This is a genomic window from Croceicoccus sp., assembly GCF_983967925.1.
Window position 1 is genome coordinate 57,672 of record NZ_CFETID010000002.1, and the last position, 115,343, is coordinate 173,014.

The window sequence follows — 115,343 nt, forward strand, 5'->3', positions numbered from 1 at the left end:
GCCAGTTCGGGCAGGCGCGAGGACAGTTTCCCCACTGCATCCTCGGCCAGATGGCGAAAGCTGGTAATTTTGCCGCCGAACACCGACAGCAGCGGCGCACCTGCGAACCGCTCCGACAGATCGAGCGAATAGCCGCGCGTCGCCGCCTCCGGCCTGCCCGATCCATCGTCGATCAGCGGGCGCACTCCTGCATAGGACCACACCACATCGGCGGGCGCGACGGGGCGCGCGAAGAACCGGCTGGCCCCTTCGCACAGATAGGCGATTTCCGCAGCGCTCGCTTCGACCTTTACGAGGCTGCCCCGGTGGTCCGCGTCGGTGGTGCCGATCAGGGTGAAATCATGCTCGTATGGAATGGCGAAGAAGATGCGTCCATCGGGAAGCTGGAAAAAATAGGCGAATGCATGGTCGAACAGTTTGGGCACCACGATATGCGATCCACGCACCAGTCGCATCTTGCGATGCGTCGGCAGATGGCCGATGCGCAGCAATTCCAGCACCGCCGGTCCCGCCGCATTGACGACGGCGCGGGCGCGGAAAATCTCGTCCCCCGCCTCGATGCGCCAGATATCTCCCTCGCGCGCCAGCCCCGTCACGCGGCAGCGCGTGCGCACTTCGGCGCCCCGGTCCACCGCATCGCGCGCGTTCAGCACCACCATGCGCGCATCGTCGACCCAGCAATCGGAATAGACGAAACCCTTCGCGAACTCGTCCTTCAGCGGCGCGCCCGCGGGATGGCGCGTCAGGTCGATGCTCTGCGTCGCGGGCAAGGTCTTTCGCCCGCCGATATGGTCATACAGGAACAGCCCCAGACGCAGCAGCCACCGCGGCCGCAGCCCGCGCACATGGGGCAGCACGAAGCGCATGGGCCACACGATATGCGGCGCGATGGCCAGGATGCGCTCACGCTCGATCAGGCTTTCGCGCACGAGGCCGAATTCGCGGTGCTCCAGATAGCGCAGCCCGCCATGGATCAGCTTGCTGGAGGCCGAGGACGTGCCGCTGGCCAGATCGCCTGCCTCCAGCAGCAACACACTGGCCCCGCGCCCCGCCGCATCGCGCGCGATCCCGCAGCCGTTGATACCGCCGCCAATGACGGCAAGGTCGTAAGGCCCGGAAGGATCGACGCCGCGCGCCATCAGGGAAGCGGTTCCCCGCGCGCGGCGACGAGCACGGCATACCAGTCCTGCCGCGTCCAGCGCATCTCCAGCGCCTGCATGGCCTCGGCAATCCTTTCCGGCGATTGCGATCCTATGATCGGCACGATCCCCGCCGGATGCGCCATCAGCCAGCCGAACGCCGCGACCGACCGGCCGACGCCCTGCGCCTGTCCGATCCGGTCCAGCTCAGCCGCGACCGCGGCATCGCGCGCATTGCCGGGCGACAACAGCCGCCCTCCCCCAAGCGGCGACCATGCGAAGGGCGTCATTCCCAGACGCATCGCCTGATCAAGCTCACCGTTTTCGAAGCAGTCTATCCTCAGCGGACTGATCTCGGGCTGGGTGGAGACGATGGGCAGGTCCATGAAATGCGCCAAAGCCTCGATCTGCGGCTGGGTGAAGTTCGACACGCCAATGGTGCGGATCTTGCCCGCCGCCACCGCATCTTCAAGCGTGCGGGCCAGTTCCTGCGGATGAGTCAGAATATCGGGCCGGTGGATCTGGTGCAGGTCGATCATGTCCACCCGCATCCGCCGCAGCGAGGCGTCGATCGCGGACGACAGATAGCCGCGCGACTGGTCGTAGGGCAGCGGCGGCATGATGCCCCCCTTGCTGGCCAGCACCATGCGCGGCCGCAGCGCCGGTTCCGCCGCCAGCACCTCGCCCAGCAGCGCCTCGGCATCGCCGAACCCGCCATTGCCGTCGAAGCCGTAGATATCCGCCGTGTCGAGCAGGGTGATACCCGCATCCAGCGCGGCATGAACCAGCCTCGACGCTTCGGACACGCTGCGCCCGTTTTCGGCAAGGCGCCACATGCCCCACGCCAGCGGAGAGATGACGATGTCGCTCTGGCCAAGGCGGCGCGAGGCTGGCGGGGCGGGCAGAAGGCTCAAAACAATATCCCTGTGGCGCGCGTGTCGGAGGACGAGCCGCTTGCTTGCGCCCGGCTGGCTTGGCGGCTAAAAATTATGGAAGTGCAACAGATAAGGCAAGCTGCCCCAACAGGCGGCGGCCATCGGCAGGGGACGGGAATGACGGGCACGGACAAGATGATCCTCGTGCTCGACGAAGGCACCACCTCGACGCGGGCGATCCTCTATGATGCGGCGGGCCAGGTTCTTGGCACCGCGCAGCAGGCTTTGACCCAGCATTACCCCGCCCCCGGCGTAGTCGAGCATGACGCGCAGGAGATCTGGGACGCGACCCTTGCCTGCGCGCGGGCGATGATCGACAAGGCGGGCGGTGCGGACCGGATCGCCGCCATCGGCATCACCAACCAGCGCGAAACGGTGGCGGCGTGGGACCGCCGGACCGGACAGCCGATCTGCCGCGCCATCGTCTGGCAGGACCGCCGGACCGAAGCGCAATGCCGCCAATTGCGCGAACAAGGGCACGAGGACCGCGTCCAGCGCGAAACGGGCCTGCTGCTCGACCCGTATTTCTCGGCCACCAAGATGCGCTGGATTATGGACCATGTGCCGCAGGCGCGCGAGCTGGGCGACCGGCTGGCGATGGGCACGATCGAAAGCTGGCTGGTGTGGAAGCTGACCGGCGGGCTGCATGTCAGCGATGCGACCAACGCGAGCCGCACCCTGCTACTGCCGCTGGAGGGCCGCGACTGGGACGGCGGGCTGTGCGATCTGTTCGACGTGCCCCGCTCGGCGCTGGGGGACATCGTGCCCTGCACCGGTTCCATCGCTGCCACCGATTCGGCGCTGTTCGGGCGGGCCATTCCGATCACCGGGCTGGCGGGCGACCAGCAATCGGCGAGCATCGGACAGGCCTGCTTCGCGCGCGGCGAGTGCAAGGCGACGATGGGCACAGGCGCGTTCATCCTTGCCAATGCGGGCAGCGAGCCGCCGCGTTCCGGCCACCGCCTGCTGGGCACGGTGCTGTGGGACACGGGCGATGAGCGTATATATGCGCTGGAGGGATCGGTGTTCGCCGCGGGCAGCATCTTCCAGTGGCTGCGCGACGGGCTGGCCCTGCTGTCGCAATCGGCGGAGAGCGAGGCTTTGGCCCGGTCGGTCAAGGACAGCGGCGGGGTGGTCTTCGTGCCCGGTCTTGCCGGACTTGGCGCGCCCTATTGGGATGCGGAGGCGACCGCCTCGCTTTCGGGCATGAGCTTTGCCACGACGCGGGCGCATGTGGTGCGCGCGGCGCTGGAATCGATTGCGCATGTGCTGTGCGACCTGAAGACCGCCTTTGCCGCCGACGGCGCGGCATGGTCCAGCCTGCGCATCGACGGCGGGATGAGCGCGAACGACTGGCTGGCGCAGGACCTGGCCGACATGCTGGCGATTCCGTGCGAACGCCCCGCCGATATCGAGACGACCGCGCGCGGGGCGGCCATGCTAGCGGCGTTCGGCGCGGGGCTTTACACCTCGCTGGAGGACACGAAAGCCATGGCCAGCCCGGCGACCGCGTTCCGCCCGCGCATGGATAGCGGTGAGCGCGAGACGCGGCTGCGGCGCTGGCATGCGGCGCTTCCGGCACAGGTCTCGCGCGGTTGATCGACGCGCCGCGCCATTGCGCAAAAGGCTAGGTCGAGCCGCCGCGCGAATATGGCATGCATTCCATTCTGGGAGATGAATGCATGAACGAGAACTGGGACTATATCGTCGTCGGCGCGGGATCGAGCGGCTGTGTCGTTGCCGAGAAGCTGAGCGCCGATCCGCGCAATCGCGTGCTGGTGCTGGAAGCGGGCGGCGAGAGCGGTTTCTGGAACCGCGTGCCCAAAGGCGTGGCGAAGCTGGTCACTAATCCCGACCGAATCTGGGCCTATCCCGTCGCGCAGCCGCGTGAGGAAAACGGCCCCGCGAACGAAGTCTGGATCCGCGGCAAGGGCGTGGGCGGGTCAAGCTCGGTCAATGGCATGATCTGGAGCCGGGGCGAGCGCGAGGATTACGACGCGTGGGAACGCGATCATGGCGCGGCCGGCTGGAACGGCGACAGTATGACCGAGGCATTCCTGCGGCTTGAGGATCATCCCTATGGCCCCTCGCCGATGCTGGGTTCGGGCGGGCCGGTACACGTCGAGCCCGAGATCTACACCTATCCGCTAGCGGACGAGATGATCGCCGCGGGTGAGGCGCTGCAACTGAAACGCGTGCGCGAACTCAACGAACAGCCGGGGCCGCGCGTCGGATATTACAGCCACAACATCCGGCGCGGCAAACGCGAGAGTGCGGCGCGCACCTTCCTCGATCCGGCGCGCAGGCGTCCGAACGTGCGCGTGGTGACCGGCGCGCGGGCCGAGCGCATCACTTTCGACGGCAAGCGGGCCACCGGCATCGACGTGCTGGTGGATGGAGAAATGACGCATTTCGCCTGCTCGGGCGAGATCGTCGTGTCGGCGGGCGCGATCGAAAGCCCGCTGCTGCTCCAGCGGTCGGGCATCGGCGATGCGGCATGGCTGCGCGGCAAGGGCGTCGATCCGCTGATCGACAATGCCCATGTCGGCGCACATCTGAACGAGCATCTGTCGCTGTCGATGCCCTATCGGCTGAAGTCGGGCAAAGGCACCAATCGCCAGTTCTATGGCGCGGGCGCGGCGCTGGCAATGGCGCGCTACATGCTGACCGGCGGCGGGATCATGGCGACCGGCCCGTTCGAAGTGGGCGCGTTCCTCAATGTCGCGCATCCCGACGGGCGGGTCGATGCGCAGTTCTATCTGGGCGCCTATACCTTCGAGGTGGGGGACGAGAACAATCCGGTCCCTCTGGACAAGATCGACCGGCAGCCGGGCATCACCATCTATGCCTCGCTGCTGCGGCTGAGCAGCGAAGGCAGTATCAGGATCGGCGGAGCGGGCGTGTCGGATGCGCCCGACATCCAGCCCAATTTCCTCTCGACCGAGCATGACCGGGCGAGCGCGGTGGCGCTGGTGCGGCGGATGCGTGCCTTCATGGACGCGCCGCCGCTGGGCGCGCGGGTGGGCGAGGAATTGCTGCCGGGACGCGATGTCGAGGGGGACGAGGCGATACTGGCGTTCTTCCGGCGCTATTCGACCTGCGGGCTGCATGGCATCGGCACCTGCCGGATGGGCAGTGGCGACGACAGCGTGGTGGACGCACAGCTCCGGGTACGCGGCGTGACGGGGGTGCGCGTGGCGGATTGCTCGATCATGCCCGGACAGGTCACCGGCAACACCAATGCGCCCGCCATGGCCATCGGGCTGCGCTGCGCCGACATGATGCGACAGGCGCCCGCCTAGCGCCTGCGCCCTTCAGCCATCCCAGCGCAGCACCAGCCGGTCGATATGCGCGTTGATCCCGCCTGCCTGCCGCAGTTCGGAGGCATTGGCGACGGTGAAATCGGGAATGCGCCGCAGCCATTCCTGCAGCGTAATCGCCACTTCGCTGCGCGCCAGTTCCTGCCCCGGACAGCGATGCGGCCCCTGCCCGAACGCCGAATGACGCGGCCGCGCGCGGTCGATGTCGACGCTCATGGGATCCTCGTTCTCGCGCTCGTCGACGCCGTGCACCACCGTCGGGCAGGCGACCAGATCGCCCGCGCGCAGATGGATGCCGTGATACTCCATGTCCTGCCGCACGATCCGCGCGATGGTGACCGAGCCATAGCGGCGGAACAGTTCGGCCACCGCGCGCGGGGCCAAATCCGGATCGGCGATCAGGCGGCGGCGCATCTCTTCATCGCCCGCCAGATGCAGCATGGCAAAGCCGAGGAAATTGACGACCGTGTCCATCCCCGCGACCAGCACCTGCAGCGTCAGTACCAGCGCTTCCTCTGCCGTCATGCTGCGCCCTTCGAACGGGCGGCCGACCATGCGGCTGATCATGTCCTCGCCGGGGTTTTCCATACGCCGCGTGACGACCGGCAGCAGATAGGCCGCCATCTCGTCGCGCGCCTCGGCCATGGTCATTTCCGAACCGGGATTGGTCATCATGTCGGTGAGGTATTTGAGCCGCGGCGCATCGCCGGCCGGTAGGTCGACAAGGTCCATGAAGATGCGGATCGGCAGGATCGCGCTGTAATGCTCGATAAACTCGACCTCGCCGTCGTCCACGAAACCGTCGATCAGCTCGCCCGCCAGCTTGCGGATGCCGGGTTCGAGGTCGCGCACGAATTTCAGCGACAGGTTCTCGTTCAGCTGCTTGCGATACCAGCGGTGTTCGGGCGGATCGATGGTGGTGGGGATCAGCCCCGAATGCTCTTCCCCCGCAGAGCGCGGCAGGATGATCACGCGCGAGGAGAAGCGTTCGTGGTCCGCCAATATCTCGGCCACCAGCTCGCCGCGCAGGGCGATCCAGTGCCCCTCGTTCCGGTCGGTCCAGACGATGTCGGGGCTCGCATCCTGCAGCCGCTTCCACGCGTCGTGAAAGCCCTGCTCCATGCCGGGCAGGGCATAGATGTCGGCATCGACCAGCCGGTCCGCGGCAAGCCCGTCGGGGCGCTCCAGCACCGTCATCGCGCTGCCTCCGTCACGGCCTGCGTTTGCAGCCAGCGGCGCGTCGCCTGCGCCACGGCCTTTGCGCGCTCGCCCAGATCGGGAAACGCCTCACGCAGCGCGCGCGAGCGCAATTCGATGCTGAGCGGGATATCGCCGGGCAGCGCCGCATAAAGCTCGCGCAGCGGCAGCGCCCCCTCCCCGCATTGCTCGCGCAGGTCGAGCGCATCGGTCAGGATCGCGTCCATGTCGTCCAGCGCAGGCCGCGCGGCGGGCGCATCGCAGAATTGCGCATAGGGCAGCAGATGCGGATCGGCCGAGCGGATCAGGTCGAGCGGCGTGCCCGACCGGTCGACATGGATCGGATCGACCAGCAGAGCCGCCAGCGGATGATCGACCGCGCCGATCACGTCCATCGCCGCCGCGCCGTCCCGCACTTCGGTGAAGATCCCGAATTCCAGCGCTACCCGCATGCCCGACCCTTCGGCATATTCGCACAAGGCGCGCAATTGCGCCGCCGTCTCGCCCGCATCGGGCAGCGAGGACACGCACAAGGCATTGGCCGCGCCCAGCTCGGCCCCCACGTCCAGCACGATGCGCTGATCGTCGAGCGTGCGGTCGGGCCGCAGCCAGATCACCTCGACATCCAGCACCGGCAGCTTGGTCGCGGCCAGGATCGCGCGGGCTTCGCGCGTGTCGGCGGCGGACCATTCGCCCGGTTCGACCCACAGCCCCACCATGTCGAAGCCGCCCTCCTCGGCGGCCCAGATCACTTCGGACGCGGGAATATCGGGCATCACTCCCGATGCCAGCGAGATCCGGTTCATCTCACGCGCCCCGCGGCTGCTTCTGCTTGTGAATATTGCGGAAACTGCGCTTCGAGAACAGCCAGCGCCCGTCCACCTTCACGCATTCATCCTCATACGCGCCGCGGTCGCGCACCGTGTCGCCGTCCTGGTCATAGACCTCGGCGGTCCAGCAGCGGACCTTGGCGCGGTCGCCCTCCACCTCGATCGCGCCGGGCCAGGCCTGGAACATGATTCCGGGATATTGCGCCATTGCGGACACCCACAGATTGACGATATTCTCGCGTCCGGTCTGGGGCGGAAACTCAGGATAATCGGGCATTTCCCAACGCGCATCCTCGGCCCAGCAGGCGACCCAATCTTCGGCGTCGCGGCGCGTGACCGCATCGGCATAGGCCTCGATCAGTTCGCGTATGGCAAGGCGGTCCTCGGCAGGTCCGGTATAGCCCATTCTCTCTCTCCCTTATGGTTTGAAGAGGCAGACTAGATCAACGCCGCAACGCTGAAACCTGTGGCATTATGCAGGGTCGGGTAACGCAAATGCGGATCAGCATCCCGGCCGGGAACCTTCCGGCCTGTCAGTAGTTCCGCGTGATTAATCTGGCTGGAGGGACGGTTTTCAGACAATGGCTATTCATGCGGTGACAACCCAAAACCGTGCATCTGCGGCACCGGCATCTTGCCATCGGGAGCGGCGTTCGTAACAAGACGTCAACCGTAGGAAACCAAACTTGAACACCAAAACCGCGCGCGGCACCGCCCGCAATCGTCTGCTTTTGCTTTACGTTCTGCTGGCAGTGCTCGTCGCCCTGCCGTTTCTGGCCGACCTCGTGTTCGCGCTGGGGACTGCGTCATGGGTGATCTACCTGCTGCCCGTGGCGCTGGCCTATCTGACGCCGCATCCGAAACTGCCGCCCGTCATCGCGGCGGTGGCGACGCTGCTGACGATCGCCGGTTTCACGCTGGCCCCCGCCGGTATCGATCCGGCGCTGGCGATGATGAACCGCGCGCTGGGAACAGCCGTCGTGTGGACGGTGGCGATCATCGGCTATTTCTTCATCCAGAACCGGCAGGTCGTGCGGCGCGAACAATGGCTGCAGACGGGACAGGTCGGGCTTGCGCAGGCCATGGGCGGCGAACAGCCGCTCGACCGGCTGGGGGCCAGCGCGCTCGATTTCCTCGTCGACTATCTCGACGCGCAGGCGGGCGCGATCTTCATCCGCAATGGCGAGGGATTCCGCCGTCATGCGAGCTATGGCGTCCCCGCGGACGGGCGCGTTCCGGAAAGCTTCGGCGACGGCGATGGGCTGCTGGCGCAGGCGGCGAAGGAAGGCCGCAGCTTCGTCATCGACGATGTGCCCGACGGCTATCTCTATTACGGGTCGGGCCTCGGCAGCGCGAAACCCGCGCAGATTGTCATTGCGCCCACCTGTGTTGACGGCGACGTCAATGCGGTGATCGAACTCGGCTTCCGCGAAGCATCGCCCGACGCGCTCGCCATGCTGGACCGCGCCGGTGAGCAGATGGGTGTCACGATCCGGTCGGCCAAGTATCGCGCGCGGCTGCGCGAACTGCTGGAGGAAACGCAGCAGCAGGCCGAGGAACTGCAGGCGCAGAGCGAGGAGTTGCGCGCCAGCAATGACGAGCTGGAACAGCAGAGCCGCGAATTGCAGGCCTCCGCCGAACAGCTCGAGGAACAGCAGGTCGAGCTGGAACAGACCAACGCCCAGCTTGAGGAACAGACCCGCCAGCTTGAAATGCAGCGCGACGAGCTGGCGCGCGCGACCAATTCTCTGAAGAGCCAGGCGGGCGAGCTGGAACAGGCAAGCCGCTACAAGTCAGAATTCCTCGCCAATATGAGCCACGAATTGCGCACGCCGCTCAATTCGCTGCTGATCATGGCGCGGCTGCTGGCCGAGAACCGCGACGGCAATCTTTCCGCCACGCAGGTCAAGCATGCCGAGACGATCGAGACGTCGGGCAACGATCTGCTGGCGCTGATCAACGACATCCTCGACATTTCGAAGATCGAAGCGGGCAAACTGGAATTGCAGCCGCGCCGCTTCCGCGTCGGGCCGACGCTCGAAAAGTTGCGCTCGCAGTTCAACGCTTCCGCCGCCGACAAGGGGCTGACGCTCGAGGTGTCCACCGGGTCCGATACGCCCGAGGAGATCGAGACCGATCCCCAGCGGCTGGAGCAGGTGCTCAAGAACTTCCTGTCGAACGCGATCAAGTTCACCGACAACGGCAAGGTCACCATCGAGCTTTCGGGACGCGATAACGGGCGTCTGTCCTTTACCGTGCGCGACACGGGCGTGGGGATTCCCGCCGACAAGCAGAAGGCGATTTTCGAACCCTTCCGGCAGGCCGACGGCACCGTCAGCCGCAAATATGGCGGCACCGGCCTCGGCCTCTCGATTTCGCGCGAACTGGCGCATCTGCTGGGCGGCGAGGTGTCGGTCAGCAGCCAGCCCGGCGAGGGCAGCGCCTTCACGCTGGTCCTGCCGGCCGAATACCAGCCCGCGTCCGTCGCGCCCCGCCCTGCCCCTGCAGCGACCGGCTCGCAGCCGTCGAACCCTCTGCCCGCCCGCCGCCGCAGCGCGGTGCCGGTCGCCGACGACCGCGAGCAATTGTCGGGCGATGCGCGCGTGATCCTGATCGTGGAGGACGATCCGGTCTTTGCCAGCATCCTGTCCGACATCGCGCACGAACAGGGTTTCCAGTGCCTCGTCGCGGGCACGGCGGACGAAGGCGCGCTGATGGCTCGTCAGTATCTGCCGCACGCGGTCATCCTCGACATGAACCTGCCCGACCATACCGGCCTGTCGGTGCTCGACCGGATCAAGCGCGACGTGCGCACGCGCCATATCCCCGTTCATGTCGTGTCGGTCGACGACGACAGCCAGGCGGCGCTGTCCAGCGGGGCTATCGGCTATTTGTTCAAGCCGGTGAAGCGCGAGCAACTGGTCGACATGCTCGAAGGGTTGGAAGCGCGCATGGCGCAGCGCATGCGCCGCGTGCTGGTGGTGGAGGACGACCAGCGGCAGGCCGAAAGCGTCAAACTGCTGCTGGCCAGCCGCGACGTCGAGACGGTGGAGGCCCATTCCGCCGCCGACTGCATCGAACGCCTTGGCAGCGAGACCTTCGACTGCATGGTGCTCGACCTCAACCTGCCGGACGCCTCGGGCCTCGACCTCCTGGAAAAACTGAGCGCGGACGAGAATCTCGGCTTCCCGCCCGTGATCGTCTACACCGGCCGCGACCTCAGCGCGGACGAGGAATTGCGCCTGCGCAAATATTCCAAGTCGATCATCGTCAAGGGCGCCAAGTCCCCCGAACGCCTGCTGGACGAGGTGACCTTGTTCCTCCACCAGATCGTGTCCGACCTGCCCGAACCGCAGCAGGCGCTGATCGCCAAGTCGCTGACCCGCGATGCCGCGCTGGAAGGCCGCCGCGTGCTGCTGGTCGAGGATGATATCCGCAACGTCTATGCCGTCACCAGCATCTTCGAACCGCACGGCGTCGAAGTGGAAATCGCGCGCAACGGGCGCGAGGCGCTGACCGCGCTGCAGAATGCCGCCGACGGAGGCGAGCCGGTTGATCTGGTGCTCATGGACGTGATGATGCCCGAGATGGACGGCCTCACCGCCACGCGTGAGATGCGAAAGGCCGACTGGGGCCGCAACCTCCCCGTCATCATGCTGACCGCCAAGGCCATGGCGCAGGACCAGCAGGAATGTATCGAGGCGGGAGCGAACGATTATCTGGCCAAGCCGCTCGACGTCGACAAGCTGCTGTCGCTGGTGCGTGTCTGGATGCCGCGATGAACGATACGCTGGCACCGCATGAGGAGATCGAGGCCGAGCTGCTGCTGGAAGCGATATTCCGGCAGTATCACTATGATTTCCGGGGATATTCGCGCGGTTCGCTGCATCGCCGACTGATCCGCGCGATGCAGCGTTTCGATTGCGAAAGCCTGTCGCAGTTACAGCACATGCTGCTGCGCGATCCGGCGGTGTTCGGCGAACTGATGGGCTTTCTGACCATCCAGGTCAGCGAGATGTTCCGCGACCCCGCCTATTTCCGTGCGCTGCGCGAAAAGGTGATCCCGCATCTGCGCACCTTCCCTTCGCTGAAGGTCTGGATCGCGGGCTGCGCCAATGGCGAGGAATTCTATTCGCTGGCCATCCTGTTCCGCGAGGAAGGGCTGGAGGACCGCACCATCTTCTATTGCACCGACATCAGCCCCGCCGCGCTGCAAAAGGCCGAAGCGGGTATTTTCGATCTCGACCGCATCCAGCTTTATACCGAGAACCATCGCCTTTCGGGCGGGCACTCGTCACTGTCGGATTACTATACCGCTGCCTATGGCGCGGCGGTCTTCGACAAGAGCCTGCGCCGCCGCGCGGTATTCGCGCAGCACAACCTCGCCAGTGATCACGTCTTTACCGAGGCGCAGCTGGTGTCGAGCCGCAACGTGCTGATCTATTTCGACCGCGAATTGCAGGACCGCTCGCTGGGGCTGTTCGGCGAATCGCTGGTGCGCGGCGGATTCCTGGGGCTGGGATCACGCGAAACCCTGCGCTTCTCGCATCACGGCGACGGCTTCGACGATTTTGACGCCGAGCAGAAGATCTATCGCCGCAATGCCCTTGCGCTGGAAAGGACGGCCAATGCTGCCTGAACGCGTGCCGGTCCTTGCGGTCGACGACATCCCGGAAAACCTCGCCGCTCTGGAAGCGCTGCTGGACGGCGACAGCATCGAACTGGTGCAGGCACGGTCCGGCTCCGAAGCGTTGGAACTGCTGCTCAAGCGCGACTTCGCCGTGGCCCTGCTCGACGTGCAGATGCCGGGAATGGACGGTTTCGAACTGGCCGAACTGATGCGCGGGACCGAGCGGACGCGGCGCATTCCGATCATTTTCCTCACCGCCGTCGCCACCGACGAACGGCGCAAGTTCCAGGGCTATGAAGCGGGCGCGGTCGATTACCTGCTCAAGCCCGTCGATCCGCAGATCGTGCGGGGCAAGACTGACGTTTTCGTTCAATTGTTCCGCCAGCGGATCGAGCTTGCCCGCCAGCGAGACGAAATGGCAGGTATTCTGAACCGGCTGACCGCGCATCGCGACAATTCGCCGCTTGCCATCGTGGAACTGGACGGGGACCAGCGGATACTGGGCTGGTCATGCGGGGCGGAAAAGCTCTTCGGCTGGCGCGCGCATGAGGTCACCGGTTACACGCCGCAGGAATTCGACTGGATCGCGGCCGAGGATGCCGATAGCTTCACTGCCCTTGTTGACGACATGGTGGCGGGCAACCGGCTGAGCGAGATGGTCCCGCTGCGCATGCGGACGACTACGGGCGCGATGCTGGACTGCGAATGCTATTGCTCGGCGCTGCCCTGCAAGGCGGGCGGCCCTGCCTCCATCGATATCCAGATCCTTGACGTCAGCGTACGCAAACGTGCCGAGGAAACGCAGCGCCTTTTGATCGGCGAGCTCAACCACCGGGTGAAGAACACGCTCGCCTCGGTGCAGGCCATCGCCAGCCAGACCCTGCGCCGGTCGGGCGGACCGTCAGATTTCGTGCCGACCTTCACCGGCCGCATACAGGCACTGTCCAATGCGCATTCGATCCTCAGCAGCTGCACATGGCAAGGCGCGCAGTTGCGCGAAGTGATCGAGGGGCAATTGCGCATCGGCGCCGTCGGCGCGGACCGGCTCGGCATGGAGGGACCCGATCTCGACCTGCCGCCCGAAACTGCGCTGCACCTGGCGCTGGTGCTGCACGAACTTGTCACCAATGCGAACAAATATGGCGCCCTTTCGGTGCCCGAGGGCCGTGCGGACATACGCTGGTCCCTGTCTGGCGGGTTCCTGAACATGGAATGGATCGAAAGCGGCGGTCCGGCCGTCGCCGTACCCGACAAGCGCGGCTTCGGTTCGGTATTGATCGAGAACAGCATGTCGGCCGAAGGCGGCATCGCGCATTCGATCTATGCCCCGGACGGCCTGCGCTGGACACTGAACATGCCTTTTAACGGCAAGCCGCGCGTGAACGAGGCGCTGCGCAAGGCCGAGACCATGGTGCAGGGCCCGTCCCCTGCCCCGGCATCGCCGCTTACCGGGAAGCGCTTCCTCGTGATCGAGGATGAACCCCTGGTGATGTTCGAGCTGATCGACCTGCTGGAGGGTGCCGGCGCGTCCATCGCGGGACAAGCATCCTCGCATTCCACCGCGCTGGAACTGGCCGAAGCGGCAGAGATTGACGCGGCATTGCTCGACGGAAACCTGCAGGGCGAAACGGTTGATGATATCGCCGCCGCTCTTGCCGCGCGGGGCATCCCGTTCCTGTTCGTCAGCGGCTATGGGCGCGACCATCTGCCAGAGGGCTTTGCGCAGGCGCCCGTCGTGGCCAAACCTTTCACGGCAAGCGCGTTGCTGGACGGTGCGGCCATGCTGTTTGGCGTGACCGCGGCCCGCGCCTAGGCCGGTTTCCGGCCGATCCAGCAGACGTTGACGGCCGGTTCATCGCGCCATGAAGCGCAGATGGGGCGACCGGTGCAAGCCGGATTGGGCGGATTGGCGGATTGGCGGATTGGCGGAATGTACCGTGTTTCCACCAGGGAACCGGCAGGATATAGCTGACTTGAGGGATCATCCGGACAGGATCGAACAGGAAGAGGCCCATGAACCGAGCAATCCATTTTCTTCCAGCCTTGCTTGCCTGTGCTTCGCTGGCGGCGTGCATGACCGATGGAAATGAAACGAATCTCATGACGCAAGCAAGCGAGATCATGACGCTCAGCGGCCAGCTTTCCTATCGCGAACGGATCGCCCTGCTTCCCGGCAGCACCGCGACCGTCAGCCTTGAGGATGTTTCGCGCGCCGATGCGCCATCGACCATGATCGCCAGCGAAACGATCGAACTGGGCAATCGGCAGGTGCCGGTCCCGTTTCAACTGGTGGTGGATGATGGGCAGCTGTATGAACGCAGTCGCTATTCGCTGCGCGCGACAATCAGCGGCCCCGACGGCGCACTGGCGTGGACGACCGACACCGCCATGCCGGTGGAGAAAGGATCGGGCGACCGCGATTTCGGTATGATCACGCTGGTCTCCGCACGCGGGTCGGCTGGCAGCAAGGCGACGGGCGAAACCGCCTATGTCTGCGGCGATGCGCGCATTCGCGTCGCAGCCTCTGCCGAAAGCACGGCGGTCACTTTCGACGGGCGCCAGATGACGCTGCCCCGCGTACCCAGCGCGTCGGGCGAGAAATACGAAAGCGGCACCGCCGGATCGCCCGAATACGCGATGTTGTGGCTGCGCGGCGACAGGGCGCAATTCCAATGGGGAAGCCGCCGCTTCCCGGAGTGTGAACGTCAGGCGTTATAGGAAGCGGTCCGGCCCACCCCCTCAGCGTTCGGGCCGGACCCAACCGATACCCCGGCGCAGCAGATCGTAATAGACCGGCAGTTCCCACGCGCAGCGATCCACCGTCGGCCACCATTCGGCCATCGGTTGCAAATCGTAATGCCCGCGGCAATGGCCCAGCGTGTTGTACAGCACCGCGCCCTTGCCGCGCTGGCGGATATACATCACCGGGTGCACGCCGGGCGCATCGGCGGCTTCGGCAAAGCCGGTGCCTTCCTCGGTGCATTCGGTTTCCAGCAGCACGTGCAGATCGCCGTGGGTTTCCAGGTGATAGAGCTCATCCGTCGTCTCGAACGGCTCCACCCCGGCGGTCAGCTCGTGATCGGGATCGGCCACGGTTACCGTATAGGGCGCGATCGGCGGGTGCGTGATGAACTGGCTGCCCAGCACGTCCATGAACAGCGGCGCCTCACGCGGGGCGTGGAACAGCCCGTCGTCCATCAGCTTCAGGATCGAGTTCGTGCCGTGGAGCGCATACCAGCGCCCGCCCGCCTCGACCCAGTCGCGCAGCGCTTCCTGCGCCTTTTCGCTGGGCACCACATTGCAGGTATAGCTGATCAGCATGTCGGCGGCGGCGATCGCCTCGACATTCTCGTAATCCTCGAACACGCGGGTGCGGATGCGGGGATCCTCGGCCAGCAGCTTCAGCAGTTCCAGTCGCGCGAAGTCGATGTCGTGCCACACCCCGCCCGCGATCAGGACGCAGTCGATACGCTGGGGATGGTTTTCGGCAGTCGCGCTGGCCAGTGGATCGGGCCCGTGGTCGATACGCTCCATCAGGCCTGCGCCCCATCCTTCCCAAAGCCGCCCAGTTCGCCGTTCATATATTTCATCAAGGTGTCCTGGAACTGGCGAATGCGGATTTCCTGGTAATTGCCCAGCTGGATCTCGCCCGTCTTCGACGCGTGCAACCCTTCCTGCACATAGGGCAGATTGTCCATGTCCTGCTCGAACACTTCGCCAAGACCGCCCAGCTCGGGCGCTTCGGTCCATTTCTGGTCGAGCGTCAGGAACTTGCGCGGCGCTGCGGCGGGCTTGGGCTCGCCCTTCTTGACGCGCGAGAGGATGCGAACCTCCATCACGCTGGTGTCCACCGTCTTCCCGGGCGACCAGCTATAGACGATGTTCGGCATGAACCCGCCCCACGGCCCGAAATTGGGGAACACGTTATAGACCAGCGCATCCAGCACTTCGGCATCGGTCGCGTGCGAATGGTCATAGCCGGTCTGCTCGGCATAGACCTCGCGCATCCGGTCGCCCAGCGCCTCGCGCGCGGTCTTGCCCTCGGGCACCTCGATCGCCATCGGATCGCCGTCTGGATCGTAATTGTCCGAACTGCGGCCGTTATACTTGATGAACTGGTCGACGATCCACTGTTCGCCCTGCCCCTCCTGGATATGCGGGCTCATCACGCCGAACGGGACGAGGTTGGCGTTCACATTGTCGCCCCATGTGCGATAGGCGCCATTGGAATCGCCCGTGAAGGGCAGCAGCTGCGGATGGGTGACGATGGTGTGCCAGGCCTCCATGAAGGCCTCCATCACGACCTTCCAGTTGGCGGGCACCTCCTTGGCGACATGCATCACGGTGATGCATTCGTCGTGGCGCCAGCGCTTGAAATGCTCGGGCAGCGGGGCGAGATATTCCTCAAGGCTCGGCCCGCCGGCGATCTCGCGAATGAAGACGTAACCCTGCCACACGCCGACCTCGGCCTCGGGCAGGTCCATGTTCTTCTTCTTCAGATGCGGGAAATCCCACTGGCAGGGCGCATGGTCGAAACTGCCGTCCTTATTCCATGTAAAGGCATGGAACGGGCAGGTGAACTTCTCGGCATTGCCGTCCTCGGTCCTCAGCTTGCGCCCGCGGTGAAGGCACACATTGTGCATTGCGCGGATCGAACCGTCGTCCTGCCGCACAAGCAGAAAGCTGCGGCCCGCATTCTCGAACACCACGAAATCGCCCGGATCGTTCAGCTCTTCCTCGCGCGCGGCGAATTGCCAGACATAGGGCCACATCCGCTCGCGCTCCTTGGCGGCGAAATCCTCGTCGATATAGCGTTCGACCGGGATCGGGTCCGATCCGCGATATTCATAGGAATCGTCGACCAGAATCTCGGGTGCGGGGCGCGAATCGCGCTCCATCAATTCGTTCCAGCTGATGCCTTCGCTGCGGTCTTCGCCAAAGCGTTCGGTGGGTTCGATGTCGGCCATCGCCTGTCATCCTCTTTGTCAGTTCTTGCGGCGCTTTACGCCGGGATTTGAACACAGACTGCACTTTTTACATGCCCCGGTCACCTTGCCGAAGTCATAGGTTGCCAGTCGCCCCGCTTGGCGCGATTTTCCCCGGCCTATAAGCATGAAAGAGGATGCACATGGCTAACAGGCTTGAGGGCAAGGTCGCGCTGGTGACCGGCGGCACCGGGGGCATAGGCGAAGGCGCGGTCCGGCGGCTGTCTGCAGACGGCGCGAAGGTCATCTTCACCGGTTCGCGGCAGGAAGCGGCGGACCCGATCTGCGCCGACACGGGGGCGACCTTCGTCAGCCACCGCGTGCAGGATGCGGCGGCCTGGACAAGCCTGTCGGACCGTATCCGGCGCGATTTCGGGCGGCTGGACATCGCCTTTGCCAATGCAGGCATCGAAAAGAACGACGGCAGTATCGAAACGATCACGCTGGAAGGCTGGCAAAGCATCCTCGACGTGAACCTGACCGGCGTGATGCTGACCGTGCAGAACGCGGTAAAGATCATGAAGGACAATCCCGGCGGCCCCACCGGATCGGTCATCATCAACAGCTCGATGAACGCGCTTAGGGCGATGGGGAATTACATGGCCTATTCGGTGACGAAAACGGCGGTGGTCGCGCTGGGCAAGTCGGCGGCGAACTATTGCGGTCAGGCCGGATACCAGATTCGCGTCAATTCGATCCTGCCCGGCGTGGTGGAAACCGAGATGATCAAGACGATCATGAACTCGCAGCCCGATCCTGCCGCCGCGCGCGCGATGTATGAAGGCATGTCGCCGCTGAACCGCATGGCCAAGGTCGAGGAGGTAGCCGCCCTGGTCGCCTTCCTCGGCAGCGACGAGGCGGCGTTCATGTCGGGCGGGGAATACACCATCGACGGCGCGTCGACGGCCGGAATGTCGGGCGTATGAGCGGCGATCTGACCGGCCGCGTGGCGCTGGTCACCGGCGCGGTGCGCGGCATCGGCCTCGCCGCGGCGCACAGCATGGCGGCAAAGGGCGCGAAGGTCTGGATCGCCGACCTGAAGGCCGAAGGCGACGATGCGGTCTCGCAGGCACTGGAATCGGTGCCGGGCGGCGCGTATCTCTCGCTCGACGTGGCGGACGAGGCGCAGTGGCAGGCCGCCATCGCCCGGATAGAGGATGAGGACGGCAGGCTCGACATCCTCGTCAACAATGCCGGGATCGACGGTACCGGCCGCGTGCAGGACATGACGCTCGATCTGTGGCGCAAGGTCATGTCGGTCAACAGCGACGGCGCGTTCCTGGGCACCAAGCACGCTTATGCGCTGCTGGAAAAAAGCGGCAAGGACCGCAAGGGCGGATCGTCCATCGTCAATGTCAGCTCGGTCATGGGCTTCGTCGCCTTTCCCGAGAGCAGCGCCTATTGCGCGTCCAAGGGCGCGATCCGCCAGTTCAGCAAGGCCTGCGCGGTCGAATTCGCCACCTATGGCGCGCCGATCCGGGTCAATTCGGTGCATCCCGGTTTCGTGCAGACCCCGCTGCTGGACGAAGGGTTTGACCGCATGGTCCAACGCGGAGTCGCGGAGAAGGCCGACGACCTGAAGAAGCAGGTCAGCGAATCCACTCCCCTTGGCAGGGTGGGAACGATGCAGGAAATCGGCGACGCCATCGCCTTCCTCGCCAGCGAGGAAGCCAGCTACATGACAGGGTCCGAAATGGTGGTCGACGGCGGCTATATTGCGCGCTGATCAGGGGGAAATGACGATGTTTGGATTGAACGATTGCATCGCGCTGGTCACCGGCGCGAAGGGCGGCATCGGGCGCGAGATCGTGTCCGCCATGAAGCAGGCGGGCGCGACCGTCATCGCCACCGACCTTGGCGAGGATGACGGGAACACCGGCGCGGACCATTATTTCGCGCATGACGTGACCAGCGCCGACGACTGGCAAAGGATCGCCGATTTCATCTCGTCGGAATACGGACGGCTCGACGCGCTGGTGAACAATGCGGCGATCTCCATCGTCACGAAGTTCGAGGATACGCCGCTGGCCGAATTCCACCGGCTGAACGCGGTGAACGTCGACAGCATCATCATCGGCACGCAGGCGATGCTGCCGCTGCTGAAGGAAGGCGGCAAGGCGCGCGACAGCGGCGCATCGGTCGTCAATTTCTCTAGCGTCGGGGGCCTGCGCGGTGCAGCGTTCAACGCGGCCTATTGCACCAGCAAGGCGGCGGTGAAGATGATGTCGAAGTGCCTGGGCGCCGAATTCGCGGCGCTGGGCTACAACATCCGCGTCAATTCGGTGCATCCCGGCGGCATCGAAACCCCGATGCTGGGCTCGATCATGCAGCGCTATGTCGATATGGGCGCGGCCCCCTCGGTCGAGGCGGCCGAGCAGGGCACAATCGCGGCGCATCCGATCGGACGTTTGGGCCGGCCCGGCGAGATGGCGGGCGGCGTCGTGTTCCTGTGCTCACCCGCCTCCAGCTTCATGACCTGCGACGAGCTGGTGATGGACGGCGGCTTCTCGCAAATCTGACCGAAGCCGCGCCGATGCTCAGCGCTGGCCGTGCACTTCGGCCAGCGAACCGGGCATCGGCATCATCGGCGTGATCGCGTAATGGCGGCACTTCCACGCGCCGCCCTGCTGCACGCATTCCATCCGGTACTTGACCTGCACGGTGATGCTGCTGCCATCCTTCGCCGCGCCCATGCCGATGACATAGGCCGTCATCGCGCCTGCGCCTTCATCGGCATCCCACCCGTCGGGCCGGAAATTGCTGATGAAATGGAAATGATGAGTCATGTCGGCGAACACCGCCTTGTAGAACGCGCCGATCTCCTCTCGCCCCGTCATCGCGGGCAGGCCTATGGCCGAGAAATCCGCCACCGCATCGTCGGTGAACAGGTCCATCAGCGGCCCCACATCCTCCAGCCCGTCGACGGCATAGCAATATTCGATCAGATGCCGCTCCAGCGCGGTGCGGACATTCTCGGGCATTTCAGACATAATTTATCCTCTCACGGGGTCGTTCTGTTGGCCGGTCTGGCAGGCATTCAGGCGGTTAGCGGCATCATCGCGTCCAGCGTGAACCGGCGGCAGCGCCACGCGCCCTGATGCTGCACGCATTCCATCCGGTACTTCACCTGGACCGAAATGGCGTCACCACTGTTCGGCATCCCCATTCCCATGACATAGGATGTGATCGTCCCCACCGTGCCGTCCCAGTACTCGGCGCGGGGATTGGCGGCGATGTGGAATTCATGCGCCATGTTTTCGACCAGCCCGGCATAGAAGGCGCGGATTTCGTCCTCGCCCCGCATCACCGGGAACCCGACGGACGAGAAATCGATGGCCGCATCGGGCGTGAAGCAGGCGACGACACGCTCAGGATCGCCGCGCGTGTCGACCGCGTCCGCATATTCGACCATCAACCGCTTCAGCGCGCGGAACACCTCTTCCGGCATCTCGCCGGGACCTGTGCCCGCGTTCATTCGCCTGCTTCGGCCTTTTGCTCGGTCGGGTGGCCCAGCACCACGTCGTTCAGCAATTCGTGGAACCGCTGGATGCGCTTTTCCTGATAGGTCAGCAGACATCCCTGAAAGCCGCGCGAATTGAGGCCCTGCTGCTGCGTCGTGCCGATCGACAGGTCCTGATCCGCCACGAAGCCCAGCGAGACCCCGTCGCCATAGACCGAATGGCGGTGAATCGCGTCATGCTTCAGCGGCGCGGTGCCGACCGGCGTCTCGACTTCCTTCATCCCCTCGACCGGGGGATACAGGCACCAGTGCTGGAACACGCATTTGGCGGGGTCGGTCGGATGCGGCTCGGTGCGCAGGATCTGGCACTGCTCCGGGCTCATCGTGATGGTGAGATTGGGGAACAAAGTGCAATGGAAATAATCCACCAGCTGCTGGTCGGTCATGTGGTGGTAATTGGTGTAGCCGCGCTCGGGGCCCAGTTCACGCTTCGCCTTGATCACCGCCTCGCGGATGTCGGCGGTCCGGCCGCGATATTCTTTCGGATCGATGCCCCACGCCTCGGCGGCTTCGTACAGGCCGGGGGGCACGTCGCCGCTGACGTAATCCTTGCGGCTGGTCGCCTGATGGCCGATCATCCACATTGCATTGTGGCCGCCTTCGTACATCTCGAACAGGGTGGTCGGCAGGCCGTCGTTGATGAAGGTCGCCAGCTCGGGATGGATCGTGGGCAGGTGATAGCTCTCGTTGAAATTGTCGCGGATGATCTTCCAGTTGAATTCGCAGTCCGCCGATACGTTCAGCACGCGCACCCAGTTGTCGAGCTTGTAGCCCTCCAGCCTCTCGGGGAACGGCGCAAGCCATTCCTCCAGCGGCGCGATGTCCTTGTCCATCGCCCAGAACACGAACGGGCCCCATGTCTCGCAGCGCAGTTCGGACAAATGCACCTTGCCGCAGGGGCTGCCGCCGGGGAAATCGTCCTCGTCCTGCACATGCACCAGCGTGCCGTCCGGATCGAACTGCCATCCGTGATAGCCGCAGGTGATGCGCGGGGTCGAACCCACATCGCCCAGCACCAGCCGGTTTCCGCGGTGCGGACAGGTGTTATAGAACGCGCGCACGCCGCCATCGGCCTGCTTGACCATGATGACCGACTCGCGCCCGAAATTATGGCGGATGAAATCGCCCTCTTCCTCAAGGTCGGCGGTCACGCCGCCCAGATGCCACACGCTGGGCCAGAGGTTTTCGTATTCCGCCTCCATCCACTCGCGCGAGGTATAGCGGTCGGCGGTGATGGTATCGCCGCGAACGGGCTGGTCATATTCCGCCGAATAGCGGGCTGCGCCGGATTGTACGTTCATCTTACAGGCTCCTGTTGTTCGGTTCGCGGCTCTGCGGTTTCGGGCCAGTCGCGTGTCTGGCTGAAATCCTCGCCGCGGCGCGCTCCTCGCGGAGCGCCCGGATTATCGGTAAAGAAGGCGCGGCTGCCGGGATTGTCGCTGGCCCAGTCGGTGACCAGCCGGCGGCGCGCGATGCGCCATTCCCCGTTTTCGCGGGTGAATTCGTCGATGTAGCGTCCGGCGATGAACAGGTCGCGGACCTCGCCCTGTTCGTTCCGCACATCGTGGAACGCCCGGAAATAGCTTTCGCCGCTAGCCCGGCCAGATGCCGCATCGCCGCCGGAAAATTCGATCCGCACCTGCCCCAGCTGATGATGCGAGGCGTCCATGTCCGCCAGGAAACCCAGCGCGAAATCGGCAAACTCTAGCGGCGTGCCCGTCATCAGCCCGCAATCGACGTAGGCGTCCGCATGGAACGCGCTCAGCAGGCTGTCGCGGTCGAGCCGGTCGACGCCGCGCATATAGCGCTGAACCGCGTCGGTGATGTCGCGCCGTGCGGCAAGATCGCGGATCTCGGCAGCCAGATCGGTCTCGCTCATTGCGGCAACTCCGCCGCGCCCGCGCCGGTCCTGAAAGTGCCGCGTCTGAGACAGCCGGTTGTGGGCCTTCGCATGGTCATCCTCGCATTTCCCGGCTGCGATTCGTGCCGCAGCCGGCGTGTTTCGCAGGATTGTCGCACCCCGCGCGCCCTTCTGGCAAGAGATAACCGGCAACCCTGCCTGTTTTATTGACGGATCGGCTGCATCGGCTCTACTGAAGGAAAGGATAGGGTAGCCGCAGACAGCCGAAATCTGGCGAGGACAGCATGGCAACGATAAGGCCGATCACGACGCGAAGGTCGCAGGCGCTCCACCGGATCAGGCCGGGCGGCGGGCCGGACGACCGCACCCGCTGGCAGCAGCGCAAGAGTTCGATGACGCGCGAGGCCATTCTGGAGGCCGCGGTCGATAGTCTGGTGGACACCGGCTATGCGGGGCTTTCGACCAATGATGTCGCGCGCCGGGCGGGCGTCTCGCGCGGTGCGATGCATCACCATTTCGCTTCGCGCGCCGATCTGGTCGAGGGGTTGATCGAGCATGTGTTCTATCACCGCATGCGCCAGTTCCTCGACGATTTCCTCGCCCGGCTAAAGCAGGCCCCGACCGGAGAAGACCCCTATCGCATGGCGATGGAGCTGCACTGGCGTTCGGTGCAAAGCCGCGAATATGGCGCATTCCTGCGCCTTGCCGTCGCGGCCCGCAGCGACGAGGCGCTGGCCGCGATCTTCACCCCCGCCGCGCGCCTCTATGACGAGATCTGGCTGGGCGAGATGCACCACGCCTTCCCCCAGTGGCGCGAGGCGCCGGAGCTGATGCGGATTGCCAATGACGTGACGCAGGCGGTCCATGCCGGACTGCAGATCAACGGCGCAACCTGGGGCGACGCACGCATGGCGGCGGTGCTGGAACGCGCGGCCATTCTGGTCGAGGATCTGGCGCGCGAGGCCCGGGGCTGAACGTCGTATCTGGTAAGTCGGCACGAAAACCGGCCACCCTGCCTCTTATTATAAGAAAGGATAGTTGCGCGCGGGTCAGCGGGGCGAGCACTCTGGGCGAGAAGAAACACATCGTGGGAGAGAACCATGGCCAATGTCTATATCACCGGTGCCGGGCGAGGCATCGGCCTTTCACTGGCGCAAAAGCACGCCGAGGCAGGCGACCGCGTCTTCGCGCTGGTGCGCGATCCCGCGAAATCGGATGAACTTTCGCAGCTTGCGAACGGATCGGGCGGCAAAGTGACCATCCACAAGATGGACGCAGGCGATCTGGCGTCTATCCCCGATGCGGCAGCGGCCACCGGCAACGACAGCGTCGACGTGCTCTACAACGTCGCAGGCAATACCGGCCCGATGAACAACGAGCTTGAGACAGAGATCGACTGGGACGGCTGGGGCAGCGCCTTCGACGTGATGGTCAAGGGCCCGCTCGCCGTGCTCAAGGCATTCCTGCCGCGCATGCACGAGGGCAGCAAGGTGGTGAACTTCTCAAGCCAGCTGGCTGCCAGCACCTGGCCGATGGGCGGCTACTACGCCTATGGCGCCGCCAAGGCCGCGCTTAACCGGCTGATGCGTTCGGTGGCCATCGACCTGAAGGACAAGGGCATCATCGTCGTCACCCTGCATCCCGGCTGGGTGCAGACCGACATGGGCGGCCCCGATGCCGAGATCACCCCAGAGGAAAGCGCCAGCGGCATTCACGCGCTGACGCAGAAGCTGACGATCGGCGACAGCGGCGACTTCTTCAAGTGGAACGGCGAACACCATCCCTGGTGATCCGCCCCCCGGGAACATCCACGTAGAGGAGAGAGGCATGCCATTCACCGGCCCGCTAGAAGACCGCATCGCCATCCGCGAAGTGATGGAAACCTATGCCTATGCCGTCATGACCATCGACGCCGAACTATGGGCATCGACATGGGCGGAGGATGCCTATTGGGCGCTACCCGAATATCCGGATCTGGGAGGGTTCGAGGGCAAGAAGGCCATCGTCGATGCCTGGGTGGGATCGATGAAGGTCTATGGCCTCGACGACATGAAGCGGCCGATGGTCTATCTCGCCCATCCCGGCCGGATCGAGGTGGACGGCGACGCCGCCCGCGCCACCACCATGACGATCGAGATCTATCAGCACCCCGAAACCGGCGAAACCGTGCACGGCAATGGCCATTACGAGGACGAACTGGCGCGGATCGACGGCAAATGGGTGTTCACCCGCCGCGAATATCGCATCTTCCACGAACGCCGGGCCGGTGGTGAATAGGCGCAGCTAATAAGCCTGCCTAAGACGGATGCGCGGGCGGGAGGACGGGCGGCAGCTCGCTCTCCCGCTCGTCGATCCGGTAGGTGCGCATGCTGGCGCTGTCGAACAGGCGAGGCTCGTCCTCGGCGATCATGGCGGCGATTTCGGGATCCTGCACCGATGCGAAGAACGCCTCCATCGTGCCCTCGTCGGGGAAGTCCATCTCCATCACCACGTCGGCCTCTGCGCCGTCGTCGTCGCGTCCGAAGGGCGTCAGGAAACGCCGGACATAGCGCGTGGCATAGCCCGACATGACCTTTTCCCCGATGCGGGCATGAACAGTCTCGTAATGCTGGACGAATTCCTCGTGGCTCATCCCCTCGCGGCGGCGAAAGATCGACAGCAGGGTGATGGTCACTGGCCCCGCCCCGTCACATCACCGGTTCGGGCGCGGAGGGATCCTCGGCCATGTACCAGTTCAGCCATTCGTGGAAATACTGGTTCCCGCGCTCGTTCTTGCCGAAGATCAGCTCTTCATGCGCGCCCGATTCCAGGCCCTTCTGGATCTCCATGCCGATGACGTAATCTTCCTCATACGTGACGTCGCGGAAGAAATTGACCATCTGCTCCAGCTTTTCCGCCTCTTCATCGTCCTTGGGCGCTTCGCGGCACAGATAGTTCAGAACGGTGCGGTTCTTGTCGGGCGTCGGCCCGGGGAACAGCTGCGCGACCTGCGTGATCTCGGGCGCGACGAAGATCGAGACATTGGGGAACAGGATCCGCACGAAGTCATATCCGTAATTCTCGCGCGTGCCCCATTTTTCGCGCGGCACGTCCTTCAGCAGATTGCTGATTTCATGCTGCGGAAAGCTGATCCGCATCGACGGGCCATAGCCCTCGTAATGCATCGTGTTCGACGGCGTGCGCGGAAAGATCGTCTCGGGATGCAGCGACTGGAAGTGATAGCCTTCGAGATAGCCGTCGAACGCGATCTTCCAGTTCGCGCCATGGATTTCGCGGCTGCCGATGAAGTGCCAGTCGGCAAAGCCCAGATCCGCAAAATCATTGAGATAGCCGCGGAAATAGCCATCGAGATCGATCGATCCGTTCTGGTCGAGCGACACGAAGATCAGCCCATGCCGCTCTTCGCACGGCAGTTCCTTCAGCCCGCGTGCGGACTTGTCGACATCGCCAAAGCTCTTCTGGTCGTTGATGCCGATCAGCCGGCCGTCGCGGCCATAGGTCCAGGCGTGATACTTGCAGATGAAGCGCGAGCAATTGCCGTGCCCTTCCTCCGCCACCGGCGCGCCGCGATGCGAGCATACGTTCAGGAACGCCCGCACCGTACCGTCCTTGTCGCGGGTAATCAGGACCGGCATGCCGACCGCGTCCATCGCCTTGTAATCGCCGGGGTTGGGCATTTCGGCGGTGAAGGCCAGCATCAAGGGCAGCTTCTTGAAGATCCGGTCGATCTCCTGCCGGTACACCTTTTCGTCGCAATAGGATGCGGCGGGCACGGTCATGGTGTCCTTGCCCTGGAATGTGGTCTTGTTCTCGACATAGCCGATCATGGTTTCGGCCAGTTCGCCCAGATGTCCGATGCGTGCTGCGCGGTCCATCGCTCTCTCCCGATGTGTTCTGCATGGAATCCGCACCTTGGGGATTCCCGGTTGGGACGAAAACTGCCCCTTATCGACGGCAGAAACAACCTGACGGGAATGAGAGGTTGTGCCTCAGGTAAAAGCGCACGCTGGCGCCTTGCGGCCGAGATCCTGTTATTGCCGGGACCCTATTATTTCCGCCAATGGCCGCCGCCGCCCATCCGCGCGAGAACGAGGCAGGGAAAGGAGCAAATTCATGGACCGAGTGGAAGCGCCGTGGCGCTGGCTGGAGCGATTGCCGCGCCATCTTGCGGATTTCGCAGACCAGTGGCGGGGGAAGACCATCGCCGATCTCGCTCGGGAACGGGTGGACGAAGATCCCGGTTTCGTCGCACTGGTCGACGACCGCCGCGACCTGACGCGCCGCGAATGGCTGGAGGAGGCGCAGGCACTGGCCAATGCATTGCACGCGCGCGGCTTTGCGGCGGGCGACGTGATCGCATTCCAGACACCCAATTGGCACGAGGCGGCGATCATCGACCTTGCCTGCGCCATCGCCGGACTGGTGCTCTCCCCCATCGTGCCGATCTACCGCGATGCCGAGGTGACGATGATGCTGGGCGACTGCCGTGCGCGCGGCCTGTTCACCTGCACGCAGTTCCGCCGCTATGACTTTGCCGAAATGGCGGACAGGATCCGCGGCGACCTGCCCGACCTGACCCATGTCTTCACCGTGCGCGGCGACGGGCCGGACGATTTTGCCGCGCTGGTTCAGGAAGGCCGCACCCTTCCCGCATACCGGCCCGAAGTCGATGCGACCGAAGTCAAGCTGGTGCTCTATACCTCTGGCACCACCGGGCGGCCCAAGGGCGTTCTGCACAGCCACAACACGCTCGAGAATATCGTGCGCAAAAGCTATGAACACTGGCGGATCGGCGAGGGCGACACGCTGATCATGCCCTCGCCCGTCACCCATGTGTCGGGCTATGCCAACGGGCTGGAATCGCCGCTGATCATGGGCACGCGCGTCGTGCTGATGGAAAGCTGGAACGCCGAAGAGGCCGTCCGCCTGATCGAGAAATACGAGGTGGCGGGCACCGTCGCGGCGACCCCGTTCCTTGTCGAGCTGGCCAATGCCGCGCGGCAGGCGGGCACGCGGCTGCCGTCGATGCGCATGTTCGCCTGCGGGGGCGCGGCGGTGCCGCCCGACCTCATCCCCTCGGCCAATTCGGCGTTCGACAATCTGCAGGCGTTCCGCGTCTTTGGCGCGAGCGAGGTTCCGTTGGTCAGTTTCGGCTGGCCCGACGATCCGGAACTGGCAGCGCGCACCGACGGCGAGGTGGTCGATTACGAAGTGAAGTTGATCGACGACGCCGGCGAGCCGGTCGCGCCTGGCACGGAGGGAGAGATCCTCTCACGCGGGCCGTCGATGATGCTGGGCTATGCGGACAAGGCGCAAAGCAGCGCCGCCTTCGATGCAGAGGGCTATTTCAGGACCGGCGACCTGGGCGTGCTGTCGCCCGAGGGCGCGATTACCATCACCGGCCGCAAGAAGGACCTGATCATCCGCGGCGGCGAGAACATCAGCGCGGTCGAGATCGAGGACGTGCTGCGCACCCATCCGCAAGTCCGCGACGCCAGCGTGGTCGCCATGCCGCACGAACGGCTGGGTGAAGGCGTGTGCGCCTATGTCATCAGCGAGGAGGACGCGCCCGACACCGCCGCGCTGTGCCGGCATGTGCAGGAAAGCGGGCTGGCAAAGCAGAAAACGCCCGAACGCTTCGTCTTCGTTCAGGATTTCCCCCGCACCGCATCGGGCAAGATCCGCAAGGACCGCCTCCGCGCCGAAGTCGCCGCCATGATCGAGCAGGAGAAAGCGAGCGCCTGAGCGCCCTTACCCCTTGGCGGCGGCGGCGATCGAGGCCTCCATCTGCTCGGGCGTGGGATTGCCGCGCAGGCACAGCCCGCCGTTTACCTGCAGGTTCTCGCCCGTCATGAAACATTCGTCGCTGGCCAGGAACACGGCGGCGGCGGCGATATCCTCGCTGGTGCCGTATCGGCCCAGCGGATAGCCGGGTAGGAAGCTTTCCAGCAGGCCGGGCACTTCTCCCGCCTCCGCGGTCATCGGCGTTTCGGTCAGGCCGGGCGAAATCGAATTGGCGCGAATGCCGTCGTGCCCGAACTCGTTCGCAACGCAGCGGATGATGTGATCGGTCGCCGCCTTGGTGCCCATATAGGCGGCGTGGTTCCACAGCATGATCTTTGCCGTCGCGCTGGAAATCTGGATGATCGATCCCCCCTGGCCCCCATGCGAACGCGCCATCTTGCGCAGCAGTGCCTGATAGAGCTGAAACGGTCCGACCAGCTGCAGAGCCGTCATCTGCTCCAGCTGCTCACGCGTGTTGTCGAGGAACGGGGTCAACAGGCCCCAACCGGTGGCGTTGACCGCGATGTCGATGCCGCCCATCGCCGCATGCGCATCCTCCACCAAGGCGTTCACGCTGTCTTCCTGCGTCAGATCGCAGGCGATCGCCGTCGCGCCGTTTTCCTTGGCGAAATCGTCCAGCACCGCCTGCTTGCGCCCCGCGACCGTGACCGCCGCGCCTTCGGATAGGAAGCGCCGCGCCATCATCTGCCCCATATTGCCCTCGCTGCTGGCGCCCACGATCAGGGCGCGCTTGCCTTTGAGTCTTGTCATCCGTGCGTCTCCCATGTGTTTGCGTCATGAGTATCACCGGGGGGCGACGCGCAGCACTGCGCAAAAGTGCAGTCGATACGTCGCCGCAGCGCCTCTAGTGTAAGACTGCATCGAAATCCGCGCGCAGCATGCGCGGAACGGATCACACCACGGGAAAGGATTGTCACATGGATCTGGGCCTCAAGGGCAGGAAAGCCATCCTCATTGGCGCGAACGGCGGCATCGGCCGCAAGGTCGCCAAGACACTCGCGGCCGAGGGTTGCCATGTCGCGATCTGCGGACGCACGCAGGACAAGGTCGACACCGTGGTGGGCGAGCTTGAGCCCAGCGGCGTGACCGTTCACGCCAAGACGCTGGACGTTACCGATGCGGGCGCGGTCCCCGCCTTCGTGAAGGAAGCCGCGGACAAGCTTGGCGGCTGCGACATCTTCATCAGCTTCACCTCCGCCAATCCGGGCGAGGATACTGACGATGGCTGGGAGACGATCCTGAAAACCGATATCCTGCCGATGCGCCGCGGGATCGAGGCGGCCATGCCCTTCCTCGAGAAATCGGACGCCGCGTCGATCATCTGCATGAGCTCGACCGGCGCGGTCGAGGAATTCATGGGCGTGCAGCCGTACAACTCGATGAAGGCCGCGGTGATGAACTATGCCGCCGCGCTGTCGCAGAACCTTGCAGGCAAGGGCATCCGCGCCAATTGCATCACCCCCGGCCCCGTCATGTGCGAGGATGGGCCATGGGCCTATATCCGCGACAACATGAAGGAATTCTACGAGGATACCGTGTCGAAGATCCCGATGGGCCGCCTGACCGACGGGGACGAGCTGGCCCGCACCATCGCCTTCGTCGCATCGCCAACGTGCAAGGCAATGACGGGCGCGAATATCGTGGTCGACGGCGGCTATACCAAGCGCGTGCAGTTCTGAACCGCGAACGGGCGGGGCCCACGGCCCCGCCCGCACCGCTGAATCAGCCGATCTTCAGGATCAGCTTGCCGGTATTCTGGCCAGAGAACAGCCGCATGAATGCGTCATAGCTGTTCTCAATGCCGTGCTGCACATCCTCGTCAATGCGCATGCGGCCCTGCTGCATCCATTCGGCGATCTGCGCGCCCCCTTCGGCGAAGCGCGGGGCATAGTCCATCACCAGAAACCCGTGCAGCGTCGCTTCCTTGACGATGACCTGCCAAAGGTTCTTCAGCCCGTGCGGCTCCACCGCGTTATATTCGCTGATCAGTCCGCACAGCACGACGCGCGCCTTCTTGGCCAGTTCGAAGACCTCGGCCTCGAATATGTCGCCGCCGACATTCTCGAACACGATGTCGATGCCATCGGGGGTTGCCTGCGCCAGTTCGGCGCGCAGCGCGTCGATGTCTTTGCCGCGGTAGTCGATGGCGACGTCATAGCCGTAATCCTCCACCAGCCGGCGGCATTTTTCCGGGCCGCCCGCGATGCCGATGGTGCGGCATCCCATGATGCGGCCGATCTGCCCCACCACCGAACCGACCGCGCCCGCAGCAGCGCTGACGCACAAGGTCTCGCCCGCCCTAGGCTTGGCGACCTCCATCAGGCCGAAATAGGCGGTCAGCCCGACCGCACCCATGGCCGACAGGAAACGCGAGGGGCTGTCGACAAGCGACACATCGATCGGCGCGGTGAAATGGCCGGGCGTGACCGCGGTGTAATCCTCGATCGCGTTCAGCTCCATCGCCCAGCTTCCCACCGGATAGTCGGGATTGTCGCTGGCATGCACCTTGCCCACGCAGGTCGCGCGCACCGCATCGCCCAGCGGAATCGGCGGCATGTAGCTTTCCTCGTCCGACATCCACCCGCGCTGCGCCGGGTCGAGCGAGCAATAGACATTGCGCATCACGAAGCCTCCGGGCGGCGGAGCGGGAATATCCTCTTCCACCAGTTCGAAATCTTCGGGCACCGGGTCCCCTTCGGGACGGCGGCGCAGGATGAAGCGGCGGTTCTCGGGCATGATCTCTCCTATCTGCTTTTGCCTGCATGGTCGGCAGATGACCCCGGTTTGGCACCTGATACAAAGTGCAGTGACGCAAAGCCCGCAGAAAAGGGAAAAGACGCGTGTAAGCGTGGCAGCGCAAAAGCGCCGGCGACATCAAGGGGAGAAGGATGATGGCAACAGGTTTCACACGTGCGTTCGCGGCAGCCGCGCTCGCAGGTTCGGCAATGATTTCCGTGCAAGCCGCCCACGCGCAGGTCACGAACGAGGATACCGACCTCGTCACCGATCCCGAAGGGCCCACCCCGGCCGCCGGCCCGGTCGAGGGCAGCACCGACCCCAATGCCATCATCGTGACCGCCCGCCGCCGCGAGGAATCGCTGCAGGACACGCCCGTCGCCATCACCGCGATCAATGCCGCGATGCTGGAGAACAAGAACTCGCTCAATATCGGCGACCTTCAGGGCGAAGCGCCCAACCTGTTGATCACCCAGCAGAATTCGGGCGCGGCGGCGGCGAACCTGTCGATCCGCGGCCTGACCTATGCCGATATCGAAAAATCGCAGGAGCCCACCGTGGGCGTCGTTATCGACGGCGTGTTCATCGGCACCAATACCGGCCAGCTGCTGGACTTCTTCGACATCGAACAGATCGAGGTGCTGCGCGGGCCGCAGGGCACGCTGTTCGGGCGCAACACCATCGGCGGCGTCATCAACATCCGCCGCACCCGCCCCACCTTCGAACCCGGCATCAAGGCCGAGGCGTCCTATGCCAAGTTCGGCACCTATAGCGCGCGCGCCGTGGTCAATTTCGGCATTGGCGACATGATCGGGGTCAAGCCGTTCTATTTCTACAACGAAACCGACGGCTTCCACCGCGACGGCCAGACCGGCGAGCGTCGCGGCGGATCGAAGAACCAGAATTTCGGCGTCGCCATCGCGGTCGAGCCCAACGACGATTTCGACGTCCTGCTGACGGTGGAGAAGCAGAGGCAGGAATTCGAGGTCGTCAACTCGGTCATCACCAACGATACCGAGCTGTTCTGCGGCTTTGCCCCGCCAGAACTTTGCAACCGCAACACCACCGACGACCTGTATACCGTCTTTGGACAGCCGGCGGGCGGCGTCTATGAAGCGCCCGCGATCACCGCGGAAGCGAATTGGGACACGGGTCCGATCCTGCTGACCTCGGTCACGGGCCTGCGCAAGTCGAGCGAGGACCAGACGCAGGACTTCGATTCGACCTATACCGACCTTTATTACACCCGCCGTATCCAGAGCTATAAGCAGTTCAGCCAGGAAATTCGCGCGGCGGGCGATCTGTTCGACGGCTTCGACTATGTCGTCGGCGGCTTCTACTTCGATTCTGAATTCGACCTGACCCAGTACACGCGCGTCTTCGGCTTCTCGCCCGGTGTGGATCCCATCGATTTCGACCCCAATCCGCAAAACGTCATCGGCAAAACCAAGAGCTATGCGGTGTTCGGCGACTTCAACTGGAATTTCGCCGAGAACCTGCGCCTGTCGTTCGGCGGCCGGTGGACGCGCGACGAAAAAAGCCTGCGCAACAGCTTTGCCCAGCTTGGCCTGATCGGCCAGGGCGATGACGATTTCAGCAAGTTCACCCCCAAGGTCGGGATCGACTGGCGGCCCAACCCCGACATGATGTTCTATGCCAGCTGGTCGCGCGGCTATCGTTCGGGCGGCTTCAGCCCGCGTGCCGCCACGGCCGAAACCGCATCGACCCCGTTCGGTCCCGAAACCGTCGACAGCTATGAAGTCGGCTCGAAGCTCGACCTGATGAACGGCATGCTGCAGTTCAACGTCGCAGGCTTCATCTCAAAATACGACGATCTGCAGCAGAACACGACGATCCCCGGCGGCCCCACGGGCAACCAGACGATCACCAGCAATGTCGGTTCCGCCACGATCAAGGGTATCGAGGCAGACGCCAGCTTCCGCCCTGTCACCGGGCTGCGCTTCAACGCGACGCTGGGCCTGCTGGACGGCGAGTTCGACGATTTCATCGCGGGCAATATCCTGAACGGCGTCATCCTGCCGTTCGACTATTCGGCCAACGACCCGATCTACAGCCCCGACATCACCGCATCCATCGGCGCGGAATACAGCCAGCCGGTCAGCTTCGGCGAGCTGGTGGGCACGGTCGGCTATCGCTTCATCGACAAGTACGACCAGCAGATCTCGCTTGGCCCGCTAACCGGCGATTTGGTCAACGGTCCGGTGATCGTGAACGGCAACGATCCGCGCGTGCGCACCGATCAGCAGAACCTGCTCGACGCATCGCTGACCGCCAATTTCGATATCGGCGATGCCGAGGCCTATGTCACCGCGTTCGGCCGCAACCTGCTGGACGACCGGGGCACGACGGCGGCCTTCACCGTGGCGGGGCTGTTCTCCTTCGCATCGGCGCGCGAGCCGCGCACCTACGGCCTGACGCTGGGCGTGCGCTATTAAGCGCCGCCCTCGCCAACGACACATCACGCAAGGACTATCGCAATATGGATAGGCTCAAGGGAAAGATCGCCCTGGTGACGGGCGGGGCCTCGATGCCCGGATTGGGCAGCGCGACCGCCATTCGCTTTGCCGAGGAAGGCGCGCATGTCGTCATCACGGACCTGTCGCAGGACGGCGCGCAGAAGGTGGTCGACATCATCACCGAAAAGGGCGGATCGGCCGAGGCGATGAAGCATGACGTCGCCAATACCGACGAATGGGACGATGTGTTCGGCCATATCGAGGAGCAGCACGGCGGGCTGGACGTGATCGTCAACAATGCCGGCATCGCGATCCTGCGGCCCATCGCCGACTATACGGTCGAGGAATGGAACAAGCAGTGCGACATCAACCTCAACAGCGTGTTCCACGGCACCCAGCGCGCGGTAAAGCTGATGCGCCGGATCGGGCGCGGCGGGTCGATCATCAATATCTCGTCCATCGTCGGGCAGGTCGGGGTGGCGAACACCGCCGCCTATGCCGCGGCCAAGGGCGGGGTGCGGATCTTCTCCAAGACGGTCGCGCTGGAATGCGCGGCGGACAATATCCGGGTGAACACCGTGCACCCCGGCATGATCATGACCAACATGCAAAAGATCGCGCTGGAGGATAATCCCGAGATCTACGAACAGCTCGTCGCCAGCATCCCGATGGGCCGTTTTGGCGAGCCGGAAGACATCGCCAATATGAACCTGTTTCTCGCCAGCGACGAAAGCAACTATTGCACCGGCGTCGAATTCACCGTCGATGGCGGAATGATCACGCAATAAACGGCCGGAGCGCGCCGCGCGCCCGATCTAGTCGGGCAGGCGGCGCGCGGTCCAGCGGATCGCGTTTTCGACCAGGCGGCGGTAATGCGGGTCCTCATAGGCGCCCGCCCCGTCGCCCGGTTGCAGATAGACAAGGCGGCTGCGCCCCGCTTCCCTGGCCCAGCCGACAAGGTTCGTACCGGGCGCATGGTCCCATCCCTCGCGCGAATACATCTCGCCGCGCACCGCGTGCTGCGCCGAGAAGAAATGATCGCGCGTGAAGACCGCATCGGAATGCAGCAGCGGCGTCACATCGTCCGCAAAGATCTCGGCCAGATAGGGCTCGTCGGTCAGGGTAAAGCTTTCGGGCAGGCCCTGCGTTACCGGATGACCCTGCACCGGAGTCAGCCGCTGCGTCACCTCATGCGCATAACCGCTGTCCAGCGCCTCTCGCCCCCGCACCTTGCCGGGATGATAGAGGAACCGCCCGCCCAGCAGCTCGGCATAGAAATCCCATGTCGGCCACCCAGCAAGCGCGTGATGCAGCGCGACGATGCCCTTCCCCTCCTCCAGCAGCGCGGGCAGGCCTTCGACCAGCGCCTTGGGCGGATCGACATAGGCGGGTGGATGATCGGGCGCATCGAAATCGAGCCCCGGCATGTCGTACAGCACCAATGCATCGAAATCGCGCATCCCCTCGGGGTTCATCAGCAGGGCGGCGGCGGGCTGATCGACCATGGTGACGGCGATGCCCTCCATCCCCTCGAACATGGCGGCAAAGCCGTTGCGATCGAAGGGATGGCCGCGCACCGCGACAAGGCATTGCAGCTCGCTGCGATAGTCGATCGTGGGCATGCAGCCTGCCCTAGCTGCCCGCTCCCGACCGCAGGTCGACCAGCACCTTGCCGGTGTTCTTGCCCGTCAGCATCCGGCCATAGGCCACCAGCGTGTTCTCCAGACCCTCGGTAACGTCGAAGGGCAGCGTGATCTTCCCTTCCTTGTACCAGCGCTTCATGGTCTCATAATATTCGGGGCCGCGTTCGGGGACGTCGGGCAGCAGGAACCCCTCGATCCGCAGGCGGCGCATCAGCACCTGATCGTAATTGCTGGGCCCCGGCGTGCCTTCGGGGGCGGCGTAATTGGCGACCATGCCGCACACCGCGATCCGCCCGTGCAGCGCCATGTTCTGCAGCACCGCGTCCAGGATCGCGCCGCCGACATTCTCGAAATAGGCGTCGATCCCGCCTTCCAGCTTCGCCAGCTCGGCCGCGACATCGCTGTTCTTGTAATCGATGCATTGCTGCGCGCCGAGGTTCTCCACCACATGCGCGCATTTCTCAGGCCCGCCCGCGATGCCCACGACCTTCGCGCCCAGATTGCGCCCGATCTGGCAGGCAAGGCTGCCCGTCGCGCCCGCCGCGGCGGAGACGACCAGCGTCTCGCCTTCCTTGATGCCGAGGATGTCCTTCACGCCATAAAGCGCGGTCCAGCCATTGAGGCCCAGCGCGCCGAAATGCTGCCGCTCATCGTCGATGTCGTCGTCCAGCAGCACGGCCCACGCATCGTCCGGCCTCACGGTCGAATAATCCGCCCACTGGCCGAAGATCCTGATCAATGATCCTTCGGGAAACCGCGCGTCCCGGCTTTCGCTGATGCGTCCCAGCGCCTGCCCCGACATCTTGGAACCCAGCGGAATCGGCGGCTGATACCCGTCCTCGCGCGCGTTCATCCACATGCGCGTGCCCGCATCCATCGATAGAAAGCGCGACCGGACGCGGATCTCGCCATCCTCCAGCGGCGCGAGTTCCTCTTCATGCATGCTGAGCGCGGAGGAGAAATCCTCGCCCTCGGGCCGCGCGTCGAGCTGCCAGTACCGGTTCTTTGTCATCTGATGATCCTTTCCCTTGGCCGCGAGACTGCACAGCGCGCACGGCGCTGAACACCTATCCTTACCGTTAGGCCTGTCCTTCTTGTCAGGGGCGGTCCTTCAGCGTCGGTGATACTTATCGCGACAGACCCGAATAAGGGCCAAACCCGCATAAGGGAGGGAGAGATGATGTCGATAAGCAAATGCGGCCTGCTGGCCGCCACCAGCCTTGCCGGTGTGACGATACTGACCACGCCGGCCTTCGCACAGACCCAGACGCTCGACGCCAACGATCCGGAAGTGGAACAGCCTCTTCCCTCGGCCAACCCCCCCGAACGCGGCGGCCTCAACGAAATCGTCGTCACGGCCCGCAAGCGCGAGGAAAGCGTGCAGGACGTGCCCGTCGCCGTGACCGCCATTTCCGAGCAGGTCATCCAGAACCGCGACATCACCAGCGTCGAGAAGATCGCCGCCATCGCCCCGCAATTCAACGTGGGCCGCGCCTCCAACGGTTCAGGCGCGCAGCTGACCCTGCGCGGCATCGGTTCGTCCTCCACCTCGATCGGTATCGAGCAATCGGTCGCGGTCGTCGTCGACGGCGCCTATTACGGACAGGGCCGCATCATCAACGAAGGCTTCTTCGACCTTGGCCGGGTCGAGGTGCTGAAGGGTCCGCAGGCGCTGTTCTTCGGCAAGAACGCTACCGCGGGCGTGATTTCCATCACCACCAAGGATCCGGGCAGCGAGCCCGAGTTCATCGTGCGCGGCGGTTATGAATTCCAGGCTGAGCAGTATAAGGTCGAGGCGATCGCCTCCTATCCGCTGACCGACCGTCTCGGCATCCGGCTGGCGGGCCGCTATACCAACATGCAGGGCGGCTATTACACCAACCGGGCCGAACCCTTCGGTTATACGACCGTCGATTTCGCCGATCTGGCCGTTGGTGGCGACGGCAATGCGCAGACCTTCACCGCCCAGCCCGCCCCGCGCGAGCAGCCGGGCGAGGAAGAATTCCTGGGCCGCGCCACGCTGAAGTTCGAGCCGACCGACCGCCTAACCATGACGCTCAAGGGCAGCTATGACATCAACACCGCGAACAACAACTCGTGGAACTATGTCGCCTATCGCTGCGGTCTCGACAGCGGGCTGTCGCAGCTGACCGGCCAGCCTTGCGACCGCGATTTCGTCAATTACCAGAACAATATCCCCGCAGAGATCGCCGAGGACTTCCCCGTCGCAAAAGACGACGGCAGCCTGTTCAACCGCTACGAATCCGCGGCGGGCACGCTCAACATCGTCTATGAGGCGGACCAGCTGCAGATCACTTCGGTATCCAACTACCAGTGGACCAACAACAAATGGGCCTGCGCCTGCGACTTCCAGTCGGGACCGGGTTCGAACTGGGCGACCGAAAATTCCAGCTGGGATGCATGGTCACAGGAACTGCGCCTTCTGACGCAGCTGGACGGCCCGCTCAACGTGATGATCGGCGGGCTCTACCAGAACACCCGCCGCGATTTCGAACAGTACATCATCCTCGGCAACATCCGTAATAGCGCGGCCCCTCCGGGTTTCGAATATGTCGGCACGTCCAAGACCAGTTTTACCGACGGCGAGACCTTCGCCCTGTTCGGTCAGGTCACGCTGGCGCTGACCGATACGCTCGAACTGGCGGGCGGCGCGCGCTATACCGATGAGACGAAGGACAGCTTCTTCGTCCAGCCCTATAACAACCCGGCGCTGACCGGCATCTTCCGCCCTGCAGACGCCGCCGACGGGCTGGGCGTCATCAACGCCTCGCAGCATTTCCAGGACCTCTCGCCCGAGGCGTCGATCACCTGGAAGCCGACACCCGACCTGATGCTGTTCGGCGCGTACAAGACCGCTTATAAGTCGGGCGGGTTCTCGAACGGCGGCATCAACTCGCAGTTCTCCCCCGATCCGGTCGGCGACCTGACCTTCGATCCCGAAACGGCCGAAGGGTTCGAGGCCGGGATCAAGTCGACGATCCTCGACAACCAGCTGCGGCTGAACCTCATCGCCTTCACCTATGACTACAACGATCTTCAGGTCGACTTCTTCAACTCGCCGATCTTCGCGTTCCAGACCCTGACCGCCGACGCCCGCACCCGCGGCGTAGAGGTCGAGTTCGAGTTCGCGCCCTATGCGGTCGAGGGGCTGAACATCTATGGCTCGATCAACTACACTGATGCCGAGTACACCGACTTCCCCGCTGGACCCTGCTATGCGGGTCAGACCCCGACGGCGGGCTGTACGCCGATCAGCGCGATTGCCGCGCGGCAGGACCTGACCGGCACCGAATTGTCGGTCGCACCCGATTGGACGGGCAATCTGGGCGTCGCCTACGACCGCGACATCGGCACCGATTACAAGATCGGCTTCAACGTCGATTCCAAATATTCGGACAGCTACAACCCCTCGGGCTTCGGCAATCCGCTGGCCCGGCAGGGCAGCTATGTCACGCTCGATGCCGGTGTGCGTTTCGGCGCGGCGGACGACAACTGGCAGATCGCCGTCATCGGCAAGAACCTGACCAACGAGTTCTATGTCACCGGCGTGGTCGATGGACCGTCGACCGGCGGCGGCACCGGCACGGCGGGTGGCTTCCCGGCCGATCAGCTTGGCTTCGGCAATCTGCCGCGCACGGTTCAGGTGGAAGTGACCAAGCGGTTCTAACTCTCCCGCCCGCACGGCACACCTGACGAATGGGGGGAGAAGGCACGGCGCCTTCTCCCCCCTTTTTTCGTCGCTCGTCTTGGCCGAAGCCGGGAAAATTCAGCCCCGTACGATTCAACCCTGAACCGGGGTCTCGTCGATGCGGGGGGCTTCGTCGGGGATGCAGATCTCGATCTCGCCGCCCTCGACGCGCAGCTCGAAGGTGCGAAGGTCGCGGTAGGTTCCGCCGATGCAGCGGCCCGTTTCCAGTTCGAACCTCGCGCCATGCAGCGGGCACATGATCGCCCCGCGCCGGATCCGCCCGCCCGACAGCAGCGCGGCCTGGTGCGTGCAGCGGTCGTTCACCGCATGCAGCCCGTCGTCGGTCTTTGCGACCAGAACGTGCCAGCCCGCGATCTTCGTCGCCAGCTTGCCCTCTTCGGGAAATTCGTTCTCGGCGATCAGTTTGTGCCAGCTTTCGCTCACGATCGGGTCAATCCTCTCTCTGCTTTCTTTCGTGGTCCCTAGCGGCCCGCCAGCGCGCTTTCACGCTATTAAAACCGATAGCTATCGCAAACGCGCCGAATTGGCGAGAAGCTGAAGGCAATAGAAACACGACCGGGAGAACAGGCATGACCCCTGAAGAGGCGAACACTTTCATCGACGAGCTCTATGCCGCGACCGCCGCGGGCGACTGGGACAAGGTCGCCACCATGGTAACCGACGACCTCGTCATCAACGAAGCGCCCGGCCTTCCGATGCAGGGCCAGTACACCGGCAAGAACGCGCTGCGCGACCTGTATATCGATGTGTTCAAGATGCTGCAGGTGGAATCGCTGGAGATGGTCGAGCGCACCTTCGGCGGCGACTGGGCCTGCTGCCTGCTCAAGATGCACTACGGCAAGGGCCTCGAACCGGCCGAGCTGGTCGAATGCTTCCGTTTCCGAGGCGACAAGCTGGCCGAGATCAAGCCCTATTACTACGATCCCGCACCCGTGAACGCGGCCGCCGCGGCGTTCAGCGGATCGTGACCATGGCAAACGATGCGCACCACGACGTCTTTGGCGTAAGCGAGCGCGCGCGCGAAATCGGTGACAAGGTCGAACGCTTCGTGCGCGAAAAGATCGCGCCTTACGAGCATGACCCGCGCCGCGACCACCATGGCGGCCCGACCGAGGAACTGCTGCACGAAATGCGCGGCCTTGCGCGCGAGGCGGGCGTGATGACGCCGCATATCATGGACGATGGCTCGCACCTGTCACAGGTGGACACCGCCTATGTGCTGATCCGCAGCGGGCTGTCGCCGCTGGGTCCGCTGGCGTGCAACACCATGGCCCCGGACGAAGGCAATATGTACCTGCTGGGCCATGTCGGGTCCGATTTCCTGAAGGAACGCTTCCTCGGCCAGCTGGTGTCGGGCGATGCGCGCAGCGCGTTCTTCATGACCGAACCGGCCGACTGGGGCGGCGCGGGGTCCGATCCGTCGATGATGAAGACGATCTGCCGCCGCGACGGCAACCACTGGGTCGTGAACGGGCGCAAGACCTTCATCACCGGCGCGCAAGGGGCCAAGGTCGGCATCGTCATGGCGCGGTCGGAAGAGGAAGGCGCGGAAGGCGCCTGCATGTTCCTGGTCGACCTGCCCGATCCGGCGATCCGCATCGACGAGGTGCCCAACACCATCGACAATTCGATGCCCGGCGGCCACGCGACCATCACCATCGACAACCTCCGCGTCCCCGCCGACCAGATGCTGGGCGAGGCCGGCGAAGGCTTCAAATATGCACAGGTCCGCCTGTCGCCCGCCCGCCTGTCACATTGCATGCGCTGGCTGGGATGCTGCATCCGTTCGCAGGAAATCGCGGTCGACTATGCCTGCAAGCGCGAGGCGTTCCGCAAGCAGCTGATCGACCACGAGGGCGTTGGCTTCATGCTGGCGCAGAACTGGATCGACCTGAAACAGGCCGAGCTGATGGTCTATTGGTGCGCCTCGGTGCTCGACACCGGGGATCTGGGCACGACCGAAAGCTCGATGACCAAGGTGGCGGTCGCGGACCTCTTGATGCGGATCGCCGACAATTGCGTGCAGGTGATGGGCGGCACCGGCGTCACCGACCGCACCATCGTCGAACAGGTGTTCCGCGAGATCCGCGCCTTCCGCATCTATGACGGCCCGACCGAAGTGCACAAATGGTCGCTCGCCAAGAAGCTGAAGAAGGCATGGAAAGCCGAGCAATGAGCGACATCGCCGAGGCCAACACCGGCACCACCCCGGTCCGCGAGGGCTATGAGATCGACCTCGCGGCGCTGACCCGCTGGATGGAGGCCCATGTCGAGGATTTCGCAGGCCCTGTCGAAATTGCACAGTTCAAGGGCGGCCAGTCGAACCCGACCTATCGCCTGACCACCCCCAACCGCAGCTATGTGCTGCGCCGCAAACCGCCGGGCAAGCTGCTGAAGGGCGCGCATGCGGTGGAGCGCGAGGCAAAGGTGATGACGGGCCTGGGCAAGGCAGGCTTTCCGGTGCCGCGCGTCTTCGGCGTCTGCACCGACGAGGACGTCATCGGGACGTGGTTCTTCGTGATGGACATGGTCGAGGGGCGCATCGTCTGGGACGCGACCTTCCCCGATGTGTCCGATGCCGACCGCCCTGCCTATTTCGACGCGATGAATGCGACCATGGCCGCGCTGCACAGCGTCGATTACGAGGCGGTGGGCCTGGGCGATTACGGCAAGCCCGGCAATTATTTCGCGCGCCAGATCGGCCGCTGGTCGAAACAATATCTTGCCGACGAGGAAGCGGGCCGTGATCCCAACATGGACCGGCTGGTCGAATGGCTGCCCGAGAACATTCCCGACGGCGACGAAACATCGGTCGTCCACGGCGACTTCCGCTGCGACAACATGATCTTTCACCCCAGCGAGCCGCGCGTGCTGGCCGTGCTGGACTGGGAACTGTCGACGCTGGGCCATCCGCTGGCCGATTTCGCCTATCACGCGATGATGTACCGCATGCCGCCCGACATCGTCGCGGGTCTGCAGGGCGCGGACCTTGCGGCGCTGAACATCCCGAGCGAGGACGACTATGTCGCCGCCTATTGCCGCCGCATGGGCCGGGAAAGCATCCCGAACTGGGATTTCTACATCGCGTTCAATTTCTTCCGGCTGGCCGCGATCTTCCACGGGATCAAGGGCCGGGTGATCCGCGGCACCGCCGCCAATGCGCAAGCGCGCGAGAGGGCCAAGGACTTCCCGCGGCTTGCGAAACTGGCGGCAGAGGCGATGGAGCGGTGTAGCTAGCCCAGCTTGCGGACCGGGTCGCTGCCGTCCCAGTTCTTGGCCGCGTCCTTCATCATCGCGAACAGTTCCGGCCCGCCCGCGCCCAGCTGGACGAATTCGCAGATGCCGCCGGGGCCATAGCCGGGATCGGCATAGATCACGCGCCCGTCCTCGCCCACGTTCCCCTCGACCACGATGGTCGCGCCCGCGTCCAGCAGGATCTTGCGCACTTCCTCGATGTCATCGACGAACTGGCAGGTGTGGTGCATGCCTTCGTGGATCTTGTACTTGCCGGTGTAATGCGCCGGCGCGTCATTGTCGGGGCGAACAAGCTCGATCTGGATGTCGTTCCAGTAGGCGATGGCGACGCTGAACTCGGCATCGCTGGGCTCGCCCATATATTTCATCTCGCCCAGCCGGATATTCTCCAGCAGGAAGAACGGGCCGACGCCCATGGTTTCGGTCCAGTATGTCAGTGCCGCGTCGAAATCCTGGGGCAGATAGGCCTGCTGGATGACCGGGCCCAATGCCGCGATCGTGCCTGCTTTCGGCATGAAGTCCTCTCCTTGTTATGCGCTCAGCCGAAAAGCTGCTCGGGATCTTCCATCAGGGTTTTCAATGTCTGCAGGAACTGCGCGCCCGCGGCCCCGTCGATGGCGCGGTGGTCGACCGACAGGGTCATCGGGATCATCGTGGCGAACACCGCCTCGCCCCCCTCGCCCTCGACCAGCTGACGCTGCGCCGCGCCTACTGCCAGGATCGCACCCTGCGGCGGATTGATGATCGCGTCGAAATTCTCGATCCCGAACATGCCGAGGTTGGAAACGGTAAAGGTGCCGCCGTCCATGTCCTCGTATCCCAGACGGCCTTCCTTGGCCTTTTCGATCAGGCCCTTGGTCGCGCTGGCGATCTGGTCGATCCGCATTCGGTCGGCCTGCCGCACGATCGGCGTGACAAGGCCCTTGGGGCTCGCCACCGCGACCGACACGTCGGCATGGGGGAAACTGTGGATCTCCTCGCCGTGCAGCTGCACGTTGACGTCGCGGTGCCGCGCCAGCGCCTTGGCGCTCGCCATGACGATGAAGTCGTTTACCGACGCCTTGGTCCCCAGCACCATGTTCGCCGTCTTGCGCAGCGCCAGCAGAGCATCGGCATTGACGCTGATCCGCAGGTAGAAATGCGGGATCGTCTGCTTGGCGGCGGTCAGCCGCTTGGCCACCACCTTGCGGATCTTGTCGAAGGGCTGGATGTCCGGATCGTTCGCCACCGGCACGAACGGCGCACCGGGTGCTGGCGCCGCGCCGGTATCCTCCGGCACCTCGGCCAAAACGTCCTTCTTCGAGATGCGCCCGCGCGCACCCGTGCCCTTGACCGCGCCAAGGTCGATCCCGTGGATCGCCGCGATCCGCCGCGCCAGCGGAGAGGCGAACACATCGCTCTCTTCGGGCAGCACCGTCGTGCCCTTGTAGCTGCGGCTCGCCGGACCGCGTAGCGCCTGCTGCACGTCCTGAAAGGTGATGCGGCCGTCCCGGCCCGAACCCTCGATGCCGGTGATGTCGACACCTTCTGTCTCGGCCAGCTTCTTCGCTTCGGGGCTGATCGCGCGATTGGTGTCGATGGTGATAGCCTTGGGCTTGTCACCCTCACCCTCGATGGCCGCTTCCGCGGGTTTTGCTTCCTTCTTCTTCTCGCGCCCCTCGGCCACGCCGCCCTGCGCGGGCTTGAAGTTGGCGACGAATTCCTCGATCTCCTCATCGCTGGCCGAACCGTCGTCAAACACCGCCAGCAGCGCGCCGACAGGCTCGGCTTCGCCGCCGTCCTCGACCACGATGCGGCGCACCGTGGCGTCATATTCGGCTTCGACCTCGTTGGTGATCTTGTCGGTCTCGATCAGGCAGATCAGGTCGCCGCGGGTAAAGCTGTCACCCTCGGCGAACTTCCATTCCGCCAATGTTCCCTCGGTCATTTCGATGCCCCATTTCGGCATCGTGAAGGCACGAATCTTTCCCATGGTCTCGCGCCTCCTCAGTTGTAGGCCAAGGCCTTGCGCACGGCAGCCTCGACCTTGTCGGGATTGGGAAGATAGGCGCTTTCCAGCTCACGCGCGAAGGGGATCGGCGTGTGCGGGGCGGTCACCATCTGGACGGGCGCCTTCAGGCTGGCAAAGGCCTTTTCGGCAGCCAGCGCGGCAATATCGGTGGCAAGGCTGCAACGCGGCGGCGCTTCGTCCACCACGACCAGCCTGCCGGTGACTTCGACGGAATCGAGGATCGCTTCCTCGTCCATCGGACTTGTGGTGCGCAGGTCGATCACATCCGCCCCGATGCCGTCTTCCGCCAACTTGTCTGCGGCCTTTTCCGCCATGCCGACCATCATGCCGGTGGCGACGATGGTCACGTCCTCACCCGCGCGGGTCAGCCGGGCGTGTCCGAAAGGTATGGTGAAATCGGGATCGTCGGGTACTTCACCCTTCATGGCGTACAGCGCCTTGTGCTCCATGAAGATCACCGGATCGTCGGTGCGGATCGCCTGCCGCAGCAGGCCGGCGACATCGGCGGGGGTGGTCGGCATCACGACCTTCAGCCCCGGCATGCCTGTCAGGATGCCATGCGGGCTCTGGCTGTGCTGCGCCGCCGCGTTATAGCCCGCGCCATAGACCATGCGGATGATCGCGGGACAGCGCGACTTGCCGCCGAACATATAGCGGAACTTGGCGATCTGGTTCCAGATCTGGTCGAGCGACACGCCGATGAAGTCGGCGAACATCAGCTCGGCGATCGGGCGCTTTCCCGACAGCGCAAGTCCGCCCGCCGCGCCGACGATGGCGCTTTCGGAGATCGGGGTGTCGATCACCCGATCCGCGCCGAATTCGTCGAACAGGCCGGTGCTGGTCGACCAGATCCCGCCGATAGCCTCGGGCCCGCCATCGGTGCCCATGCCGCCGACGACATCCTCGCCCAGTACGACGACACTGTCATCGCGTTTCATTTCCTGGAAGATCGTGTTGCGAACGGCTTCGCGATACATCATTTTTGCCACTGGATCGTCTCCGCCGGATCAATAATCGATATAGACGTCGGTCAGGACGTCCTCTGCCGTGGGCCGGTCGGCCGCGCGCGCGGCGGCGACGGCGTCGGCGATGGTCTTCGCCACCTCCTCGTCCACCTTGTCGAGGTCGCTGCCTTCCAGCAGCTTTGCCTCGGTCACGGTCTTGCGAAAGTTCTTGATGCAGTCCCGCTCGGCCCGGATGCGGTCCATCTCGCCCTCGCCGCGATAGCGCTGTGGGTCGCCCTCGAAGTGGCCGTAGAAGCGTTCGGTATCGAACTCGACCGCGGCCGGGCCGTTACCGGCGCGGACATGTTCCAGCACCTCGCGCATGGTCTCATAGACCGCGGTGAAGTCGGTGCCGTCCGCACGCCATACCTTCATGCCGAAAGCCTCGGCCCGGCTGGCGATGTCCTGCTTGGTCCCGACCGCGTATTTGTACCCGGTGTGCTCGGAATAATGGTTGTTCTCGAACACGATGATGGCGGGAGCATTCGTAACCACCGCCATGTTCATCGCCTCGAACGTGGTGCCCTGGTTGCAGGCCCCGTCGCCCGAAAAGGCGATAGCGACGCGCAGCTTGCCGTCGGCATCCTTGCCGTCCAGCTTGGCCGCCATGGCCGCGCCGACCGCGATCGGCGCGCCCGCACCGACGATGCCGTTGGCGCCCAGCATGCCCTTGTCGGTGTCGGCGATATGCATGGAACCGCCCTTGCCCTTGCACAGGCCTTCGCGGCTGCCCCAGATTTCCTTCATCATGCCGGTCACGTCACAGCCCTTGGCCAGGCAATGCCCGTGACCGCGGTGGGTCGAGACGATCTTGTCGTCGTCGGTCAGATGCTCGCACACCCCGACCGCGACCGCTTCCTGCCCGCAATAAAGATGGGTGAAACCGGCAATCTCACCGGTCTGGATCTCGTCGTGCAGCAGCTCTTCGAAATCGCGGATGGTCTTCATCCTGCGATAGGCCTGAAGCAGGTCCTCACGGCTCAATTGCATGCGTAACTCCCAAAATTCAAAGACCCAGCACGGTCTTGGCGATGATTGTCTTTTGTACTTCGTCGGTACCGCCGAAGATCGTCCATGCCCGGCTGTTGAGATAGCGCGCCGCGGCGACCTGTGCCTTGGGGCAGATGAAGGCGGGCGGCGTATTCTCGCCATAGAGCGGGCGCGCGGTGGGCAATTGCATGCCGGCGGGGCCGAACAGGTCGACGGCCAGCAGGTCAATATCCTGCCGCAGATTGGAAGCGATCAGCTTGGTCAGCGAGGTGAGCGGACCCGGCTTTTCCCCGCGCGCGATCTTCGACAGGATCTTCAGCTCGATCATTTCCAGCGACTGCGTCTCAAGCTTGAGCCGTGCGACGCGGCGGCGCCAGTCGCGGTCGTCGGACAGCTTGCCGCCGTTCCCATCCGACATGTCCTGCGATAGCTGGTACAGCTGGTCGAGGTCATAGGACAGCTTGGGCGCATGGCACGATCCGCCGCGCTCGTTCTCAAGCAGGAACTTGGCGATGGCCCAGCCCTGCCCTTCCTCGCCGACAAGGTCTTCAGCCGGAACCTCGACATTCTCCATGAAGACCTGGTTGACCTCGTGGTCGCCCGCCAGCGTCAGGATGGGCCGGACCGAGATGCCCGGCTGTTCCATGTCGACCAGCAGAAAGCTGATGCCCGCCTGCTTCTTCACGTCGGGATCGGTGCGCGCCAGCACGAACATCTTGTTCGACCAATGCGCGTGGGTGGTCCAGATCTTGGACCCGTTGAGGATATATTTGTCGCCTTCCTTCACCGCGCGCGTCTGCAGCGAGGCAAGGTCCGACCCGGCATTGGGCTCGGAAAAGCCCTGGCACCAGTAATCCTCGCCCGACAGGATGCGCGGCAGATATTTCTTCTTCTGCGCTTCGGTCCCGAAATTGAAGATCACCGGCGCGACCAGCTTCAGCCCCAGCACGGTCAGGTTGGGCGCGCCCGCCAGCGCGCATTCCTTTTCGAAGATATAGCGCTGGGTCGGGGTCCAGCCGGTACCACCGACATCTGCAGGCCATTGATAGGACAGCCAGCCCTGCTTGTTCAGCGCCTCGTTCCAGTCCTGCCCGATCTCCGGCTCGACGAAGACGGTTGGCGAAGCCTCCGCACCCTCGCGGATGCGGTCGGTGAGGTTTTCGGCCAGGAAGGTGCGGACCTCGTCGCGAAAGGCCTTTTCCTCGGCGCTCAGCTCGATATCCATCTCATCGCTCCAATATGGTGACCGCGGACACGCCGGGGGCACCGTAAACGTGGCTATAGGCGGTTTTCGGATCGCCCTGCACTTGCCGCGCACCGCCCTGCCCGCGCAATTGCACGACATTCTCGTACACCTGACGCAGACCGGATGCGCCGATCGGTTCGCCGCAGGCAAGGCAGCCGCCATCGGTGTTGACCGGCAGGCTGCCGTCCAGCTCGGTCAGGCCCTGCGCCAGCCAGCTTTCCTGTTCGCCGGCCTTGCAGAAACCGTTCTCGGCCATGTGCATCAGTTCGGCCCCGGCCTCGGTGTCCTGCAATTGCGCGACGTCGATGTCGGACGGGCCGATCCCCGCGATCTCGAACGCGTCGCGGCTGGCGATGCTGGTCGCGGTGCCGCCGCCGTCGACATCGGTGCTGGGGGCGAATACCTCGAAACTGCCGGGCGGGCGGGTGCGCATGGTCGCCGCCTTCAGCCGGATCGGCGTGATGCCCAGTTCGCGCGCCTTCTTCTCGCTGGCCAGCAGCAGCGCAACGCCGCCCTCTGCCGGAGAGCAGAACATGTATTTCGAATAGGGATCGGACACCATCGGCCCGTCCAGGATCACGTCCAGCGGCACCGGCTCTCGCCGCCAGGCATGCGGCGCGCGCGATCCGTTGCGGAACGCCTTTTCGGCGACCAGCCCCAGCGTCTTTCGCGATATTCCGTTCAGCGCCATATAGCGCATGATCTTGCAGGCGAAGAACTGGGTGGTGACCATATACCCCGCCTCGCCGTACCATTCGGGGAGGTTGTATTCGGCAGGCTTGGCATCGAACGCGCCGCGCGGATGCTTGTCGAAACCGACAGCAAGGCCAATCTCCGCCTCGCCCGACTTGATCGCCATCTGCGCGGAAAACAGCGCCGATCCGCCCGCCGCGCAGCCATTGCGGACATTGATGAACTGCACCCCGGTCAGGCCAAGCTGGTCGACCATGGTGTCGGGATTGCCCGCCGCGTCCGATGCGCCATAGGCGAACTGGACGTCCTTCCATTCCAGACCCGCATCCTGCATCGCCTGACGCACGGCAAACACGCCCTGGTCGACCCCGCTCATCCCCTCGGTCCGGCCAAACGGGTGGATACCGATGCCGATGATGCAAACGTCGCCCATCACGCCGCCTCCGCCTGTGCGCCCGCGGCGGGGCGGAACGCGGGGATCAGCACGCTTTCGCCATCGGCCTTGTCGAAGGGGGCAGGCTCGAACTCCAGCTTCATGCCGATGCAGATCGCATCGAAATCGACGCCGGTCAGCCGCGCCTCGACGATGGTTTCGCCGGGCAGTTCAACATAGCCGATGGGGTAAGGCTCGAATGCCTCGGGCCCGGCATAGGGCGGGCTCTTGGGACGAAAGCGCTGGATCGTATAGCTCCACAAGGTGCCGGTGCGCGACAGGGGAACAGGCTCGAAACGGTCATTGGCGGGACAGGGAAAGACGATGCGGCCGGTTTCCCGGTCACGCCCGCCGATCAGGCGCGGCGGGTTTTCGGGCGTGAAAAGCCCTTCTGCTATCGCATCCATTCCAGTCCCCTCCGCCCGGTTGGCGGGCATGATTCGTCTTGTCGTTGACGCATCTAAGCGCAAAGCCGGACAGGATGCATGCTGCCCAAATTGCTAGGCGGCCTGTCGCGCGGGCGCGAAAACGCGCCGTTCGGCACCCGACCGGACGGCCAGCGCGCCCGTAAATCGTGGTCAGTTGACCGAGAGATAGCCCAGCTGCGCCGCCTTGAAGACGGTCTGGCTGCGGTTGACCGCGTTCAGCTTGGTCGAGGCATTGTGAATGTGGAACCGCACCGTCGCCCTGCTACGCGAGATGATCATGCTGATTTCCATGTCGGTCTTGCCGATGGCGGCCCAGCGCAGGCATTCCACCTCGCGCTTCGACAGGCGCGAACCGGGCGGCAGCGCCTCCATGTCGGCCATCGCGCGGGTATAGCTGCGGATGAAGGCGCGCGCATAGATGCCCAACATCGCGCCATATTTGCCGAACTCTTCCGACAGGTCCACGCGCGAGGTGTCGATGGGATTGAAGCTGACCGCGCCGATCTTGCCGAACACCATGTGCACCGGGACCACGATCGCCGCCCGCGTGCGCGCCCGGCTTTCGAAATTATTGAGGTCGATCGCATCCAGATAGGGATTGGGGATCGGCAGGTGGAACCCGTCCTGGTTGATCCAGAAGGGATCGTTCTCGAACCGGCAGGCCGAGGTGATCGGCGATTCCAGCGCGATGCGCGGGCTGCGCCACCACGCATTCTCGCTGTCGGACCAGCCGAAGATCTCGCTGGCAAGGATATTGCCGTCGGTATCGACGGGCGTTCGCTTGTCTGCGATGTCATGCGCGGGGGCCGCGCGCATGTCGTGCTCCGCCGCGATCTCCGCCAGCGCGGTTGCCGCCGGCCGAATGTCGTCGGGCGTGACGATGGTGACATCGTCCAGCCGGTCGATGGTAAACTTGGTCATGTGATACCTCTCCGCCCGCGACGATAGTCAGCGCCCCCGCAAAGGACAATGCGCTATTTGGTAACCGAACGCCGCACGAAGCGTGTTTTGGGAATACCCTATTATTTTGCAGAGCCTTCGCGCCGCCGCTTTGCTGCTACCCCTTCCGGCGGAGAGGAGCAGACGATGAACTTCGAACTTACCGAAGACGAGGAAATGCTGAAGGCCGTGGTCGAACGATTCGTCGCCGACCGCTATGATGTCGAAAAGCGCCGCAAATATCTGAAGGAACCCGGCGGCTACAGCGCCGAGAACTGGTCGGTGCTTGCCGAGCTGGGCCTGCTGGCGATCCCGTTTTCCGAAGACGATGGCGGCCTCGGGCTCGACGCGACGGCGCTGTCTGTGGTTTTCCAGGCGCTGGGCCGCGGCATCGTGGTCGAACCTCTTCTGGAAAGCGCCATACTGCCAGGCCTCTATCTGGCCGCCAGCCTGTCGGGCGAGACGCGCAGCGAATGGGTGGAAGCGATCCTTGCCGGCGAACGCCGCGTCGCTTTGGCGCGCGCAGAAGCGGGGATGCAGGATGCACAGTGGTCGGTCGCGCTGAGGGACGGTGCGAACGGATCGGCCGTGTTGTCGGGACGCAAGCCCTATGCCATCGCGGGCGGTGAGGCCGACGCCTTTATCGTGGCCGCCCCGCAGGAGGACGGCGCGCAGGCACTGTTCCTCGTCCCTGCCGATGCCGAAGGGCTTGAGCTGCGCGAATGGCGGTTCGCAGACGGCAGTTTCACCGCATCTCTCATTCTGGACGACGTAGAGGTTCCCGCCGACCATCGGCTGACCCTGTCCGAAGGCATGAGTGAGCGGATCGAGACGCTGGCGACGCTTGCCCGGACCTCCGAGGCATTGGGCGTGATGGACGCCATGTTCAAGGAAACGCTGGATTATCTGCGCACGCGCGAACAGTTCGGCACCAAGATCGGCAAATTCCAGGCGATCCAGCACCGCATGGCGGCGCTCTACGCCACGCTGGAGCAAAGCCGTTCGCTGATCGACACCGCCATCGTCAGCGAGGGGACCGAGCGCTTTGCTGCCAATACGCTAGGCGCGCGGGCATTCATCGCCGAGCATTCGCTGAAACTGGGGCACGAGATGATCCAGATGCACGGCGGCATGGGCATCACCGACGAGCTGACGATCGGGCAGGCGCACAAGCGGCTGCTGGTCCTCTCGCGCTGGCCCGAACAGCCGCACGCGACTTTGGATCGCTATGCGGAGGCGATGTAGCGGTTCAGCGCATTCCTCCACAAAGGGACAGGCGCTGCGCTCCCGGCTGGTTTGCTAAGGTGCAGGCAAGGCAAAAAGACCGGGAGAGCGAGACATGAACCAGCAGACAGCCGTTCCGCAACCGATGGACGGACGCGACCCTTCGAACCTGCGCGGCGATGCGATCACGGGCGACCGCTATTATTCAAGGGAATTCGCGCAGAAGGAATGGGACCATCTGTGGACCAAGATCTGGCACATTGCCGGACGCACCGCCGATATCCCGGAGGCGGGCGATTTCCTCGTCCATAATTTCATGAAGGAATCGGTGATCGCGGTGCGTCAGGACGACGGATCGGTTCGCGCCTTCTACAATTCATGCGGCCATCGCGGCATGCGCATGGTCGACCAGTCCAGTTCGGTCGACGCGTTCCATTGTCCCTATCATGGGTGGAAATGGGGCAAGGACGGCGTGCTGGTCCATGCTCAGGACGCCGATGTCGATTTCGCGCGTGGCAATCCGTGCGGAAAGCTGAAGCTCAATGAGCTGCGCTGCGACACATGGGGCGGTTTCGTGTGGTACACGATGGACGATGACGGTCCGTCGCTGGAGGAGTATCTGGAGCCGATGGTCGCGCTCTATCGCGGCTATCCCATGGATACGGCGGTGCGCGTCGCGTGGTACCGGATCGAGCTGAACGCCAACTGGAAATTCGTCACCGACAATTTCTCGGAAAGCTATCACACCCGCACCGCGCACCCGCAGGTGCCGCCATGGATCGACCAGGATGTCGATTCCGCCCGGCACGAGATGTGGCCCAAGGGCCATGGCCGCACGGTCCAGCCGATGCGCCCTTCGCTGTCGGACCGGCCCGAAGGCGGCGGCAATGCCATGTTCGAGGCGGAATTGCGCAAGTGGGACATCGATCCCGGCAAATACGACAGCTACGAGGATTTCGCGTTCCAGGGCTGGAAGGATCTGAAGGCCGCCAAGCAGAGATTGTGGGCCGAGAAGGGCTATGTCCACTACAAGGATATGAACGACGAGGAGATCACCGACAGCCCGCACACGGTGATCTTCCCAAATGTCACCATCAGCTTCCTGCCCGACAATCTGGTCTTCTTCCGGTCCGAACCGCATGCCGAGGATCCGGAGAAATGCTATTTCGACCTGTGGTGCATGGCCTTCCCGGTTGAAGGCCAGACCGAGGTGGAATCGATCATGGCGGGGCCAAAACCGCTACGCGAAGTGCTGGAATGCGAACACCGCAGGTTCGACGGCGGCGAAGGCATTCCCGAGCTGCGCGACCAGATCGTGTTTCAGGACATGGAACTGGCCGAGAACATGCAGGCGGGCATGCATTCGCGCGGATACAAGGACGCCTATCTGTCCGATCAGGAAACCCGCGTGCGCTTTTTCCACGAGGTGCTGAACGACTGGCTGGAGGGCCGCCGACCGTAAACAGCGCCGCCCCGCCCCCTGTCCTTTAGCCCAGTATCCTGCGCCTCTCCCGCCGAAATATAACAGGTGTTATAAAAAGGGAGAAGCAGGATGGCGAAGGATGTGAACTGGAGCTGCGAGGCCGATGTGGTCGTGCTCGGTTCGGGCGGTGCGGCCATGACGGCGGCCATCGCGGCGCATGATTTCGGCGCGAAGGACGTGGTGATCCTGGAAAAGACCGGCATGGTCGGCGGCACCACCGCCATGTCGGGCGGCATGCTTTGGATCCCCGGCAACCATCACCAGATCGAAGCGGGGATCGAGGAGGATGACGAGGATGTCGTCGCCTATCTCGATGCGCTGGCGCCGGGCCAGCTCGACCCCGATACGCTGATGGCGTTCATGGAAACCGGCCCCGAAATGATCCGCTGGTTCGAAGATCACACCCCGGTGCGCTTTCACGCCTTTGCCGATTTTCCCGACTATCAGCCCTATATGCCCGGCGCGAAGCCCGACGGCGGGCGTTCGCTGGATAACGAGGCGTTTTCGTTCGAGCGGCTGGGCAAATGGGCGGCCCGCGTCAATCCCAGCAAGATGGCCTATCCCTTGCGCGGCAGCCTGATGGAAGCGACCACCGGCGCGCTGGACGAGGCGAAGCTGGCCGAACGGGAAGCGGGCGATTATCGCGGGCTGGGGCAGGCGCTCGCCGGATCGCTGTTCCTTGGCGTGGTGGAACGCGGCATTCCGGTTGAATTCGAGACGCGCGCCCGCCGGCTGGTCAAGGAAGAGGGCCGCGTGATCGGCGTCATTGCCGAGGATGCGGACGGCAAGGACATCGCCGTGCGCGCCCGCCGCGGGGTGGTGATCGCCACCGGCGGCTTCGAATGGAACGAGTCGCTGGTGAAGACCTTTCTGCGCGGCCCCCTCACCGGCCCCGTCAGCGTGCCCGAGAACGAGGGCGACGGCCTGCTGATGGCGATGGAAGCAGGCGCTCAGCTCGGCAATATGAGCCATGCCTACTGGATGCAGAGCGCGCTGGAATTCAAGCCGCAGCACCGCGACGCCAAACCCAATTACATGCTGGGATCGGACGAACGCGCCCGCCCCGGCGCGATCCTCGTCAATCGCAAGGGACAGCGCTTCGTCAACGAGGCGGCGAACTACAACGCCATCGGCAAATCGCTGCATGCGTTCGACGCGGGCACGCACAGCTATGCCAACCTGCCCTACTGGCTGATCATCGACCAGCGTTACCGCGACCGTTATCCCACATTCAACACGCCGGCGGGCGGGCCGGTGCCGTCCTACATGATAGAGGGCGCGACGCTGGAGGAACTGGCCGAAAAGGCGGGCATCGATCCGGCAGGACTGGCCGCGACGGTCGCGCGCTTCAACGAGATGGTTCGCGGTGGCCACGACGACGATTTCCAGCGCGGCGACAACAGCTATGACAACTTCTACATGTGGGGGGACACCTCATACGACCCGCCCTTCCGCACGCTGGGCGCGATCGACCAGGGCCCGTTCTTCGCCGTGCAGATGGAGTCGGGCGCGCTGGGCACCGCTGGCGGGCCGAAGACCAACGCCAATGCGCAAGTGCTGGACTGGAACGGCGACGTAATTCCCGGCCTCTACGCAGCAGGCAATGCGATGGCCGCCGTTCTGGGCGAGGCCTATGGCGGCGCGGGCGGGACGCTGGGGCCGGGCATGACCTTCGGCTTTATCGCGGGCCGCCATCTGGGGACGCATATCCCCAATCGCTAGGTGGCGGACCCCTCGGGGATGAGGCTGGAGGCGACGAGGCGCAGGATTTCAATCTGCCGCGCCGGCGGCCAGCCCTCGGGATCGAACACCGCCTGCGTCGCGATTCCCGCCACATTGGACAACAGCGCCTGCGCCACCAGCCGGGCCTTTTCGCCATCCTCCATCGTGCCGGTCTGCAGGAGAGCGCGGTGGAACAAATCCACCGCCTCGCGGCTGCGCTGTTTCTGTTCGGTCAGGAATGCGTCGTCGCCCGTCGCCCTGCCCCAGAAGGCCAGCCAGATCCGCCAGCGATCCGCCCTTTGTTCGTCGAGCGGCAATATGGCGCCGATGCAATCCACCAGCGCTCCGCCTGCCTGCGCAGCGCGTTCGACCTCGGCGACGGTCTCTTCCATGCGCAGGCGATAGGCCGACAGCAGCAGATCCTGCTTGCCGCGAAAATAATGCGACACGATCGAGGTACTGCAATCGGCCGCACGCGCGATCTCGCGGATGCTCGCGGCCTCAAGGCCGTGGCGCGCGATATGGGTCGCGGCAATATCCGCCACTGCATCGCGGCGGGCCTGATGGTCGACGATCTTGGGCATTGGCTGGGCGGGCAATCCATGGGCGGCATCGGAAACAGCGCCGTTCTTCCGTGAAATGGCGCATACCGCAAGCTGGCGATAAGACCAGACGCTTGCCCCGCCTGTCAGCGCTGCTAGCGTTCCGCCCGATGAATGCCGCCGCGCCGCCCTATCCCCGCACGATCCGCCTTGGCGAAGGACCGCCGCGCGATCCCCCGCGCGCGCTGGCGCAGGAACAGCCTGTCGCGTTCGAATTCAACGGGCTGGCCTATGCGGTGATGCTGGCGACTCCCCGCGATCTTGAGGATTACGCGGTCGGCTTCACCCTTGCCGAGGGGTTGGCGGTCAGCGCCGAGGAGATCATCGCCATCTCCATCGCGCCGGTTGACAAGGGCACCATCGTGCGCGTCACCCTGCCCGACGCTCGCGCCCAACCATTGCGCGAACGCCTGCGGCTGCGACTTGTCGAGGGAAGCTGCGGCCTCTGCGGCCTCGAAAGCATCGAGGAAGTGCTGCGCCCCCTCCCCCGCCTGACCGCCCGGCCCCGCATCGATGCAGGCGCGATAGGCCGCGGTTTGGCCGGACTGCGCGATCACCAGCCGCTGGGGCGCGACACCGGCGCAATGCATGCCGCTGCCTTTTGCGACGCGGACGGCGCGATCCTGTTCGCGCGCGAGGATGTCGGGCGGCACAACGCGCTCGACAAGCTGGTCGGCGCGATGATGCGCGCGGGCGCCGATCCCCGGTCGGGCTTCGTGCTGCTGTCGGCCCGCTGCTCGTGCGAGCTGGTGGAAAAGACCGTGCGGGCGGGCGTGCCGGCGCTGGTCACGATTTCCGCCGCCAGCGACCTCGCCCTGTCTCGGGCGCGGGAATCCGGCCTCACCCTCGTCTCGCTGGCGCGGGCCGACAGCGCGCTGGTGATGCACGATCCGCATGACCTTTTGGGCTGAACCGCCCTTCTTCGTTTGAAAAGGGACCGATGCGGCGGGACATTCGTTACCGTCGCAGCATCCGCGAAAGGACATCCCATGGCCGACGATCTTCCCCGCCCGCACCAGTATGATTACGCCACCGGCGGCTGGGGATCCGTCAAGGGCATGACGCGGATCGAGCTGAAGGCCAAGGCCGCGCCCGGCGCATTGCTGACATTGAAGGACCAGAACAAGCCGGGCGGCTATATGTGCTCCTCCTGCGCATGGACCAAGCCCGAGGATCCGCACGCGTTCGAATTCTGCGAGAACGGGGCGAAAGCCACGCTGTGGGACCTCACGATCGATCGCTGCACGCCCGAATTCATGGCGCGTCACACGGTGACCGAATTGCGCGGACTGGGCGATTACGCGCTCGAACGGCTGGGCCGCCTGACCGAACCGATGCGCTATAATCCCGCCACCGACCGGTACGAACGCGTCGCATGGCGCACCGCCTTTGACGAGATCGGCGCGCAATTGCGCCAGTTGGACCCAAAGTCGGTAACCTTCTACGCCAGCGGCAAGGCGGCGCTGGAACCGTCATACCTCTATGCCCTGTTCGCCCGCGCCTATGGCCATAACAATCTGCCCGACAGTTCGAACATGTGCCACGAGACGACCTCGGTGGGCCTCAAGAAGGTAATCGGATCGTCCGTCGGCACCTGCCAGATGGACGATTTCGACCATGTCGACGTCATCTTCTACATGGGCCAGAACCCCGGCACCAATTCCCCGCGCATCCTGCACACGCTGCAAAAGGCGGTGCAGCGCGGCTGCAAGATCATCGTCTTCAACCCGCTGAAGGAAAAGGGCCTGCGCGAATTCGTGAATCCGCAGAACCCGATCCAGATGACCATCGGCAAGCCGACCAGGATCGACCACATGTATTGCCAGGTGCGCCCCGGCGGCGACATCGCGGCGCTGATGGGCGTGTGCAAGCGCGTGCTGGAACTGGACCGCGAGGCGCGCGAGAAAGGCGCGGCAGACGTGCTGGACCGCGCGTTTCTTGACGCGCACACCACCGGCTTCGACGCCTTCCTCGCCAAGGTGGAATCGACCGGCTGGGACGAGATCGAGCGCGCCAGCGGCCTTTCCCGTGCCGAGATGGAAGAGGCGGGCGACATCTATGCCAAGGCGGGCAATGTCATGGGTATCTATGGCATGGGGCTGACCCAGCATGTCCACGGCTCGCAATCGATCGGCATGCTGGTCAACCTGCTGCTGCTGCGCGGCAATATCGGGCGCAAGGGTGCGGGATGCTCGCCCATTCGCGGCCATTCCAACGTGCAGGGCCAGCGCACTGTCGGCATTACCGAGAAGGTCAAGCTGGCCCCGGTGGAGAAATACCGCGAATTGTTCGACCTCGAAACGCCGGAGGAGGACGGGCACAATACGGTCAGTTTCCTCGAAGGCGTGCTCGATGGATCGAACAAGGGTTATATCGGGCTGGGCGGCAATCTGGCGAAAGCCGTGCCCGATCATGAGCTTGTGCACGAGGCATGGGGCAACATGGAACTGACCGTCCATGTCGCGACCAAGCTCAACACCACGCATTGCATGCCGGGAAAGAACAGCTGGATCCTGCCCTGCCTCGTCCGCGCGGAGGAGGACATGCAGGCCGGCGGCAGCCAGTGGGTCAGCATGGAGGACAGCTTCAGCCATATCTATGGCAGCCGATCGTCCCGCACCCCCGCCAGCCCCCATCTGAAAAGCGAAACCGCCATCGTCTGCGGCCTGGCCAAGGCAACGCTGCAAGGCAGCCACCCGAAACTGACCTGGGACGAATGGACAGACGATTATTCCCGCGTCCGCGACTGCATCGCCGCCACCTATCCCGACGAATTCCACGACATGAACGCCCGCATGAACAAGCCGGGCGGCTTCTATCGCGGCAATGCCGCGCGCGAGCGTGAGTGGAAGACCGATAGCGGCAAGGCGGAGTTCACCGATCCCACCACGCTGAACGCCTGCGGCATCGGCGACGCCGAGGGGCGCTTCCACCTCGTCACGCTGCGGTCCAACGACCAGTTCAACACGACCGTCTATGGCCACGACGACCGGCTGCGCGGCCTGTCGGGCAGCCGCATGATCGTGATGATGAAGCCGGAAGACATGCGCGCCCATGCACTGGCCGAGGGCGACATGATCGCGCTGGTCACCGATGCGGGCGAGGCACCCGGCGGGCGCAATGAAACGCAGCGTCGGGTCGGCGGATTGAAAGTGGTGCCCTATGACCTGCCCACGGGAACGCTCGCGGGCTATTTCCCCGAGGTTAATCCGCTGATCCCGCTATGGTATCACGACAGGCTGTCGCAGACCCCCGCCAGCAAGGGCGTGCCCGTCCGCATCGAACGGGCCTGACGCCGCGCGGTCGTCTGCCTATTCCATCGCCTGATAGATCAGGGCGCGCAGCTTGCCGGGAATGTCATTGTCGCCCGAGGGGAGCAGCTGGACCATGTAGGACACGGTCAGGTGCTCCTTGGGGTCGACCCAGTACTGGCTGGCATAGGCCCCGCCCCAGCCGAATTCGCCTTCCGATCCCGGCTCGCCCGCCAGCCCCAGATCCTCGCGGATCGCGAAGCCGAGGCCAAAGCCCTTGCCCGCCGCATAGCCGATCTCGGGCACGAGATGGTTCACCGTCATCAGCTCGACCGTCTTAGGGCTGAGGTAGCGCCGCCCGTCCAGCTCGCCGCCCCGCCGCATCATCTCGAGAAAACGGCTGTAATCCGCTGCCGTCGACAGCAGCCCCGCCCCGCCCGAAAACGCGACGCGCGGCCCGTCGAGATAATGGCCCTGCCCGAACGGCTTCTCGCTGCCCGCATTGGCGGCATCGGGCGCACGGCTGCTGCCGTCTTCCTCATCCGCATAGACCACCGCCAGCCGGTCCGCCTTGCCGCGCGGCAGATAGAAAGAGGTGTCCTTCATCCCCAGCGGCTCGATCAGCCGCTCGCGCAGGAACGCGTCCAGCGTCTGCCCGCTGATCGTCTCGACCACCACCCCAAGAATGTCCGTGTTATAGCCATAGACGAACGCCTCGCCCGGCTGCCGCGCCATGGGCAGCGCCGCCATGCGGGCGACGACGGCGGACACAGGCTCGTCCCGGTTCGCGAAATACCAGTGGGTGATCCCCGCCTTGCGCCATGCATCCTCTGCCGGACCGTCACCATAGGAAATGCCCGCCGTATGCGTCAGCAAGTCGCGGATCGTGATCGGGCGCTTGGCGGGCACCACGTCATAGCCGCCCCCCTCGCGCGCCACGGCGACAGTCGTGTCCTGCCATTCGGGCAGATGCTTGCCGACCGGATCGTCGAGCAGCAGGCGGCCTTCCTCCACCAGCATCATCGCGGCCACGCTGGTCAGCGCCTTGGACTGAGAGGCGATGCGAAAGATCGTGTCCTCGCGCATGGGGGCCCGCGCCTCGCGGTCGCGCCAGCCCACGGCCCGCGAATAGACGTCGCGTCCGTCCTGCTGCACCATTACCACCGCGCCCGCGATGCGGTTCTCCTCGACCTGCTGCTCCAGAAGGGCTGTGATGCGTTCCAGCCTTTCGGCCGAGAAACCATGCGCAGGTGCCTGCTCGGCAATGGCCGCGGTCTGCGCGGCGGCAGGCCCTGCCGGAACCGTCAGTGCCGAGAATGCCAGAATGGCGGGGAATATTTGCGCAATCACCGGTTTCAACCGCCGTCTCCCTTTCGTCATGTCCTGCCGCCGCGCGATCATTTGCGCTGCACCTTCATCGCCGATCCGTCATAGACCAGCGCATATTCGCCATTGGGCGCAAAGTCGGGCGCCTGCGCCGCGCCGGGGTCATGGAAGCGCACCGATATGGCGCGGTTTCGCGCCATGCTGTCGAACTCGCCCTGCCGCGCGCCGATGGTCAGCGTGCCGCTCGCCTCGTCCCATTGCAGCGGGATTTCGGACCGCGCGCCCTGCTCGTATGCGCGGGTCGTGCCCTCATCCTCGTGCCAGATGAATTGGCCGTCCGCGCCGGTGAAGACATGCAGCACGACCGGGCCATCGGGCTTCTCGCCGGTGTGCTGGATCGCGGGGCCGGTCGGGACGATGGATCCGGCGCGCACGAATACCGGTATGCTCTCCCGCGCGGCGGCGGCGGCGATCGCCTGTCCGCCGCGGTGGAATGCGCCGCTGCGCCAGTCGTACCAGTCGGCGCCTGCGGGCAGATAGACCTGCCGCTCGCGCGCTCCGAACTCGGTAACAGGAGCTATCAGGAACGCCTTGCCGAACATGTACTGGTCGTCGATGTCCCACACGCGCCGGTCACCTGCGAAATCCATCGCCAGCCCGCGCATGATCGAACCGTCGCGCCAGTAAGTGTCCGCCGCGACCGAGTAGATATAGGGCATCAGCCGGTAACGCTCTTCCAGCGATCCGACCATCGCATCGTACATCGCCCGGTCGTCCTTCGCGAGTTCGTAGACCTCGCGGAACGGAAACTCGCCGTGGCTGCGGAACAGCGGGGTCCATTGCCCGAACTGGAACCAGCGCAGGTACAGCTCGCGCCATTCGTCCTGATGCGCGGGGTCCTGCTGCGTATAGCGATCCTCGACCGAAAATCCGCCGATGTCGTGCGTCCAGTTGGGAATGCCCGACATCGACAGGTTCACGCCCGCCGAGATCTGGTCGCGCAGATCGTCCCAGCGCGCCGCGACATCGCCCGACCACAGCGCCGAACTCGCGCGCTGGATGCCGCCGAAGCCCGACCGCGTCAGGATGAAGGGCCGCTTGTCCGGCTGCGCCTCGCGCAGGTTCTCGGCAAAGCCCAGCGCGTGGATCAGCGGATAGGAATTGAACACCGCAGCGCCGGGGCCGCGCGCGGTCGGGCCCATCTGGTATTTGCGCTCTTCGATCGAAAGGTTGGAGTGCCAGTCCGGCTCCACCGCATCCAGCCACCATGCATCGAAACCCTTCGACACCAACGCCTCGTCGATCTGCTTGAAATACAGGTCGCGCGCGTCCTTGGTATAGGGGTTGTAGAACGTATTGGCATAGCCCGGCCCGACCCAGTCCTTCTGCCCCGCCTCAAGCGGACGGCGATAGAGGAAGCCCTGTTCGTCCAGCTGCTTGCCGTATTCCGTATCGGGATAGAACTTGGGCCAGACCGAGATCATGATGTTGCCGTCCATCGCATGGACCTCGTCCACCATGCGATCGGGGTCGGCAAAGCGCGAGGCGTCGAATTCATGGCTGCCCCACCTGGGATCTTCCCAGTACCGCCAGTCGAGCACGATATTGTCGATGGGGATCCGCCGTTCGCGATAGGTGCGCAGCACGTCCAGCAGCTGGTCCTGCGTCTCGTAACGCTGGCGGCTCTGCCAGAACCCATAGGCCCATTTGGGTAGCATGACCGCCTTGCCGGTCAGCGCGCGATAGCCCGCGATGGCGCCGTCGATGCTGCCGTCGCCCGCGACGAAATAATAATCGATGCCCTTGCCCACTTCGGACGAGAGCCAGACCGAATGGCGATCCGCCTCGGGCAAGGGATCGCTGCCATACAGCGCGATATAGCCCTGGTTCGGCTCCCACTCGATCCGCAGCTCGACCGGCTCGCCCGCCTGCATCGGCAGTTCGAAATTATGGAACCAGGGGTTCCAGTTCTGCCGCCAGCGGTTCAGCACTTCTTCGCCATTGGCGAAGACCTTTACATAGCTCGACGAATAGAGCCGGAACTTGTGCGTGCCCGTCGCCTCGGGCCGGACGGTGCCGGTCCAGACCACCTTCTGCTTCTGCGCGGAGATGCCAGCGGTATTCTGCCCGCTTTCGGGCGTGGCGATGGTGCCCGCCTTCGCCGCCTCGGGCCATTTCGCCTGGTCGCGGATGAACTGGTAGTTGATCGCGGGCTCCACCTGCCGCACCGCCAGATCGTCGCCGAGGTAATATTCCGCCTGCCAGCCGGGCTTGCCATCGGTGGTGACGGTCAGGCCCCCCTCGTCCGCTCCGGCGCCGACAAGCTGCGGCGCGCGCGGATCGCCGAAGCGGGTGATGGATTCGTTGTCCCACAAGAGGCCATATCCCCGCGTCGAGACGAGGAAGGGCACCGCGATGTCCATATTGTGCTGGGCGAGTTCGACGTCCTCGCCATTATAGTTCATCTGCCCGTTCTGGTGCTGGCCAAGGCCATAGATGCCCTCGTCCGTGCCGCGGTTGAACTGCTGGCTGATGGCGACGAAATCCTCGCCCTCGATCGTGACGGGCCGGAACGCGCCGCGCCCCGCCTCGTCCAGCAGCACCGTGCCCGCAGAATCCAGAAAGCGCACATGCCCGTCCGCCAGCCGCACTTCGGCAGTGGCGGTGGGTGTCGCGATGGTGACCATCCCGCCGCTTTCGGTCAGGGTGAAATCATCGCTCGGCCGTTCGGTCACCATCAGGCTATCGGGCAGGTCGAAGCTTTCGTCCGGCAACGCGCTGACGCGAAAGCGCCCGTCGCCATAGACCAGCACGCGAAGCTGATCGGCAGGGCCGCTGTCGGGCGTGACGATCACGCCATGCTCCAGCCGCTCGACCTCTGCCGCGATGGCGGGAAAGGCGCTGGCCGACAATGCAAGCGCGGCAAGCGCGGAAAAACGGGTCTTCATTGGCCGGTGCCTTTTACTGATAGCTGCCCACGGTGACCTTCAGGAGCACCGGCTGGCTGTTGAAATTCAATCCGTGGTCGGTCTGGTCGCCGTTCCACACGCGCCGCATGACAAAGCTGCCGTCCTCGGCCAGCATGCCTTCCTCGACCCGCAGCATCGCGGCGCTTTCGCCCGGCTTCGCTTCGGCAAGGGCGATGCGGACGCGCGCATTCGATCCGGCGATCAGGAATTCGTCCGCACCGGTCTGCACGATGACGGCCCCGCCCACGGACTTGCAGTCGGTGGGGTGCGGCGTGTCGGGCATCCAGGCGGCATCGCGTTCGCCGAACTGCCATTCGCCATATTGGACGGTCGCCTTCCACCGCCCCATGACCGTAGACTGGCTGGAACCGTCGGCAGGCTTGGCCGCGCCCCATGTCGGGTTCTGCGCCGCCACCCGCGCCCATGCGCCTGCCATCGGCGCGAACAGGCGGTATTTGGACGCAAACGCTTCGACCGTCTCGTCGTCCAGCTGCTGCGCGCCGAGGGGGAAGTTCGAATAATCCGTCTCATCCATCCCGAACGGGGCGAAGCCGATCGCCCCATGCCCCAGCGCGGTCCACCAAAGGCGCGCATATTCCGCCGCATTGCCGATTTCGGGGATCATCAGCGGATTGTCGGGCCTTGTATAAAGCCGCATGATCTCCGCCGCCTGACGCTCGTCGCGCATATAGATGTCGGGCGCGACCAGATCGATATGCGGGGCGGCCGCCTTCCACACATCGATCACCGGCCAGTCGGGTCCGCCGCTCGCGCCCCCTCCCTCGCCCGGCGCGGCGAAGGGATCGCTCAGCGCGGCATTGGCGTACATCGGCAGGTCCAGCACCTGCTGCCCCGCCGCCGCGATCTCGTCGATATAGCGCGCGGTGTGCCATGCGTTGAACGCGCTATCCGCCAGCGGTCCGAAAGCCTCGCGCCAATTGCCGGACTTGCCGTTGTGGCGCGCCAGCTCGTCGGGGATGGGCGCGGCGAACAGCGCATCGGCCTCCGCCGAATGGTCGCGCTTCTGGCCATAGACGCCCGCCTCGTTCTGGGGCTGCACCATGATGACGGTGTGGTCGGGATCATTTTCCCGCAGCCAGCGCATCAGCGCGACAAAGGCACGCTTGTCCGCCTCCAGCGTGCTGCGCGAATGAGGCGACAGAGCGTAATGGAGGTTGCCCTCGGGCGTCCTCATGCGGGGAAAGCGCTTGGTGTCGGTCTTCACCCACATCGGCGCATAGGACGGCCCGGTGTTCTTCCACGTCGCGAACCACAGCAGCACCAGCCGCATGTCCTGCTCGCGCGCACCCTTCAGCAGCGCCTCCAGATAGGAAAAATCGAAGCGCCCTTCCTCGGGTTCGATCTGCTCCCACGCGACCGGGATTTCCAGCGTGTTGGCGTGCAGCCGCTCCATCATCGGCCAGACCTGCGGCAGGACCGAGGGATAATTGCTGGAATTGTGGGCCTGCGCGCCCAGCATCAGGAACGGCTCGCCATCGACCATCAGCAGGTGCTTGCCGTTCTCGCTCTCGATCCGCGGCAGCGGCTGCTGCGCGAACGCGGGCGTGGCCAGCGCCACCAGTGCCGCCATTGCGCATCGCCACAATAGTGCGGTCATCGTCCCCCCTTACCCCGGCCTCGCTAGCATCGGGCCCCGTTTGGACCAGAGTGACGCCAAGCGCGCCATTTCGCAAGTAGTCAGACTAATTGCCGAACGCCGCAGCGGTGAACAGCGGCGCGGCCCGAACTAGGGGAATCTACGTGCCAGAGCGCGCGAGCTGGAAGAAATTATAAACAAAATCACTCTATTGCGTTCCGGCCATTGGTGACTTCTCGCCATCGGGACACGGAGTTATCATGCGCATACTGGCCTGCCTGGCATTCGAGCACGACTGGCGGCTGGTGCTTCTGGCCGCTTTCATCTGCACAATCGGCGCCTTCGTCTCGATCATGCTGTTCAAACGAGCGATCGAGGAAGACAGCGCCTCGCGCTTTCACTGGTGTTTCCTGGCTGCGGTGGCCGCCGGATCGGTGACCTGGGCCACCCATTTCATCGCGATGCTGGGCTATCACTCGCTTGTGCCTGTGACGTTCGACGGCCCGCTGACGGTCATATCCGCGGTGATCGCAGTGGCGGGGATCGGCGCCGGTCTCTTCATCGCAACAACGATGCGGCAGCGGACGGCGACCCTGCTGGGCGGCGGGATCATCGGGCTGGCCATCGCCGCCATGCATTATGTCGGCATGTTCGCCTATCGCGCCGAAGGTGTCGTTCACTGGCAATCGTCATATGTCGCCGGTTCCGTCGCGATCTCGGTCCTGCTGTCGGTTGCCATGATCGACCGGCTGTTCGCATCGCGCGGCCGGCGGCCAGACGCCGCATGGGCGCTGTTCGTGACCGCCATCGTCGGCCTGCATTTCACCGGCATGGCCGCGTTTTCGGTGACCCCGATACCGGGCCTGCCCGCCGCCTCGAACGCCGAGGCCTTCGCCGCCTTGGCATCGGCCATCGCCATGGTCGCGGCGATCATCGTCGGCGCCGGCGTTTCGACCTATCTGGTGGAACGGCGCACCCACGACGCATCGCGGGCGGAGCTTGCGCATATCGCGATGCACGACAAGCTGACCGAACTGGCCAATCGCCACAGCTTTGCCGATGCGCTGGAACAGGAATGCGAAAACCTGGCGGACGCCCGCCACGCCTTCGGCCTGCTGCTGATCGACCTCGACCGGTTCAAGCCGGTGAACGACATGCTGGGTCATCCCATGGGCGACATCATCCTGCAGAAGGTCGCGGCGCGGCTGTCGGCCGCCGCGCGGCAGACCGATCTGGTCGCGCGCATCGGCGGAGACGAATTCGCCATTATCGTGCGCGGACAGGCGGGGCGAGAGGACGTCGCCGCAATCGCCGCGCGCGTGGTCGAGATCCTGTCGCGGCCTTTCGTCGTGAAGGGCAATGTCGTCGAACTGGGCGGCAGCGTCGGCTTCAGCCTTGCGCGGCATGACGGGCGCGACGCCGAAACGCTGACGCAGCATGCCGATGTCGCACTCTACACCGCCAAGCGCAACGGGCGCGAACGCTATTGCCCGTTCGATCCGTCGCTGATGGAGGCGCTGAAACACCGCCGCTTTCTGGAGGCCGACCTGCGCCGCGCCTGCATGCGCGAGGAATTCAAGGTCGCCTATCAGCCGGTGATCGACCCGCGCAGCGGTCGCATGATCTCGGCCGAGGCGCTGCTGCGCTGGACCTGCCCGGACCGCGGCGATATTTCGCCCGCCGAATTCGTGCCCATTGCCGAAGAGCTGGGTCTGGTCTCGCGGATCGGCGCGGGCGTTCTGATGCAGGCCTGCCGCGACGCGGCCACATGGCCCGCCGAGATCGACGTCGCGGTCAATATCTCACCGGTCCAGCTGCTCGATCCGCGCCTGCCGCAGACGGTGGTGCAGGCGCTGACCGAATCGGGGCTGGCCGCCAGCCGGCTGGAACTGGAAATCACCGAAACCGCCCTGCTCGGCAATGACGAGGCGGCGCTGAGGACGCTGAACCGGCTGCGCGAGCTTGGCATCCGCATCTCGCTCGACGATTTCGGCACGGGCTATTCCTCGCTCAGCTACCTCCACCGCTTTCCGATCAGCCGGATCAAGATCGACCGGTCCTTCGTGCGGCAATTGCCCCACGATCCCAGCAGCGTGTCGATCGTGCGCGCCATCGCGCAGCTGGGCGAAAGCCTGAACATGCAGATCACCGCTGAGGGGATCGAAACCGCAGAGCAGCTGTCCTTCATCACCGAACATGGCTGCGATCACGTGCAGGGCTTTCTGATCAGCCACGCGATTTCCTCGACCGACCTCAAGCAATGGCTCGCCGACCGCAGCGGCGCCGCCGCTGCCGCCTGAAAGGCCCGACATGCCCCTTTGCAAGCTGCTCTACACCAGCCAGAGCGCCGCCACCGCGCCCAGCCGGCCGCAGGACATCCGCCGCATCGTCGAGGAATCGGCCCGCCGAAACGAGGCGCTGGAGATTACCGGCAGCCTTGCTTATGTGGACGGCAGTTTCATCCAGGTGCTCGAAGGTCCGCACGCCGCGGTCGAGGACGTGTTCGAGCGGATCTGCTGCGATTTTCGCCATAAGGACATCAAGCTGATCGACCTTGTCACCACGCAGACGCGGCAGTTCGAAGGCTGGCACATGGGCCTGCTCGCCTCGTCGCAGGACGATCCGCTGCATAAGGAACTGGAGCAGGTCAAATATCTGGTCACCGTCAACGCCCGCACCGCGGCCGAGCATATTCGCAGCCTGATGAACCACTAACAGCGTAGGCCGGGATTGCCGGATCGGGGTTGGGCCGGATCGGGGTTGGGATTGCCGGCCGATCGCGTTAGGGGATCGGCCCTGTCCAGCCCCGAACCCCAGCCCGAACCAAGGCCGATCGATGTCCGACCCCATCCTGGAAGAAGCCGCGCCCGCCGCGAAGAGCGCCCGGATCGCCGTCAATCCGCCCGTGTTCTTCATCTCGGCGGCGCTGATCCTGGCGTTTGCCCTGTTCGGCGCGCTGGCACCGCGCTTCGCCGAAAGCGTGTTCTCGCAGGTACAGGATTTCGTCGTCCGCGATTTCGGCTGGCTCTACATCACCGCCGTCGCGGGATTTCTGGTCTTCGTCATCTATCTGATGCTCAGCCGCCACGGCGACATAAAGCTGGGCCCTTACGAGAGCGAGCCCGACTACAGCTATATCAGCTGGTTCGCGATGCTGTTCAGTGCAGGCATGGGCATCGGCCTCGTCTTCTTCGGCGTGGCCGAACCGATCCAGCATTACGCCTCGCCCCCGATCGGCGAAGGGCAGACGGTGGACGCGGCGCGGCAGGCAATGACGCTGACCTTCTTTCACTGGGGCCTGCATGCGTGGGCGATCTATATCGTGGTCGGCCTGTCGCTAGCCTATTTCTCGTTCCGGCGCGGCCTGCCGCTGACCATCCGCTCGGCGCTGTTCCCCCTGATCGGACGGCGGATCAACGGGCCGATCGGCCATGCGGTCGACATATTCGCGGTGCTGGGCACCATGTTCGGCGTGGCGACCTCGCTTGGCTTTGGCGTGCTGCAGGTGAATGCCGGCTTTGCCTATCTGTTCGGCGTACCCGTCGGCACGGGCACCCAGCTGATCCTGATCGCCGTCGTCACCGCGCTGGCGACGCTGTCGGTGTTCCTCGGCCTCGACAAGGGGGTGAAGCGCCTTTCCGAACTCAACATTGTCCTGGCCATCGCGCTGCTGGGCTTCGTGCTGTTTTCCGGCTCCACAATCTTCCTGCTTCAGGCCTTCGTGCAGAACGTGGGCACCTATCTGGGCGCGGTCGTGCCCCGTACCTTCCGCATGTATGCCTATGAACCCAATCCGTGGCTGGCGAACTGGACCCTGTTCTACTGGGGCTGGTGGATCGCGTGGTCGCCCTTCGTCGGCATGTTCATCGCGCGGATCTCGCGCGGGCGCACGATCCGCGAATTCGTCGGCGGCGTGCTGTTGGTACCGGTGCTGTTCACCTTCCTCTGGATGACGGTGTTCGGCAACACGGCCATCTCGCTCGACCTGAACGGGGTGGAGCCGATTGCCGAGACCGTGGCGAACAATCTGCCCGTCGCGCTGTTCGAAACGCTGAACGCCCTGCCGCTGGGCGCGGTGACATCGCTGATCGCGACTTTCCTCGTCATCACCTTCTTCATCACCTCGGCCGATTCCGGCGCGCTGGTGATCGACATGATCACCTCGGGCGCGGCAGAGAACCCGCCGGTATGGCAGCGCATCTTCTGGGCGATCTGCGCCGGGACCATCGCGGCGGTGCTGCTGGTGGCAGGCGGGCTAGAGGCGTTGCAGACAGCCGCCATCGCCAGCGCCCTGCCCTTTGCGGTGATCATGGTCTTCATCTGCTACGGCCTTTACCGCGCGCTGCGGCTGGAAAGCCTCGGCACCTCGACCGACCTGATGCTGATCGACAGCGCGCCCGCCACGCCCGAGCTGAGCTGGCAGCAGCGGCTGACCTCGATCATGGGGCATTTCCGCAAGCAGGACATCACCGCCTTCATGGCCGACACGGCCCGCCCCGCGCTCGACATGGTGGCGAGCGAGATGCGCGAGGGCGGTTTCGAGCCGGAGATCGCGGAGGAAGAGGACTGCCTCTCGCTCACCGTCCCGCATGGCGAGCGCGGCGCCTTTACCTATACGATCCGCAACCGGCCTTTCCTGATGCCCAGCTTCGTCTGGGCCGAAACGTCGAAGTCGAAAAACGCCGAGCAGCGCCACTTCCGCGCCATGGCGCATACTTCGCAGGGCGACACGCCGCATGACGTGACCGGCTTCAGCCGCGATCAGATCATCACCGACCTGCTCAACCGCTATGCCCGCTTTCGCCATTCGCGGCGGATGGCCTGACGCGGCCCTGCGCCTGCGCCGCAAGCAGGGCCGCGAAACTGCCAAAGGCCCAACCGCCGATCACGTCGCTGGGCCAGTGCACGCCCAGCGCCACGCGGCTGAGGCCCACCGCCAGTACGAGCAGCACGGCGAGCGCGCGGGCGACGCGCGATCGCGTCAGGAACAGCGCCAGCGCGAGATAGGTCGCCGCCGCATTGGCGGAATGCCCGCTGGGAAAGCTGAAGCTGGTCTCGGTCATATAATGGGTGACGTCGGGCCGCACGCGCCCGATCAAATGCTTCTGCACCCCCACAAGCACCCTGACCGCGGCAAGGGCCAGCACCAGTACCGCCGCATCGCGCCGCCGGCCCTGCCAGACCAGCCAGCCCACTCCGCCAAGGCCCAGCGGCACCAGCACCGCCCAGTCGCCAAGCCATGTGAGAACCCACGCCGCCGTCACCCAGCCATCCGGGCGGCCGGGATGAAGCCGCGCGATCAGCCATGGATCGAACCCCGCCCCGCCCAGCGACAGGGCCGCCAGCCAGATCAGCGCCAGCATCGCCGTGAACACCGGTATGGCAGGCGCGTCCGACCGATGCATCCTCAGCGTTTCAGCATGGCGGCAAGCCTGTTCACGATATCGCCGATCACATGGCGCAGCGAATCCAACTCATCGGGGTTCTGGCCGCCTCTCATGATTTCGGGCACCGCGCCGGCGCGCGACCGCAGATTGCGGCCCCGCGCGGTCAGCATCACGCGGACCCTGCGCTCGTCATCCGGGTCGCGCGCCCGTTCGATCAGGCCCTGCGATTCCATGCGCTTCAGCAGCGGGGTCATCGTCCCGCTGTCGAGATGGAGCCGCCCGCAGATCTCGCCCACCGTAATCCCGTCCTGCTCCCACAGCACCAGCATGACCAGATATTGCGGATAGGTCAGGCCCAGCTCGTTCAGGACCGGGCGATAGAGGCGCGTGATCAGATTGCTGGCGGCATAGAACTGAAAACACAGCTGCTGGTCGAGCGCGAGCGCGTCGGGTTTGTCTGCGGGCGAAGAGTCTGGGCCGGTCGGTTTCACGCACCCGTTCATAGCGCATTCGGGACCTCACGCCAGCGATCCAGTTGTACACAATACAATTGCGCAAAAGGAACGAACACCCCTGTGAAGCTTTTTAAGGAGGAAGGTCCCCACACCAACGCCAGACAGGAGCCACCCGCGCGATGGAACAGCTTGCAGAGGATTTCTGGAATTTTCGCGGCAGCTTCAAGATCGCGAAGATCATCGACGTCGGCACGCAAATGTCGCTGGTGCGGCGCGCCAATGGCCGGTTCCTGCTGCTCGACAGCTATGAGGTAACGGACGACGACCGCCGCGACCTGCTGCGCCTGACCGATGGCGGCAAGGCGATCGCGGCGATCCTCAACGTCCATCCGTTCCACACCTTGCATTGCCGCGCCATGCACGAGATCGCACCGGGCGCCCGGCTCATCGGCACGCGCCGCCACCGCGAACACACGCCCGGCCTGCCGTGGGAGGATGGCGCGATCGAGGATGCCGCGACGCAGGCGGAATTCGCCGACGATCTCGACTTCTCGGTCCCTGCGGGCGTCGACCTCGTGACGGCGGACGACAGCGTGCATGCAGGGTCCGTGCTGGTGCGCCACCGCAAAAGCGGGATCGTGCATGTCGACGATACGCTCAACGTGCTCTCCGCGCCGGGTCCGCTGGGCAAGGTGCTGCCGCAATCCTCGCTCAAGTTCCATCCGATGCTGTCCAAGGCGCTGCAGAAACGCGCGGGCGCGGCGGACGATTTCGCACGCTGGGCGCGCGGCATTGCCGACGACTGGGCGGGCACGCCTGTCGTCTGCGCCGCCCATTCGGCGATCCGGCACCTTCCCGAAACGTCATGGAACGAAGAGGTTCTCGATGCGCTTTCAGATGTAGACGACATGCTCGGGAAGCACCGCGCCGAATACGGCTGAGGACCCCCCGCAGCATCCCCCCGATTTGCAGAGGAATTTCCCAATGGCAGACAATCATATCACCACGATCAATCCGCTTACCGAGGAAGTGATCGAAACCTATCCGTTCATGTCCGACAAGGAAGCCGAGGACGTCGTGAAGGCCAGCCACGAGGCGTTCCTCGACTGGCGGCTGAAGAGCCTTGACGAGCGTGCGAAGGTCATCGCCGCCATCGGCAAGAAATTGCGCGAAAAGAAAGAGGAATTCGCCCAGCTGATGACCCGCGAAGTCGGCAAGCTGATCGGCGACAGCCGCGACGAGGTCGATCTGTGCGCCGCGATCTGCGACTACACTGCCAAGGAAGGCCCGGTCGCCCTTGCGGACGAAGAGCGCGAGGTCGACGGCGCGACCGCCTTCGTCAGCCATGCGCCCGTGGGCGTTGTCTATGGCATCCAGCCGTGGAATTTCCCCGCCTATCAGGCGGTGCGCTATTCGATCGCCAGCCTGATGGCGGGCAATGGCGTATTGCTCAAGCATGCCGAGAATTGCACCGGCAGCGGCGAATTCCTGCGCGATCTGTACGAGGAAGCAGGCCTGCCCAAGGGCTTGTTCGGCGTGCTGCGCATCACCCACGACCAGTCCGACGCGATCATCGCGCATGATCTTGTCCGCGGCGTCACCATGACGGGCAGCGACAAGGCGGGACGCCACATCGCCGCCAAGGCAGGCGAGGTGGTCAAGAAGACCGTTCTCGAACTCGGCTCCAACGACGCCTATCTGGTGCTGGACGACGCCGACCTCGACCTCGCGGTCAAGACCTGCGTCGCGGGCCGCCTCTACAACAACGGCCAGACCTGCGTGAACGCCAAGCGCTTCATCGTGACCGAAAAGAACTATGACGCCTTTGTCGAGGCCTATGCCAAGCAGTTCGACGCCATCGCCATGGGCGACCCGACGGACGATAATACCAAACTCGGCCCCATGGTCTCGCGAGAACAGCGCGACAAGCTGCACGAACAGGTCGAGGAAAGCGTGTCCAAGGGCGCGCGGCTGGTAGTCGGCGGCGAAGTGCCCGACCGCAAGGGCTGGTTCTACCCCGCCACCGTGCTTGCCGATGTAAAGCCGGGTCAGCCTGCCTATGAGGATGAATTGTTCGGCCCCGCCGCCTCGATCATCAAGGCGAAGGACGATCACGACGCGCTCCGCATTGCCAACAGCAGCCGCTATGGCCTTGGCGGCGGCATCTTCAGCAAGGACGTCGAAAAGGCGAAGAAGCTGGCCGCCGACTATTTCGACACCGGCATGGTCTTCATCAACAGCTTCGACGTCGCCAGCCCCAGCCTGCCCTTCGGCGGGGTCAAGGATTCAGGCTATGGCCGCGAACATGGACCCGAAGGCCTGAAGGAGTTCGTCAACGCCAAGGCCATCAAGATCGCCAAGAAGGTCGCGGCCTGATCCATGGCAGAGGTGCTGCGCTGCGATGTTGCGGTGATCGGAGCCGGCACCGCCGGCCTCGCAGCGGAAAGGGCGGCGCGCAAGAACGGCGCGTCGACCCTGCTGATCGACCCCGACTATCGCGGCACGCTCTGCGCCAACACCGGTTGCATGCCGTCCAAGCTGCTGATCGCGGCGGCGCGCGAGGCCAGCCGGATCGGGCAGGCCGATCTGTTCGGAATCCATGTCGGCGACATGCGCATCGACGGCCCCGCCGTGATGCAAAGGGTGCGGTCCGAACGCGACCGCTTTGCCCGCATGACGCGCGAATCCTTCGAAAGCCTGCCCGATGGCATCGCGCTGAAGGCCTGCGCCCGGTTCGACGGGCCGAACCGCCTCGCTCTGGACGATGGCCGGACGGTCGAGGCCAGGACCATCGTCATTGCCACCGGATCGAAGGCCGCCCTCCCCCCGCCTTTCGCGGCGCTGGGCGACCGGGTGCTGACCAATGAAACCGTGTTCGAACTGGACGATCTGCCGCGCAGCCTGGCGGTCGTCGGATCGGGCGCGATCGGCCTCGAACTCGCGCAGGCTTTCGCGCATTTGGGCGTATCGGTGAACCTGTTCGACCGCGAGGAGACGATGGGCCGGGTCCGCTGTCCCAAGGTGCATGACGCTTTGGCTGATATCGTGGGCAGCGACATGACGGTCCACCTTGGCGTCGATGTAAAACCCGAGCGTACTGACAACGGAGTGCGCGTAAGCTGGAGCGGCAAGGACGAGGGCGAAGCGGAATTCGACCTGCTGCTCGCTGCTATTGGACGACCGCCCAGCCTTGGCGCGCTCAACATCGAAAAGGCCGGGATCGAGCTGAACGACAGGGGCGTGCCGGTCCACGACCGTTCGACCATGCGTTGCGGCGACAGCGCGATCTTCATTGCGGGCGATGCCGCATCCGACCTCCCCTTGCTGCACGAGGCATCGCACGACGGCGCCATCGCGGGGCGCAATGCCGCCGCCTTCCCCGCGCCGATCCCGACAGAACGCCATGTGCCCTTCAGCATAATCTTCACCGATCCGCCGCTTGCCAGCATCGGCGAAAGCGAAGCGGATGGCGCGGTCACCGGCACGGCGGATTATTCCGATCAGGGCCGCGCACGGGTCGACGGGCGCAACGAAGGGATCCTCACGCTCTATGCCAAGGCGCCCGACGGCACGCTGATCGGCGCGGACCTGATTGCACCGGGCGGCGAACATCTCGCCCATATGCTGGCCTGGGCGATCGAGCGCGGGACCACCGCGAGCGAATTGCTCAAGCTGCCCTTCTATCACCCGACCATCGAGGAAGGGCTGAGATCCGCGCTGCGCACAATCTGCGGCGCGACCCCCATTCCCCTACCGCAAGACCAGGACACCGGCACCCCTCCCGGTGCATGAACGACAGGACTCCCCCAACATGACCGACATTCTCTTCCAGCCACTGAAACTCGGCGAGATCGAACTGCCCAATCGCGTGCTGATGGCCCCGCTTACGCGCAATCGCTCGCACGCGGACGGCACGCCGACGGACATGGCCGCGACCTATTACCGCCAGCGCGCCTCCGCCGGGCTGATCATCACCGAGGCGACGCAGATCTCCGCCATGGGCAAGGGCTACAAGGACACGCCCGGCATCTACACCAAGGACCATATCGAAGGGTGGAAACCCATCGTCGAGGCCGTCCACGCGGGCGGCGGGCGGATCTTCTGCCAGCTGTGGCACGTGGGCCGGATCAGCCATGTCTCGCTGCTGCCCGAAGGGGCGCAGCCCGTCTCGTCCAGCGCGGTTCGTGCCGAGACGCAGACCTTTACCGAGAACGGGTTCGAGGACACGTCAGAGCCGGTCGCGCTCGATGCCGAAGGGATCGCCCGCACGCTGGACGATTTCACCAATGCCGCTCGCTGCGCGAGGTATGCGGGATTCGACGGGGTGGAGGTGCATTCGGCGAATGGCTACCTCCTCGACCAGTTCCTGCAGAACGGCGTGAACCGGCGCGAGGACCAGTATGGCGGATCGATCGAAAACCGCCTGCGCCTGCTCGGCGAAGTGCTAGACCGGGTCTGCGGCATCTTTCCCGCAAACCGCGTCGGCGTGCGCTTCTCGCCGCTGGGACAGGCCAACGACATATCCGACAGCGATCCCGAAGCGATCTTCAGCGCCGCCTATCGCATGGCGAGCGAACGCAAGCTGGCCTATCTCCACGCGGTCGAGCAATTCTTCGGACAGGACAGCAGCGAGGAAGACACCGCAATGCTGAAACGGCTGCGCGCCCTGTTCGACGGCGTCTATATCGGCAACGGCTCCTATGACGGAGAGCGTGCGCGCGAGGCGCTATCCGAAGGGCGCGCCGATGCCATCACCTTTGGCCGCCCCTTCATCGCCAATCCCGACCTGCCCGAACGCATCCGCATCGGGGCCGACATGAACGAACCCGATCAGGATACCTTCTACGGCGGCGGGGCCGAGGGCTATATCGATTATCCCTTCCTGGACCCCAGGCACTGATCCACTGCGGCTTCCGTTACCGGACGATGGCGACGCCAACGCGCAGACGGGTCGTCTGGCGGTTATAGTCGAGCAGGTTTTCGCCATATCCGGCGAACGCCTGCCCGAAGACATAGAGATTGAGGTCGGTCTCCACGATCCGGTCCAGCGGATAGGACAGCTCGCCATCGATCGCGCCCTTCCCGCTTGAGAAATTGAACCGGCTGCTGGTCTTGAGGCGCAGGCCGTCGTCCTGTCCGACCTCTACCAGCAGGCCGGTCGATCCGCGATAGCGGCGGATATCCGGATTATCTTCCAGATCGCCGACATAGAAAAACAGGCGCGGCCCGATGGACACGGTATAGTCGCCGACGTCGAAGGTCCCGACCGGCTGCAGATAGACGGTATTGGCGCTGCGCGATTCCAGCCCGTCGCGCCCGTTGGATTCGTGACGAACGCCGACCTGCCCGCCCAGCGCAAGACTGCTACCGACCTCGACCGCAGGCTGCAGGTAGAACAGTTCGGGCATGAAATCGATGTTCCGGAACGGCGAGGAATCCGCGCCCAGATCCCAGAACATGCGCTGGGTATAGCCGAAATGAACTCCATTCACGATCGGCGCGTCCCCGCCGACATCGCCCGCCTCACCGAACAGCTGGTATTTGAAACTCAGCTGGATGCGCGCATCGCTGTTGGTGCCGGGTCCATAGGCACCATAGATCGGCTCATAGACCGACAGATTGCCTAGATAGGCATTACCGCGATCCGGCTCTGCCGAAGGAACCGCGCTGTCGGCAAGCGGCAGGCCGAGCGCCAGTCTCGTATCATCGCTCTCGCTTGCGGGAACCGAAGGAGCGGGCATGGCGAATGCATAGGCCGATGGCGAGGATGCGAGCGACAATTGCATCTCTCGGTCCGCTTCAGCCGCAACCGGCAAGGCGAATCGGCAATCGGTCAGGGCGAAACGTCCGGGCGCTACCGCTTCCCCATCGGCGGCACAGGCCAGCGACATCGGATATCGCTCGCCATCAACCGTCAGTGTCGCCACAAGCCGGTCCGGCATCGCGGCGGCGGCCTCTTTACCGGAATTGATTGCGACCATCCTCACAAGAACGGTCCCGTCGGCACCCGGTTCGACCGCGTCGATCATCACGCGAAGGTTCCGCGCGGCATCTCCCTGCGCATGGGCCGCCGTTCCGAAAGACGCGGAAACAAGAGACAGGGCGCAGACCGCCGCTGTCCGACTCATACGAGCAAAGGGAGACATAGCGGGCTTTCACCTCGTGTTGGCATTGCGGCAAGAAGAACGTGCCCCCCGTAGGCGGGCCAAGCCTTACGTCGCAAGGGCCGGGTGAAAGCCCCACTTATGTCACATCCGTCGATCACATCGGCGGCATGTCCGGTTCGCCGTCGTAATCGTCATCCATGCTGTCGGGCATGCCGTCGGCATTCGTATCCCACGCATCCGGGCGGGAATCCCCGTCGCGGTCCCATGCGTCCATGACGCCATTGGCATCGGTGTCCATCGTCGGCGCCGTCGTATCGGGAACCGCCGGATCGGGCATCGTCGTATCCGGCAGGGCACGATCCGCCGGTGTCGCGATGGGATCGGACGGCATCATGTCATCCGAAGGCATCGGCGATGTCGGCATGGTATCGCGCGGATCCGCCGTGTTCGGAAGCGAACCCGGCATCGGATCAGATTGCGGCACGGTCTGCGCAAGCGCAGGGGTGGCCAGCAAGGCGGCAGCGCCCATAAGGCTGTTGAATAGCATTTTCGTGTTCATGGCTTTCTCCTCTGTTGCAACGGGAACGAGAGCCATGCCCGCCTGTGCCCCCCAATGTCACAGGGCGCCCCCTTCCCGCGACAGGGCGAAAGCCGGCAAATCTTAATGCCGGTACAGCGCAATTTTCCGCAATGCCGCCTTTGCCCTTCAGCCAGCGGCCCTCCATGCGCCCAGCAGCAGGGCGCGATAGACCCGGTCCTTGATGCCCGTACCAATCTCCAACCGGTCGAGCGCCGCCTGCTGAGATGCATCTGGCCGCGCAAAGAGCCCTGAAGCGAAAGTCCGGGCCAGCGCGGTTTTCGAATGTCCGCACTGCTTCAGATGGGATAAAGCCTTCAATGCGGTGCGCTCCTCCGAAGTGAAATCGCTGCCGAAGGGGAAATCGGGAAAGAACCCGTCCCTGCGCGGCCCGGCCAGCAGATCGCGCAGCCGTTCGGGCCGGTTCGCCCCGGCGTGAACCTCGACCCCCTTCGCCAGCTTGCCCGCACTTCGGGCCTTGGCGATAAGATCCTTCGCAAAGCGATGATCGGCGATCGCGGCCATCCGCTCGATGCATTCGCCATCGCTCGCGCCCTTGAGCCAAGCGACGCCATATTCGGTGACCACCACGTCGCGCATGTGGCGCGGGATGGTCGTGCGGTCCAGCTGCCAGACGATATTGGGCTCTGCCTCGCCGTCGCTGATCCGGTGCGAATGGACCATGATCACCGAATTCGCCCCGCGCAGAGCCAGCGCCTGTTCGACGAAATCATGCTGCCCGCCGACCCCGCTGACCACGCGCCCGTCGCCCAGCGTATCCGATTGCGCCGCGCCCAGCACATCGACCTTCATCGCATTGTTGAGGAAGCGCGCATGCACCCGGTCGCGCCGCTTCTCCTCCTCGCCGCCGTATAGCGCATTGGTGAACGACACCGCCGTCATGTCGAAATCGCGGCGCCGCTCCTCGGGCATCGCCTTCAGCCGGTTCAGGAAATCGCGCGACCCGGCAAAGAACGCGCTGTGCAGCACGGGGCCGCTGGCCGAACGGCGCTTCAATATGCCTGCGTCATACAGGTCGAGGAAACCGTCGACGAACATCTCGCTCGATGCATAGAGCCCTTCCTCGAACGGAGCCGTCTCGCGCTGCTCGTCGGTGATCCGCGCCAGCAATTCGCGGAACAGCGCATTGTGCCGGTGCCGCAGGATCAGCGCATAGGTCACCGCATCGCCTAGCGATCCTATGCCGATCTGCAAGGTGCCGCCGTCGCGGATCAGGCTGGCCGCATGAAGCCCCGCGACATAATCGGCGGTGCTGACCGGATTGCGCGGCACGGTGAACACCGGAAACTCGGCCGAAGGATCGTCTAGGATCGCATCGAATGCCTCGGCAGGCATTTCCGCGCTGCCCGGCATGAAGGGCAGGTCGCGGTTTACCTGCCCCACGAACAGGAATTTCGCCTTTGCCTCGCGCCGCGCCTTCAGCTCGGGCAGCACGTCCAGCGTGATGTCGGGGTTGGACGACAGGCTGTAGCGCGGCTGCGGCCCGCTTTCGTCCACCGCGATCAGCTGGGCGAGCAGGTTGATCGGTCGACGCAATATGATGTCGGGCGCGACCGACGTATAATTGACGCTGGTGTAATGCTGCTGGACGGCGGTGTTCGACAGCCACTTGCCCGAATTGACGAAGAATTCCGACACATGGACGTTGTCGGGCAGGCCGTCACAGCGCAGCGCTTCGGCATAATCCAGTTCGACATAGCCTTCGAACACGCGCTTCACGAACGGCTTCAGCATCCGCGCCTGCAGGTCGGACGAGGCGCGCGGGCGTTCCAACGTCAGCGCGGTCAGGATCTCCAGCCGCAGCGAAGGATCGGCCTTGGCCCGCGCGAACAATGCGTTTGCGACATGCGTCGCCTTGCCGATGCCCAGCGGCAGGCCGGTGACGATCTCGGGGCCGAGCCGTTCGGCGATCCATCCGGCCAGCACATCGGCATCGGCAAAGCGGCGCATCAGTCGCCGGCCAGGCGCCACCACGCGCTCGGCTGGAAGCGCGGCCCGTGCTCACGCTCCAGCCGTTCGAGCGTATTGGCGATATTCCCGAACCCGCGCGTCCGCGCGTAATGGATCGGCCCGCCGAGGAAGGGCGCGAAACCGGTGCCGAAGATCATCGCGGCATCGGCGCTGTCTTCATCCTCGACCACGCCTTCCCTGATCGCCGAAGCGACGGCATCCAGCATCGGCAGCACCAGCCGCTCGGCCAGGCGCGGCGTGACGGGGCCGTCCACCTTGTCCTTCTTCGGCTTGCCGTCGGAATCGTAGTCGTAGAGCCCCTTGCCCGACTTCTTGCCCAGCTCCCCCCGCTCCACCTTCTCGCGCAGCCAGCCGGGCACTTGGGGCATGCGCCGGTCAAGATCGCGCGCAAGCGAATCCGCGACGGCAAGGCAGATATCCAGCCCGACCTGATCGGCCAGTTCCACCGGCCCCATCGGCATGCCGAATTCCTCGGCGGTCCTGTCGATCCGCTCGCACTGGATGCCCTCGTCGATCATCAGCAGCGCCTCGCCAAGATAGGGCATCAGCGCGCGATTGACGAGGAAGCCCGGCGACGCGGTGACGGGCAGCGGCAGCTTGCCGATGTCGCCGACGAACTGCTGCGCCGTCTCGAAAGCTTGCGAAGAACTGCCCTCGTGGCGCACGACTTCGACCAGATCCAGCTTCGACACCGGGTTGAAGAAATGGATGCCGACGAAGCGATCGGCCTTCTGCACATGCTTCGCCAGATCGTTGAGGTTCAGGCTCGAGGTATTGGTCGCGATCACCGCGTCGCCCCGCGCCTTCTCCTCGATCTCGGCATAGATTGTCTCTTTCAGTTCCGGCTTCTCAGGCGCAGCCTCTATGATGAGGTCGGCGTGCCGCACCCCTTCGCCGTGCAGGTCGGGCGTAAACCGATCCTTGGCGCGCAGCAATTCCGCGCCGTGCAGCTTGCGGTCGAACAGCTTGAACGCCTTCGCCACCGCCTTGCCGAGCGCCTCGCGGCTGGGGTCCTGGATCGTGACATCCATCCCCTTCAGCGCGCACCACGCCCCGATCTCCGCCCCCATCGTGCCCGCGCCGACGACATGGACGCGGGTAATGCCGGAACCGCCCTTGCCGTTCTGCTGCAAGCGCTGACGCAGAAAGAACACGCGGATCAGGTTCTGCGTCGTCTCGGTCGGCAGCAATTTCGCGAAGGAGGCATGCTCGGCCTCCAGCATGTCCTCCAGCGAACCGCCGTGCTTTTCCCATAATTCGATCAGCGCATAGGGCGCGTCGTAATGTTCGCTGGGGGCCTTTTCCTCGGTCTGCTTGCGCATTTGCACAGCCATGGCCTTGCGCGCGGGATAGAAGTTCATCGCCGCCGCTGCCGTACCGCCGCCGCGCCGCTCCATCTTGCCGGCCACGGCCTTGTCGACCGCATTGGCGACATTGCGTTCGGCCACCACCGCATCGACAAAGCCAAGGCTTTTCGCCTTGCGCGCATCGACCGACTTGCCGGTCAGCATCAGCTTCATCGCTTCCAGCGGACTGATCCGGTGGGTAAAGCGCGCCGTGCCGCCCAGCCCCGGATGCAGGCCGACCAGCACTTCCGGAAAACCCAGAGAGGCATCGTCACGCGCCACGATGAAATCGCAGGCCAGCGCCAGTTCCAGCCCGCCGCCGACGCAGGCGCCGTGCACCACCGCGATGGTGGTGGGCTTCAGCGCCGCGATGCGGTCGATCACCGCATTACCCTCGTCGATCCGGGCGCGGATCTCGCTTTCGGTTTCGATACCCTGAAACTGCTTGAGATCGGCGCCCGCGGCAAAGCCCGAACGCTTTGCAGAGCGGAAGATCACCGCCTTCCAGTCGCCCTTCTCCACCTCGTCCAGCAGACCGTCGAGTTCGCGCAGCACCGGCTCGTCGAGCGTATTGGTCGACGTATCCTGCTTGTCGAGGGTCAGGCAGATGCGCTGGCCTTCCTCATGCGTCAGCCAATGCGTGCCGCGCTTGCCTTCGGTGCCGGTCAGCGGCTTGGGTGTCAGATATTCCTTGGCCGTTACCATCACATCGCTCATCACAGGGCCTCCACCAGCATCGCTCCGCCCTGCCCGCCGCCGATGCATTCGGTGGCGATGCCGCGCTTGCCGCCGGTGCGGCGCAAGGCATTGATCAGGTGCAGCACGATGCGCGTGCCGCTGGTGCCGACCGGATGGCCCAGGCTGACCGCCCCGCCATCGATATTGAGTCGGTCCCGCTCGATCCGCCCGAGCGCGCCTTCCATGCCCAAGACCTCGCGGCAGAAATCCCTGTCCTCCCAAGCGGCAAGGCAGGCAAGGACCTGCGCGGCAAATGCCTCGTTCAGTTCCCAAAGTTCGATTTCGCCAAGCGACAGCTCCGCGCGCTGCATCAGCGGGGTAGAGGACAGAACCGGCCCCAGACCCATGATATTGGGGGCCAAAGCGGCCCATTCGCTGTCCAGAATGCGCGCAATCGGCGTCAGACCGTGTTCCTCCACCGCCTTTTCCGACGCCAGAATCATCCAGCATGCGCCATCGGTCACCTGGCTCGAATTGCCGGCGGTGACGTCGCCATATTGCTCGAACACCGGCTTCAGCCCGCCAAGCTGCTCCATGTTGCTGTCGGGGCGCACGCCGTCGTCATGGTCATAGACGGTCCCGTCGGGCGCGAACATCGGCTCGACCTCGTCATCCAGCCAGCCTTCCTCCTGCGCCTCCGCAAGGCGGCGGTGGCTTTCCATCGCATATTCGTCGGCCTGCCAGCGGCTGATTCCGAATCGGTGGGCCAGCACTTCAGCGGTCTGCCCCATGGCAAGGCCCGACACGGGATCGGTCAGCCCCTGCTTCAGCCCGATCTCGGGCGAGAGGAACGACGGCTTGAAATCGGTCAACGCCTTGGCCCTGTCGCCCGCACTCTTCGCGCCCTGGAACACGGCAAGCCATTCGGTCGCCTCGTCCGACAGGATCAGCGGGGCGCGGCTCAGCGCCTCGGCCCCGCCGGCGAGCACGAGGTCCATGTCGCCATGCGCGATATTGCGAAACGCCTCGTCCAGCGACTGCATGCCCGACCCGCAATTGCGGTGCACCGTATAGGCGGGCATCGCGTAGCCGCATCCCATCCGCAGCGCCGCGACGCGGGCCACGTTCATCTCGCCCGCGATCTGGTTCGCGCAACCGAGTATGACCTCGTCGAACGCATCGCGTGCGAATGGCTGGCGCATCAAAAGCGGCCTGCCGCATTGCACGGCAAGATCGGCCGGGCTGAAAGGTCCGGGCTTGCCGCGCGCCTTGATGAAGGGCGTGCGCAGCCCGTCGATCACATAGACTGGACGAGCTTCAGATCGGGCTGTTGTGGGGATGGCTCCTGCTCCTCTTCCGGGACGACCAGACCGCGAAGGTCCTTGGGGTCGAAATCATCGGTGGCGACCACGATGGCGACGGCTTCTTCCGCTTCTGCCAATGCTTCGCGTTCGGCGTCGTTCAATGCGTCAGGCCCATGCTCCTTGCGCTTGTCGCGCAGCCTCTGCGTCCGCTCCACCAGGTCGAGCGCGCGTTCCAGATCGGCGACCGGTCCCGGCCCGACATGCACGCCGCAAGCGATGCGGTCGCGCTGCGCGCCGCTGGACAGGATCGTGTCGGCGCAGGCGAAGATCACCTCGTCGCTGGGGCCGCGCGGATGGCTGCGGAACGGCATCGAAACCGCGCGCATGACCTTGTCGAGCAGCGGCACCGGGAAATTGACGAAGATCGCGTCGAAGCGGTCCTCGATCCGCTGGAAGCCGGTTTCGCAGCACCATTCGACCAGCGGCAGATCCTCGTCGAGGCAGCCGTCGTCCTCCCAGCGCTTGAGCACTGCGCTCAGCAGATAGAGTTCGGATAAGATGTCGCCATAGCGGGCCGAGATCGCTTCCTTGCGCTTCAGCGTGCCGCCCAGCGAGATCAGCGCCACCTCGGCGCAGGTCGCCAGCGCCGCGGCATAGCGGGACAGCTGCTTGTAATAGCCCTTCACCTTGCCCGCGCCGCCGCCATAGGCAAGCTTGCCTGCGGTCCAGCCGCTGCCGAAGCTGCTGGCAAGGTTCTTGATGATGTGCCCGGCATGCTTCCAGACAACCTCGTCAAAGGCTTCCAACCCGTCCTTGCCGCCCTGTTCCAGCGCGACGACTTCCCTCAGCAGATAGGGATGGTCGCGCATCGCGCCCTGGCCGAATATGATCAGGCTGCGCGTCACGATATTCGCGCCCTCGACCGTGATGCCCACGGGGACCGAGCGATAGACATTGCCGAAATAGTTCTTCGGCCCGTCGATGATCGTCTTGCCGCCATGGATGTCCATGGTGTCGTCCACCGCCTGCCGCATGCGATAGGTGGCATGCGCTTTCATGATGGCCGACACGATGGAGGGGTGATGCCCCTGGTCCAGCCCCGCGCAGGTAAAGCGGCGCGCGGCCTCAAGCTCATAGGCGATGCCCGCGATGCGGCCAAGTCGCTCCTTGATCCCCTCGAACTTGCCGATGGGGATGCCGAACTGTTCGCGGATGCGCGAATATCCTCCCGCCGTGCGCGCGGCCAGACACGCCGCCGCGGTTGCCAGAGAGGGCAGCGAGATGCCCCGCCCCGCCGCCAGCGCGGCCATCAGCATCTTCCAGCCCTGCCCGATCTGGTCGCGCCCGCCGATGATCGCATCGATTGGCACGAACACGTCCTTGCCCGTCACCGGGCCGTTCTGAAATGCCTGCATGGACGGGATATGCCGCCGCCCGTGCTCGACGCCGGGCGTATCGGTCGGGACCAGCGCCACGGTAATGCCGCGGTCCTCGACATCGGACAGCAGATGATCCGGATCGAACAGTTTGAACGCCAGCCCCAGCACGGTCGCGACAGGTGCCAGCGTGATATAGCGCTTGGCAAAAGTGATCGAGATGCCGAGCACTTCCTTGCCGTCCACGGTTCGCTTGCACACCACGCCCCGATCGATCATCGCCGAGGCATCCGATCCCGCCTCGTTGCTGGTCAGCGCGAAGCAGGGAATCTCCCGCCCGTCGGCAAGGCGCGGCAGATAATGGTCCTTCTGCTCGTCCAGTCCGAACTGCATCAGCAATTCACCGGGGCCGAGCGAGTTGGGCACCATCACCGTCACCGCGGCCGTGACCGACCGGCTGGAAATGCGCTTGTTCACCTCGCTATGGGCAAAGGCGCTGAAGCCCAGCCCACCATATTCCTTGGGAATGATCATGCCGAAGAACTTGTTGGTCTTCAGGAAATCCCAGACCTCGGGCGACAGATCCATGTCCACGGACGAGATCTGCCAGTCATCCAGCATGTCGCAGAGTTCCGCCACCGGCCCGTCGATGAACGCCTGCTCCTCCTCGGTCAGCGACGCGGGGGCCATGTCGCGCATCTTTTCCCAGTCGGGCGATCCGCTGAACAGGTCGGCGTCCCACCAGGTATCGCCCGCTTCCATCGCTTCTCGTTCGGTGGCGGAAAGCGAAGGCAGGCTGCCCTTGGCCCATTGGTAGATGGGGTTGGAGAGGAGGTTGCGGCGGATTCTTTCGATCATGACAGGCTCGTTTCGGCCAAGGGATGTAATGGTGGCTGTCCCTAGGTAATGGGCCAAAACAGCGAAGGTTCCGCCCGCGAACACGGCGGCCCGACCGCCTGAAAGCGCCCGCCCTCCTGAAAACGCCGGGGGGAACGGTTAACGGCGTGTGGGGTTCAGATTAATGATGCGCGACCGGATCGCCGATCGCCGCCATGCTCCCGAACGTCCACGCTCCACAACAGGGATACCGAACCTCATGACCATAGCCCTGCTGCGTGAAATCCGCGCCCGCCATCTTGTCACCCTGCCCGCGATGCTGATCGCCGCCGCCGCCATTCCGGCCAGCGCGCAATCGCCCGATCAGCCCAAGCAGGTCGAATCCATCGGGACCGAAGATACCTATATCTCGGTGGTCGAGATCGCGACGGGCCTCGACACGCCTTGGGGCATGAGCTTCCTGCCCGACGGGCGTATGCTGGTGACCGAACTCCCCGGCGACCTGGTGATCGTCTCGCCCGATGGCACCGTTTCCGCGCCGCTGGCCGGCGTGCCGAGTGTCGACACCAAGGGCCAGGGCGGGCTGATGGATGTCGCGCTCCACCCCGATTTCGCGACCAATCGCATGGTCTATCTCTCTTTCGCCGAAGCCGGTCCGAACGGAACCGCGGGCACGGCGTTGGGACGCGGGACGCTGACCGGCGACAGGCTGGAGGGCTTCGAGGTCATCTGGCGGCAGGAACCCAAGGTCGAGGGGCCCAACCATTTCGGCAATCGCATCGCCTTCGGCCCCGGCGGCAAGCTGTTCCTGGCGCTGGGCGAACGGTTCAAGTTCGGCCCCGCGCAGGATTTGTCGAACACGCTGGGCGTGACCGTGCGGCTGGACGACGACGGCTCGATCCCCGCGGACAATCCCTTCGTGGACCGGCCCGAGGCGAATGACGCGATCTGGTCCTATGGCCACCGCAATATCGAGGCTGCCGTCGTCCATCCCGAAACCGGCGCGCTGTGGGTGACCGAAATGGGCCCGCTGGGCGGCGACGAGCTGAACGAGATCAAGCCCGGCGCCAATTACGGCTGGCCGGTTGTCAGCTGGGGCATCAATTACGACGGGGTCGAGATTCCCGATCCGAGCGAATATCCTGAATATGCGGACGCCGCCCATGTGTGGAGCCCCGTCCGCTCCCCATCGGGCATGATCGTCTATACCGGCGAGATGTTTCCCGAATGGCAGGGCGACATATTGTTTGGTTCCCTGTCGGCAGGCGGCGTGGAGCGTGTCGACATGGAAGGCGGCGCGATCGCGGGCACCGAGTTCATCCCGCTCAACACCCGTATCCGCGAAGTCGAACAGGGTCCGGACGGTGCGGTCTATTTGCTGACCAATGCCAGCGGGGAAAGCAAGGGCGCGGTCTGGCGCTTTGAGGCGATGGAACTGCGCCCGGCTTCCGCCGACGACGGTCGCAGCGGCCCCGGCGCGCGCTAACCCCCTGGCTTCAGGATAGGCCAACCGGCGGAATGGGGAGCGTCAGCCGCCCCCCGGGGCACGGCGAAGGTTTCGGTCAGCCCTGCCCAACCGGCGATGACATGCCGTGCCGGACGCGGTAATCGGGGCGCGACCCTTCAGGAGAAGACATGCCTGCCGCTCCAAAGCTTTACCGCGCCATTATCGAGGCATTGCGGGCCGACATCGCCGCGGGCAGCTATCGCCCCGGCGACCGCCTGCCCCCCGAACGCGAACTGGTCGAGCGCTTCGACGTCAGCCGCCTGACCGTGCGCGAGGCGATCATCGGCATGGAAATTCTGGGACTGGTCGAGGCGCGGCGCGGATCGGGCGTCTATGTCAGCCACCCGTCGGGCGCGGCACTGTCATCCGCCGAACTCGACATAGGCGCCTTCGAGCTCACCGAAGCGCGATTGGTGATCGAAGGTGAGGCCGCCGCGCTCGCCGCCGTCCATGCGCAGGCGGGCGACATCGCGGATCTGCGCGCAATACTGGGCCGCATGATCGAGGAGAACCGCGGCGAATTGCATGACGAGATCGCCGACCGCGACTTTCACCTGCGGATCGCGCGCACGACCGGCAATGAGGCGGTGGTGCTGGTGGTCGAAACGCTGTGGGACGTGCGCCGCCGCTCGCCGCTGTCGGGCGGGATGCTGGAAAGATCGCGCCGCTCGGGCGTGAAGCCGCGGATCGATGACCACCGCGCGATCATCGACGCCATCGAGAGCGGCGACCCCGCCTCTGCCCGCCAGGCGATGCGCGATCATCTGGGCCGGGTGATCGAGAATTTGCTGAGCGCCACCGAGACCGAGGCGGACGATGCCGAGAGCGATGCCGCCGGACTGCGCGACCGGGCCAGACGTTTCGCCGCGCTCTAGAAATTCTTGCCCCGCGCGCGCCATCGTGCAATTTGTCTGATAACTTTGGACGACCGCGCAGCGCGGATCGAATGGCGGAGATAAAGGTGGAACCGGGCAATGGCGGGAAGAAGGTGACGATCCGATCGGCACGGGTGATCGTCACCTGTCCGGGCCGCAATTTCGTGACGCTCAAGATCGAAACCGACGAGGGCGTGTACGGCATCGGCGATGCGACGCTGAACGGGCGGGAACTGTCGGTCGCGTCCTATCTGAGCGATCATGTCATCCCCAATCTGATCGGCCGCGACGCGCAGCGGATCGAGGATATCTGGCAGTTTCTCTACAAGGGCGGATACTGGTCGCGCGGTGTCGTGGCGATGACCGCGCTCGCGGCGGTCGATACCGCGCTGTGGGATATCAAGGCCAAGCTGGCCGGCATGCCGCTCTATCAATTGCTGGGCGGGCGTTCGCGCGACGGCGTGCTGGTCTATGGCCATGCCAACGGTGCGGACATCGAACAGACGGTCGATCAGGTGGGGGCGTATTGCGACATGGGCTATCGCGCGATCCGTGCGCAAAGCGGCGTGCCGGGCGTGAAGGGTGCCTATGGCGTGGGACGCGGCGACATGTATTACGAACCCGCCGATGCCGCGCTGCCGACGGAAACTTTGTGGGACACCGCAGCCTATCTCAACCATGCACCGAAACTTTTCGAAAAGCTGCGCGACCAATACGGGCCGGACATCGAATTGCTGCATGACGTCCATCACCGGCTGACCCCGATGGAGGCCGCGCGGCTGGGCAAGTCGCTCGAGCCGTTTCGCCTGTTCTGGATGGAGGACGCGACCCCCGCCGATAACCAGGAGGCGTTCCGCCTGATCCGCCAGCACACCACCACGCCGCTCGCGGTGGGAGAGATCTTCGCGTCCATCCACGACTGCCGCACGCTGATACAGGAACAGCTGATCGACTATATCCGCAGCACCGTCGTGCATGCGGGCGGGATCACCCATCTGCGGCGGATCGCCGATCTCGCAGGTCTCTACCAGATCCGCACCGGCTGCCACGGCGCGACCGACCTGTCGCCGGTGTGCATGGGCGCGGCGCTGCATTTCGACACTTGGGTGCCCAATTTCGGCATTCAGGAGTACATGCGCCACACCCCCGAAACGGACGAGGTGTTTCCGCACGATTATCACTTCGCCGACGGCTATCTGCATGCGGGCGAGGCGCCGGGGCATGGCGTCGACATCGACGAAAAACTGGCCGCGAAATACGAATACGAACCGCGCCAGCTTCCCGTGGCGAGGCTGCGCGACGGGACCCTGTGGAACTGGTGACGCGAAATTGCAGACCCGTCTTTGGCGGCAAATATATCGCCGCGCCGATACCGCCGATCAATCCAGCGCCAGCGTCTCCCCGTCCCGCGCAGCGAAAACCGGCAGATGTGCGAAACACTCGCGCGCGGCGATTGTCTTTCCAGCGAACATTATGCTGGTGTCGCCCCAGTAACCGGGGCCGGGAACGGGGCTGTCTCCGCCGATAAGCGCCCTTCCGCAGCGCAACGCCGCTGCAAAGGACAAACGCCGGCCGCCCGATGTCCGCTCGAACGCGATCACATCATCTGCGCGCGCACCTTCGACAGACACGGTGTCATAACCGGCCCCCGCAAACAGCGCAGGATCCTCGCGCCTCGCCCGCAGCATGGCGGCGATCAGGCGCATCTTGGGATGCACTTCCCGCCCCTCCGGCATGCGGTCCAGCATGTCGCGGCGCAGGTCATAGTCGACCGGGCGGCGATTATCGGGATCGACCAGGCTGTAATCGGGAAGCTCGGTGCCCTGATAGCAATCGGGCACGCCCGGCACGGCCATGCGCAGCGCCGCCTGTACCAGCATGTTCGAAAGGGTGGCAGGTGATGTCGAACGGACGAGACCGGCGATGCCGCGGGCCAGCTCTCCGGCAGGCATCAGTGCGTATTCGACCAGCGCCATGCAGCGCGCCTCGTAAGCGCTGTCGGGCGCGGTCCAGCTTGACCGCAGCTTGGCCTCTCGCAGCGCTTTTTCCTGCCAGCCCTTCATGCGTTCGGCAAAGCGATACACACCTTCCCGATCGTCCGGGTCCAGCCCGTCCGGCCATGCGCCGAACAGCGACTGATAGAGCGTATAGCGGTCGCCCGGATGCACATCCGCATGATCCGGCCCCGCCAGCGCATCCCATTCGCGCACATGCCGTTGCCACAGTTCGGGATCGGCGCTCAACACCGCAAGCCGCGCACGCGTATCCTCTCCCCGCTTGTGGTCGTGCGTTGCCGTGGTCAGCATGGCATGGGGGAACTGCGCCGCGCGGGCCATGCAGGCACGGTGGAAATCGGGCACGCTCATCGCGAAATGCGCCGGGTCAAAGCCAACATCGGTGCGCGAAAGCAGGCGCCCATAGCGGTAGAAGGCTGTATCCTCCACCGCCTTGGCCGCGATCGGCGAGGACAATTGCTGAAAGCGCGCGACAGCCTTCAGGGCCAGCGCCGGATCGCCTTCCCCCTCGCCCGCCAGCCACGCCAGCACCGCATCGGTCACATGCGCCTCGCCGGGGGGCAGAAAGGGCTCCACACGTTCGCGCGCAAGACGCCGGATGCGCGCATCGCCGGGCGGGGCATCGCTGCCGGTCCCGTAGGTGCGATAGACAGGGAACACCCACAACAGCCGCTCCAGCGCGCGCCGCAGCATAGACCGGCTGAACGAGGCCGTCTGCGCAGAGGACGCCGCAAGCGCGGCAAACGCATCGATGCAGCGATCGAACTGTCCTGCGAAAGCCCACGACAGCATATCCTGCCGCGCACGCAGTTCCTCGGCGGCAAAGTCCGCCGTCCGCCCGGAGGAATCTGTCCAGAGTGCCGAAAGATCCGCCTCGCCCCGCGGATCGTGGAGCAAGGCGGCAACATCCTCCATGAAATCATAGCCGCTGGTGCCGTCGATCCCCCAGTCGCCGGGCATGGTCTCGCCGGGGCCGAGAATCTTCTCGACTACGATATAGGCAGGGCCGGACGGCGCTTCGGGATCGCGCGCCTCTTCCTCGAACCGGCGGCGCAGCTTGCGGCAATAGGACGCCGGATCGACCAGCCCGTCGACATGGTCGATCCGCACTCCGTCGATCAGCCCCTCGCGCCACAGCCGGAAATAGAGCGCGTGCGTTTCCTCGAACACGTCCGGATCCTCCACGCGCAGGCCCGCAAGCTCGCTGATCGTGAAGAAGCGCCGCCAGTTCAGCTCGTCATCGGCGAGCCGCCACCAGCCCAGCCGGTAATGCTGCCGTTCGAGCAGCGCGGCGAGACCTGCCTTGTCGCCCACCTTGGGAAGATCCCCGCGGCTTTCCGGCGAAAGCGGCACGCGATGCTCGCCATAGACGGTAAGCGTCGGCTGGAACCCGCTGCGATCGATCGCGATCTGCCCATCCGCCAGCACGTCTTCCAGCGGCGCACCCAGGATCGGCAGCAGCAGCGGCTCGCTCCAGTCAATGTCGAAGAAACGCGCGTATTCGCTGGCCTGACCATGCGCCAGCACATCGTTCCACCACGCATTCCCGCCGCCCGCCACGCCCATATGGTTGGGTACGATATCGATGATCAGGCCCATGTCCCGCGCCCTAAGGGCCGCGACCAGGCTGCGCAGCGCGTCCTCTCCGCCCAGTTCCGGATTGACGCGCGTGGGCTCGATCACGTCATAGCCATGGGAAGAACCCGCCCGCGCCGTGGTGATGGGCGAGGCATAGACATGGCTGATGCCTAGCCTGTCGAGATAGGGCACCAGTTCCTCGGCCCGCGCGAAGGGGAAGTCGCGGTTGAACTGGAACCGATAGGTGGCGCGCGGGATCATTGGCGTATCCTGTCGATGGCGTGCAGGCGGGCGGCGATATCGGGCTGCCGCAGCAGCAGGCCGGTGTCGGCAGGCATGCGGCGCCGCCAGTTGGGATGTTCGTCGGTGGTGCCGGGAAGATTGGGCTGCTCGACCACCCCGGCGATATCTTCCAAGGGTACGATCGCCAGCTCGCAAGTGGCCTGCGCGACATGGCGCGCCGCGGCATCGACGACCTTCGCCTGCTCCAGCGGTTCCGGCTGCGGCCCTGTCGCCGCACCGGATGCCGATAGGGCCGACCACAGCTTCGCGCGATCCTCGCCGCGCGCCTCGCGTTCCTGCGCTTCGCTCTGGCCGGGATCGTGGCGACCCAGCTTGCGGTTCCAGTCGATGTCCCGGCCCCGCCACCATCCCGCGACGGTGACCGTGTCATGCGTGCCGGTCATGGCTGCCGCCTTCACCGGCCATTGCCGGGGCGGAACGAAACCGCCGTCCTTGCCGCGTTCGAACCACAACACCCGCATGCCCAGCACGTTGCGCCCGGTCAGCCGGGGGCGCAGGCCTTCGGGAACCGTGCCCAGATCCTCGCCGATCACGATGGCCCCGGCGCGATGGGATTCGATGGCAAGGATGCGCAGCATGTCGTCCAACGGATAGCGCAGATAGGCGCCCTGCGCCGACGGCTCGCTATGCGGCACGACCCACAGGCGATTGAGGCCAAGCACATGATCGATCCGAACGCCCCCCGCATGGTCCAGCGCGGCGCGCAGGGTGGCGATGAAACCGGCGAAACCGGTGCGCTTCAGCGCGCGCGGCGAAAAGCCGGTCAGCCCCCAGTCCTGCCCCTGCGGCCCCAGCGGATCGGGCGGTGCGCCGATCGAAAGTCCCTCCAGCAGGTCCTCGCGCCGGCTCCACGCATGGCTGCCGCCGCCGTCCATGCCGACCGCTAGATCGGCGATCAGCCCTATGGCCATACCGCCCGCCCGCGCCGCATCCTGCGCGGCATCGAGGCTGGCGGCGGCAAGCCATTGCGCGAAGATATAAAAATCGACCTCGCCCCGATGCTCGGCTGCAAAGCGCGCCACCTCGTCCGAGGCCGGATCGCGGTATTCGGCTGGCCAGGCCTGCCATCCGCTTGCGCCATCGGGAAAGAAGCGGGCAAACAGCGTATCGAAGATCGCGTGACGCTCCAGCTCCTCGCCCTGTTCGGCGCGCCATGCCGCGACCCTGGCCCGTACCGCGTCTCCGCAATTCTCATATGCGCGGCGCAGCTCGGTCATGCGTCGCGGGATCGCTGTTGCCCAGTCGATCAGCTCGCTCTGCTCTGCAGGCGCGACGGGTTCGCCCACCAGCGCGGGATCGCCGAACAGGATGTTGAGGAACAGCCTGCTGGACGGCGCATAGGGGCTGAAGCGCGAAGCATCGGCTGGAAACAGCGCGTGAACGGGGCTGATCGCCAGCGCATCGGCGCCCGCCTGCGCCAAGCCCTGCGCTACGGGGACGAGACTGCCGAAATCGCCGAATGCCCCCTGCCGCTCGTCACGCAGCGAAGGGACTTGCACCGAAGTCCCCCAAGGTCTTGCCCGCGGCGCAAGTTCGGCGGGGCCAAGGCATTGCGGCGGCGCGACGGCCAGCGTCCATTCACGCCCGTCCGTCACCAGCCGGTGATAGCCGATCTGGCGCGGCGCGATCAGCCGCGAGCCGCTCGCCGTCCGTTCGATTTGCACCTCGAGCGTCTCCCCGCCTTCGAGGATGATTTCGGCCCGATCCGCATTCCAGTTATTCGGCAGCGCGACAGGCTGCCCCGCATCGCCCGAAACGAAACGGCAATCGGCGGCATCGCTTTCGCATCGCGCAAGGCTTTCCGCTATCTCGCGCTCACCCTCGGCCGGATAACCCAGCGCGGCGAGCACTTGTCGCAGGCTGCCGTCCGACACGCACCGCTGCTGGCCGCCGGCATCTTCCCAATCGATCTGCAACCCGGCCTTTGCAGCCAGAAGGTGCAATGCCTCGCTCATGCCAGAAACGCCGCGAAACTGGATGGATCGCCCGGCTGGCCCAGGGAAAAGAATGGTTCGCCATGATCGGGAAAGCGGACCGCCTCCTCGCCGATATTGATCGCAATGGTCAGCTCGGTACCGTCGCCCATGCGCCATTCAGCACACACCGCGCCCTCGCCCAGCACCTCGGCCCCCTTGCCCGTCGTGCCGACAAGCCGCGGGACGATCCTCTCGTGCCGCAACGCCAGCAGCGAACCGTACAGCGAACGCCATTCCTCCGCGTCCTCGCCCGGCACGGGGCGCGAAGCCTCGAATGTCTCTAATGCATTGGGATCGGGTATGCGCCGACGCGCCTCCTCATCGGCAAAGGCGGAAAAGCGGGCGAATTCGCGGCGCCGCCCCTCGCGCACGGCATCGGCCAGATCGTCGTGAAAATCGGTGAAGAACAGGAACGGCGAACGGCTCCCCTCCTCCTCGCCCATGAACAGCAGCGGGATCTGCGGGCAGAGCAGCAGCAGCGCGGTGGCAGCGCGCAGCTTCGCCGTGCCGGTCAGATGGATCAGCCGCTCTCCCATCGCGCGATTGCCGGTCTGGTCATGGTTCTGCAGAAAGGACACGAAGCGCGTCGCGGGCAGATGCGCGCTGGGCGTTCCGCGTGGATGGGCGTTCTCGCCCGGCGGTGTTTCGCCCTGATAGACGAAGCCTTCGGCAAGGCAGCGGGCCAGCCTTTGCGTCGGATCGTCGGCAAAGCCCGCGTAATAACCCTCTGTCTCGCCGGTCAGCAGCACATGCAGCGTGTTGTGAAAATCGTCGTTCCACTGGGCATCGTAAAGCCCGGTCATCAGCCGCGCGGCATCGTTGCTCTCGTTCTCCAGCACCAGATGGATGTGCCGATCCGGCTGGCTGGAGCGGATCTCGCGCGCCATGGCGTCGAGGAAATTGCTGTCGCGAATGGCATGGACCGCATCGAAGCGCAGCCCGTCGAACCCGTAATCGCGCAGCCACATCAGCGCATTGTCGATGAAGAACCGCCGCACCGGCTCGCGCGAAACGGCGACCGCGCCGCCCCACGGCGTATCGGCCTGCCGGTCGAAGAAATCCGAGGCATAGGCGCCCAGATAATTCCCGTCGGGCCCGAAGTGGTTGTAAACCACGTCGAGCAACACCATCAGCCCCAGCTCGTGCGCCCGGTCGATCAGCGCGGTCAGTTCCTCGGGCGTGCCATAGCTTTCCGCCACCGCATAGGGCAGCACGCCGTCATAGCCCCAGTTGCGCGTGCCTCCGAACGCCGCGACGGGCATCAGTTCGATCGCGGTTATGCCCATATCGGCCCAATCGCGCAGGCGTTCGGCTACACCGGCAAAACCGCCCAGCACGCCCGCGTGGACTTCCATCACCACCGCCTCCGCCCATGCGCGGCCCTTCCAGGCGGCATCGCGCGCGTCCGGCGGTGCGACTTCGGTCAGCACGCTCCACCCATGCACGCCGCCGTCCTGCGCCCGCGAAGCGGGATCGGCGACCACCATTTCGTCATCGAGCCAGAAACGATAGCGCGCGCCGGGCGCAGCCTCGGCTTCGCATGCGAACCAGCCGTCGACGTCGCGCACAAGCGAGTGGGCCGGTCCGCCGCGCAGCTCCAGCTTCACCTCCTGTCGGTCGGGCGCCCAGAGGCGAAAGCGGAACCGGCCATCCGCAAGAGGTTCGGGTCCCCATGCCGCGTTCAATCGACATCTCCCGTGCCGACGATCAGCATGACCGCCCGGTCCTGCACGACGACCTCGTTCTCCACTTCGTATTCGGTCGCATGCGGGTCGGCGCTGTCGATGATGACCCGCCGCTCCAGCCCCGGCGGCGGGGGCAGCTTGAAGGTCAGCGGGACATCGGCGGCGTTCGTCAGCATGGTCACGACTTCCAGCGCGCCATCCTTGCGCCTGCGCGCACGCCGCATCACCAGCGCGCGCCCGTCGGCGTTGTTCCAGTCCTCTTCGCTGAGGTGCACGCCGCGCTCGTCGAACCAGTCGATGTCGGGGATGCCTTCGGCCACCTCCACCTCGCCATGCAGGAATCGGCGGGCGCGCAGCAGCGGGTAGTGGCGCCGCGCCGCGGTCAGCCGCCGGACGAAATCGCTCAGCAAATGTCCCTCCGCCGTGCCCAGCGGCGACCAGTCGATCCAGCTCAGCTCGTTATCCTGGCAATAGGCATTGTTGTTGCCGTTCTGCGTTCGCCCTATCTCGTCACCCGCCAGCAGCATCGGCGTGCCCGAAGAGAAGAACAAGGTCGCCAGCATCGACCGCTTGAGCTTCTCGCGCAGGCTGCGGATGCCGGGATCGTCGGTTGGCCCCTCGACGCCCCAGTTGTTCGAATTATTGTCCGAATGGCCGTCGCGATTGTCCTCGCCGTTCGCCTCGTTATGGCGCTGCTCGTAGCTGACCGTGTCGTTCAGCGTGAAGCCGTCATGCGCGGTGACGAAATTGACGCTGGCCCACGGACGCCGCGCGCGTAGGTCGAACAGATCGGCAGAGCCGGAGATGCGGCGCGCGAATTCCGGGCGCATTCCCTGATCGCCGCGCCAGAAGCTGCGGGTCGCGTCGCGGAACTTGTCGTTCCACTCGGCGAAACCGGGCGGGTGGTTGCCCAGCTGGTATCCGCCCGGCCCGATGTCCCACGGCTCGGAAATCAGCTTGAGCTGGTTCAGCACCGGGTCCTGCCGCAGCACGTCGAAAAAGCCGCTGCGCGGATCGAACCCGTTGTTGCCGTCGCGTCCCAGCGTCACGCCCAGGTCGAAGCGGAATCCGTCGACATGGAAGCTTTCGGCCCAGTACCGCAGCGAATCCGCCACCATCTGCAACACGCGCGGATGGCTGAGATCCAGCGTGTTGCCGGTGCCGGTATCGTTCACGCAATAGCGGGCGTTATCCTCGACCAGCCGGTAATAGGTCGCATTGTCCAGCCCGCGGAAATTGAGGGTGGGGCCAAGTTCGCTGCCCTCGGCGGTATGGTTATAGACGACGTCGAGGATCACCTCGATCCCCGCGGCGTGCAGGCGGCGGATGGCAAAGCGCAACTCGTCCCCGCCCTGCTCGCCGCTCATATAACGGCGCTCGGGCGCAAAAAAGGTCAGCGTATTATAGCCCCAGTAGTTGACCAGCCCCATTTCCTGCAGCCGCCGGTCCTGCACGAAGGAATGGATCGGCAGCAGTTCCAGCGTGGTCACGCCGATGCGCTGCAGATGTTCGATCAGGCGCGGATGGCCCAGCGCGGCATAGGTGCCGCGCTCCTCGTGCGGGACCGCCTCCATCAGGCGGGTCAGGCCCTTCACATGCGCTTCGTAAATGACCGTATCGTGCCATGGCACGCGCGGGCGCACGTCGCCGGTCCAGTTGAAGGCGCTTTCCCCCACCACCGATTTCGGCATGGCCGAAGCGCTATCGCGCCGGTCGAAGCTGAGGTCCTTGCGCTTCGACCGCACATTGTAGCCATGCAGCGCATCGGTCCAGCGCAGCTGCCCGGTCATGCGCCTTGCATAGGGGTCGAGCAGCAGCTTGTTCGGATTGAAGCGGTGGCCGTTCTCCGGCTCATACCGCCCATGCGCGCGAAAGCCATAGACCAGCCCCGGCTTGGCCTCGGGCAGATAGCCGTGCCAGACCTCATCGGTCCATTCGGGCAGTTCCAGGCAGCCCACCTGCTTGCGGCCCGTGGGATCGAAGATGCACAGCTCGATCTTGTCGGCATTGGCCGAGAACACGGCGAAATTAACGCCAAGGCCATCGAACGTGGCGCCCAGCGGGTAAGGCGATCCGGCTTCGAGCCGGTCGGGCAACTGAATCAAGCGTGGCCCCCTTCATGTCGGAGGATCAGCGCGCCAAGCGGCGGCAAGGTGACGGATGCGGAATGCTGCTGCCCGTGGCAGGGTTCCCCATCGGCTTGAACCGCGCCGCCATTGCCGGCATTGCTGCCGCCAAACTGCTCGGCATCGGAATTGAGCGCCTCGTGCCATTGACCGCCCAGCGGCAGGCCGAGGCGATAGTCGCCGATGGCCTGCGGCGTCAGATTGAAGATCGCCACGATCGGCGATCCGTCCGCGCCGCGCCGCATGAAGGCAAAGACGCTGTTTTCGGCATCGTCACCCACCAGCCACTGAAAGCCTGCCGGATCGGTATCGCGCTGGTGCAGCGCACCCTCGGTCAGATAGAGCGCGTTGAGGTCGCGCAGCAGCATCTGCACCGCGGCATGCTCGTGCTGTTCCAGCAAGTCCCAGGGGATCGACTGGTCATGGTTCCACTCGGTCTCCATCCCCAGTTCGCAGCCCATGAACAGCAGCTTCTTGCCCGGATGCGTCCACATGAACGCCAGATAGGCGCGCAGATTGGCGAATTTGCGCCAGCGGTCGCCCGGCATCTTGTCCAGCAGGCTGCCCTTGCCGTGCACCACCTCGTCATGGCTGATCGGCAGAACGTATTTTTCCGAATAGGCATAGACCATCGGAAAGGTCAGCTCGCCGTGGTGCCATTTGCGGTACATCGGATCACGCTCGAAATATTGCAGCGTGTCGTGCATCCAGCCCATGTTCCACTTGTAGTCGAAGCCCAGCCCGCCCTGCGACACCGGCGCGGAGACGCCCGGCCACGCGGTCGATTCCTCGGCAATGGTGATCGCGCCGGGGCAACGTTCGCCGACAATGGAATTGAGGTGCTTGAGGAAGCCCACGCTCTCAAGATTCTCGCGCCCGCCATGGACGTTGGGCACCCATTCGCCCGCGTTGCGGCTGTAATCGCGGTAGAGCATCGAGGCGACCGCATCGACGCGGAGGCCATCGACATGGAACGTCTCCAACCACCACATGGCCGAGGCGAGCAGGAAGCCCGACACCTCGTTTCGGCCAAGGTTGTAGATCAGCGTGTTCCAGTCCTGGTGGAACCCCTCGCGCGGGTCCGCATGTTCGTACAGATGCGTGCCGTCGAAATGGGCCAGCCCATGCGCGTCGGTCGGGAAATGCGCGGGCACCCAGTCGAGGATGACGCCGATTCCGGCGCGGTGGCACTTGTCGACGAAGATCGCGAAACCCTCGGGCGTGCCGAAGCGGGCCGAGGGGGCGAATTGCGACAGCGGCTGATAGCCCCACGATCCGCCGAACGGATGCTCCATGATCGGCAGCAGTTCGACATGGGTAAAGCCCATTTCCGCGACATAGGGGATCAGCTTATCGGCCAGAGCGCGCCAGCCCAGTGCCACATCGCCGGCGCCTTCCGGCTTCATCCACGATCCGGCATGCACCTCGTACACGCTGATCGGGGCGTCGGGGGCGTGGCGCTTGCCGCGCTCCTCCATCCATTCGGAGTCGTTCCAAGCGAAATCGGGCCGGGGCGCGACGATGGAGGCGGTGCCCGGCGGACGTTCGGTCTGGCGGGCCAGCGGGTCGGCCTTTTGCACGATCGCGCCATCCGCGCCCGCGACCTCGAATTTGTAATGCGTGCCCGGACCGATGCGCGGCACGAACAATTCCCACATTCCGGCAGAATGGCGCAGCCGCATCGGGTGCCGCCTGCCGTCCCAGCCGTTGAATTCACCCACCACCGACACGCGCCGCGCATTGGGCGCCCAGACCGAAAAGATCGTGCCCGACACCCCGTCGATCTCCGACGGCTGCGCGCCGAACACGCTGGCCAGTTCGAAATGGTGGCCTTCGGAAAACAGATGCAGGTCGAAATCGGACAGCAGCACCCCATAGGCATAGGGATCCTCGGTCTCCTGCACCGCGCCGCCGGGCCATTCGACCCGCAGCACATAGGGTTCGTCCGAATTGATCTCGCCCGAGAACAGCCCGTGTGCGACCTCCTCCATCTGCGCGAGTTCCTTGCCCGCGCGCGACAGCAGGGTGACCCGCTCCGCCCCCGGCTGGAAGCTGCGGATCAGGGTTCCGCCCTCGCCCTTGTGCGGGCCGAGCAGCGCGAAGGGATCGTCGAGCCGCCCTTCCAGCATGGCGGCGGCTGCGCCGAACAGATGGTCGTGAGCACTCATGTGTCGTCTCCGGAAAGCAGGCCGCGCATCACATGCGTCAGCCCTGCGAGGGGGACATCCAGCCAGTCGGGCCGGTTCGCCGCCTCATAGGATATTTCGTAGGCCGCCTTCTCGATCAGGAAGATCGGCAGCAACGGATCGGGTTCGCCTTCGCCGGCATAGCCGCGCAAGAAGGCCTCGCTGGCCGCGATGCGGAATCTGGCCGTGCCCTCCTCCGCCCGCGCTTCCCACGTATCCGCGGCTGCCGGCCGGTTACGCTCGGCCACGGCAGCGGCATAATCGAAGCTGCGCAATATGCCTGCCACATCCCGCGCGGGCAGGTCTTTGGCACGGCGCTCTTCCAACGGGCGGGCCGGTTCGCCTTCGAAATCGATGATCCTTACGTCGTCGCCCGTGACCAGCACCTGCCCCAGATGCAAATCGCCGTGAATGCGGGTGCGATTGCGTCCCTGCGCCTTGCCCGCCAGCGACGCGATCCTGTCCGCAAGGGCGGGGCGCTGTTCGCGCAGGAATGCGGCATCGCGCGCCGTTTCATCCGACAATGGGGCATTGTCCAGCCGCTCGACCGCCTTGTCGAACTCGCCCATGACCCGTTCCGCAAGCTGCCCGGCGGCAGCGTCGTCCATCGGCTCGGGCGAAAATGCGGGGTCGTCGCTTGGCAGGTCGAGAATATCGTGCATCTGCCGCAAGCGGCGCCCAAGGTTCTCGGCAAAATTCTCGTAGTTCGTAAAGCTCCAGTCGGTTTCGGTGGCAAGCCGTTCCAGCGCGTGCAGCGTCCATTGCCAGCCGTCGCCCTGATTATAGACGAAGCGCTGCGCGATCATCAGCAGCGTCTCGCCATCCTCGTCCACCCGCTTCACCGTGCCCAGGATCGGGGGCACGGCCTCATATCCGCGATCCGCCAGATAACGCACCATTTCGGCGTCAGGATGCACACCGGGGGCCAGCTTGCGCAGCAGTTTCAAAACCACCTGCCGACCCAGGATCAGGGTGCTGTTGGACTGTTCCGCCGCGATCCATTCGGGTTCGGCATCCGGGACCAGCAGCTCGGGCTCGAACGCTTCGAACACAAGTTCGCCGCCGTCGGCCGGCATCTCATGCTCGGTCGTCTCCTCGCCCTCGGTCGGAACATGGGCATTGTCCAGCATGGCGCGCGTCACCGAAACGGCGAATTCGCGCAGCGCAAAGCCGTCGGTCAACAGCCCGACATAGCGTTCGCGCCGCACCCGCGCGATGGCGAGGTTCGATGCGAACGGCCCGTGCTGTTCGCCTTCCCACGCAATGCCGAACGGCAGCGTGTCGAGCGCCTCGCCGCCGGTCGTCTTGACGCGAATCTCGGCGAGTAGCAGGTCATTCGTGTTCGGCATCGGGGTCAGACGGACGATCTCGATATCCTCGATCCTTTCGTCCTTCGCACCGAACCAGCGGCGCTGGCGCACATAGTCGGGCAATACGTCCTGTTCCAGCACCGGCCGATTGCCGTCATTGGCGATGTCGGCGAGCTCTGGGCGCAGAACGAACGTATGACGCTCTACCTCGACCCCCGGTGCACTTGACGACCATTCGGGTGCCTCGACATCGCCGCGCAGGTCGAACCACAGGAACCCATAGGGCGGCAGCGTCAGCAGATAGGGCAGGTGCCCGATCTTGGGGAACGCGGCACCGCCCGACAGCTCGACCGGTGTTTCGCCTTCGAATTCATGCATATCCAGTTCCACGGCCTGTGCCGTGCGGCTCAGATTGGCGACGCAAAGGATCGTTTCCGCCCCGCCGTCGTCCGAATGCTGGCGCACATAGGCCAATATGCTGCGATTGGCAGGCCGCAGGAAGGTCTGCGTGCCGCGTCCAAACGCGCGATGCTCGCCGCGCACGGCCAGCATGCGCTTGATCCAGTTCAGCAGCGAATGGCGGTCGCGTTCCTGCGCCTCGACATTGATCGCCTCGTACCCGTAGAGCGGATCCTGGATCGGCGGCAGTGCCAGCTGCGGCGGATCGGCGCGGCTGAAACCGCCGTTGCGGTCGGGCGACCATTGCATCGGCGTGCGCACCCCGTCGCGGTCGCCCAGATGGATGTTGTCGCCCATCCCGATCTCGTCCCCGTAATAGAGGACCGGCGTGCCCGGCATGGTCAGCAGCAGCGCGTTCATCAGCTCGATCCGCCTGCGGTCGCGCTCCATCAGCGGGGCGAGGCGGCGGCGGATGCCCAGATTGATGCGCGCGCGCCGATCGGCGGCATAGGTGTTCCACAGATAGTCACGCTCGGAATCGGTGACCATTTCCAGCGTCAGCTCGTCATGGTTGCGCAGGAAGATCGCCCATTGCGCATCGGGCGGAATCTGGGGGGTCTGGCGCATGATGTCGGTGATCGGAAAGCGGTCTTCCTGCGCCACCGCCATGTACATGCGCGGCATCAGCGGGAAGTGGAACGCCATGTGGCATTCCTCGGTCCGCTCCTCGTTCTGGCCGAAATATTGCTGCGTATCCTCGGGCCACATGTTCGCTTCGGCCAGCAGCATCTTGCCTTCGTAGTGCTGGTCCAGATCCTCGCGGATCTTCTTCAGGATCTCGTGTGTCTCGGGCAGGTTTTCGTTCGAGGTCCCGTCGCGCTCGATCAGATAGGGAATGGCGTCCAGCCGCAGTCCGTCGATCCCGGCATCGAGCCAGAAATGCATGATCGAGAGCACTTCCTTGAGCACTTCGGGATTGTCGAAGTTCAGGTCGGGCTGATGCGAATAGAACCGATGCCAGAAATAGGCGCCCGCTTCCTCGTCCCAGGTCCAGTTCGATTTTTCGGTGTCTAGGAAGATGATGCGGGTGCCCGAATACAGCTTGTCGTCGTCCGACCAGACATAGAAATTCCGCTCCGGGCTGCCCGGCGGCGCCAGCCTCGCAGCCTGAAACCAGGGGTGCTGGTCGCTGGTATGGTTGATGATAAGCTCGGTAATCACGCGCAACCCGCGTTCGTGGGCCGCGTCGATGAAGGCGCGCACTTCTTCCATCGTGCCGTAATCCGCGCTGACGTCGCGATATTCGGCGATGTCATAACCGTCGTCGCGCCGCGGCGAGGGGTAGAAGGGCAGCAGCCAGATCGCGGTGACGCCTAGGTCGGCGATATAGTCGAGCTTGGCTATCAATCCTGCGAAATCGCCGATCCCGTCATTGTTGGAATCGAAGAACGATTTCACATGCAGCTGATAGATGACCGCGTCCTTGTACCACAGCGGGTCGTCGGCGGCGGTGATCACGGCTTCGGTCATGTCCTGTTCGGTTCTGGCCTGATCGTTCATGCGCCCTCTCCTCCGTGGGTCAGTCGCCAGATCCGGTACGGTTCATCGGGCGCAAGGTGGATATGCTGGATCTTGCCGTGCCATTGGAACCGGTGCCCGTGGACCAGGTCCTCGACATCGATGGCGGCCTGGTCGTGCAGGCCGAATTCCCACAGCGGAACCTCATAGTCGCAGGCGTGGGCGCCGTGCGGGTCCATGTTGACCATCACCATGATCATTTCGCGCAGCGACCCGTCCGCCGAGGGCGCGGGCTTGCCGTACCAGATCACGTTCTCGTCATGCGCGACGTAGAAGCGGGTATTGAGATGCGTCTGCAGCGCCGGATTGGCGCGGCGCAGGCGGTTGAGCCGGGTCACATCCTCGATGATATTGCCCGGCGCGTTCCAGTCGCGCACGCGGATCTCGTATTTCTCGCTGTCGAGATATTCCTCCTTGCCCGCGCCCAGCGGGGTCGCATCGCACAATTCGAACCCGGAGTAGACGCCCCACAGGCCCGACAGGGTCGCCGCCAACACCGCGCGAATACGGTGCGCAGGGCGGCCGCCGGTCTGCAGGAAAAACGGGTTAATGTCGGGCGTGTTGACGAAGAAGTGCGGGCGGTAAAAATCCTTGGGCGCTTCGCTCGTCAGTTCGGTGATATAGTCGGTCAGCTCCTGCTTGCGGTCGCGCCAGGTGAAATAGGTATAGCTCTGGCTGAAGCCGACCTTGGCCAGCTGGTACATCATCGTCGGGCGGGTGAAGGCCTCCGACAGGAAGATCACCTCCGGGTGCCGAGCGCGCACATCGCCAATCATCCATTCCCAGAACGGCAGCGGCTTGGTGTGCGGATTGTCGACGCGGAAGGTCTTCACGCCGTGATCGACCCACAACAGGATCACGTCGCGCAATGCTTCCCACAGGCCGGGCACGGCGTCGCGGCCATAGAAATCGACATTGACGATATCCTGGTATTTTTTGGGCGGATTCTCGGCATATTTCATGCTGCCGTCGGGCAGCCATGCGAACCAACCGGGATGCTCTTTCAGCCAAGGGTGATCGGGCGATGCCTGGATCGCGAAGTCCAGCGCGATCTCCAGCCCGTGATCGGCCGCGGCCTTCACCAGCCGGTCGAAATCCTCGAAGCTGCCCAGTTCGGGATGGATCGCATCGTGCCCGCCATCGGGGCTGCCGATGGCATAGGGGCTGCCGGGATCGCCCTCTTCGGGGGTCAGCGTGTTGTTCGGACCCTTGCGGTTGGCAGTGCCGATGGGATGGATCGGCGGGAAATACAGCGTGTCGAAACCCATCGCACGGATGCGCGGCAGATGGTTGACCACATCGGCAAAGGTGCCGTGGCGCTCCGGATCGGGGGTCATTGAGCGGGGAAAGATCTCGTACCAGCTGGAAAATTGCGCCTCGATCCGTTCCGCATCGACCTGCTGCGGCGCAGAGACAAGGCGGTGCGGCCTGTCGTCGGCCTCGTCCATCAGGCGGCGCAGATCCTTCGACAAAAGCCCTTCGGTTGCAGCATCGGCATCGGCGGATTCCATCGCGCCAAGCTGCTGCTTGAGCTGGCTGGCAAGCTTGCCCTTGCTGCGCTCTGCCGCCTTGCGCACCAGCGCCATGCCTTCCGCCCGGTCCACCGGCTGATCCACCCCTGCATCGACCTTTTTCGCAAAGTCGCGCTGGAACCCGCCGAAACGGTCCAGCCAGCCCTCGACCACAAATTCGTGCCGCCCCATGCGGGCCAGCGTGAATTCCGCGTCCCACCGGTCATTGTCGCCCTGCGTCATGCGGGCAGACGACCAAGTCTCTTGGTCGATCGCGCGCCAGCGCAATTCGGCCGCCAGTTGCTCGTGCCCGTCGGCAAAGATGACCGCCGATACGGCAATACGATCTCTGACGACCCTTTTCACCGGAAACGCACCGCCATCCACCGAAGGCTCGACATGCTCCACGACCAGCCTTGCCGAATCCCGCGACGGCTGTGCGGCAGGCGCGCCGCTGGCAGATACGACTGCGGGTGCGCGGCGCACCTCCATCAGCCGTACCTCGCCCGGTTGCAATTCGCCGTCAGAGTCCCAAGGGCCGAAATCCGCGGCGGCGGCGGATAATGCGTCGCCCGTTGGCAGCGCTGTCTCGTCATCGCCGCGATTAGCAAGGATCAGCAGCGCCTTGTCCGAAAAGCGCAAATCGGGGCCCGAAGCACGAGCGATGACTGCAATCGGGTCAAGCGCGTTGGATAGGCTGCGCACCTCGCCGTCATAGCCGGATGCCGCCTGCGCGTTCCTCACCGCATCGCCGAAGGCCTGCGCGCCGCGCTGCGTATCCAGCCATTCCAGCGGCGCCACGACACCGGCGCCCAGCGCCGCCATCAGTGGCAGGCTTGCGACCAACCGCGGATCGTTGCGACCCGCTCCGCTTGCATCGCACAGGACCGGTGCGTCCTGCCGCAGCTTATCGACCTTGGCAGACAGCGCAGCCGGATCGCCGGCAAACCGACCGGCATCGCAGATCAGATATCGGGACTCGGCGAAGGATCCTGTGCCGACCGATCCTGCAAGAACGAGAAAATCGCTCTTCCCCCGCGCCGCCGCGATTAGGCCGTCGTAAAGATCGGGCGCGATCCGCTCGGCCTCGTCGATCCAGATGCCGGCTATTCCATCCGTCCTCAGCGAAGCCAGCCGCTCGCACAGCGCCTTCACCACATCCTCGCTCGCATCGGGGCCGAGACGCGCCAGCGCCTCTCCACTGGGGGTCATCGGCTGCCGCGGATCGACGATGCCGCGCTCGTGCACCGAGCGGCGAACATGGAATTTTTCGGGGTGGGCGCTGACTAGGGGATGTTCGACAGGCAGGCGTCGCAGATCGGTCCTGACGATCAAACGAAGCGAATTTTCCCGGCACAGGTCTCGAAGGTCGCCCGGTACCTGCGAACCATCGGCGAGCATTCCGCCCTGCGAGCGCCAGACGACGCCGGAAGCGCCGCTGCTTCCTATCCTTGCCAGACAATCCTTCGAACTATCCAGATACTGCCGGGGTTCGATGGAAATCAGGCAAAGAGGTTGGGACAAGGGCTTGCTCCGGCGAGAGAGTTGAACACATGTTCTCAATCCCTCCACCACCGCATCGTTCCGAATTGTCCGAGTGTTCAGGACGAGGACGTCTTGCCGGTTCGCGGCTTGCGAATTCCTGTTCTTGTCTGGCCCGCGCCTTTTTCGGGGCTGGCTTTAGCGGGCTTCTTTCCAGCCCGATCGCCGCTGGCCGATTTGTTCGACGCGGTTTTTCCCTCCGCGCTTTTCGTGCGGCTGGCATTTTGCGTCGTCGTCTTGCGAGCAGGCTTGCCGGTCTCGCGGCTTTCGCGCTGCGCATCGGCCATCTCGCTGGCCGCTTGCTGCCAGTGCTGCGCTTCACGTCCGTGCGGCCGGCCTTCCTCTTCCCAGATTTCATAGGCGCGTTCGCGAATGCGGCATTCGATTTCTTGATCCATGGGTGTTTCCTCCTGCTGTGCCAGAGTTCACCCAAACCAATGCGCCAATTGTGGCAAAGCTCCCCGAAATCCGGGTTCGGCGCAGGATCAGGCAGCTTACGGCATTCCCATTGCCCCCGAGCCGCTTTCGGGGCGCGCGCCTTTCGGGGAACGCATCGCCGCTCGGCGCGTCGGTCAATTACACCCCTTCATGAAAGGAACTCACCATGGGCGAATATGAACCCGAAGACTCGCGCGACGTCACGCTGACGAAATCGAACACCCCGATCGAACCCGAACGCACCGGGCCAAAGGAAAGCCGGTCGCGCGAAAAGACCGACAATAAGGACGGCAAGGTCGTCGGGCGCGCCGTGGAAGACAAGCCGGCCAAGCGATAAGCGCGGCGGACCGGGCTAGCGCGCGAACAGGCTGTCCAGGCTTTCGAACGCCTTCATCTCGATCGCATTGCCGCTGGGATCGCGAAAGAACATCGTGGCCTGTTCGCCGGGCTGGCCCTTGAAGCGGACATGCGGTTCGATGTCGAATGTCATGCCTCGGGCGGTCAGCCGATCCGCCAGCTCCTGCCAGTCCTCCATCGTCAGGATCACCCCGAAATGGGGCACCGGCACGTCATGACCATCCACCGGATTGCCGCCTGCATCGCCCCTCGCCGCATCCACCTTGTGGGCGACGATCTGGTGACCAAAGAAGTCGAAATCGATCCATTCGTCCGAGCTGCGCCCCTCAGGGCAGCCCATCATTTCTCCCCAAAAGGCCCGCGCGGTGTCGAGGTCGTGAACGGGAAAGGCAAGGTGAAAAGGCCGGATGGTCATGTCGCTACTTTCTTGAAATCTGTTCGGAACGAGCGGCTCAGAGCTAGCTGCCCAACAGGCGCTCGCCCAGCAATGTGCGGAAGTCGCGGCGACTGTCGGCGACGACCAGCACGGTAACGCGCATCTTCTCCGCCAGATAGATGATGCGGAAGGGCGCACGCGACAATTGGCGAAACTCGTGAATGCCCAGCGCGTCCAGCTCGGGCACGACCGGCCCCTTGGCGGGATGGCTGGCAAGACTCTCGATCGCCGCGACCAGATCGTCCAGCAATGCGTCCGCCCCGTCCCCGCCGCGCTGCGCAAGGCGGCGGCGATAGATGCCGGACAGGTCGCGCTCTGCCCCGATCGACAGGCGCACGTCGATTGTCTGGTTCACCATGGACGGCCCGCCCGGCAATCAGCCGCGCGCGCGGATCCTGTCCGCCAGCCCCGCCACCGGCGCGGTCCGGCCCGCCGCCATGTCGTCGCGGCCAAGCGCGATCAGCTTGAGCAGCGCCAGCGCTTCCTGCGTCTGTTCATAGCTGCCGATATCCTGCAGCACCGCCTTTGCCTCGCCGTTCTGGGTGACGATCAGCGGCGACGCCCCCTCCCCCAGTTCGCGGATGACATCGGCGCTATGCGCTTTCAGAAAGCTGATGGGTTTGACGCGGTCTTGAATATTCATATACATGGTCCTTATTCGGTTCGAATATAGACCATGAAGCCCGTGCATTCAAGCCGGGCTTCCCGGTCTCCTGCCTGCTTGCTCCAACCCGAATTCTGCCGCAGTCTTAGCGGGCCGCGGCGCGACGGAACCCGATGGATCGGAGGCAGCAGCATGAATGCAGTTCACGGACGTCCGCAAGGTGCGGCGATCGGTACGGAATTTCCCCGAATGCGGCGGGCGTGGGGATGGATACTGGCCTATGGCATCCTGCTGATCATCATCGGCGCCATTGCCATGTTCAACCCGGTCGGCACCAATATGGCGATTGGCGTGCTGTTTGGGCTGATGCTCGGCATTGCGGGCATCGTTTCCATCGTGGCCGGCTTTCGCGATTTCGGCTGGCAGTCGAAACTGGTCGATTTCCTGTTCGGCGCGCTCGCGCTGGTCGGCGCGTTCATCTTCCTTGCCATGCCGGTGCTCAGTGCGGCCAGCCTGATCTGGGCGGCGGGGATTTTCTTCATCGTGAACGGCGTGGTCGAACTCTATCACGGGTTCAAGGCGGACGAGGATCGCGCATTGCTGTTTATCATGGGCGCGATCGACCTTTTGCTGGGCCTTTACATCGCCTTCCTGATGCCGGTCGGAGCGCAGATCCTTGCGCTGGCATGGCTTGTCGGCCTGGGCCTGATCTTCCGCGGGCTGCTGCTCGCCTTCGTGGCGTTCCGCGTTCGCGCCATGACCAAGAGGCTGTCGGGCGGATGATGCCGCGTCACACGCCGAGGCACATATATTTGATCTCGAGATAATCAGCGAGGCCGTAGTGCGAACCCTCGCGGCCAAGGCCTGATTGCTTGATGCCGCCAAACGGCGCGACCTCGGTTGAGATCAGGCCGGTGTTGATCCCGACCATGCCCGCTTCCAACGCTTCGGCCACGCGCCAGATGCGGGACATGTCGCGCGCATAGAAATAGCTGGCGAGCCCGAACTCGGTATCGTTCGCCATGCGTAGCGCTTTGTCCTCGTCCTCAAAGCGGATGAGGCCTGCGACCGGCCCGAAAGTCTCTTCGCGGGCAAGCAGCATGTCGTGTTTCACGTCGCCCAGCACGGTTGGCTTGAAGAACGTGCCGCTCAGATCGCTGCGCCCGCCGCCGGTCAGGACTTTCGCGCCGCCGTCCTTCGCGTCCTTCAGATGTTCCTCGACCTTCTCAACCGCCGCCTCGTCGATCAGCGGGCCGATGTCAGTACCGTCGTCGAGGCCATAGCCCACCTTCATGGCCGAGACCCGCTTCGCCAGCTTTTCGGCGAACTCGTCATATATACCCGCCTGAACATAGAACCGGTTCGTGCAAACGCATGTCTGCCCACCATTGCGGAATTTCGAGATCAGCGCTCCCTCGACCGCGGCATCGATATCGGCGTCGTCGAATACCAGGAAGGGCGCATTGCCGCCCAGTTCCATGCTGACCTTCTTCACTGTGTCGGCGGACGCGGCCAGCAATTGCCGTCCGATCTCGGTCGAACCGGTGAAGGTAATCTTGCGGACCTTGGGGTTCGCGGTCAGCTCGCCGCCGATGGCGCCCGCACTGCCCGTCACGACATTGACGACGCCCGCCGGAATGGCCGCCTCTTCACACAGCGCGGCGATCGCCAGCGCCGAAAACGGCGTGGCCGACGCAGGCTTGATCACGATGGTGCAGCCCGCCGCCAGCGCGGGGCCAAGCTTGCGCGTGATCATGGCATTGGGAAAGTTCCAGGGCGTGATCGCACCGACCACGCCTACCGGCTGCTTCACCACCACGATGCGGCGGTCGGCGGCATGCGGCGGGATGACATCGCCATAGGCGCGCTTCGCTTCCTCGGCAAACCATTCAATAAAGCCCGCGCCATAGGCGATCTCTCCGCGCCCCTCAGCGAGCGGCTTGCCCTGTTCGCGCGACAGCAGCTCGCCCAGATCGTCCTTGTGCTGCATCATCAGGTCGAACAGGCGCCGCAGCAGCTTCGAGCGCTCGCCCGCCGTCTTCGCGCGCCAGCCGGGTAGCGCCTTGTGCGCAGCCTCGATCGCGCGGCGCGTCTCGTCCGCACCCATCTTCGGCACGGTGCCCATGACCTTGCCGGTGCCCGGATCGGTTACATCAATGGCCGCGCCGCCATCGGCATCACACCACTGGCCGTCGATGTAGCACTGCTGCCTGAGGAAAGCCTGATAGGTCATGTCTGCTCCGGGAAAATGTCGGCTTGCCTTCCCTACCGCCGAATGCCGCCTGCGTTCCCGCATCAGCCCTTATGGAACGGGTCAGACCAGAGTGGGCCGTGACCGGATCGCGTTCAAGACCTGAGGCGCGACGATATAGACCGCATGCCGCCCGCCACCGCGATTGCAGTGGTCCTTCACCCGCCCCGCGTAATGGCGGCGCACGAAGCCTGCCTTTACCAGGTCCGAAACGGCCCGGCTGACATTGGCCTTGCCGACGGTCAGCGCCTCCTCCTCCAGCGCGGCATCGACCAGCGCCGTGTCGCAGGCCCTGGGGCCGAGGCGCTGTTCCACCTTGCGGCGCATCGCGGCGCGGCGATGATCGCGCGCGGCCAGCGGGACGAGCTGGCCCGCCACCCATTCGCGCAAGGGCTGGCGGACGCCATCGGGTCCGGCAACCCACGGCCCCGCCCGCCCGTCGGATCGCGCCGCCTCTGCAATCAGCCCCAGCACCATGAACGCATAGCGCGGGCGCCGCGAGTTCTGCGCAAGCGCGTTCAGGATCGAACCCAGATCGGCGGGCCGGGCGGTGTGTTCGGGCGTGTACATAAGGTGAATCTGCCACGACGCGAATCGCTTGTGAATCCCCCTCGTCGCCGGAGATTCGCCGGGAAGACCCTTTTGTCATGCGTGACACTTTGCCCGGAGCGGCGAGCTCCAATTTGGCCGTTCGAGACAAGAGTCTCGGCATGTAAGGCGCTGAATGGCTGTTTACCGGGCTTTTCTGCCCGTTATCGCAGGCTACGGCTCTCTGTTGGCCGTGGCGCTGCCCTCGGCAAAGTGTCACCAGTGGACATCAGATATATGGCCGGCGGGACCGTCAAGCCTCCATGGCCGAAACCACCCCGCTTGGACGGAAACTCGAGAGAGGGACGCGCCTACCGGCCTCGTTCGGCTTGCACTCTGAACGTCGCGGCCTGTGTCCCCGTCCTAGCCTGCGCCCTCCAGAAGCTCCACACGGTCAGCGCGCCCAGCATGGCGAGCGACAATCCACCGAAGGTCAGCACCAGCCTCCAAAGCAGTCCGCCAACTTTGCCGGAATGCAGCGGATAGAACTTTTCCGACACCGTCTGCTTGTCCAGCGTGCCATTGGGCGCGTCGACGGTGACCGCCCCGCCCTCCTCGCGCAGATAGCTGCGGCCGTTGGGCGTCCATTCGAAATCCTGCCGCATGCGCAGTGTCAGACTGTCGTCCGAAAACTGCAGGCGGCGAAACTCGGCATCGGGAAAGATCCGCCGACCTTGGCGCAGCAGCGCGGCGGGGTTGCGCGGATTGATGTGAGCGGACGGCGTATCGGAAGCAGCGGGCTTTTCAGGAAAGGGCGCGGTGATCGCATTGCGCACAGGCTCGAACACCATGGCCGCACCGGTCAGGAACAGCAGGGCCAGCACCGGCGCGACCATGATGCCAAGATCGCGGTGCTGCCGCACGATCGCGCTGCGCGTCAGGCGGCGCGGCCACAGCCGAAAGGCGAAGGTTCGGCGCGTTCGCCACCAGATGATCGCGCCCGATATCACGAAGAAAAGGCCCGCCAGTCCTGCGGCGCCCACGATCACTTCGCCCGTATCGCCTGCCAGCAGATAATGGTGCAGGTCGAACAGCCACAATTCGGGCCTCTCCCAGATCGTCTGCCACTGTTCGGCGATGATGCCGGACCCGTCGATATAGGCCCCGCCGCCGCCCTCATAGGCCGCGTGGTGCAGCCCCATCCCCTCGCCCGCGAAAGTGACGCGCGACAGGCCGGGTGCATGGGCTTGCGCAGCATCGACGACGCGCGCCAGCGCGGCGACATCGCTGGCGGGCGCGTCATCCGCTCCTGGTACGCCGATCCACGCATCTTCCCACAACAGCGCCGTGCCCGACAGCGCCAGCACGACAAGGACGATGCCCAGCACCGCCCCCACCCACCGGTGCAGCCAGATCAGCGCGTTCATCGCCCCCGCGCTCCTCAGAACTCGCTCTGCAGCGATAGGGTCATGGTACGGCCCCTGCCCGCGAAATAGCGGCTGTCGTCGGTCACGCGCACCGTGTCGCTGTCGTAAGTCAGGTAATATTCGTCGAGCGCATTCTGCATTCCCAGCGAAACCACACCGAAGTCGGTGCGATAGCCGACATAGGCGTCCAGCAGCGTGTATCCTTCGAACGCGGCCTCGTAAGGCTGCCCCTCAAAGCTGCGCGACAGGTAAAAGCGTGCCTGTGCGCGTGCGCTGAACCGTCCGCTGGCGTAATCGGCAGCAAGGTTCAGCCTGTCGGGCGAGATATTGCCGCCGTCGAGGTCGATATCCACCTCCCCGTCGCCATCGCTGTCGGTCTGGCCCATCAGATGGCTGTAACCGGCGGAAAGAGACAGGCCTGGCACGGGTGTTTCCATGCCGATCGACAATTCCAGCCCCTCGATCGAGATCGGCGCGCGCACGACCTCGAAAATGCCGTCGGGATTGAGCACCAGCAGCGAGCCGAGATCGCTCGACGACCAGAAATAGCTGGCGCTGGCGGTCATCGGCCCCCTCTCGACCTCGACACCCAGTTCGCGATTGTTCGAGATCACGGGTTCGAGCGAGAGGTAATTGTCGATGTCGACGCCCTCCTCGCTGATGCCGCGCAGGATGCGGCCGACATCGGCGATGGTATAGCCCTCGGCATAGCTGCCATAGGCGCGCACGCCCTTGACCGGCTCGACAATGACGCCGCCGTTCAGCAGCGTGTCGCTGAACGACGGGCTGCCCCCGCGCACCAGATTGCCGCCATAGGACGCCAGCGTCGTGTAATCGTCGACAGTCAGCTTGACGTCCTCGTGCCGCAGCCCGCCCGCAAGGCGAAGAACGCCATCGAAAAGCGCCCAGTTCGCCTGCGCAAAGGGCGCAAGGCTGCGGAATTCGGTTTCCGGCACCCAGGCGCGTCCGGTCTGCTTCAGGATCTGCTCGGTCGTGTCGAACAGCGCGTCGAAGCCGACGGTCAAAACAAGGTCCTCATAGCCCGGAATGGCGCGCTCATAGCTGACCTTGCCGCCCAGCTTGCGCGACTTGTTGGCGGACTGGTCGAACAGCTGGCCGGTCGGGTCGATGGAAGGGTCCTGAAACGTGCCGAATACACCTCCGCCGAACACATCGCGGGTACGGTTGTAGAAGCCCTGCAGCGTCAGCGCCCCGCCTGCCAGATCGTCATGGGTGAAGGAAGCCGACAGCGTGTCCGCCCGGTTGGAAGGCTGATCGCCGGGCGAAACGCCCTTCACGCTGGTGGCCGGGCTATCGGTATCGCGGTCGCCTGGGACGATGACATAATTGCCGTTGCCTTCCAGCTCGAAATGGTTGGCGACCAGTTCGAACCGCGCATCGGGCGTGAACTGATAGCCGAAGCGGCCGAACACCGACCAGCTGTCGCTGTCCTGTATCTCGCCCTGCGTGCCATCGACGCCGATCCGATTGCCGCGCCCGTCGATGAACGCGCCCCGCCTTTCGAACGCGCCGCCGACCGAAGCATCGAAGGCCCCCGCCCGCCATCCCGCCAGCGCTGCGGCCTTGCCGCCCAGCGCCTCGCCGTCGAAACCATCGGCGGCGGTGCCCTGCAGCAAGGTGCGGACGGTCACCCCATCGGATGTTGGAGCGGAGGCGGTGACCTGGTTCACCACGCCCCCCGTCGCGCCAATGCCCTGCAGCGCGTTGGAGCCATAAATGACCTCCACCCGGTCGATGAAGAACGGGTCTATCGTATAACCGTCGCGTGAACCGTCGCGTACGGGCGTCGACTGCGGAATTCCGTTGATCGCATATAGCGGTGAACGGCCCCGCAGGCTCTCCCCCGCCCCGCTAAGCTTTTGCCGGGTCGGCGAAAACGACGGGAGCAGCGCCGACACGGCCTCGACGGTCGAACCCGAAATGACGATCTGCCGGTCGAGCGCGGCCGTGTCGATGACATCGATGGTCAGCGGGAGAGCACTGACGGGCAGCTGCGTGCGGGCGGCCGACACGACGATATCGCCCTCGCTTTCGGGCTCACTCCCCTGCCCTTCCGCAGTCTGTGCATGGGCGAGGTTCGACGCGGCGATGGCAGCAGCCGCGACATTGAGGGCGAAAAACGTCGAAATGCGCATGGGTCCTCCCGTGGAATTGCGGTGGCGGCTAGCGCTAATGCGAATGCATTGCAATACCTGCTATGAGGAATGAAGTGCGGGACGAAGCCATGGGCGCGCAACTAAGGCCTCCGCATGTGGATAAACCCAATCCCGGTTTGCGCATTGAATTAGTTTCCCGCACGATCCCGCTGAAAAGCTTCAATCGCAAGGCGAGGCGCGAAATGCATTCAGAGGTCGACCGAATTTCCGAACTGGCCCAGGCCGGCGAACGCATGATCGAGCGCCTGCGCAAGAAAGCCTTCTTGCCCGAAGCGCGCAAGGGGCTTTCGGTGCGATACGGCATTGCCGAGGCGGCTGCCCTGCTGGGATGCAGCACCAATCGCATTCGCATGGCCGAGGATGACGGGCGACTACCGCCCCCTCCCCCGACCGAGAACGGGCGGCGTCCCGGCTATACGATCGAGGAATTGCTGAAGATGCGCGACGTTCTCGACGCATCGCCGCGGCGTGCGCCGCTGGATGTGCCGGCCATGATCGCGGTGCAGAACTTCAAGGGCGGCGTCGGCAAGTCGACGGTCACGACCCATCTGGCGCACTATTTCGCGGTTCAGGGCTACCGCGTGCTGGTTGTCGATTGCGACAGCCAGGCGACGACGACCACCCTGTTCGGCTTCAATCCCCATTTCAACGTAACGCGCGAACAGACGCTCTATCCCTATCTCTCGATCGAGCCGACCCAGTCGAGCCTGCATTACGCGGTACAGGAAACGCCTTGGCCCAATGTCGATCTCATTCCGTCCAACCTCGAACTGTTCGACGTGGAATACGAACTGGCGGCAGGCGGTGCGGACGGGGGATCGGTTCTGGCAAGCCGTTTTCGCAAGCTGAAACAAGGACTTATGGATATTGCGCAGGGGTATGATATCGTCCTGCTCGATCCTCCCCCGGCACTTGGCACGATCAGCCTTGCGGTGATGCAGGCAGCGAATGCGCTGCTTGTGCCGCTGGCCGCGACGACTCCCGATTTCTGCTCCACCGTGCAGTTCCTGTCGATGATGGAGCAGGTGACGGGTCAGCTTCAGGACGCCGGAATCCATGTCGAATATGATTTCGTCCGGCTGATTTGTTCGAAGTTCGACTCAAACGATCCCAGCCATGCGATGGTGCGGCAGATCATGGAGCAGAGCTTTGGCCCGGCGCTTCTGCCCGTGCCAATCCTGGAAAGCGCGGAAATCAGCCACGCGGCCCTTCGCATGATGACGGTGTACGAGCTGGAAAAGCCCATCGGCACGCCGCGCACGCACAAGCGCTGCCGCGCCAATCTCGACGAGGCGATGGGTCAGGTCGAGGCGCTGGTACGCCGCGGTTGGGGCGTTGCCGAGCCCGCAAGCGAGGAGGCCATCGTCAATGCTGCCTGATGCACCCGCCTCGCCCAAGATTGCAGCGGCCTGCCCTTTCCCGGCTCAAGGTCATGATTTTATTTTCCTACCGCCCCGCACCGGCCGTAGCGCGCCGCGTCGACCGCGAAAGGACGCATGATGGCACGCAAGCAAAGCGAATATCTGGCCGATCTGCTGGGGGATGACGAAGAAGACGGCGCCGCATCTGCCGCGCCGAACGTCGACACTTCGGGAACGCGGGACAAAGCGCCCTCCCCTGTCCCGCCTTCAGGTGACGCGCCGGACGCGCCGCGATCTTCGCGCCGCGGTTCGATGACCTTGCTTGGCCGCGAGAGCGCTCTGGCTCGCGTCGCGAGCGGCGACGTGAAGCAGGTCACGCAGATGCAGCTCGACCCGGCACGCGTACGGCCATGGGCCGGGAATGCGCGCTCCTATGAACACCTGACCGAAGAAAACTGCCGCGAGCTGATCGATTCGCTGATTTCCGAGGGTGGACAAAAGGTTCCTGCCGTCGTCCGCCGGATTCAGGACGATCCCGACCATGACTACGAGGTCATCGCCGGCACCCGACGTCACTGGTCGATCAGCTGGCTGCGTGCGCATTCCTATCCGGACATGCGCTTTCTGGCGCAGGTCGTGGATCTCGACGACGAAGCGGCCTTTCGCCTTGCGGATATCGAAAACCGGGCGCGCAAGGACGTGTCCGACCTCGAACGCGCGCGCAATTATGCCGCGGCGCTCAAGACCCATTACGGCAACCACATGACTCGGATGGCCGAGCGGCTGAAGCTGTCGAAGGGCTGGCTTTCCAAGATGCTGAAGGTCGCCTCCTTGCCCGATGACATCATCGAGGCATTCGCCTCCCCCGCCGATGTTCAGCTCAAGCCCGCCTACCCGCTGGCGCAGGCCATGGACGATGCCGGACGCTCGAAGGCGATCCGTAACGAGGCACGAGCGCTGGCCCGCGAACAATCGTCGCGGCGGGACCGGGGGCGCGAGCCCCTTCCCGCACAGGACGTCCTTCGGCGCCTCATGGAGGCGGGAAGCGAACGGACAAAGACCGCTCCCATGGTGATACGCTGCGGCGGGCGTCCTCTTGTTACCGTAAAGTCGTCGACCCGCCAGGGCGTGAC

General features: G+C 64.7%; 92 protein-coding genes (2 of these 92 cut by a window edge). 39 read left to right on the forward strand and 53 right to left on the reverse strand.

All coding sequences use genetic code 11. From position 1 onward, the window contains the following. Both AC4FIJ_RS01590 and AC4FIJ_RS01595 read right to left on the reverse strand, forming a co-directional pair. On the reverse strand, positions 1-1,139 hold the 5' portion of the coding sequence (locus AC4FIJ_RS01590) for a glycerol-3-phosphate dehydrogenase (protein WP_490334982.1). 355 nt of this gene lie to the left of the window's left edge; 1,139 of the gene's 1,494 nt are visible here — the first part of the coding sequence; its start codon is at positions 1,137-1,139; its stop codon lies beyond the left edge, outside the window. Then, positions 1,139-2,053, reverse strand: a complete 915-nt coding sequence (locus AC4FIJ_RS01595; RefSeq protein WP_490334983.1) for an aldo/keto reductase — start codon at positions 2,051-2,053, stop codon at positions 1,139-1,141. The genes AC4FIJ_RS01590 and AC4FIJ_RS01595 overlap by 1 nt, the downstream gene beginning before the upstream one ends. 138 nt (positions 2,054-2,191) lie before the next feature. Between AC4FIJ_RS01595 and AC4FIJ_RS01600 the strand changes: the two genes are divergently transcribed. Together AC4FIJ_RS01600 and AC4FIJ_RS01605 are read left to right on the forward strand one after the other, a co-directional pair. Further along, positions 2,192-3,673 (forward strand): glycerol kinase, encoded by a 1,482-nt coding sequence (locus AC4FIJ_RS01600; RefSeq protein WP_490334984.1) that lies wholly within the window; start codon positions 2,192-2,194, stop codon positions 3,671-3,673. Positions 3,674-3,756: 83 nt separating this feature from the next. Further along, positions 3,757-5,376: a GMC family oxidoreductase gene (locus tag AC4FIJ_RS01605; RefSeq protein ID WP_490334985.1), complete on the forward strand. Its 1,620-nt coding sequence runs from the start codon at positions 3,757-3,759 to the stop codon at positions 5,374-5,376. 12 nt (positions 5,377-5,388) lie between these two features. Here the strand turns inward: AC4FIJ_RS01605 and AC4FIJ_RS01610 are convergent, their stop codons facing one another. From AC4FIJ_RS01610 to AC4FIJ_RS01620, 3 genes are read right to left on the reverse strand one after another with little or no spacing between them, the layout of a single operon-like run. Further along, positions 5,389-6,591 (reverse strand): cytochrome P450, encoded by a 1,203-nt coding sequence (locus AC4FIJ_RS01610; RefSeq protein WP_490334986.1) that lies wholly within the window; start codon positions 6,589-6,591, stop codon positions 5,389-5,391. Next, on the reverse strand, positions 6,588-7,397 hold the full coding sequence (locus tag AC4FIJ_RS01615; RefSeq protein WP_490334987.1) for a sugar phosphate isomerase/epimerase family protein: 810 nt from the start codon (positions 7,395-7,397) through the stop codon (positions 6,588-6,590). The genes AC4FIJ_RS01610 and AC4FIJ_RS01615 overlap by 4 nt, the downstream gene beginning before the upstream one ends. A 1-nt stretch (position 7,398) precedes the next feature. Further along, positions 7,399-7,827 carry a nuclear transport factor 2 family protein gene (locus AC4FIJ_RS01620; RefSeq protein ID WP_490334988.1) on the reverse strand — a complete coding sequence of 143 codons (429 nt, stop codon included), beginning with the start codon at positions 7,825-7,827 and terminating at the stop codon, positions 7,399-7,401. Between the two features lie 280 nt (positions 7,828-8,107). Here AC4FIJ_RS01620 and AC4FIJ_RS01625 point away from each other — a divergent pair, with 280 nt between their 5' ends. The 4 genes from AC4FIJ_RS01625 to AC4FIJ_RS01640 all read left to right on the forward strand — a co-directional run bounded on the left by AC4FIJ_RS01625 (position 8,108) and on the right by AC4FIJ_RS01640 (position 14,769). Then, on the forward strand, positions 8,108-11,203 hold the full coding sequence (locus AC4FIJ_RS01625) for a response regulator (RefSeq protein WP_490334989.1): 3,096 nt from the start codon (positions 8,108-8,110) through the stop codon (positions 11,201-11,203). Continuing rightward, a complete protein-coding gene (locus AC4FIJ_RS01630) occupies positions 11,200-12,060 on the forward strand; it encodes a CheR family methyltransferase (protein ID WP_490334990.1) in 861 nt (286 codons plus the stop codon). Before AC4FIJ_RS01625 ends, AC4FIJ_RS01630 begins: the two co-directional genes overlap by 4 nt. Next, positions 12,050-13,864 carry a response regulator gene (locus tag AC4FIJ_RS01635; RefSeq protein WP_490334991.1) on the forward strand — a complete coding sequence of 605 codons (1,815 nt, stop codon included), beginning with the start codon at positions 12,050-12,052 and terminating at the stop codon, positions 13,862-13,864. Before AC4FIJ_RS01630 ends, AC4FIJ_RS01635 begins: the two co-directional genes overlap by 11 nt. A gap of 287 nt (positions 13,865-14,151) precedes the next feature. After that, on the forward strand, positions 14,152-14,769 hold the full coding sequence (locus AC4FIJ_RS01640; protein ID WP_490334992.1) for a YbaY family lipoprotein: 618 nt from the start codon (positions 14,152-14,154) through the stop codon (positions 14,767-14,769). A gap of 21 nt (positions 14,770-14,790) precedes the next feature. Here AC4FIJ_RS01640 and AC4FIJ_RS01645 read toward each other — a convergent pair whose 3' ends face one another. Both AC4FIJ_RS01645 and AC4FIJ_RS01650 read right to left on the reverse strand, forming a co-directional pair. Beyond that, positions 14,791-15,585 (reverse strand): ThuA domain-containing protein, encoded by a 795-nt coding sequence (locus AC4FIJ_RS01645; RefSeq protein WP_490334993.1) that lies wholly within the window; start codon positions 15,583-15,585, stop codon positions 14,791-14,793. After that, positions 15,585-17,018, reverse strand: coding sequence for an aromatic ring-hydroxylating oxygenase subunit alpha (locus AC4FIJ_RS01650; protein WP_490334994.1), 1,434 nt, complete (start codon positions 17,016-17,018; stop codon positions 15,585-15,587). Before AC4FIJ_RS01650 ends, AC4FIJ_RS01645 begins: the two co-directional genes overlap by 1 nt. A 161-nt stretch (positions 17,019-17,179) precedes the next feature. On the opposite strand from AC4FIJ_RS01650, the gene AC4FIJ_RS01655 reads away from it, so the two are divergent. Genes AC4FIJ_RS01655 through AC4FIJ_RS01665 form a run of 3 tightly spaced genes read left to right on the forward strand, consistent with a single transcriptional unit; the run spans position 17,180 to position 19,555 of the window. Further along, positions 17,180-17,962: an SDR family NAD(P)-dependent oxidoreductase gene (locus tag AC4FIJ_RS01655; protein ID WP_490334995.1), complete on the forward strand. Its 783-nt coding sequence runs from the start codon at positions 17,180-17,182 to the stop codon at positions 17,960-17,962. Further along, a complete protein-coding gene (locus AC4FIJ_RS01660; protein ID WP_490334996.1) occupies positions 17,959-18,762 on the forward strand; it encodes an SDR family NAD(P)-dependent oxidoreductase in 804 nt (267 codons plus the stop codon). Before AC4FIJ_RS01655 ends, AC4FIJ_RS01660 begins: the two co-directional genes overlap by 4 nt. 16 nt (positions 18,763-18,778) lie before the next feature. Continuing rightward, positions 18,779-19,555 (forward strand): SDR family NAD(P)-dependent oxidoreductase, encoded by a 777-nt coding sequence (locus AC4FIJ_RS01665; RefSeq protein WP_490334997.1) that lies wholly within the window; start codon positions 18,779-18,781, stop codon positions 19,553-19,555. Between the two features lie 18 nt (positions 19,556-19,573). Here the strand turns inward: AC4FIJ_RS01665 and AC4FIJ_RS01670 are convergent, their stop codons facing one another. Genes AC4FIJ_RS01670 through AC4FIJ_RS01685 form a run of 4 tightly spaced genes read right to left on the reverse strand, consistent with a single transcriptional unit; the run spans position 19,574 to position 22,435 of the window. Next, positions 19,574-20,026: a nuclear transport factor 2 family protein gene (locus AC4FIJ_RS01670; protein WP_490334998.1), complete on the reverse strand. Its 453-nt coding sequence runs from the start codon at positions 20,024-20,026 to the stop codon at positions 19,574-19,576. A 47-nt stretch (positions 20,027-20,073) separates the two neighbouring features. Continuing rightward, positions 20,074-20,511, reverse strand: coding sequence for a nuclear transport factor 2 family protein (locus AC4FIJ_RS01675; protein ID WP_490334999.1), 438 nt, complete (start codon positions 20,509-20,511; stop codon positions 20,074-20,076). Next, positions 20,508-21,857: an aromatic ring-hydroxylating oxygenase subunit alpha gene (locus tag AC4FIJ_RS01680; RefSeq protein WP_490335000.1), complete on the reverse strand. Its 1,350-nt coding sequence runs from the start codon at positions 21,855-21,857 to the stop codon at positions 20,508-20,510. Before AC4FIJ_RS01680 ends, AC4FIJ_RS01675 begins: the two co-directional genes overlap by 4 nt. Beyond that, positions 21,854-22,435 (reverse strand): nuclear transport factor 2 family protein, encoded by a 582-nt coding sequence (locus tag AC4FIJ_RS01685; RefSeq protein ID WP_490335001.1) that lies wholly within the window; start codon positions 22,433-22,435, stop codon positions 21,854-21,856. Before AC4FIJ_RS01685 ends, AC4FIJ_RS01680 begins: the two co-directional genes overlap by 4 nt. A 266-nt stretch (positions 22,436-22,701) precedes the next feature. On the opposite strand from AC4FIJ_RS01685, the gene AC4FIJ_RS01690 reads away from it, so the two are divergent. The 3 genes from AC4FIJ_RS01690 to AC4FIJ_RS01700 all read left to right on the forward strand — a co-directional run bounded on the left by AC4FIJ_RS01690 (position 22,702) and on the right by AC4FIJ_RS01700 (position 24,694). Next, positions 22,702-23,391 carry a TetR/AcrR family transcriptional regulator gene (locus tag AC4FIJ_RS01690; protein ID WP_490335002.1) on the forward strand — a complete coding sequence of 230 codons (690 nt, stop codon included), beginning with the start codon at positions 22,702-22,704 and terminating at the stop codon, positions 23,389-23,391. Positions 23,392-23,517: 126 nt separating this feature from the next. Further along, positions 23,518-24,207 carry an SDR family NAD(P)-dependent oxidoreductase gene (locus tag AC4FIJ_RS01695; protein WP_490335003.1) on the forward strand — a complete coding sequence of 230 codons (690 nt, stop codon included), beginning with the start codon at positions 23,518-23,520 and terminating at the stop codon, positions 24,205-24,207. Positions 24,208-24,244: 37 nt separating this feature from the next. Further along, positions 24,245-24,694, forward strand: coding sequence for a nuclear transport factor 2 family protein (locus AC4FIJ_RS01700; protein WP_490335004.1), 450 nt, complete (start codon positions 24,245-24,247; stop codon positions 24,692-24,694). A 19-nt stretch (positions 24,695-24,713) separates the two neighbouring features. Here AC4FIJ_RS01700 and AC4FIJ_RS01705 read toward each other — a convergent pair whose 3' ends face one another. Together AC4FIJ_RS01705 and AC4FIJ_RS01710 are read right to left on the reverse strand one after the other, a co-directional pair. After that, on the reverse strand, positions 24,714-25,091 hold the full coding sequence (locus AC4FIJ_RS01705) for an EthD domain-containing protein (RefSeq protein ID WP_490335005.1): 378 nt from the start codon (positions 25,089-25,091) through the stop codon (positions 24,714-24,716). 13 nt (positions 25,092-25,104) lie between these two features. After that, positions 25,105-26,292: an aromatic ring-hydroxylating oxygenase subunit alpha gene (locus AC4FIJ_RS01710; protein ID WP_490335006.1), complete on the reverse strand. Its 1,188-nt coding sequence runs from the start codon at positions 26,290-26,292 to the stop codon at positions 25,105-25,107. 238 nt (positions 26,293-26,530) lie between these two features. On the opposite strand from AC4FIJ_RS01710, the gene AC4FIJ_RS01715 reads away from it, so the two are divergent. Continuing rightward, on the forward strand, positions 26,531-28,162 hold the full coding sequence (locus AC4FIJ_RS01715) for an AMP-binding protein (protein WP_446155987.1): 1,632 nt from the start codon (positions 26,531-26,533) through the stop codon (positions 28,160-28,162). A gap of 6 nt (positions 28,163-28,168) precedes the next feature. Here AC4FIJ_RS01715 and AC4FIJ_RS01720 read toward each other — a convergent pair whose 3' ends face one another. Further along, positions 28,169-28,972, reverse strand: coding sequence for an SDR family NAD(P)-dependent oxidoreductase (locus AC4FIJ_RS01720; protein ID WP_446155986.1), 804 nt, complete (start codon positions 28,970-28,972; stop codon positions 28,169-28,171). A 167-nt stretch (positions 28,973-29,139) separates the two neighbouring features. Here AC4FIJ_RS01720 and AC4FIJ_RS01725 point away from each other — a divergent pair, with 167 nt between their 5' ends. Next, the gene (locus AC4FIJ_RS01725; protein WP_490335007.1) at positions 29,140-29,901 is read left to right on the forward strand and encodes an SDR family NAD(P)-dependent oxidoreductase; all 762 of its coding nucleotides are present in this window, start codon (positions 29,140-29,142) and stop codon (positions 29,899-29,901) included. A gap of 43 nt (positions 29,902-29,944) precedes the next feature. Here the strand turns inward: AC4FIJ_RS01725 and AC4FIJ_RS01730 are convergent, their stop codons facing one another. Then, a complete protein-coding gene (locus tag AC4FIJ_RS01730) occupies positions 29,945-30,958 on the reverse strand; it encodes an NADP-dependent oxidoreductase (RefSeq protein ID WP_490335008.1) in 1,014 nt (337 codons plus the stop codon). Between the two features lie 152 nt (positions 30,959-31,110). Between AC4FIJ_RS01730 and AC4FIJ_RS01735 the strand changes: the two genes are divergently transcribed. Together AC4FIJ_RS01735 and AC4FIJ_RS01740 are read left to right on the forward strand one after the other, a co-directional pair. Continuing rightward, positions 31,111-33,414: a TonB-dependent receptor gene (locus AC4FIJ_RS01735; RefSeq protein ID WP_490335009.1), complete on the forward strand. Its 2,304-nt coding sequence runs from the start codon at positions 31,111-31,113 to the stop codon at positions 33,412-33,414. Between the two features lie 44 nt (positions 33,415-33,458). After that, positions 33,459-34,223: an SDR family NAD(P)-dependent oxidoreductase gene (locus AC4FIJ_RS01740; RefSeq protein ID WP_490335010.1), complete on the forward strand. Its 765-nt coding sequence runs from the start codon at positions 33,459-33,461 to the stop codon at positions 34,221-34,223. Between the two features lie 27 nt (positions 34,224-34,250). On the opposite strand, the gene AC4FIJ_RS01745 is transcribed toward AC4FIJ_RS01740, so the two are convergent. Further along, positions 34,251-35,057: a ThuA domain-containing protein gene (locus tag AC4FIJ_RS01745; protein ID WP_490335011.1), complete on the reverse strand. Its 807-nt coding sequence runs from the start codon at positions 35,055-35,057 to the stop codon at positions 34,251-34,253. Between the two features lie 10 nt (positions 35,058-35,067). Further along, on the reverse strand, positions 35,068-36,090 hold the full coding sequence (locus AC4FIJ_RS01750) for an NADP-dependent oxidoreductase (protein WP_490335012.1): 1,023 nt from the start codon (positions 36,088-36,090) through the stop codon (positions 35,068-35,070). 165 nt (positions 36,091-36,255) lie between these two features. Between AC4FIJ_RS01750 and AC4FIJ_RS01755 the strand changes: the two genes are divergently transcribed. Then, complete coding sequence (locus tag AC4FIJ_RS01755) at positions 36,256-38,766, forward strand: TonB-dependent receptor (protein WP_490335013.1); 2,511 nt, start codon at positions 36,256-36,258, stop codon at positions 38,764-38,766. A gap of 114 nt (positions 38,767-38,880) precedes the next feature. On the opposite strand, the gene AC4FIJ_RS01760 is transcribed toward AC4FIJ_RS01755, so the two are convergent. Further along, positions 38,881-39,231, reverse strand: coding sequence for a Rieske (2Fe-2S) protein (locus AC4FIJ_RS01760; protein ID WP_490335014.1), 351 nt, complete (start codon positions 39,229-39,231; stop codon positions 38,881-38,883). Positions 39,232-39,377: 146 nt separating this feature from the next. Here AC4FIJ_RS01760 and AC4FIJ_RS01765 point away from each other — a divergent pair, with 146 nt between their 5' ends. From AC4FIJ_RS01765 to AC4FIJ_RS01775, 3 genes are read left to right on the forward strand one after another with little or no spacing between them, the layout of a single operon-like run. Beyond that, a complete protein-coding gene (locus AC4FIJ_RS01765; RefSeq protein ID WP_490335015.1) occupies positions 39,378-39,776 on the forward strand; it encodes a nuclear transport factor 2 family protein in 399 nt (132 codons plus the stop codon). A gap of 2 nt (positions 39,777-39,778) precedes the next feature. Further along, positions 39,779-40,984 (forward strand): acyl-CoA dehydrogenase family protein, encoded by a 1,206-nt coding sequence (locus tag AC4FIJ_RS01770; RefSeq protein WP_490335016.1) that lies wholly within the window; start codon positions 39,779-39,781, stop codon positions 40,982-40,984. Continuing rightward, positions 40,981-42,045, forward strand: a complete 1,065-nt coding sequence (locus AC4FIJ_RS01775; protein ID WP_490335017.1) for a phosphotransferase — start codon at positions 40,981-40,983, stop codon at positions 42,043-42,045. The genes AC4FIJ_RS01770 and AC4FIJ_RS01775 overlap by 4 nt, the downstream gene beginning before the upstream one ends. Here the strand turns inward: AC4FIJ_RS01775 and AC4FIJ_RS01780 are convergent. The 8 genes from AC4FIJ_RS01780 to AC4FIJ_RS01815 form a co-directional block, all read right to left on the reverse strand. Then, the gene (locus AC4FIJ_RS01780; protein WP_490335018.1) at positions 42,042-42,578 is read right to left on the reverse strand and encodes a VOC family protein; all 537 of its coding nucleotides are present in this window, start codon (positions 42,576-42,578) and stop codon (positions 42,042-42,044) included. The two genes, AC4FIJ_RS01775 and AC4FIJ_RS01780, sit on opposite strands and share 4 nt — an antisense overlap. Positions 42,579-42,601: 23 nt before the next feature. After that, positions 42,602-44,035, reverse strand: a complete 1,434-nt coding sequence (locus AC4FIJ_RS01785) for a 2-oxo acid dehydrogenase subunit E2 (RefSeq protein WP_490335019.1) — start codon at positions 44,033-44,035, stop codon at positions 42,602-42,604. 14 nt (positions 44,036-44,049) lie between these two features. Next, positions 44,050-45,063 carry an alpha-ketoacid dehydrogenase subunit beta gene (locus AC4FIJ_RS01790; RefSeq protein ID WP_490335020.1) on the reverse strand — a complete coding sequence of 338 codons (1,014 nt, stop codon included), beginning with the start codon at positions 45,061-45,063 and terminating at the stop codon, positions 44,050-44,052. An 18-nt stretch (positions 45,064-45,081) separates the two neighbouring features. Next, the gene (locus AC4FIJ_RS01795) at positions 45,082-46,068 is read right to left on the reverse strand and encodes a thiamine pyrophosphate-dependent dehydrogenase E1 component subunit alpha (protein WP_490335021.1); all 987 of its coding nucleotides are present in this window, start codon (positions 46,066-46,068) and stop codon (positions 45,082-45,084) included. A 16-nt stretch (positions 46,069-46,084) separates the two neighbouring features. After that, entirely contained in the window at positions 46,085-47,293 is a 1,209-nt protein-coding gene (locus AC4FIJ_RS01800) for an acyl-CoA dehydrogenase family protein (protein ID WP_490335022.1), read from the reverse strand. 1 nt (position 47,294) lies between these two features. After that, entirely contained in the window at positions 47,295-48,440 is a 1,146-nt protein-coding gene (locus AC4FIJ_RS01805; RefSeq protein WP_490335023.1) for a thiolase family protein, read from the reverse strand. Next, a complete protein-coding gene (locus AC4FIJ_RS01810; protein WP_490335024.1) occupies positions 48,440-48,847 on the reverse strand; it encodes a Zn-ribbon domain-containing OB-fold protein in 408 nt (135 codons plus the stop codon). Before AC4FIJ_RS01810 ends, AC4FIJ_RS01805 begins: the two co-directional genes overlap by 1 nt. A gap of 171 nt (positions 48,848-49,018) precedes the next feature. Next, entirely contained in the window at positions 49,019-49,789 is a 771-nt protein-coding gene (locus AC4FIJ_RS01815; RefSeq protein ID WP_490335025.1) for a helix-turn-helix transcriptional regulator, read from the reverse strand. A gap of 165 nt (positions 49,790-49,954) precedes the next feature. On the opposite strand from AC4FIJ_RS01815, the gene AC4FIJ_RS01820 reads away from it, so the two are divergent. From AC4FIJ_RS01820 to AC4FIJ_RS01830, 3 genes are all read left to right on the forward strand, one after another. After that, the gene (locus AC4FIJ_RS01820) at positions 49,955-51,052 is read left to right on the forward strand and encodes an acyl-CoA dehydrogenase family protein (RefSeq protein WP_490335026.1); all 1,098 of its coding nucleotides are present in this window, start codon (positions 49,955-49,957) and stop codon (positions 51,050-51,052) included. A 94-nt stretch (positions 51,053-51,146) separates the two neighbouring features. Further along, positions 51,147-52,493 carry an aromatic ring-hydroxylating oxygenase subunit alpha gene (locus tag AC4FIJ_RS01825; protein WP_490335027.1) on the forward strand — a complete coding sequence of 449 codons (1,347 nt, stop codon included), beginning with the start codon at positions 51,147-51,149 and terminating at the stop codon, positions 52,491-52,493. Positions 52,494-52,583: 90 nt separating this feature from the next. Next, complete coding sequence (locus AC4FIJ_RS01830; RefSeq protein ID WP_490335028.1) at positions 52,584-54,236, forward strand: FAD-dependent oxidoreductase; 1,653 nt, start codon at positions 52,584-52,586, stop codon at positions 54,234-54,236. Here the strand turns inward: AC4FIJ_RS01830 and AC4FIJ_RS01835 are convergent. After that, on the reverse strand, positions 54,233-54,820 hold the full coding sequence (locus tag AC4FIJ_RS01835; protein WP_490335029.1) for a TetR/AcrR family transcriptional regulator: 588 nt from the start codon (positions 54,818-54,820) through the stop codon (positions 54,233-54,235). The two genes, AC4FIJ_RS01830 and AC4FIJ_RS01835, sit on opposite strands and share 4 nt — an antisense overlap. Before the next feature lie 92 nt (positions 54,821-54,912). Here AC4FIJ_RS01835 and fdhD point away from each other — a divergent pair, with 92 nt between their 5' ends. After that, positions 54,913-55,749 (forward strand): formate dehydrogenase accessory sulfurtransferase FdhD, encoded by an 837-nt coding sequence (gene fdhD / locus AC4FIJ_RS01840; RefSeq protein WP_490335030.1) that lies wholly within the window; start codon positions 54,913-54,915, stop codon positions 55,747-55,749. 78 nt (positions 55,750-55,827) lie between these two features. Further along, entirely contained in the window at positions 55,828-58,131 is a 2,304-nt protein-coding gene (locus tag AC4FIJ_RS01845; protein ID WP_490335031.1) for an FdhF/YdeP family oxidoreductase, read from the forward strand. A gap of 18 nt (positions 58,132-58,149) precedes the next feature. Here AC4FIJ_RS01845 and AC4FIJ_RS01850 read toward each other — a convergent pair whose 3' ends face one another. Genes AC4FIJ_RS01850 through AC4FIJ_RS01860 form a run of 3 tightly spaced genes read right to left on the reverse strand, consistent with a single transcriptional unit; the run spans position 58,150 to position 64,002 of the window. Continuing rightward, positions 58,150-59,439, reverse strand: a complete 1,290-nt coding sequence (locus AC4FIJ_RS01850) for a serine hydrolase domain-containing protein (protein ID WP_490335139.1) — start codon at positions 59,437-59,439, stop codon at positions 58,150-58,152. Positions 59,440-59,486: 47 nt separating this feature from the next. Next, entirely contained in the window at positions 59,487-62,363 is a 2,877-nt protein-coding gene (locus tag AC4FIJ_RS01855) for a glycoside hydrolase family 31 protein (protein WP_490335032.1), read from the reverse strand. 13 nt (positions 62,364-62,376) lie between these two features. Continuing rightward, on the reverse strand, positions 62,377-64,002 hold the full coding sequence (locus AC4FIJ_RS01860) for a DUF5597 domain-containing protein (RefSeq protein ID WP_490335033.1): 1,626 nt from the start codon (positions 64,000-64,002) through the stop codon (positions 62,377-62,379). 239 nt (positions 64,003-64,241) lie between these two features. Here AC4FIJ_RS01860 and AC4FIJ_RS01865 point away from each other — a divergent pair, with 239 nt between their 5' ends. The 3 genes from AC4FIJ_RS01865 (at position 64,242) to AC4FIJ_RS01875 (ending at position 68,806) form a co-directional block, all read left to right on the forward strand. Continuing rightward, on the forward strand, positions 64,242-66,281 hold the full coding sequence (locus tag AC4FIJ_RS01865) for a putative bifunctional diguanylate cyclase/phosphodiesterase (RefSeq protein ID WP_490335034.1): 2,040 nt from the start codon (positions 64,242-64,244) through the stop codon (positions 66,279-66,281). 10 nt (positions 66,282-66,291) lie between these two features. After that, complete coding sequence (locus AC4FIJ_RS01870) at positions 66,292-66,696, forward strand: BLUF domain-containing protein (protein WP_490335035.1); 405 nt, start codon at positions 66,292-66,294, stop codon at positions 66,694-66,696. A 121-nt stretch (positions 66,697-66,817) separates the two neighbouring features. Then, on the forward strand, positions 66,818-68,806 hold the full coding sequence (locus AC4FIJ_RS01875; RefSeq protein WP_490335036.1) for a BCCT family transporter: 1,989 nt from the start codon (positions 66,818-66,820) through the stop codon (positions 68,804-68,806). Here the strand turns inward: AC4FIJ_RS01875 and AC4FIJ_RS01880 are convergent. Continuing rightward, positions 68,763-69,386, reverse strand: a complete 624-nt coding sequence (locus AC4FIJ_RS01880; protein ID WP_490335037.1) for a phosphatase PAP2 family protein — start codon at positions 69,384-69,386, stop codon at positions 68,763-68,765. The genes AC4FIJ_RS01875 and AC4FIJ_RS01880 overlap by 44 nt on opposite strands. 2 nt (positions 69,387-69,388) lie before the next feature. Next, entirely contained in the window at positions 69,389-69,859 is a 471-nt protein-coding gene (locus tag AC4FIJ_RS01885; protein ID WP_490335038.1) for a MarR family winged helix-turn-helix transcriptional regulator, read from the reverse strand. 143 nt (positions 69,860-70,002) lie between these two features. Here AC4FIJ_RS01885 and AC4FIJ_RS01890 point away from each other — a divergent pair, with 143 nt between their 5' ends. The 4 genes from AC4FIJ_RS01890 to AC4FIJ_RS01905 are packed head-to-tail and all read left to right on the forward strand — an operon-like array spanning position 70,003 to position 74,723. Beyond that, positions 70,003-70,764 carry a hypothetical protein gene (locus AC4FIJ_RS01890; RefSeq protein WP_490335039.1) on the forward strand — a complete coding sequence of 254 codons (762 nt, stop codon included), beginning with the start codon at positions 70,003-70,005 and terminating at the stop codon, positions 70,762-70,764. A 43-nt stretch (positions 70,765-70,807) separates the two neighbouring features. Then, a complete protein-coding gene (locus tag AC4FIJ_RS01895; RefSeq protein ID WP_490335040.1) occupies positions 70,808-72,199 on the forward strand; it encodes an NAD-dependent succinate-semialdehyde dehydrogenase in 1,392 nt (463 codons plus the stop codon). 3 nt (positions 72,200-72,202) lie between these two features. After that, positions 72,203-73,615 carry a dihydrolipoyl dehydrogenase gene (locus AC4FIJ_RS01900; RefSeq protein WP_490335041.1) on the forward strand — a complete coding sequence of 471 codons (1,413 nt, stop codon included), beginning with the start codon at positions 72,203-72,205 and terminating at the stop codon, positions 73,613-73,615. 19 nt (positions 73,616-73,634) lie between these two features. Then, positions 73,635-74,723 carry an alkene reductase gene (locus tag AC4FIJ_RS01905; RefSeq protein WP_490335042.1) on the forward strand — a complete coding sequence of 363 codons (1,089 nt, stop codon included), beginning with the start codon at positions 73,635-73,637 and terminating at the stop codon, positions 74,721-74,723. Between the two features lie 16 nt (positions 74,724-74,739). Here the strand turns inward: AC4FIJ_RS01905 and AC4FIJ_RS01910 are convergent, their stop codons facing one another. The 6 genes from AC4FIJ_RS01910 to AC4FIJ_RS01935 form a co-directional block, all read right to left on the reverse strand. Continuing rightward, positions 74,740-75,852: a phospholipase A gene (locus AC4FIJ_RS01910; protein WP_490335140.1), complete on the reverse strand. Its 1,113-nt coding sequence runs from the start codon at positions 75,850-75,852 to the stop codon at positions 74,740-74,742. A 232-nt stretch (positions 75,853-76,084) separates the two neighbouring features. Beyond that, positions 76,085-76,489, reverse strand: a complete 405-nt coding sequence (locus tag AC4FIJ_RS01915) for a hypothetical protein (RefSeq protein ID WP_490335043.1) — start codon at positions 76,487-76,489, stop codon at positions 76,085-76,087. 147 nt (positions 76,490-76,636) lie between these two features. Continuing rightward, complete coding sequence (locus AC4FIJ_RS01920; protein WP_490335044.1) at positions 76,637-78,478, reverse strand: acetyl-CoA hydrolase/transferase C-terminal domain-containing protein; 1,842 nt, start codon at positions 78,476-78,478, stop codon at positions 76,637-76,639. Continuing rightward, positions 78,478-80,562: a 3-hydroxyacyl-CoA dehydrogenase NAD-binding domain-containing protein gene (locus tag AC4FIJ_RS01925; protein ID WP_490335045.1), complete on the reverse strand. Its 2,085-nt coding sequence runs from the start codon at positions 80,560-80,562 to the stop codon at positions 78,478-78,480. Before AC4FIJ_RS01925 ends, AC4FIJ_RS01920 begins: the two co-directional genes overlap by 1 nt. Next, positions 80,562-81,824 (reverse strand): acetyl-CoA C-acetyltransferase, encoded by a 1,263-nt coding sequence (locus AC4FIJ_RS01930; protein ID WP_490335046.1) that lies wholly within the window; start codon positions 81,822-81,824, stop codon positions 80,562-80,564. Before AC4FIJ_RS01930 ends, AC4FIJ_RS01925 begins: the two co-directional genes overlap by 1 nt. Further along, a complete protein-coding gene (locus AC4FIJ_RS01935) occupies positions 81,821-84,061 on the reverse strand; it encodes an acyl-CoA dehydrogenase (protein WP_490335047.1) in 2,241 nt (746 codons plus the stop codon). The genes AC4FIJ_RS01930 and AC4FIJ_RS01935 overlap by 4 nt, the downstream gene beginning before the upstream one ends. 238 nt (positions 84,062-84,299) lie before the next feature. On the opposite strand from AC4FIJ_RS01935, the gene AC4FIJ_RS01940 reads away from it, so the two are divergent. The 3 genes from AC4FIJ_RS01940 (at position 84,300) to manD (ending at position 87,744) form a co-directional block, all read left to right on the forward strand. Beyond that, complete coding sequence (locus tag AC4FIJ_RS01940; RefSeq protein WP_490335048.1) at positions 84,300-85,526, forward strand: PQQ-dependent sugar dehydrogenase; 1,227 nt, start codon at positions 84,300-84,302, stop codon at positions 85,524-85,526. Between the two features lie 149 nt (positions 85,527-85,675). Next, positions 85,676-86,422, forward strand: a complete 747-nt coding sequence (locus tag AC4FIJ_RS01945) for a FadR/GntR family transcriptional regulator (protein ID WP_490335049.1) — start codon at positions 85,676-85,678, stop codon at positions 86,420-86,422. A gap of 71 nt (positions 86,423-86,493) precedes the next feature. Then, a complete protein-coding gene (manD, locus tag AC4FIJ_RS01950) occupies positions 86,494-87,744 on the forward strand; it encodes a D-mannonate dehydratase ManD (protein ID WP_490335050.1) in 1,251 nt (416 codons plus the stop codon). 57 nt (positions 87,745-87,801) lie between these two features. On the opposite strand, the gene treY is transcribed toward manD, so the two are convergent. The 8 genes from treY to AC4FIJ_RS01990 all read right to left on the reverse strand — a co-directional run bounded on the left by treY (position 87,802) and on the right by AC4FIJ_RS01990 (position 105,029). Beyond that, positions 87,802-90,276 carry a malto-oligosyltrehalose synthase gene (treY, locus tag AC4FIJ_RS01955; RefSeq protein WP_490335051.1) on the reverse strand — a complete coding sequence of 825 codons (2,475 nt, stop codon included), beginning with the start codon at positions 90,274-90,276 and terminating at the stop codon, positions 87,802-87,804. Then, entirely contained in the window at positions 90,273-92,273 is a 2,001-nt protein-coding gene (gene malQ, locus AC4FIJ_RS01960; protein WP_490335052.1) for a 4-alpha-glucanotransferase, read from the reverse strand. Before malQ ends, treY begins: the two co-directional genes overlap by 4 nt. Next, entirely contained in the window at positions 92,270-93,979 is a 1,710-nt protein-coding gene (treZ, locus tag AC4FIJ_RS01965; protein WP_490335053.1) for a malto-oligosyltrehalose trehalohydrolase, read from the reverse strand. The genes malQ and treZ overlap by 4 nt, the downstream gene beginning before the upstream one ends. Then, complete coding sequence (gene glgX, locus AC4FIJ_RS01970) at positions 93,976-96,084, reverse strand: glycogen debranching protein GlgX (protein WP_490335054.1); 2,109 nt, start codon at positions 96,082-96,084, stop codon at positions 93,976-93,978. The genes treZ and glgX overlap by 4 nt, the downstream gene beginning before the upstream one ends. After that, on the reverse strand, positions 96,081-98,273 hold the full coding sequence (gene glgB, locus AC4FIJ_RS01975) for a 1,4-alpha-glucan branching protein GlgB (protein WP_490335055.1): 2,193 nt from the start codon (positions 98,271-98,273) through the stop codon (positions 96,081-96,083). Before glgB ends, glgX begins: the two co-directional genes overlap by 4 nt. After that, positions 98,270-101,560, reverse strand: coding sequence for a maltose alpha-D-glucosyltransferase (treS, locus tag AC4FIJ_RS01980; RefSeq protein ID WP_490335056.1), 3,291 nt, complete (start codon positions 101,558-101,560; stop codon positions 98,270-98,272). Before treS ends, glgB begins: the two co-directional genes overlap by 4 nt. After that, positions 101,557-104,424: an alpha-1,4-glucan--maltose-1-phosphate maltosyltransferase gene (locus tag AC4FIJ_RS01985; RefSeq protein ID WP_490335057.1), complete on the reverse strand. Its 2,868-nt coding sequence runs from the start codon at positions 104,422-104,424 to the stop codon at positions 101,557-101,559. The genes treS and AC4FIJ_RS01985 overlap by 4 nt, the downstream gene beginning before the upstream one ends. Before the next feature lie 266 nt (positions 104,425-104,690). Then, positions 104,691-105,029, reverse strand: coding sequence for a DUF2934 domain-containing protein (locus AC4FIJ_RS01990; protein WP_490335058.1), 339 nt, complete (start codon positions 105,027-105,029; stop codon positions 104,691-104,693). A 206-nt stretch (positions 105,030-105,235) separates the two neighbouring features. Here AC4FIJ_RS01990 and AC4FIJ_RS01995 point away from each other — a divergent pair, with 206 nt between their 5' ends. Then, positions 105,236-105,406 (forward strand): hypothetical protein, encoded by a 171-nt coding sequence (locus AC4FIJ_RS01995; protein ID WP_490335059.1) that lies wholly within the window; start codon positions 105,236-105,238, stop codon positions 105,404-105,406. Positions 105,407-105,421: 15 nt separating this feature from the next. On the opposite strand, the gene AC4FIJ_RS02000 is transcribed toward AC4FIJ_RS01995, so the two are convergent. Genes AC4FIJ_RS02000 through AC4FIJ_RS02010 form a run of 3 tightly spaced genes read right to left on the reverse strand, consistent with a single transcriptional unit; the run spans position 105,422 to position 106,505 of the window. Continuing rightward, complete coding sequence (locus tag AC4FIJ_RS02000) at positions 105,422-105,841, reverse strand: VOC family protein (protein ID WP_490335060.1); 420 nt, start codon at positions 105,839-105,841, stop codon at positions 105,422-105,424. A 43-nt stretch (positions 105,842-105,884) separates the two neighbouring features. Next, positions 105,885-106,220 carry a type II toxin-antitoxin system RelE/ParE family toxin gene (locus AC4FIJ_RS02005; RefSeq protein WP_490335061.1) on the reverse strand — a complete coding sequence of 112 codons (336 nt, stop codon included), beginning with the start codon at positions 106,218-106,220 and terminating at the stop codon, positions 105,885-105,887. An 18-nt stretch (positions 106,221-106,238) separates the two neighbouring features. Then, positions 106,239-106,505: a type II toxin-antitoxin system Phd/YefM family antitoxin gene (locus AC4FIJ_RS02010; RefSeq protein ID WP_490335062.1), complete on the reverse strand. Its 267-nt coding sequence runs from the start codon at positions 106,503-106,505 to the stop codon at positions 106,239-106,241. A gap of 153 nt (positions 106,506-106,658) precedes the next feature. Here AC4FIJ_RS02010 and AC4FIJ_RS02015 point away from each other — a divergent pair, with 153 nt between their 5' ends. After that, a complete protein-coding gene (locus tag AC4FIJ_RS02015; protein WP_490335063.1) occupies positions 106,659-107,249 on the forward strand; it encodes an HdeD family acid-resistance protein in 591 nt (196 codons plus the stop codon). Positions 107,250-107,256: 7 nt separating this feature from the next. On the opposite strand, the gene AC4FIJ_RS02020 is transcribed toward AC4FIJ_RS02015, so the two are convergent. The 4 genes from AC4FIJ_RS02020 to AC4FIJ_RS02035 all read right to left on the reverse strand — a co-directional run bounded on the left by AC4FIJ_RS02020 (position 107,257) and on the right by AC4FIJ_RS02035 (position 112,828). Further along, positions 107,257-108,699, reverse strand: coding sequence for an NAD-dependent succinate-semialdehyde dehydrogenase (locus AC4FIJ_RS02020; RefSeq protein ID WP_490335064.1), 1,443 nt, complete (start codon positions 108,697-108,699; stop codon positions 107,257-107,259). 81 nt (positions 108,700-108,780) lie between these two features. Continuing rightward, positions 108,781-109,287 carry a hypothetical protein gene (locus AC4FIJ_RS02025; RefSeq protein ID WP_490335065.1) on the reverse strand — a complete coding sequence of 169 codons (507 nt, stop codon included), beginning with the start codon at positions 109,285-109,287 and terminating at the stop codon, positions 108,781-108,783. Between the two features lie 329 nt (positions 109,288-109,616). Beyond that, the gene (locus AC4FIJ_RS02030) at positions 109,617-110,672 is read right to left on the reverse strand and encodes a PepSY-associated TM helix domain-containing protein (RefSeq protein WP_490335066.1); all 1,056 of its coding nucleotides are present in this window, start codon (positions 110,670-110,672) and stop codon (positions 109,617-109,619) included. A gap of 14 nt (positions 110,673-110,686) precedes the next feature. Continuing rightward, positions 110,687-112,828, reverse strand: a complete 2,142-nt coding sequence (locus AC4FIJ_RS02035; RefSeq protein ID WP_490335067.1) for a TonB-dependent receptor — start codon at positions 112,826-112,828, stop codon at positions 110,687-110,689. A gap of 203 nt (positions 112,829-113,031) precedes the next feature. Between AC4FIJ_RS02035 and AC4FIJ_RS02040 the strand changes: the two genes are divergently transcribed. Next, positions 113,032-114,228 carry an AAA family ATPase gene (locus tag AC4FIJ_RS02040; protein WP_490335068.1) on the forward strand — a complete coding sequence of 399 codons (1,197 nt, stop codon included), beginning with the start codon at positions 113,032-113,034 and terminating at the stop codon, positions 114,226-114,228. A gap of 120 nt (positions 114,229-114,348) precedes the next feature. Beyond that, positions 114,349-115,343: the 5' portion of a ParB/RepB/Spo0J family partition protein gene (locus AC4FIJ_RS02045; protein ID WP_490335069.1), read on the forward strand. The gene runs 106 nt beyond the window's last position; 995 of the gene's 1,101 nt are visible here — the first part of the coding sequence; it begins with the start codon at positions 114,349-114,351; its stop codon lies off the right edge, out of view.

What these genes read in the sequence shown, in the direction of transcription:
- AC4FIJ_RS01600 (WP_490334984.1), top strand. Translation starts at nt 2,192, where the DNA reads ATGACGGGCACGGACAAGATGATCCTCGTGCTCGACGAAGGCACCACC.
- AC4FIJ_RS01605 (WP_490334985.1), top strand. Translation starts at nt 3,757, where the DNA reads ATGAACGAGAACTGGGACTATATCGTCGTCGGCGCGGGATCGAGCGGC.
- AC4FIJ_RS01610 (WP_490334986.1), bottom strand. Translation starts at nt 6,591, where the DNA reads ATGACGGTGCTGGAGCGCCCCGACGGGCTTGCCGCGGACCGGCTGGTC.
- AC4FIJ_RS01615 (WP_490334987.1), bottom strand. Translation starts at nt 7,397, where the DNA reads ATGAACCGGATCTCGCTGGCATCGGGAGTGATGCCCGATATTCCCGCG.
- AC4FIJ_RS01620 (WP_490334988.1), bottom strand. Translation starts at nt 7,827, where the DNA reads ATGGGCTATACCGGACCTGCCGAGGACCGCCTTGCCATACGCGAACTG.
- AC4FIJ_RS01630 (WP_490334990.1), top strand. Translation starts at nt 11,200, where the DNA reads ATGAACGATACGCTGGCACCGCATGAGGAGATCGAGGCCGAGCTGCTG.
- AC4FIJ_RS01635 (WP_490334991.1), top strand. Translation starts at nt 12,050, where the DNA reads ATGCTGCCTGAACGCGTGCCGGTCCTTGCGGTCGACGACATCCCGGAA.
- AC4FIJ_RS01640 (WP_490334992.1), top strand. Translation starts at nt 14,152, where the DNA reads ATGACGCAAGCAAGCGAGATCATGACGCTCAGCGGCCAGCTTTCCTAT.
- AC4FIJ_RS01645 (WP_490334993.1), bottom strand. Translation starts at nt 15,585, where the DNA reads ATGGAGCGTATCGACCACGGGCCCGATCCACTGGCCAGCGCGACTGCC.
- AC4FIJ_RS01650 (WP_490334994.1), bottom strand. Translation starts at nt 17,018, where the DNA reads ATGGCCGACATCGAACCCACCGAACGCTTTGGCGAAGACCGCAGCGAA.
- AC4FIJ_RS01655 (WP_490334995.1), top strand. Translation starts at nt 17,180, where the DNA reads ATGGCTAACAGGCTTGAGGGCAAGGTCGCGCTGGTGACCGGCGGCACC.
- AC4FIJ_RS01660 (WP_490334996.1), top strand. Translation starts at nt 17,959, where the DNA reads ATGAGCGGCGATCTGACCGGCCGCGTGGCGCTGGTCACCGGCGCGGTG.
- AC4FIJ_RS01665 (WP_490334997.1), top strand. Translation starts at nt 18,779, where the DNA reads ATGTTTGGATTGAACGATTGCATCGCGCTGGTCACCGGCGCGAAGGGC.
- AC4FIJ_RS01670 (WP_490334998.1), bottom strand. Translation starts at nt 20,026, where the DNA reads ATGTCTGAAATGCCCGAGAATGTCCGCACCGCGCTGGAGCGGCATCTG.
- AC4FIJ_RS01675 (WP_490334999.1), bottom strand. Translation starts at nt 20,511, where the DNA reads ATGAACGCGGGCACAGGTCCCGGCGAGATGCCGGAAGAGGTGTTCCGC.
- AC4FIJ_RS01680 (WP_490335000.1), bottom strand. Translation starts at nt 21,857, where the DNA reads ATGAACGTACAATCCGGCGCAGCCCGCTATTCGGCGGAATATGACCAG.
- AC4FIJ_RS01685 (WP_490335001.1), bottom strand. Translation starts at nt 22,435, where the DNA reads ATGAGCGAGACCGATCTGGCTGCCGAGATCCGCGATCTTGCCGCACGG.
- AC4FIJ_RS01690 (WP_490335002.1), top strand. Translation starts at nt 22,702, where the DNA reads ATGGCAACGATAAGGCCGATCACGACGCGAAGGTCGCAGGCGCTCCAC.
- AC4FIJ_RS01695 (WP_490335003.1), top strand. Translation starts at nt 23,518, where the DNA reads ATGGCCAATGTCTATATCACCGGTGCCGGGCGAGGCATCGGCCTTTCA.
- AC4FIJ_RS01700 (WP_490335004.1), top strand. Translation starts at nt 24,245, where the DNA reads ATGCCATTCACCGGCCCGCTAGAAGACCGCATCGCCATCCGCGAAGTG.
- AC4FIJ_RS01710 (WP_490335006.1), bottom strand. Translation starts at nt 26,292, where the DNA reads ATGGACCGCGCAGCACGCATCGGACATCTGGGCGAACTGGCCGAAACC.
- AC4FIJ_RS01715 (WP_446155987.1), top strand. Translation starts at nt 26,531, where the DNA reads ATGGACCGAGTGGAAGCGCCGTGGCGCTGGCTGGAGCGATTGCCGCGC.
- AC4FIJ_RS01720 (WP_446155986.1), bottom strand. Translation starts at nt 28,972, where the DNA reads ATGACAAGACTCAAAGGCAAGCGCGCCCTGATCGTGGGCGCCAGCAGC.
- AC4FIJ_RS01725 (WP_490335007.1), top strand. Translation starts at nt 29,140, where the DNA reads ATGGATCTGGGCCTCAAGGGCAGGAAAGCCATCCTCATTGGCGCGAAC.
- AC4FIJ_RS01730 (WP_490335008.1), bottom strand. Translation starts at nt 30,958, where the DNA reads ATGCCCGAGAACCGCCGCTTCATCCTGCGCCGCCGTCCCGAAGGGGAC.
- AC4FIJ_RS01735 (WP_490335009.1), top strand. Translation starts at nt 31,111, where the DNA reads ATGATGGCAACAGGTTTCACACGTGCGTTCGCGGCAGCCGCGCTCGCA.
- AC4FIJ_RS01740 (WP_490335010.1), top strand. Translation starts at nt 33,459, where the DNA reads ATGGATAGGCTCAAGGGAAAGATCGCCCTGGTGACGGGCGGGGCCTCG.
- AC4FIJ_RS01745 (WP_490335011.1), bottom strand. Translation starts at nt 35,057, where the DNA reads ATGCCCACGATCGACTATCGCAGCGAGCTGCAATGCCTTGTCGCGGTG.
- AC4FIJ_RS01750 (WP_490335012.1), bottom strand. Translation starts at nt 36,090, where the DNA reads ATGACAAAGAACCGGTACTGGCAGCTCGACGCGCGGCCCGAGGGCGAG.
- AC4FIJ_RS01755 (WP_490335013.1), top strand. Translation starts at nt 36,256, where the DNA reads ATGATGTCGATAAGCAAATGCGGCCTGCTGGCCGCCACCAGCCTTGCC.
- AC4FIJ_RS01765 (WP_490335015.1), top strand. Translation starts at nt 39,378, where the DNA reads ATGACCCCTGAAGAGGCGAACACTTTCATCGACGAGCTCTATGCCGCG.
- AC4FIJ_RS01770 (WP_490335016.1), top strand. Translation starts at nt 39,779, where the DNA reads ATGGCAAACGATGCGCACCACGACGTCTTTGGCGTAAGCGAGCGCGCG.
- AC4FIJ_RS01775 (WP_490335017.1), top strand. Translation starts at nt 40,981, where the DNA reads ATGAGCGACATCGCCGAGGCCAACACCGGCACCACCCCGGTCCGCGAG.
- AC4FIJ_RS01780 (WP_490335018.1), bottom strand. Translation starts at nt 42,578, where the DNA reads ATGCCGAAAGCAGGCACGATCGCGGCATTGGGCCCGGTCATCCAGCAG.
- AC4FIJ_RS01785 (WP_490335019.1), bottom strand. Translation starts at nt 44,035, where the DNA reads ATGGGAAAGATTCGTGCCTTCACGATGCCGAAATGGGGCATCGAAATG.
- AC4FIJ_RS01795 (WP_490335021.1), bottom strand. Translation starts at nt 46,068, where the DNA reads ATGCAATTGAGCCGTGAGGACCTGCTTCAGGCCTATCGCAGGATGAAG.
- AC4FIJ_RS01800 (WP_490335022.1), bottom strand. Translation starts at nt 47,293, where the DNA reads ATGGATATCGAGCTGAGCGCCGAGGAAAAGGCCTTTCGCGACGAGGTC.
- AC4FIJ_RS01805 (WP_490335023.1), bottom strand. Translation starts at nt 48,440, where the DNA reads ATGGGCGACGTTTGCATCATCGGCATCGGTATCCACCCGTTTGGCCGG.
- AC4FIJ_RS01810 (WP_490335024.1), bottom strand. Translation starts at nt 48,847, where the DNA reads ATGGATGCGATAGCAGAAGGGCTTTTCACGCCCGAAAACCCGCCGCGC.
- AC4FIJ_RS01815 (WP_490335025.1), bottom strand. Translation starts at nt 49,789, where the DNA reads ATGACCAAGTTTACCATCGACCGGCTGGACGATGTCACCATCGTCACG.
- AC4FIJ_RS01820 (WP_490335026.1), top strand. Translation starts at nt 49,955, where the DNA reads ATGAACTTCGAACTTACCGAAGACGAGGAAATGCTGAAGGCCGTGGTC.
- AC4FIJ_RS01825 (WP_490335027.1), top strand. Translation starts at nt 51,147, where the DNA reads ATGAACCAGCAGACAGCCGTTCCGCAACCGATGGACGGACGCGACCCT.
- AC4FIJ_RS01830 (WP_490335028.1), top strand. Translation starts at nt 52,584, where the DNA reads ATGGCGAAGGATGTGAACTGGAGCTGCGAGGCCGATGTGGTCGTGCTC.
- AC4FIJ_RS01835 (WP_490335029.1), bottom strand. Translation starts at nt 54,820, where the DNA reads ATGCCCAAGATCGTCGACCATCAGGCCCGCCGCGATGCAGTGGCGGAT.
- AC4FIJ_RS01845 (WP_490335031.1), top strand. Translation starts at nt 55,828, where the DNA reads ATGGCCGACGATCTTCCCCGCCCGCACCAGTATGATTACGCCACCGGC.
- AC4FIJ_RS01855 (WP_490335032.1), bottom strand. Translation starts at nt 62,363, where the DNA reads ATGAAGACCCGTTTTTCCGCGCTTGCCGCGCTTGCATTGTCGGCCAGC.
- AC4FIJ_RS01860 (WP_490335033.1), bottom strand. Translation starts at nt 64,002, where the DNA reads ATGACCGCACTATTGTGGCGATGCGCAATGGCGGCACTGGTGGCGCTG.
- AC4FIJ_RS01865 (WP_490335034.1), top strand. Translation starts at nt 64,242, where the DNA reads ATGCGCATACTGGCCTGCCTGGCATTCGAGCACGACTGGCGGCTGGTG.
- AC4FIJ_RS01870 (WP_490335035.1), top strand. Translation starts at nt 66,292, where the DNA reads ATGCCCCTTTGCAAGCTGCTCTACACCAGCCAGAGCGCCGCCACCGCG.
- AC4FIJ_RS01875 (WP_490335036.1), top strand. Translation starts at nt 66,818, where the DNA reads ATGTCCGACCCCATCCTGGAAGAAGCCGCGCCCGCCGCGAAGAGCGCC.
- AC4FIJ_RS01880 (WP_490335037.1), bottom strand. Translation starts at nt 69,386, where the DNA reads ATGCATCGGTCGGACGCGCCTGCCATACCGGTGTTCACGGCGATGCTG.
- AC4FIJ_RS01890 (WP_490335039.1), top strand. Translation starts at nt 70,003, where the DNA reads ATGGAACAGCTTGCAGAGGATTTCTGGAATTTTCGCGGCAGCTTCAAG.
- AC4FIJ_RS01895 (WP_490335040.1), top strand. Translation starts at nt 70,808, where the DNA reads ATGGCAGACAATCATATCACCACGATCAATCCGCTTACCGAGGAAGTG.
- AC4FIJ_RS01900 (WP_490335041.1), top strand. Translation starts at nt 72,203, where the DNA reads ATGGCAGAGGTGCTGCGCTGCGATGTTGCGGTGATCGGAGCCGGCACC.
- AC4FIJ_RS01905 (WP_490335042.1), top strand. Translation starts at nt 73,635, where the DNA reads ATGACCGACATTCTCTTCCAGCCACTGAAACTCGGCGAGATCGAACTG.
- AC4FIJ_RS01910 (WP_490335140.1), bottom strand. Translation starts at nt 75,852, where the DNA reads ATGATCGACGCGGTCGAACCGGGTGCCGACGGGACCGTTCTTGTGAGG.
- AC4FIJ_RS01915 (WP_490335043.1), bottom strand. Translation starts at nt 76,489, where the DNA reads ATGAACACGAAAATGCTATTCAACAGCCTTATGGGCGCTGCCGCCTTG.
- AC4FIJ_RS01920 (WP_490335044.1), bottom strand. Translation starts at nt 78,478, where the DNA reads ATGCGCCGCTTTGCCGATGCCGATGTGCTGGCCGGATGGATCGCCGAA.
- AC4FIJ_RS01925 (WP_490335045.1), bottom strand. Translation starts at nt 80,562, where the DNA reads ATGAGCGATGTGATGGTAACGGCCAAGGAATATCTGACACCCAAGCCG.
- AC4FIJ_RS01935 (WP_490335047.1), bottom strand. Translation starts at nt 84,061, where the DNA reads ATGATCGAAAGAATCCGCCGCAACCTCCTCTCCAACCCCATCTACCAA.
- AC4FIJ_RS01940 (WP_490335048.1), top strand. Translation starts at nt 84,300, where the DNA reads ATGACCATAGCCCTGCTGCGTGAAATCCGCGCCCGCCATCTTGTCACC.
- AC4FIJ_RS01945 (WP_490335049.1), top strand. Translation starts at nt 85,676, where the DNA reads ATGCCTGCCGCTCCAAAGCTTTACCGCGCCATTATCGAGGCATTGCGG.
- manD (WP_490335050.1), top strand. Translation starts at nt 86,494, where the DNA reads ATGGCGGAGATAAAGGTGGAACCGGGCAATGGCGGGAAGAAGGTGACG.
- treY (WP_490335051.1), bottom strand. Translation starts at nt 90,276, where the DNA reads ATGATCCCGCGCGCCACCTATCGGTTCCAGTTCAACCGCGACTTCCCC.
- malQ (WP_490335052.1), bottom strand. Translation starts at nt 92,273, where the DNA reads ATGAGCGAGGCATTGCACCTTCTGGCTGCAAAGGCCGGGTTGCAGATC.
- glgB (WP_490335055.1), bottom strand. Translation starts at nt 98,273, where the DNA reads ATGAGTGCTCACGACCATCTGTTCGGCGCAGCCGCCGCCATGCTGGAA.
- treS (WP_490335056.1), bottom strand. Translation starts at nt 101,560, where the DNA reads ATGAACGATCAGGCCAGAACCGAACAGGACATGACCGAAGCCGTGATC.
- AC4FIJ_RS01990 (WP_490335058.1), bottom strand. Translation starts at nt 105,029, where the DNA reads ATGGATCAAGAAATCGAATGCCGCATTCGCGAACGCGCCTATGAAATC.
- AC4FIJ_RS01995 (WP_490335059.1), top strand. Translation starts at nt 105,236, where the DNA reads ATGGGCGAATATGAACCCGAAGACTCGCGCGACGTCACGCTGACGAAA.
- AC4FIJ_RS02000 (WP_490335060.1), bottom strand. Translation starts at nt 105,841, where the DNA reads ATGACCATCCGGCCTTTTCACCTTGCCTTTCCCGTTCACGACCTCGAC.
- AC4FIJ_RS02005 (WP_490335061.1), bottom strand. Translation starts at nt 106,220, where the DNA reads ATGGTGAACCAGACAATCGACGTGCGCCTGTCGATCGGGGCAGAGCGC.
- AC4FIJ_RS02010 (WP_490335062.1), bottom strand. Translation starts at nt 106,505, where the DNA reads ATGAATATTCAAGACCGCGTCAAACCCATCAGCTTTCTGAAAGCGCAT.
- AC4FIJ_RS02015 (WP_490335063.1), top strand. Translation starts at nt 106,659, where the DNA reads ATGAATGCAGTTCACGGACGTCCGCAAGGTGCGGCGATCGGTACGGAA.
- AC4FIJ_RS02020 (WP_490335064.1), bottom strand. Translation starts at nt 108,699, where the DNA reads ATGACCTATCAGGCTTTCCTCAGGCAGCAGTGCTACATCGACGGCCAG.
- AC4FIJ_RS02025 (WP_490335065.1), bottom strand. Translation starts at nt 109,287, where the DNA reads ATGTACACGCCCGAACACACCGCCCGGCCCGCCGATCTGGGTTCGATC.
- AC4FIJ_RS02030 (WP_490335066.1), bottom strand. Translation starts at nt 110,672, where the DNA reads ATGAACGCGCTGATCTGGCTGCACCGGTGGGTGGGGGCGGTGCTGGGC.
- AC4FIJ_RS02035 (WP_490335067.1), bottom strand. Translation starts at nt 112,828, where the DNA reads ATGCGCATTTCGACGTTTTTCGCCCTCAATGTCGCGGCTGCTGCCATC.
- AC4FIJ_RS02040 (WP_490335068.1), top strand. Translation starts at nt 113,032, where the DNA reads ATGCATTCAGAGGTCGACCGAATTTCCGAACTGGCCCAGGCCGGCGAA.